At 62.2% G+C, this 107181-nt stretch carries 131 protein-coding genes and 4 tRNA genes (1 of these 135 only partly in view); 74 read left to right on the top strand and 61 right to left on the bottom strand.

Features of this window, described 5'->3' with window-relative positions; all coding sequences use genetic code 11:
* The 4 genes from LDB26_RS06680 to LDB26_RS06665 form a co-directional block, all read left to right on the top strand.
* On the top strand, positions 1-634 hold the 3' portion of the coding sequence (locus LDB26_RS06680) for a nitrite/sulfite reductase (RefSeq protein ID WP_062065155.1). It extends 998 nt beyond the left edge of the window; the window shows 634 of its 1632 coding nt (coding positions 999-1632); the start codon falls outside the window, past its left edge; it ends in the stop codon at positions 632-634.
* Positions 627-1067 carry a DUF934 domain-containing protein gene (locus tag LDB26_RS06675; RefSeq protein WP_062065152.1) on the top strand — a complete coding sequence of 147 codons (441 nt, stop codon included), beginning with the start codon at positions 627-629 and terminating at the stop codon, positions 1065-1067. Before LDB26_RS06680 ends, LDB26_RS06675 begins: the two co-directional genes overlap by 8 nt.
* Positions 1060-1848 (top strand): phosphoadenylyl-sulfate reductase, encoded by a 789-nt coding sequence (locus LDB26_RS06670; RefSeq protein WP_062065149.1) that lies wholly within the window; start codon positions 1060-1062, stop codon positions 1846-1848. The genes LDB26_RS06675 and LDB26_RS06670 overlap by 8 nt, the downstream gene beginning before the upstream one ends.
* A gap of 85 nt (positions 1849-1933) precedes the next feature.
* Positions 1934-2329 carry an MAPEG family protein gene (locus LDB26_RS06665; protein ID WP_257541252.1) on the top strand — a complete coding sequence of 132 codons (396 nt, stop codon included), beginning with the start codon at positions 1934-1936 and terminating at the stop codon, positions 2327-2329.
* 10 nt (positions 2330-2339) lie between these two features.
* Here LDB26_RS06665 and LDB26_RS06660 read toward each other — a convergent pair whose 3' ends face one another.
* Complete coding sequence (locus LDB26_RS06660; protein WP_257541250.1) at positions 2340-3824, bottom strand: replicative DNA helicase; 1485 nt, start codon at positions 3822-3824, stop codon at positions 2340-2342.
* Between the two features lie 114 nt (positions 3825-3938).
* Between LDB26_RS06660 and LDB26_RS06655 the strand changes: the two genes are divergently transcribed.
* From LDB26_RS06655 to LDB26_RS06635, 5 genes are read left to right on the top strand one after another with little or no spacing between them, the layout of a single operon-like run.
* Positions 3939-4421 (top strand): UPF0262 family protein, encoded by a 483-nt coding sequence (locus LDB26_RS06655; protein ID WP_062065142.1) that lies wholly within the window; start codon positions 3939-3941, stop codon positions 4419-4421.
* A gap of 41 nt (positions 4422-4462) precedes the next feature.
* Positions 4463-5119 (top strand): GH25 family lysozyme, encoded by a 657-nt coding sequence (locus LDB26_RS06650; RefSeq protein WP_257541248.1) that lies wholly within the window; start codon positions 4463-4465, stop codon positions 5117-5119.
* Positions 5116-5577, top strand: a complete 462-nt coding sequence (locus tag LDB26_RS06645; protein WP_257541246.1) for a cytidine deaminase — start codon at positions 5116-5118, stop codon at positions 5575-5577. The genes LDB26_RS06650 and LDB26_RS06645 overlap by 4 nt, the downstream gene beginning before the upstream one ends.
* A 6-nt stretch (positions 5578-5583) precedes the next feature.
* Entirely contained in the window at positions 5584-6138 is a 555-nt protein-coding gene (gene dcd / locus LDB26_RS06640; RefSeq protein WP_062065134.1) for a dCTP deaminase, read from the top strand.
* Positions 6139-6159: 21 nt separating this feature from the next.
* Complete coding sequence (locus tag LDB26_RS06635; protein ID WP_257541243.1) at positions 6160-6945, top strand: metallophosphoesterase; 786 nt, start codon at positions 6160-6162, stop codon at positions 6943-6945.
* A gap of 132 nt (positions 6946-7077) precedes the next feature.
* Here LDB26_RS06635 and wrbA read toward each other — a convergent pair whose 3' ends face one another.
* Both wrbA and LDB26_RS06625 read right to left on the bottom strand, forming a co-directional pair.
* The gene (gene wrbA / locus LDB26_RS06630; protein WP_257541241.1) at positions 7078-7677 is read right to left on the bottom strand and encodes an NAD(P)H:quinone oxidoreductase; all 600 of its coding nucleotides are present in this window, start codon (positions 7675-7677) and stop codon (positions 7078-7080) included.
* Between the two features lie 93 nt (positions 7678-7770).
* Complete coding sequence (locus LDB26_RS06625) at positions 7771-8490, bottom strand: pirin family protein (RefSeq protein WP_257541239.1); 720 nt, start codon at positions 8488-8490, stop codon at positions 7771-7773.
* A gap of 108 nt (positions 8491-8598) precedes the next feature.
* On the opposite strand from LDB26_RS06625, the gene LDB26_RS06620 reads away from it, so the two are divergent.
* The 5 genes from LDB26_RS06620 (at position 8599) to LDB26_RS21615 (ending at position 12059) form a co-directional block, all read left to right on the top strand.
* The gene (locus tag LDB26_RS06620) at positions 8599-9492 is read left to right on the top strand and encodes a LysR family transcriptional regulator (protein WP_062065119.1); all 894 of its coding nucleotides are present in this window, start codon (positions 8599-8601) and stop codon (positions 9490-9492) included.
* A gap of 210 nt (positions 9493-9702) precedes the next feature.
* The gene (gene ctrA / locus LDB26_RS06615; protein WP_062065116.1) at positions 9703-10410 is read left to right on the top strand and encodes a response regulator transcription factor CtrA; all 708 of its coding nucleotides are present in this window, start codon (positions 9703-9705) and stop codon (positions 10408-10410) included.
* Positions 10411-10655: 245 nt separating this feature from the next.
* Complete coding sequence (locus LDB26_RS06610; RefSeq protein WP_062065114.1) at positions 10656-11114, top strand: carboxymuconolactone decarboxylase family protein; 459 nt, start codon at positions 10656-10658, stop codon at positions 11112-11114.
* Positions 11114-11590 carry a sigma factor gene (locus LDB26_RS21620; RefSeq protein ID WP_373886171.1) on the top strand — a complete coding sequence of 159 codons (477 nt, stop codon included), beginning with the start codon at positions 11114-11116 and terminating at the stop codon, positions 11588-11590. Before LDB26_RS06610 ends, LDB26_RS21620 begins: the two co-directional genes overlap by 1 nt.
* Complete coding sequence (locus tag LDB26_RS21615) at positions 11493-12059, top strand: hypothetical protein (protein ID WP_373886170.1); 567 nt, start codon at positions 11493-11495, stop codon at positions 12057-12059. Before LDB26_RS21620 ends, LDB26_RS21615 begins: the two co-directional genes overlap by 98 nt.
* Before the next feature lie 4 nt (positions 12060-12063).
* On the opposite strand, the gene LDB26_RS06600 is transcribed toward LDB26_RS21615, so the two are convergent.
* Positions 12064-12999 (bottom strand): acyltransferase family protein, encoded by a 936-nt coding sequence (locus tag LDB26_RS06600; RefSeq protein ID WP_062065108.1) that lies wholly within the window; start codon positions 12997-12999, stop codon positions 12064-12066.
* 89 nt (positions 13000-13088) lie between these two features.
* On the opposite strand from LDB26_RS06600, the gene LDB26_RS06595 reads away from it, so the two are divergent.
* From LDB26_RS06595 to LDB26_RS06580, 4 genes are all read left to right on the top strand, one after another.
* On the top strand, positions 13089-13763 hold the full coding sequence (locus LDB26_RS06595; protein WP_257541237.1) for an RluA family pseudouridine synthase: 675 nt from the start codon (positions 13089-13091) through the stop codon (positions 13761-13763).
* A gap of 178 nt (positions 13764-13941) precedes the next feature.
* Entirely contained in the window at positions 13942-14364 is a 423-nt protein-coding gene (gene arfB, locus LDB26_RS06590) for an alternative ribosome rescue aminoacyl-tRNA hydrolase ArfB (protein ID WP_062068756.1), read from the top strand.
* Between the two features lie 86 nt (positions 14365-14450).
* Complete coding sequence (locus tag LDB26_RS06585; RefSeq protein ID WP_257541997.1) at positions 14451-14936, top strand: GAF domain-containing protein; 486 nt, start codon at positions 14451-14453, stop codon at positions 14934-14936.
* Positions 14937-15081: 145 nt separating this feature from the next.
* A complete protein-coding gene (locus tag LDB26_RS06580; RefSeq protein WP_257541235.1) occupies positions 15082-16125 on the top strand; it encodes an RcnB family protein in 1044 nt (347 codons plus the stop codon).
* Positions 16126-16325: 200 nt separating this feature from the next.
* Here the strand turns inward: LDB26_RS06580 and clpX are convergent, their stop codons facing one another.
* The 5 genes from clpX to LDB26_RS06555 form a co-directional block, all read right to left on the bottom strand.
* Positions 16326-17594, bottom strand: a complete 1269-nt coding sequence (gene clpX, locus LDB26_RS06575; RefSeq protein WP_062065100.1) for an ATP-dependent Clp protease ATP-binding subunit ClpX — start codon at positions 17592-17594, stop codon at positions 16326-16328.
* A gap of 134 nt (positions 17595-17728) precedes the next feature.
* On the bottom strand, positions 17729-18364 hold the full coding sequence (clpP, locus tag LDB26_RS06570) for an ATP-dependent Clp endopeptidase proteolytic subunit ClpP (protein ID WP_062065097.1): 636 nt from the start codon (positions 18362-18364) through the stop codon (positions 17729-17731).
* 90 nt (positions 18365-18454) lie between these two features.
* Complete coding sequence (locus tag LDB26_RS06565; protein WP_257541233.1) at positions 18455-19432, bottom strand: glycosyltransferase family 2 protein; 978 nt, start codon at positions 19430-19432, stop codon at positions 18455-18457.
* 144 nt (positions 19433-19576) lie between these two features.
* Positions 19577-21181 carry a trigger factor gene (gene tig / locus LDB26_RS06560; protein WP_257541231.1) on the bottom strand — a complete coding sequence of 535 codons (1605 nt, stop codon included), beginning with the start codon at positions 21179-21181 and terminating at the stop codon, positions 19577-19579.
* A 66-nt stretch (positions 21182-21247) separates the two neighbouring features.
* A tRNA-Leu gene (locus LDB26_RS06555) sits at positions 21248-21332 on the bottom strand.
* A 143-nt stretch (positions 21333-21475) separates the two neighbouring features.
* Here LDB26_RS06555 and LDB26_RS06550 point away from each other — a divergent pair.
* Positions 21476-21655 carry a hypothetical protein gene (locus tag LDB26_RS06550; RefSeq protein ID WP_021246784.1) on the top strand — a complete coding sequence of 60 codons (180 nt, stop codon included), beginning with the start codon at positions 21476-21478 and terminating at the stop codon, positions 21653-21655.
* Here the strand turns inward: LDB26_RS06550 and LDB26_RS06545 are convergent.
* Positions 21652-22353: an NAD-dependent deacylase gene (locus LDB26_RS06545; RefSeq protein WP_257541229.1), complete on the bottom strand. Its 702-nt coding sequence runs from the start codon at positions 22351-22353 to the stop codon at positions 21652-21654. The genes LDB26_RS06550 and LDB26_RS06545 overlap by 4 nt on opposite strands.
* 85 nt (positions 22354-22438) lie before the next feature.
* Between LDB26_RS06545 and dapB the strand changes: the two genes are divergently transcribed.
* The 4 genes from dapB to LDB26_RS06525 all read left to right on the top strand — a co-directional run bounded on the left by dapB (position 22439) and on the right by LDB26_RS06525 (position 24705).
* Positions 22439-23203 carry a 4-hydroxy-tetrahydrodipicolinate reductase gene (gene dapB, locus LDB26_RS06540; RefSeq protein WP_062065085.1) on the top strand — a complete coding sequence of 255 codons (765 nt, stop codon included), beginning with the start codon at positions 22439-22441 and terminating at the stop codon, positions 23201-23203.
* Positions 23204-23207: 4 nt separating this feature from the next.
* Positions 23208-23861, top strand: a complete 654-nt coding sequence (nth, locus tag LDB26_RS06535; RefSeq protein WP_257541227.1) for an endonuclease III — start codon at positions 23208-23210, stop codon at positions 23859-23861.
* A gap of 93 nt (positions 23862-23954) precedes the next feature.
* The gene (locus LDB26_RS06530) at positions 23955-24353 is read left to right on the top strand and encodes a hypothetical protein (protein WP_257541225.1); all 399 of its coding nucleotides are present in this window, start codon (positions 23955-23957) and stop codon (positions 24351-24353) included.
* A gap of 275 nt (positions 24354-24628) precedes the next feature.
* Positions 24629-24705 (top strand) — tRNA-Arg (locus tag LDB26_RS06525).
* A gap of 138 nt (positions 24706-24843) precedes the next feature.
* Here the strand turns inward: LDB26_RS06525 and LDB26_RS06520 are convergent.
* Positions 24844-25050 (bottom strand): hypothetical protein, encoded by a 207-nt coding sequence (locus LDB26_RS06520; protein WP_257541223.1) that lies wholly within the window; start codon positions 25048-25050, stop codon positions 24844-24846.
* A 208-nt stretch (positions 25051-25258) separates the two neighbouring features.
* Between LDB26_RS06520 and LDB26_RS06515 the strand changes: the two genes are divergently transcribed.
* On the top strand, positions 25259-25474 hold the full coding sequence (locus LDB26_RS06515; RefSeq protein ID WP_257541221.1) for a hypothetical protein: 216 nt from the start codon (positions 25259-25261) through the stop codon (positions 25472-25474).
* On the opposite strand, the gene LDB26_RS06510 is transcribed toward LDB26_RS06515, so the two are convergent.
* Positions 25466-25849 carry a hypothetical protein gene (locus LDB26_RS06510; protein ID WP_257541219.1) on the bottom strand — a complete coding sequence of 128 codons (384 nt, stop codon included), beginning with the start codon at positions 25847-25849 and terminating at the stop codon, positions 25466-25468. The genes LDB26_RS06515 and LDB26_RS06510 overlap by 9 nt on opposite strands.
* A gap of 196 nt (positions 25850-26045) precedes the next feature.
* Here LDB26_RS06510 and LDB26_RS06505 point away from each other — a divergent pair, with 196 nt between their 5' ends.
* Positions 26046-26447 carry a hypothetical protein gene (locus LDB26_RS06505; protein ID WP_257541217.1) on the top strand — a complete coding sequence of 134 codons (402 nt, stop codon included), beginning with the start codon at positions 26046-26048 and terminating at the stop codon, positions 26445-26447.
* 609 nt (positions 26448-27056) lie between these two features.
* Here the strand turns inward: LDB26_RS06505 and LDB26_RS06500 are convergent.
* The 5 genes from LDB26_RS06500 to LDB26_RS06480 are packed head-to-tail and all read right to left on the bottom strand — an operon-like array spanning position 27057 to position 29218.
* The gene (locus LDB26_RS06500) at positions 27057-27794 is read right to left on the bottom strand and encodes a hypothetical protein (protein ID WP_257541215.1); all 738 of its coding nucleotides are present in this window, start codon (positions 27792-27794) and stop codon (positions 27057-27059) included.
* Positions 27791-28108 carry a hypothetical protein gene (locus tag LDB26_RS06495; protein WP_257541213.1) on the bottom strand — a complete coding sequence of 106 codons (318 nt, stop codon included), beginning with the start codon at positions 28106-28108 and terminating at the stop codon, positions 27791-27793. The genes LDB26_RS06500 and LDB26_RS06495 overlap by 4 nt, the downstream gene beginning before the upstream one ends.
* Before the next feature lie 4 nt (positions 28109-28112).
* The gene (locus LDB26_RS06490) at positions 28113-28346 is read right to left on the bottom strand and encodes a hypothetical protein (protein WP_257541211.1); all 234 of its coding nucleotides are present in this window, start codon (positions 28344-28346) and stop codon (positions 28113-28115) included.
* Positions 28339-28554 carry a hypothetical protein gene (locus LDB26_RS06485; RefSeq protein ID WP_257541209.1) on the bottom strand — a complete coding sequence of 72 codons (216 nt, stop codon included), beginning with the start codon at positions 28552-28554 and terminating at the stop codon, positions 28339-28341. The genes LDB26_RS06490 and LDB26_RS06485 overlap by 8 nt, the downstream gene beginning before the upstream one ends.
* Entirely contained in the window at positions 28547-29218 is a 672-nt protein-coding gene (locus LDB26_RS06480) for an HNH endonuclease (RefSeq protein WP_257541206.1), read from the bottom strand. The genes LDB26_RS06485 and LDB26_RS06480 overlap by 8 nt, the downstream gene beginning before the upstream one ends.
* 570 nt (positions 29219-29788) lie before the next feature.
* Here LDB26_RS06480 and LDB26_RS06475 point away from each other — a divergent pair.
* On the top strand, positions 29789-31657 hold the full coding sequence (locus LDB26_RS06475; RefSeq protein WP_257541204.1) for an FkbM family methyltransferase: 1869 nt from the start codon (positions 29789-29791) through the stop codon (positions 31655-31657).
* Positions 31658-31940: 283 nt separating this feature from the next.
* On the opposite strand, the gene LDB26_RS06470 is transcribed toward LDB26_RS06475, so the two are convergent.
* A complete protein-coding gene (locus LDB26_RS06470) occupies positions 31941-32096 on the bottom strand; it encodes a hypothetical protein (RefSeq protein WP_257541202.1) in 156 nt (51 codons plus the stop codon).
* 80 nt (positions 32097-32176) lie between these two features.
* Between LDB26_RS06470 and LDB26_RS06465 the strand changes: the two genes are divergently transcribed.
* Positions 32177-32413 carry a hypothetical protein gene (locus LDB26_RS06465; protein ID WP_257541200.1) on the top strand — a complete coding sequence of 79 codons (237 nt, stop codon included), beginning with the start codon at positions 32177-32179 and terminating at the stop codon, positions 32411-32413.
* A 129-nt stretch (positions 32414-32542) separates the two neighbouring features.
* On the opposite strand, the gene LDB26_RS06460 is transcribed toward LDB26_RS06465, so the two are convergent.
* Positions 32543-33574 (bottom strand): SMP-30/gluconolactonase/LRE family protein, encoded by a 1032-nt coding sequence (locus LDB26_RS06460; protein ID WP_257541198.1) that lies wholly within the window; start codon positions 33572-33574, stop codon positions 32543-32545.
* 186 nt (positions 33575-33760) lie between these two features.
* Between LDB26_RS06460 and LDB26_RS06455 the strand changes: the two genes are divergently transcribed.
* The 3 genes from LDB26_RS06455 to LDB26_RS06445 all read left to right on the top strand — a co-directional run bounded on the left by LDB26_RS06455 (position 33761) and on the right by LDB26_RS06445 (position 36139).
* A complete protein-coding gene (locus LDB26_RS06455; protein WP_257541196.1) occupies positions 33761-34579 on the top strand; it encodes a sugar phosphate isomerase/epimerase in 819 nt (272 codons plus the stop codon).
* Positions 34580-34604: 25 nt separating this feature from the next.
* The gene (locus LDB26_RS06450; RefSeq protein WP_062064841.1) at positions 34605-35009 is read left to right on the top strand and encodes a VOC family protein; all 405 of its coding nucleotides are present in this window, start codon (positions 34605-34607) and stop codon (positions 35007-35009) included.
* A 122-nt stretch (positions 35010-35131) separates the two neighbouring features.
* Complete coding sequence (locus LDB26_RS06445; RefSeq protein WP_306812055.1) at positions 35132-36139, top strand: rod shape-determining protein; 1008 nt, start codon at positions 35132-35134, stop codon at positions 36137-36139.
* A 125-nt stretch (positions 36140-36264) separates the two neighbouring features.
* Here LDB26_RS06445 and gdhA read toward each other — a convergent pair whose 3' ends face one another.
* Positions 36265-37614, bottom strand: a complete 1350-nt coding sequence (gene gdhA, locus LDB26_RS06440) for an NADP-specific glutamate dehydrogenase (protein ID WP_257541194.1) — start codon at positions 37612-37614, stop codon at positions 36265-36267.
* 91 nt (positions 37615-37705) lie between these two features.
* The gene (gene rnk / locus LDB26_RS06435; RefSeq protein WP_257541192.1) at positions 37706-38119 is read right to left on the bottom strand and encodes a nucleoside diphosphate kinase regulator; all 414 of its coding nucleotides are present in this window, start codon (positions 38117-38119) and stop codon (positions 37706-37708) included.
* A gap of 370 nt (positions 38120-38489) precedes the next feature.
* Between rnk and LDB26_RS06430 the strand changes: the two genes are divergently transcribed.
* A complete protein-coding gene (locus LDB26_RS06430) occupies positions 38490-39716 on the top strand; it encodes an NAD(P)/FAD-dependent oxidoreductase (RefSeq protein ID WP_062064834.1) in 1227 nt (408 codons plus the stop codon).
* Here LDB26_RS06430 and LDB26_RS06425 read toward each other — a convergent pair.
* From LDB26_RS06425 to LDB26_RS06410, 4 genes are all read right to left on the bottom strand, one after another.
* Complete coding sequence (locus tag LDB26_RS06425) at positions 39713-40228, bottom strand: 2'-5' RNA ligase family protein (RefSeq protein ID WP_257541190.1); 516 nt, start codon at positions 40226-40228, stop codon at positions 39713-39715. The two genes, LDB26_RS06430 and LDB26_RS06425, sit on opposite strands and share 4 nt — an antisense overlap.
* Positions 40229-40264: 36 nt before the next feature.
* Positions 40265-41236 carry an endolytic transglycosylase MltG gene (gene mltG / locus LDB26_RS06420; RefSeq protein WP_062064831.1) on the bottom strand — a complete coding sequence of 324 codons (972 nt, stop codon included), beginning with the start codon at positions 41234-41236 and terminating at the stop codon, positions 40265-40267.
* A 10-nt stretch (positions 41237-41246) separates the two neighbouring features.
* Complete coding sequence (gene fabF, locus LDB26_RS06415) at positions 41247-42506, bottom strand: beta-ketoacyl-ACP synthase II (RefSeq protein ID WP_062064829.1); 1260 nt, start codon at positions 42504-42506, stop codon at positions 41247-41249.
* A gap of 191 nt (positions 42507-42697) precedes the next feature.
* On the bottom strand, positions 42698-42931 hold the full coding sequence (locus LDB26_RS06410; protein ID WP_007689016.1) for an acyl carrier protein: 234 nt from the start codon (positions 42929-42931) through the stop codon (positions 42698-42700).
* A 280-nt stretch (positions 42932-43211) separates the two neighbouring features.
* On the opposite strand from LDB26_RS06410, the gene LDB26_RS06405 reads away from it, so the two are divergent.
* Positions 43212-44378, top strand: a complete 1167-nt coding sequence (locus LDB26_RS06405) for a glycosyltransferase family 87 protein (RefSeq protein WP_373886169.1) — start codon at positions 43212-43214, stop codon at positions 44376-44378.
* Here LDB26_RS06405 and fabG read toward each other — a convergent pair.
* Positions 44332-45072 (bottom strand): 3-oxoacyl-[acyl-carrier-protein] reductase, encoded by a 741-nt coding sequence (fabG, locus tag LDB26_RS06400; RefSeq protein ID WP_062068719.1) that lies wholly within the window; start codon positions 45070-45072, stop codon positions 44332-44334. The genes LDB26_RS06405 and fabG overlap by 47 nt on opposite strands.
* A gap of 20 nt (positions 45073-45092) precedes the next feature.
* Positions 45093-46028, bottom strand: a complete 936-nt coding sequence (gene fabD, locus LDB26_RS06395; RefSeq protein WP_257541186.1) for an ACP S-malonyltransferase — start codon at positions 46026-46028, stop codon at positions 45093-45095.
* A gap of 156 nt (positions 46029-46184) precedes the next feature.
* Here fabD and LDB26_RS06390 point away from each other — a divergent pair, with 156 nt between their 5' ends.
* The 5 genes from LDB26_RS06390 to LDB26_RS06370 all read left to right on the top strand — a co-directional run bounded on the left by LDB26_RS06390 (position 46185) and on the right by LDB26_RS06370 (position 51765).
* Positions 46185-47672, top strand: a complete 1488-nt coding sequence (locus LDB26_RS06390; RefSeq protein WP_062064823.1) for an efflux transporter outer membrane subunit — start codon at positions 46185-46187, stop codon at positions 47670-47672.
* A complete protein-coding gene (locus tag LDB26_RS06385) occupies positions 47662-49209 on the top strand; it encodes an efflux RND transporter periplasmic adaptor subunit (RefSeq protein ID WP_257541184.1) in 1548 nt (515 codons plus the stop codon). The genes LDB26_RS06390 and LDB26_RS06385 overlap by 11 nt, the downstream gene beginning before the upstream one ends.
* Positions 49210-49213: 4 nt before the next feature.
* Entirely contained in the window at positions 49214-49927 is a 714-nt protein-coding gene (locus LDB26_RS06380; protein ID WP_257541182.1) for an ABC transporter ATP-binding protein, read from the top strand.
* The gene (locus tag LDB26_RS06375; protein WP_062064819.1) at positions 49927-51132 is read left to right on the top strand and encodes an ABC transporter permease; all 1206 of its coding nucleotides are present in this window, start codon (positions 49927-49929) and stop codon (positions 51130-51132) included. Before LDB26_RS06380 ends, LDB26_RS06375 begins: the two co-directional genes overlap by 1 nt.
* 258 nt (positions 51133-51390) lie before the next feature.
* Positions 51391-51765 (top strand): RcnB family protein, encoded by a 375-nt coding sequence (locus LDB26_RS06370; RefSeq protein ID WP_257541180.1) that lies wholly within the window; start codon positions 51391-51393, stop codon positions 51763-51765.
* A gap of 61 nt (positions 51766-51826) precedes the next feature.
* Here LDB26_RS06370 and LDB26_RS06365 read toward each other — a convergent pair whose 3' ends face one another.
* The gene (locus tag LDB26_RS06365) at positions 51827-53227 is read right to left on the bottom strand and encodes a GntP family permease (RefSeq protein ID WP_257541176.1); all 1401 of its coding nucleotides are present in this window, start codon (positions 53225-53227) and stop codon (positions 51827-51829) included.
* Positions 53228-53449: 222 nt separating this feature from the next.
* Between LDB26_RS06365 and rpsF the strand changes: the two genes are divergently transcribed.
* The 3 genes from rpsF to rplI are packed head-to-tail and all read left to right on the top strand — an operon-like array spanning position 53450 to position 54702.
* On the top strand, positions 53450-53854 hold the full coding sequence (rpsF, locus tag LDB26_RS06360) for a 30S ribosomal protein S6 (protein WP_257541174.1): 405 nt from the start codon (positions 53450-53452) through the stop codon (positions 53852-53854).
* A 13-nt stretch (positions 53855-53867) separates the two neighbouring features.
* Positions 53868-54092: a 30S ribosomal protein S18 gene (rpsR, locus tag LDB26_RS06355; protein ID WP_004212076.1), complete on the top strand. Its 225-nt coding sequence runs from the start codon at positions 53868-53870 to the stop codon at positions 54090-54092.
* A gap of 13 nt (positions 54093-54105) precedes the next feature.
* Positions 54106-54702 carry a 50S ribosomal protein L9 gene (rplI, locus tag LDB26_RS06350; RefSeq protein WP_257541172.1) on the top strand — a complete coding sequence of 199 codons (597 nt, stop codon included), beginning with the start codon at positions 54106-54108 and terminating at the stop codon, positions 54700-54702.
* A 162-nt stretch (positions 54703-54864) separates the two neighbouring features.
* Here rplI and LDB26_RS06345 read toward each other — a convergent pair whose 3' ends face one another.
* Complete coding sequence (locus LDB26_RS06345) at positions 54865-55170, bottom strand: hypothetical protein (RefSeq protein ID WP_062064809.1); 306 nt, start codon at positions 55168-55170, stop codon at positions 54865-54867.
* Between the two features lie 194 nt (positions 55171-55364).
* Between LDB26_RS06345 and LDB26_RS06340 the strand changes: the two genes are divergently transcribed.
* The 5 genes from LDB26_RS06340 (at position 55365) to LDB26_RS06320 (ending at position 58698) form a co-directional block, all read left to right on the top strand.
* Positions 55365-55622, top strand: a complete 258-nt coding sequence (locus LDB26_RS06340) for a hypothetical protein (RefSeq protein WP_306812054.1) — start codon at positions 55365-55367, stop codon at positions 55620-55622.
* Positions 55623-55624: 2 nt separating this feature from the next.
* Positions 55625-55870, top strand: coding sequence for a hypothetical protein (locus LDB26_RS06335; RefSeq protein ID WP_062064805.1), 246 nt, complete (start codon positions 55625-55627; stop codon positions 55868-55870).
* Positions 55871-55967: 97 nt separating this feature from the next.
* Positions 55968-56900 (top strand): DUF808 domain-containing protein, encoded by a 933-nt coding sequence (locus tag LDB26_RS06330; RefSeq protein WP_062064802.1) that lies wholly within the window; start codon positions 55968-55970, stop codon positions 56898-56900.
* Positions 56901-56910: 10 nt separating this feature from the next.
* Positions 56911-58275, top strand: a complete 1365-nt coding sequence (locus LDB26_RS06325; RefSeq protein WP_257541168.1) for an MATE family efflux transporter — start codon at positions 56911-56913, stop codon at positions 58273-58275.
* A 102-nt stretch (positions 58276-58377) separates the two neighbouring features.
* The gene (locus LDB26_RS06320) at positions 58378-58698 is read left to right on the top strand and encodes a hypothetical protein (RefSeq protein WP_062068717.1); all 321 of its coding nucleotides are present in this window, start codon (positions 58378-58380) and stop codon (positions 58696-58698) included.
* Positions 58699-58709: 11 nt separating this feature from the next.
* Here the strand turns inward: LDB26_RS06320 and LDB26_RS06315 are convergent, their stop codons facing one another.
* The 6 genes from LDB26_RS06315 to folE all read right to left on the bottom strand — a co-directional run bounded on the left by LDB26_RS06315 (position 58710) and on the right by folE (position 63591).
* Positions 58710-59480 carry an ABC transporter permease gene (locus LDB26_RS06315; RefSeq protein ID WP_062064797.1) on the bottom strand — a complete coding sequence of 257 codons (771 nt, stop codon included), beginning with the start codon at positions 59478-59480 and terminating at the stop codon, positions 58710-58712.
* Entirely contained in the window at positions 59477-60409 is a 933-nt protein-coding gene (locus LDB26_RS06310) for an ABC transporter ATP-binding protein (protein WP_257541166.1), read from the bottom strand. The genes LDB26_RS06315 and LDB26_RS06310 overlap by 4 nt, the downstream gene beginning before the upstream one ends.
* Before the next feature lie 66 nt (positions 60410-60475).
* Positions 60476-61105 (bottom strand): class I SAM-dependent methyltransferase, encoded by a 630-nt coding sequence (locus LDB26_RS06305; protein ID WP_257541164.1) that lies wholly within the window; start codon positions 61103-61105, stop codon positions 60476-60478.
* Between the two features lie 159 nt (positions 61106-61264).
* On the bottom strand, positions 61265-62041 hold the full coding sequence (locus LDB26_RS06300; RefSeq protein WP_062064791.1) for an enoyl-CoA hydratase: 777 nt from the start codon (positions 62039-62041) through the stop codon (positions 61265-61267).
* A gap of 108 nt (positions 62042-62149) precedes the next feature.
* Positions 62150-62986 (bottom strand): SDR family oxidoreductase, encoded by an 837-nt coding sequence (locus tag LDB26_RS06295; protein ID WP_062064789.1) that lies wholly within the window; start codon positions 62984-62986, stop codon positions 62150-62152.
* Positions 62983-63591: a GTP cyclohydrolase I FolE gene (gene folE, locus LDB26_RS06290; protein ID WP_257541162.1), complete on the bottom strand. Its 609-nt coding sequence runs from the start codon at positions 63589-63591 to the stop codon at positions 62983-62985. Before folE ends, LDB26_RS06295 begins: the two co-directional genes overlap by 4 nt.
* Positions 63592-63745: 154 nt before the next feature.
* On the opposite strand from folE, the gene LDB26_RS06285 reads away from it, so the two are divergent.
* Complete coding sequence (locus LDB26_RS06285; RefSeq protein ID WP_257541160.1) at positions 63746-64351, top strand: nucleotidyltransferase family protein; 606 nt, start codon at positions 63746-63748, stop codon at positions 64349-64351.
* Here LDB26_RS06285 and LDB26_RS06280 read toward each other — a convergent pair.
* Positions 64348-66009, bottom strand: a complete 1662-nt coding sequence (locus LDB26_RS06280; RefSeq protein WP_257541993.1) for an MFS transporter — start codon at positions 66007-66009, stop codon at positions 64348-64350. The two genes, LDB26_RS06285 and LDB26_RS06280, sit on opposite strands and share 4 nt — an antisense overlap.
* A 222-nt stretch (positions 66010-66231) precedes the next feature.
* On the opposite strand from LDB26_RS06280, the gene LDB26_RS06275 reads away from it, so the two are divergent.
* The 5 genes from LDB26_RS06275 (at position 66232) to pgl (ending at position 71950) form a co-directional block, all read left to right on the top strand.
* Positions 66232-67440 carry an acetyl-CoA C-acetyltransferase gene (locus LDB26_RS06275; protein ID WP_257541158.1) on the top strand — a complete coding sequence of 403 codons (1209 nt, stop codon included), beginning with the start codon at positions 66232-66234 and terminating at the stop codon, positions 67438-67440.
* 96 nt (positions 67441-67536) lie between these two features.
* Complete coding sequence (locus LDB26_RS06270) at positions 67537-69714, top strand: 3-hydroxyacyl-CoA dehydrogenase NAD-binding domain-containing protein (protein ID WP_257541156.1); 2178 nt, start codon at positions 67537-67539, stop codon at positions 69712-69714.
* A gap of 66 nt (positions 69715-69780) precedes the next feature.
* Entirely contained in the window at positions 69781-70785 is a 1005-nt protein-coding gene (galE, locus tag LDB26_RS06265; RefSeq protein ID WP_257541154.1) for a UDP-glucose 4-epimerase GalE, read from the top strand.
* A complete protein-coding gene (locus tag LDB26_RS06260) occupies positions 70782-71258 on the top strand; it encodes a YbaK/EbsC family protein (RefSeq protein ID WP_257541152.1) in 477 nt (158 codons plus the stop codon). Before galE ends, LDB26_RS06260 begins: the two co-directional genes overlap by 4 nt.
* Positions 71255-71950, top strand: a complete 696-nt coding sequence (gene pgl / locus LDB26_RS06255) for a 6-phosphogluconolactonase (RefSeq protein ID WP_257541150.1) — start codon at positions 71255-71257, stop codon at positions 71948-71950. The genes LDB26_RS06260 and pgl overlap by 4 nt, the downstream gene beginning before the upstream one ends.
* A gap of 45 nt (positions 71951-71995) precedes the next feature.
* Here pgl and LDB26_RS06250 read toward each other — a convergent pair whose 3' ends face one another.
* From LDB26_RS06250 to zwf, 5 genes are all read right to left on the bottom strand, one after another.
* Positions 71996-72310 carry a YdeI/OmpD-associated family protein gene (locus tag LDB26_RS06250; protein WP_257541148.1) on the bottom strand — a complete coding sequence of 105 codons (315 nt, stop codon included), beginning with the start codon at positions 72308-72310 and terminating at the stop codon, positions 71996-71998.
* 117 nt (positions 72311-72427) lie between these two features.
* The gene (eda, locus tag LDB26_RS06245; protein WP_257541146.1) at positions 72428-73057 is read right to left on the bottom strand and encodes a bifunctional 4-hydroxy-2-oxoglutarate aldolase/2-dehydro-3-deoxy-phosphogluconate aldolase; all 630 of its coding nucleotides are present in this window, start codon (positions 73055-73057) and stop codon (positions 72428-72430) included.
* Positions 73058-74023: a glucokinase gene (gene glk / locus LDB26_RS06240; protein WP_257541144.1), complete on the bottom strand. Its 966-nt coding sequence runs from the start codon at positions 74021-74023 to the stop codon at positions 73058-73060.
* Positions 74020-75852, bottom strand: a complete 1833-nt coding sequence (gene edd / locus LDB26_RS06235; RefSeq protein ID WP_257541141.1) for a phosphogluconate dehydratase — start codon at positions 75850-75852, stop codon at positions 74020-74022. Before edd ends, glk begins: the two co-directional genes overlap by 4 nt.
* Complete coding sequence (gene zwf, locus LDB26_RS06230) at positions 75845-77308, bottom strand: glucose-6-phosphate dehydrogenase (protein WP_257541139.1); 1464 nt, start codon at positions 77306-77308, stop codon at positions 75845-75847. The genes edd and zwf overlap by 8 nt, the downstream gene beginning before the upstream one ends.
* Positions 77309-77509: 201 nt before the next feature.
* Between zwf and LDB26_RS06225 the strand changes: the two genes are divergently transcribed.
* A tRNA-Leu gene (locus LDB26_RS06225) sits at positions 77510-77594 on the top strand.
* Positions 77595-77969: 375 nt separating this feature from the next.
* Here the strand turns inward: LDB26_RS06225 and LDB26_RS06220 are convergent.
* The gene (locus LDB26_RS06220) at positions 77970-79112 is read right to left on the bottom strand and encodes a pyridoxal phosphate-dependent aminotransferase (RefSeq protein WP_257541137.1); all 1143 of its coding nucleotides are present in this window, start codon (positions 79110-79112) and stop codon (positions 77970-77972) included.
* A 65-nt stretch (positions 79113-79177) separates the two neighbouring features.
* Between LDB26_RS06220 and LDB26_RS06215 the strand changes: the two genes are divergently transcribed.
* Positions 79178-79441: a hypothetical protein gene (locus LDB26_RS06215; protein ID WP_062068708.1), complete on the top strand. Its 264-nt coding sequence runs from the start codon at positions 79178-79180 to the stop codon at positions 79439-79441.
* Positions 79442-79493: 52 nt separating this feature from the next.
* The gene (locus LDB26_RS06210; protein ID WP_257541135.1) at positions 79494-80006 is read left to right on the top strand and encodes a hypothetical protein; all 513 of its coding nucleotides are present in this window, start codon (positions 79494-79496) and stop codon (positions 80004-80006) included.
* A 6-nt stretch (positions 80007-80012) separates the two neighbouring features.
* Here LDB26_RS06210 and LDB26_RS06205 read toward each other — a convergent pair whose 3' ends face one another.
* Positions 80013-80585: a gamma carbonic anhydrase family protein gene (locus tag LDB26_RS06205; protein WP_062064746.1), complete on the bottom strand. Its 573-nt coding sequence runs from the start codon at positions 80583-80585 to the stop codon at positions 80013-80015.
* A 53-nt stretch (positions 80586-80638) separates the two neighbouring features.
* The gene (gene hemB, locus LDB26_RS06200) at positions 80639-81634 is read right to left on the bottom strand and encodes a porphobilinogen synthase (RefSeq protein WP_257541133.1); all 996 of its coding nucleotides are present in this window, start codon (positions 81632-81634) and stop codon (positions 80639-80641) included.
* Positions 81635-81942: 308 nt separating this feature from the next.
* Here hemB and LDB26_RS06195 point away from each other — a divergent pair, with 308 nt between their 5' ends.
* From LDB26_RS06195 to LDB26_RS06180, 4 genes are all read left to right on the top strand, one after another.
* Complete coding sequence (locus LDB26_RS06195; RefSeq protein ID WP_257541131.1) at positions 81943-82686, top strand: head GIN domain-containing protein; 744 nt, start codon at positions 81943-81945, stop codon at positions 82684-82686.
* Positions 82638-83363: a head GIN domain-containing protein gene (locus tag LDB26_RS06190; RefSeq protein ID WP_257541129.1), complete on the top strand. Its 726-nt coding sequence runs from the start codon at positions 82638-82640 to the stop codon at positions 83361-83363. Before LDB26_RS06195 ends, LDB26_RS06190 begins: the two co-directional genes overlap by 49 nt.
* A gap of 78 nt (positions 83364-83441) precedes the next feature.
* On the top strand, positions 83442-84731 hold the full coding sequence (locus tag LDB26_RS06185; protein ID WP_257541127.1) for an ammonium transporter: 1290 nt from the start codon (positions 83442-83444) through the stop codon (positions 84729-84731).
* Between the two features lie 3 nt (positions 84732-84734).
* Positions 84735-85580 (top strand): glycosyltransferase family 2 protein, encoded by an 846-nt coding sequence (locus tag LDB26_RS06180; protein WP_257541125.1) that lies wholly within the window; start codon positions 84735-84737, stop codon positions 85578-85580.
* Here LDB26_RS06180 and LDB26_RS06175 read toward each other — a convergent pair.
* Positions 85577-86908 carry an MFS transporter gene (locus LDB26_RS06175; protein ID WP_257541123.1) on the bottom strand — a complete coding sequence of 444 codons (1332 nt, stop codon included), beginning with the start codon at positions 86906-86908 and terminating at the stop codon, positions 85577-85579. The two genes, LDB26_RS06180 and LDB26_RS06175, sit on opposite strands and share 4 nt — an antisense overlap.
* A 166-nt stretch (positions 86909-87074) precedes the next feature.
* Between LDB26_RS06175 and cyoA the strand changes: the two genes are divergently transcribed.
* The 8 genes from cyoA to LDB26_RS06135 all read left to right on the top strand — a co-directional run bounded on the left by cyoA (position 87075) and on the right by LDB26_RS06135 (position 93988).
* On the top strand, positions 87075-88214 hold the full coding sequence (cyoA, locus tag LDB26_RS06170; protein ID WP_257541991.1) for a ubiquinol oxidase subunit II: 1140 nt from the start codon (positions 87075-87077) through the stop codon (positions 88212-88214).
* Positions 88215-88280: 66 nt separating this feature from the next.
* The gene (gene cyoB / locus LDB26_RS06165) at positions 88281-90299 is read left to right on the top strand and encodes a cytochrome o ubiquinol oxidase subunit I (RefSeq protein WP_257541121.1); all 2019 of its coding nucleotides are present in this window, start codon (positions 88281-88283) and stop codon (positions 90297-90299) included.
* A gap of 4 nt (positions 90300-90303) precedes the next feature.
* Positions 90304-90948 carry a cytochrome o ubiquinol oxidase subunit III gene (cyoC, locus tag LDB26_RS06160; RefSeq protein ID WP_062064730.1) on the top strand — a complete coding sequence of 215 codons (645 nt, stop codon included), beginning with the start codon at positions 90304-90306 and terminating at the stop codon, positions 90946-90948.
* Positions 90945-91334: a cytochrome o ubiquinol oxidase subunit IV gene (cyoD, locus tag LDB26_RS06155; RefSeq protein ID WP_062064728.1), complete on the top strand. Its 390-nt coding sequence runs from the start codon at positions 90945-90947 to the stop codon at positions 91332-91334. Before cyoC ends, cyoD begins: the two co-directional genes overlap by 4 nt.
* Before the next feature lie 53 nt (positions 91335-91387).
* Positions 91388-92038 (top strand): SURF1 family protein, encoded by a 651-nt coding sequence (locus LDB26_RS06150; RefSeq protein WP_082635327.1) that lies wholly within the window; start codon positions 91388-91390, stop codon positions 92036-92038.
* Entirely contained in the window at positions 92035-93354 is a 1320-nt protein-coding gene (locus LDB26_RS06145) for an ATP-binding protein (RefSeq protein WP_062064724.1), read from the top strand. Before LDB26_RS06150 ends, LDB26_RS06145 begins: the two co-directional genes overlap by 4 nt.
* Positions 93347-93880, top strand: a complete 534-nt coding sequence (locus LDB26_RS06140; RefSeq protein ID WP_257541119.1) for a response regulator transcription factor — start codon at positions 93347-93349, stop codon at positions 93878-93880. The genes LDB26_RS06145 and LDB26_RS06140 overlap by 8 nt, the downstream gene beginning before the upstream one ends.
* A 34-nt stretch (positions 93881-93914) precedes the next feature.
* Positions 93915-93988: transfer RNA gene (locus tag LDB26_RS06135), tRNA-Gly, on the top strand.
* Positions 93989-94006: 18 nt separating this feature from the next.
* Here LDB26_RS06135 and LDB26_RS06130 read toward each other — a convergent pair.
* The 13 genes from LDB26_RS06130 to LDB26_RS06070 form a co-directional block, all read right to left on the bottom strand.
* Positions 94007-95227 carry a hypothetical protein gene (locus LDB26_RS06130; protein ID WP_257541117.1) on the bottom strand — a complete coding sequence of 407 codons (1221 nt, stop codon included), beginning with the start codon at positions 95225-95227 and terminating at the stop codon, positions 94007-94009.
* Between the two features lie 156 nt (positions 95228-95383).
* On the bottom strand, positions 95384-95632 hold the full coding sequence (locus tag LDB26_RS06125; RefSeq protein WP_257541114.1) for a hypothetical protein: 249 nt from the start codon (positions 95630-95632) through the stop codon (positions 95384-95386).
* Complete coding sequence (locus LDB26_RS06120) at positions 95622-95801, bottom strand: hypothetical protein (RefSeq protein ID WP_257541112.1); 180 nt, start codon at positions 95799-95801, stop codon at positions 95622-95624. Before LDB26_RS06120 ends, LDB26_RS06125 begins: the two co-directional genes overlap by 11 nt.
* The gene (locus LDB26_RS06115; RefSeq protein ID WP_257541110.1) at positions 95798-96124 is read right to left on the bottom strand and encodes a hypothetical protein; all 327 of its coding nucleotides are present in this window, start codon (positions 96122-96124) and stop codon (positions 95798-95800) included. Before LDB26_RS06115 ends, LDB26_RS06120 begins: the two co-directional genes overlap by 4 nt.
* A 145-nt stretch (positions 96125-96269) precedes the next feature.
* Positions 96270-96680, bottom strand: coding sequence for a hypothetical protein (locus LDB26_RS06110; protein ID WP_257541108.1), 411 nt, complete (start codon positions 96678-96680; stop codon positions 96270-96272).
* A 50-nt stretch (positions 96681-96730) separates the two neighbouring features.
* Positions 96731-97003: a hypothetical protein gene (locus LDB26_RS06105; RefSeq protein ID WP_257541106.1), complete on the bottom strand. Its 273-nt coding sequence runs from the start codon at positions 97001-97003 to the stop codon at positions 96731-96733.
* Positions 97004-97017: 14 nt separating this feature from the next.
* Positions 97018-97359: a helix-turn-helix domain-containing protein gene (locus LDB26_RS06100; RefSeq protein ID WP_257541104.1), complete on the bottom strand. Its 342-nt coding sequence runs from the start codon at positions 97357-97359 to the stop codon at positions 97018-97020.
* Positions 97359-98498 carry an ATP-binding protein gene (locus LDB26_RS06095; protein WP_257541102.1) on the bottom strand — a complete coding sequence of 380 codons (1140 nt, stop codon included), beginning with the start codon at positions 98496-98498 and terminating at the stop codon, positions 97359-97361. Before LDB26_RS06095 ends, LDB26_RS06100 begins: the two co-directional genes overlap by 1 nt.
* A complete protein-coding gene (locus LDB26_RS06090; protein ID WP_257541100.1) occupies positions 98498-99460 on the bottom strand; it encodes a PD-(D/E)XK nuclease-like domain-containing protein in 963 nt (320 codons plus the stop codon). Before LDB26_RS06090 ends, LDB26_RS06095 begins: the two co-directional genes overlap by 1 nt.
* A 2-nt stretch (positions 99461-99462) precedes the next feature.
* Positions 99463-100545, bottom strand: a complete 1083-nt coding sequence (locus LDB26_RS06085) for a hypothetical protein (protein ID WP_257541097.1) — start codon at positions 100543-100545, stop codon at positions 99463-99465.
* 106 nt (positions 100546-100651) lie between these two features.
* The gene (locus tag LDB26_RS06080; RefSeq protein WP_257541095.1) at positions 100652-100942 is read right to left on the bottom strand and encodes a hypothetical protein; all 291 of its coding nucleotides are present in this window, start codon (positions 100940-100942) and stop codon (positions 100652-100654) included.
* Between the two features lie 3 nt (positions 100943-100945).
* Positions 100946-101638: a hypothetical protein gene (locus tag LDB26_RS06075; protein WP_257541093.1), complete on the bottom strand. Its 693-nt coding sequence runs from the start codon at positions 101636-101638 to the stop codon at positions 100946-100948.
* A 231-nt stretch (positions 101639-101869) separates the two neighbouring features.
* Positions 101870-102328, bottom strand: coding sequence for a hypothetical protein (locus tag LDB26_RS06070; protein WP_257541091.1), 459 nt, complete (start codon positions 102326-102328; stop codon positions 101870-101872).
* Between the two features lie 31 nt (positions 102329-102359).
* Here LDB26_RS06070 and LDB26_RS06065 point away from each other — a divergent pair, with 31 nt between their 5' ends.
* Complete coding sequence (locus LDB26_RS06065; protein WP_257541089.1) at positions 102360-102533, top strand: hypothetical protein; 174 nt, start codon at positions 102360-102362, stop codon at positions 102531-102533.
* Here LDB26_RS06065 and LDB26_RS06060 read toward each other — a convergent pair.
* Genes LDB26_RS06060 through LDB26_RS06050 form a run of 3 tightly spaced genes read right to left on the bottom strand, consistent with a single transcriptional unit; the run spans position 102530 to position 103582 of the window.
* Positions 102530-102850, bottom strand: a complete 321-nt coding sequence (locus tag LDB26_RS06060; protein WP_257541087.1) for a hypothetical protein — start codon at positions 102848-102850, stop codon at positions 102530-102532. The two genes, LDB26_RS06065 and LDB26_RS06060, sit on opposite strands and share 4 nt — an antisense overlap.
* Positions 102851-102862: 12 nt before the next feature.
* A complete protein-coding gene (locus LDB26_RS06055) occupies positions 102863-103141 on the bottom strand; it encodes a hypothetical protein (RefSeq protein WP_257541085.1) in 279 nt (92 codons plus the stop codon).
* 21 nt (positions 103142-103162) lie between these two features.
* A complete protein-coding gene (locus LDB26_RS06050) occupies positions 103163-103582 on the bottom strand; it encodes a helix-turn-helix transcriptional regulator (protein ID WP_257541083.1) in 420 nt (139 codons plus the stop codon).
* Here LDB26_RS06050 and LDB26_RS06045 point away from each other — a divergent pair.
* From LDB26_RS06045 to LDB26_RS06015, 7 genes are all read left to right on the top strand, one after another.
* Complete coding sequence (locus LDB26_RS06045; RefSeq protein ID WP_257541081.1) at positions 103581-103811, top strand: hypothetical protein; 231 nt, start codon at positions 103581-103583, stop codon at positions 103809-103811. The two genes, LDB26_RS06050 and LDB26_RS06045, sit on opposite strands and share 2 nt — an antisense overlap.
* Positions 103808-104284, top strand: coding sequence for a cupin domain-containing protein (locus LDB26_RS06040; RefSeq protein ID WP_257541079.1), 477 nt, complete (start codon positions 103808-103810; stop codon positions 104282-104284). The genes LDB26_RS06045 and LDB26_RS06040 overlap by 4 nt, the downstream gene beginning before the upstream one ends.
* A 101-nt stretch (positions 104285-104385) precedes the next feature.
* Positions 104386-104607 carry a hypothetical protein gene (locus LDB26_RS06035; RefSeq protein WP_257541076.1) on the top strand — a complete coding sequence of 74 codons (222 nt, stop codon included), beginning with the start codon at positions 104386-104388 and terminating at the stop codon, positions 104605-104607.
* Entirely contained in the window at positions 104591-105088 is a 498-nt protein-coding gene (locus tag LDB26_RS06030; protein ID WP_257541074.1) for a hypothetical protein, read from the top strand. Before LDB26_RS06035 ends, LDB26_RS06030 begins: the two co-directional genes overlap by 17 nt.
* 73 nt (positions 105089-105161) lie before the next feature.
* Positions 105162-105422, top strand: a complete 261-nt coding sequence (locus LDB26_RS06025) for a hypothetical protein (protein ID WP_257541072.1) — start codon at positions 105162-105164, stop codon at positions 105420-105422.
* Complete coding sequence (locus LDB26_RS06020) at positions 105419-106195, top strand: HNH endonuclease (protein ID WP_257541070.1); 777 nt, start codon at positions 105419-105421, stop codon at positions 106193-106195. The genes LDB26_RS06025 and LDB26_RS06020 overlap by 4 nt, the downstream gene beginning before the upstream one ends.
* 73 nt (positions 106196-106268) lie before the next feature.
* Complete coding sequence (locus LDB26_RS06015) at positions 106269-107030, top strand: hypothetical protein (RefSeq protein WP_257541068.1); 762 nt, start codon at positions 106269-106271, stop codon at positions 107028-107030.
* The last annotated feature ends 151 nt before the right edge of the window (positions 107031-107181 follow it).

Genomic DNA, 107181 nt, shown 5'->3' with positions numbered 1-107181 from the left:
CAGCCTGAAGCCCGTGGGCGGTATCCCCGGCGACGCTTCGGCCGAGCAGATCGATCTGGTCGCGGACCTGGCGGAGCAATATTCGCTGGACGAACTGCGCGTGACCCATGCACAGAATCTCGTCCTGCCGCATGTCAGGAAAGCCGACCTCTACGCCATCTGGCAGAAGCTGGACGAAGCGGGACTGGCGGAGGCCAATCTGGACCTGATCACCGACATCATCGCCTGCCCCGGTCTCGATTATTGCAGCCTGGCCAATGCGCGGTCGATCCCGCTGGCGCAGAAGCTGTCGGAGCGTTTCGCTTCGCCGGAGCGGCAGAAGGATCTGGGCGAACTGAAGCTCAAGATTTCCGGCTGCATCAACGCCTGCGGCCATCACCATGCGGGCCATATCGGCATCCTTGGCGTGGACCGGAAGGGCGTGGAGAATTTCCAGCTCCTGCTCGGCGGATCGGGCGCGGAGGATGCTTCGCTGGGCCAGATCACCGGCCCCGGTTTTTCCGAAGACGGCGTGGTCGACGCGATCGAGAAGGTCACGGACATCTATCTGGCGCAGCGGGAGCAAGGCGAACGCTTCCTCGACACCTATCGCCGCATCGGCATGAAGCCCTTCAAGGAGGCGATCTATGGTTGAGTTCCTGTCCTTCCGCGAAGGCGAAGCCACGCAGGAACCGACCGTGACGGTGGAATCCTTCACTGGCCAGTCCAATTCCACCGCCGTCCGCATAGAAGCGGGCGAGGATGCGCGGGAATTGCTGCCCTATCTGGACCGCCTTTCGCTGGTGGAGGTGAACTTCCCGGCTTTTGGCGACGGGCGCGGCTATTCGGCGGCCCGCATCCTGCGCGAAGCGGGCTATGCGGGCGAATTGCGCGCGGTAGGCGACGTGTTGGTGGACCAGATCGTCCCCATGCGCCGATGCGGCTTCGACAGCTTCCGCCCCGACAAGGCGCTGGACGATGCCGCCGTCGAACGTGCGCTCAATCGCTATGCCGACGTCTATCAAAAGACCGTCGACGGCCGCCGCCCGGTTTGGGCGAAACGGCACCCGGAGACAGTGGATGGCTAAAGCCGCTCGTGAAATCGACCTGATCGACGCCCGCCCCGCCTTTACGCAGGCGGAAGCCGACGCGCTGAACGCGCGTTTCGAAGGCGTCGACACGATGACGATGTTGCGGACCGTCTTTACCGAAGGGCTGGCGGGCCATGTCGCCGTCGTCTCCTCCTTTGGCACGGAAAGCGCGGTGCTGCTGCATCTGGTGGCGCAGGCGGACCCCAACGTGCCGGTGATCTTCGTCGATACGCTCAAGATGTTTGGCGAGACGCTGGATTATCGCGACACGCTGATCCGCGCGTTCGGCTTCACCGACAGCCGGGTCATCACGCCCAAGCCCGAGGTGATCGCGGCGAAGGACGAGACGGGCCTGCGTTGGTCCTATGACCCGGACGGCTGCTGCGACATCCGCAAGGTCGAGCCGATGGCCCGCGCCAAGGATGGGCTGGACGCGTGGATTTCCGGGCGCAAGGCGTTCCAGTCGGTCACGCGGCAGAACCTGCCCCGCTTCGAGGTCGAGGACGGGCGGCTCAAGCTCAATCCGCTGGGCGACTGGACCAAGGACGATCTGGAAGCCTATTTCGCCGAACATGACCTGCCGCGCCATCCGCTGGAGGCGCAGGGTTATCTGTCCATCGGCTGCGAACCCTGCACGTCCAAGGTGCTGCCGGGCGAAGATCCGCGCGCAGGCCGCTGGCGCGGGTGGGAAAAGGTGGAATGCGGCATCCACACGCCGGTTTCGCCCATCGCGCCGGCCATCGATCCCGACGATCCGGCCAACCAGCCCGTATTCTGAAACGACCCGCCATGGCGTGTAGGGGTGGAGGCTTTCCCTTTGCGCGCAAATGGTTAGAATGGCCCTTTGCCGTAAGGAGAGGGTCATGCCCGTCGAACTCAAGATCCTGGTCTGGGGCGTGGTCTTGCTGCTGGTTCACATCTTCGCGGCGGCGCACCTCAAGACCAGACAATTTGGCCCCCGGTGGAACATGGGCGCGCGGGACGAAACGCTGCCGCCGCTGCGGCCCGTGGTCGGTCGTTTCGTGCGGGCGCAGGCCAATTTTCAGGAAACCTTCCCTATCGCCATCGTCGCGCTGATCGGTGTCGTCGTGGCGGGCCGAACGAGTGAATGGACGGCGCTGGGCGGCTGGATCTGGCTGGGCGCGCGGGTCGCGTATCTGCCGCTTTACGGTGTTGGCGTGCCGATGGTGCGGACGCTTGCCTATGCGGTCAGCCTTGTCGGGCTGGCGATGGTGCTGACGCCCTTGTTCCGGGGCTGACTTCCTCGGGCTACTCGTAGCTTTCCATGTAGCTGCCCTCCGCAAGGTCGGAAAAGCGGGTGATCTTGGCGTCGAACTTCATGCGGATGCGGCCCGTGGAGCCGTGACGCTGTTTGGCGACGATCAGTTCGGCGAGGCCGTAAATGCGTTCCATTTCCTGCGCCCATTCCAGATGCTCGGGGCTTTCCTTGTTGCCCGGCTCCTTGGCGGCGACGTAATAATCCTCGCGAAAGACGAACCAGACCATGTCGGCGTCCTGCTCGATAGAGCCGGATTCGCGCAGGTCCGATAGCTGCGGGCGCTTGTCCTCGCGCTGTTCGACTGCGCGGCTGAGCTGGGACAGGGCCAAAACCGGACAGTTCAGTTCCTTCGCCAAGGTCTTGAGGCCGCGGGAAATTTCGGAAATTTCCTGCACGCGGTTGTCGCCGCCCTTGCCGGTGCCTTGCAGCAACTGGAGATAGTCGACGATGACGAAGCCGATGTCGTGGCGGCGCTTCAGGCGACGGGCGCGCGTGCGGAGGGCGGCGATGGTGAGGCCGGGCGTGTCATCGATGAACAACGGCAGTTCCTGCAACTCGCGGGCGGCGCGGGAGAGGTTCTGGAAATCGGCCCGGCTGATCTTGCCCATGCGGAGCGCTTCGCCGCTGATGCCCGACTGTTCGGCAAGGACGCGGGTGGCAAGCTGATCCGCCGACATTTCGAGGCTGAAAAACGCTGTTTTCGCGCCCATATTCTTTTCCGGCGGGATGCCGTCGGCATTATCGCGCAGCCAGCGGGACGCGGCATTATAGGCGATGTTGGTGGCGAGCGAGGTCTTGCCCATGCCCGGACGGCCGGCCAGGATCATAAGGTCCGAATTGTGCAGGCCGCCGATCTTCTCGTTGAGGCTGTTGATGCCGGTGGTGATGCCCGACACATGGCCGCCGCTGTTGAGCGCGCGTTCGGCCACGGCCACGGCCATGGTGGTGGCGGCGGCGAAGCTCTTGACCGAGCCGACTTCGCCCTCCCCTTCGGATACTTTGTAGAGCGAGACTTCAGCCTGCTCTATCTGTTCGCGTGGATTGACATCCTCGCTGGTATCCAGCGCATTTTCAACGAGTTCCCGCCCGACATTCACAAGCTGACGCAGCAAGGCGAGGTCGTAAATCTGCTGCGCGAAGTCCCGCGCGCCCAGCAGCGCGGCGCCATTGCCGGTCAACTGCGCCAGATAGGCCGCGCCGCCCAGTTCCTTGAGCGCAGGGTCCTGATCCAGCATGGGCTTGAGCGTCACCGGATTGGCCACCATGTCACGCTCGACCAGCCGCATCACCGCTTCGTAGATGCGGCCATGGAGCGGTTCGAAGAAATGTTCGGGCTTGAGCTTGAGCTGAATATCCTCGGCGATGCGGTTGTCGATCATCAGCGCGCCAAGCAGCGCCGCCTCCGCCTCCACATTGCGCGGCAATTCGGGGCCACCCGCTTCGGCGGCGGCATTGATCTTCACCAGTTCAACCATTGCCCCCTCATCGCGCCGCTGGAGCGCCCGCGCAAGATGCGAGTTCGAAACGATCTGTGGATAAGTCCCGCTTGCATTTCGCCGTCCCTCGCCGCAGTGACGGAAGCCTGCACCATGGCCGATCCGCGCATCATAGACATAAAGCTCGACGAGCGCACGATCCTGTGGCGCAACGCCGATGTGGAGCAGGAACGGCGCATCGCGATTTTCGACCTGTTGGAGGATAACCACTTCGCGCCGCAGCGGGTGCATGAAGATGGCTATGCCGGTCCCTACAGGGTGGTGCTGCGGGTCGAGGACGGGCGACTGGTCGTGGAAATGCGGCGGGAGGATGACAGTCCGCTGGAAGCCGTGATCCTGGGCCTGGGGCGGTTCCGCCGCCCTATCCGGGAATATTTCGCGATCTGCGACAGCTATTATCAGGCGATCAGCAATGCATCGCCCCAACAGATCGAAACGGTGGACATGGCCCGGCGCGGCATCCACAATCAGGCGGCCGAAATGCTGATGGAAAGGCTGGAGGGCAAGATCGCGGTGGATTTCGACACCGCGCGGCGGCTCTTCACGCTGATCTGCGTATTGCATATCAAGGGGTAGGGACAATCAGGGGGCTGACTTCGCGGCAATGGCTGGCGCGCATGGGCTTTGCGCTGGCCGTGAGCGCGGCGCTGGTGACGGCGCTGTGGCTGTTCGCGCGCGGCTGGGCGCCGGACCGCGAGCATTATCCGATGCAGGGCGTGTCGGTGGGTGCGGGCAATGGCGTCATCGAATGGGGCACGCTGGCGGCGCAGGGGACGGATTTCGCCTATATCCGCGCCGCGAACGGCCGGGGACAGCGCGATCCCGCCTTTGGAACCAACTGGGCCGAAGCGCGCAGGGCCGGGATGCGCTATGGCGCGTTGCTGGACTTCAGCCTGTGCCGCAGCGCCTCCAGCCAGGCGACCCCCTTCATCACGACGGTGCCGCGCGACAATGCCGCCCTGCCCCCCGTGATCCGGCTGGCTTTCGATCCGGGCTGCACGGCCAGGCCGGGCCGGGACAAGGTGCTTTCGGAACTCAACACGCTGGTCAATTTGATCGAAAGCCATGCGGGCAAGACCGTGGTGCTCAATGTGACGAAGGATTTCGACACGGATTACGACATCGGATCGGGCGTGAATCGCACGCTCTGGCTGGACGGTAATTTCTTTCCGCCCGATTATGCGACGCGGCCATGGGTGGTGTGGACCGCCAGCAACATGCGGCATATCGACGGCGTGGACGGCCCGGTACGGTGGAGCGTGGTCGCGCCATGACGAAAAATGCATCCGCAAAGGCTCTGGTGGCAAAGGCTCTGGTGGATGCCGCGCGGGAAGCGATGGCCCATGCCCATGCGCCCTATAGCGGCTTTGCCGTGGGCGCGGCCGTGCGGTTGACCGATGGGCGGATCGTTACCGGGGCGAATTTCGAGAATGCAAGCTATGGGCTGTCGCTCTGTGCCGAGACGGTGGCGCTGGCGACCGTCAATTCGCAGGGGCGGCTGGCCGACGTGGAGGCGATCGCCGTGGCGGGCGGAGCGGATGGCGCCATCATCGCGCCCTGCGGCCGGTGCCGTCAGGTCATGCATGAAGCGGAGCAGATTGCAGGCCGGCGCCTCCCCGTCTATTGCGCTGCTGCAAGCGGTGAGGCCATGATAGAGCATAGCGTTTCCGCGCTGCTGCCTTATGCCTTCGGTCCTGTGGACCTGGGCGTCACAACGAAGAAGAGAAGCTGAGGACCAATGGCCATCCAGTCGGACAAATGGATTCGCGAGCAGGCCCTGAACAGCGGCATGATCGAGCCTTTCGTGGAAAGCCAGCGGCGCGACGGGTGCATCAGCTATGGCCTGTCCTCCTATGGCTATGACGCGCGGGTGGCGGACGAGTTCAAGATCTTCACCAATGTCGACAGCGCGGTGGTGGACCCCAAGGATTTCGCCGCGAACAGCTTCGTCGACCGCAAGACCGACTGCTGCATCATCCCGCCCAACAGCTTCGCCCTTGCCCGGACGGTCGAATATTTCCGGGTGCCGCGCGACGTGCTGGTGATCTGCCTTGGCAAATCCACCTATGCGCGGTGCGGGATTATCGTGAACGTCACCCCGCTGGAGCCGGGCTGGGAAGGGCATGTGACGCTGGAATTTTCCAACACCACGCCGCTGCCCGCCAAAATCTACGCCAATGAAGGCGCATGCCAGTTCCTGTTCCTGCAAGGAAATGAACCGTGCGAGGTCAGCTATGCCGACCGGGCGGGAAAATATATGGGCCAGCAAGGGGTGACATTGCCGCGCCTCTAAAGCCGTGCGACAATCGGCCGCATGATCGCACCGCCCGCATGGCTGCGCCGCAAAGCGCCGATATCAGCGCCGCCCTCGCCCAGCGTCGGCGACGACCGGCGGGTTTATGCCATTGGCGACATTCATGGCCGGGACGACTTGCTGCGCGATCTGCTGGCCTTGATCGCGCGGGACAGCGAGGCGAGAGGAGCCATTCCCACATACCTCATCCTGCTGGGCGATCTGGTCGATCGCGGCCGCTGGTCGGCGCAGGTGATCGAACGGGCGATGGAGTTGGCGCGAACCAATCCCCTCGCCCGCTTCGTCAAGGGCAACCATGAGGAAGCGTTCCTGATGGCGGCGCGCGGCCATGTGCGCGCAACCCATTATTTCCGGCAATATGGCGGAACGGAAACGGCGGCCAGCTATGGACTGGCTCTGTCGGATTGCGATGCGATGGACGATGCGGCGCTGGCGGACTGGATGCTGGGCAATGTGCCCCGTGCCCATGTCGATTTCGTCGACGGGTTTGAGGACAGCGTGACGATCGGCGATTATTTCTTCGTCCATGCCGGGGTGAAGCCGGGCGTTCCGCTCCACGCCCAGTCTCCCGACGACCTGCGCTGGATCAGGACCGAATTTCTCGACCATCGCGACGGGCATGAAAAGATGATCGTCCATGGCCACAACATCAGCGAGAATGTGGACGAACGGTCCAACCGCATCGGCATAGACACCGGCGCCTATCGATCCGGGCGACTGACGGCGATAGGGTTGCAGGGGACAGCGCGCTGGTTCCTCCAGACGGGGGTGGAGTGCGCGGCTTGAAAGAGGATGCGGCTCCCACCGGGCTTTGATGGCGGGTTTCGCCTTACCATTTGCCCCTGCCAACCCTCAATGCCGGAAAGGGGCCGGCGCCCGACGCGCCGAACCCTTTCCCGTAACGTCGCAGAGGCCTTTTCAACCGTGCAGCTTGATCGCCGTTTCCGCGATCTTGCGGCCCTGATAGCGCGCGCCCGCCAGTTCTTCTTCGCCCGGCTGGCGGCTGCCGTCACCATCCGCAATGGTCGTGGCGCCATAGGGCGCGCCGCCGCGCACCTTGTCCACGCCCATCTGTTCGGCAAAGCCATAGTCCAGCCCCACGATCACCATGCCGAAATGCAGCAGGTTGGTGATGATGGAAAAAAGCGTCGTTTCCTGCCCGCCATGCTGGCTGGCGGTGGAGGTGAAGGCGCCGCCGACCTTGCCATTGAGCGCGCCGCGCGCCCACAGGCCGCCCGCCTGATCGAGAAAAGCGGCCATCTGGCTCGACATGCGGCCAAAGCGCGTGCCGGTGCCCACGATGATCGCGTCATATTCGGCCAGGTCCGCGACAGTGGCGATGGGGGCATCCTGATCCAGCTTGAATCCGGCCTTCTGCGCGATTTCCAGTGGCGCGGTTTCGGGCACGCGCCTGATGTCGACCTGTGCGCCCGCGCTGGCCGCGCCTTCCGCGACGGCTTTCGCCATGGTTTCGATGTGGCCGTAGGTGGAATAATAGAGAACCAGAACCTTTGCCATGTCAGTGCTCCTTGATGGAATGAAGGGGAAAGTGGCCGCCCGCGTCAGGGGGAGGGAGACGCGGGCGGCCTGTCGGCCCGTGGGAGGGCGGGCCTATTCGCTGTCGACCAGGACGATTTCGCTGTCCTCGATCGCCGTGATGGTGATCGGCTGACCGCCGATGATCGCGGCGCCGTCCCGTGCCTCGAAGGCTTCGCCGTCAATCTCGATCCGGCCGGTGGCGGGGACGAGATAGAGGTGGCGGCCCGGCGCGCTTTCATAGGTCACGCTGTCCCCGGCCTTCACCGTTCCGCCCAGCAGGCGGGCGTCGGCCCGGATGCGAAGCGCTTCGGCGTCATCCTCATAACCGCTGGCCAGAACCGCCAGCTTGCCGGAACGGTCGCCCTTGGGGAAAGGCTTCGCCCCCCAGCTTGGGGAACCGCCCCGCGCCCGCGGAATGACCCAGATCTGGAAGAGCGTGGTCGTTTCGTCCTCCAGATTATATTCGGCGTGGCGGATGCCGGTGCCCGCGCTCATCACCTGGACGTCGCCCGCTTCCGTGCGGCCCTTGTTGCCAAGGCTGTCCTGATGGGTGACCGCGCCCTGGCGGACATAGGTGATGATCTCCATGTCGGCATGAGGATGCGGCGGAAAACCGGACCGCGCGGCGATTTCATCGTCGTTCCACACACGGATCTTGCCCCAGCTCATGCGGTCGGGATCATGATAGTCCGCGAAGGAAAAATGATGCCGCGCATTCAGCCAGCCATGGTCGGCATGGCCGAGCGACGCGAAGGGGCGGCGCTCGATGCGGCTCGCGGTGTTCGTGCTCATATGCTTGCCTTTCAATATTCGGCCGGAGGGTTTCCGGCTTGCTTTCCGACAATCTAGCGATCAGGATCGTTTCTTGAATAAGCAGCATTGAAACGGATTGTTTCCCTTATGCGTCTCCCCGATTTCGAAGCCTGGGCCATGTTCGCCGCCGTGGTGGAGCATCGCAGCTTCACCGACGCGGCCAAGGCGCTCAGCGTTTCGAAAGCCACGGTTTCCAAGGCGGTCACGCGGCTGGAGCAGCATCTGGACACCAGCCTCTTCAACCGCACCAGCCGCCGCCTTTCGCTGACGGAAAGCGGGAAGCGGCTCGCCGCCCATGCCGAACGCATCCTGTCCGAAGGCGTCGCGGCGGAAGAAGCGGCGCGCGATGAAACGGCCGAGCTGTCCGGCACCGTGCGCCTGGGCGCGCCCATGACCTTCGGACTTTTGCGGATCGCGCCTTTGATCGCGCAATTCTGCAAGGAACATCCGTTGGTGGATGTGGACCTGCACCTGTCCGACGCCCGCATCGACCTTGTGGAAGCGGGGCTGGATGCGACCATCCGCATCGCCGACATGCCGGACAGTTCGCTCCGTGCGCGCAAGCTGGCGGATGTGACCCTGCATGTCGTCGCGTCGCCTGCCTATCTGGCCGAACGGGGGCGGCCCACCCATCCATCCGACCTGAGCGGTCATGATTGCCTGTGCTACGCCAATGCGCCCACGCCCGATGTGTGGCGTTTTTCGGGGCCGGGGCAGCAGAATGTGGTGGTGCAGGTCCATTCGCGCATCACCGTCAACAGCGGCGAAGCGATGCTGCCCGCGTTGCGGGACAGCGTCGGCATCGCGCGGCTGCCCGATTTCATCGTGGGCGACGCACTGGCTTCGGGCGAGTTGGAGGAGATATTATCCGACTGGCGCCCACCCGCCTTTGGCCTGCATCTGGTCACGCCGCCATCGCGCCTGCGGCCCGCGCGGGTCGAGGCGCTGCTTGATTTCCTGGCGCGGCACCATGGCTGCTGACATTCTGTTTCACAGGTGAATCACGCTTGACTCCAGGCCTGTCGTTTCGCCCCTCAACCCTTTGTAAATAGATTCTTTTGAGCGCGACTCGTGGAATCCTGCGGGTTAGCGAAAAATTAACCTTTGTCCTTCAGAAGTTTTTTGGTTAATGAATTACAGCAGATGCCGTTCTGGTGGGGTGAACGGACCTGTTACCAAAAGGGGCTTCACATGCGCGTCCTGCTTATTGAAGATGAACCGACCACGGCCAAGGCGATCGAGCTTATGCTCACCACCGAAGGGTTCAACGTCTATACGACGGACCTGGGCGAAGAGGGCCTCGATCTTGGCAAGCTCTATGATTACGACATCATCTGCCTGGACCTGAACCTGCCGGACATGCACGGCTATGACGTGCTCAAGAAGCTGCGCGCAGCGCGGGTGCAGACGCCGGTGCTGATCCTGTCGGGCGTGGCGGAGATGGACAGCAAGGTCCGCTCCTTCGGTTTTGGCGCGGACGATTATGTGACCAAGCCGTTCCACCGCGAAGAATTGATCGCGCGCATCCACGCCGTCGTCCGCCGGTCCAAGGGCCATTCACAATCGGTCATCCGCACCGGCAAGCTGGCCGTCAACCTGGACGCCAAGACCGTGGAAGTGGACGGCAACCGTGTTCACCTGACTGGCAAGGAATATGCGATGCTGGAGCTGCTTTCGCTCCGCAAGGGCACCACGCTGACCAAGGAAATGTTCCTGAACCACCTGTATGGCGGGATGGACGAACCGGAACTCAAGATCATCGACGTCTTCATCTGCAAGCTGCGTAAGAAGCTGGCGCTGGCCTGCGGCGGCGAAAATTATATCGAGACGGTCTGGGGCCGCGGCTATGTGCTGCGCGATGCCGAGGAAGAGACGCAGGTTCAGACCAAGGTCGCCTGAATGTCCTGAAATAGCAGGGGGGTGGAAAGGCCGGCGGTCCTCGCGGAGCGCTGGCCTTTTCCGTTGGCTTAGAGCCAGCGCCCGCGCAGGCGTGGCGCTGCCCGCCTCAGCATGAACACATGCTTGGGCTGTTGCTGGCCGAAAACTGCATTTCCCAGAACCGTCCCTCCTTTTTTTCTCTCGTCATGTCACACCGCGCCTTTCCCGATCGTCATGACTGCACAACCCCAAGGAAAGGAACTGTCATGACCGCCAAGCTCGATCCCTTCGCCGCCGCGCCGCAGCTCATGAAAAGCTGGTTCGCGACGTCCAATGCCGCGAACGCCAGCCTGGAGCCGAGCCTCATCGAACTGGTGAAAATCCGCGCGTCGCAGATCAACCAGTGCGCCAATTGCATCAATATGCACACGCTCGACGCACGCGCGCAGGGGGAAACGGAACAGCGCATCTATCTGTTGTCGGCCTGGCGGGAAGCGCCATGCTATACCCCCCGCGAGCGCGCGGCGCTGGCATGGACCGAAGCCCTGACGCGCCTTTCGGAAGGGCACGGCCACGGGCAAGCCCATGAGGCGTTGAGAGCCGAGTTTTCGGAGGAGGAACAGGTGAAACTCACGCTGATGATAAACGTCATCAACGGGTGGAACCGTTTGGCCGTCGGCTTCGACCTCTGGTACGATCACGTACCCGCGAAGGTCGCCGCCTGATGACCGCCGGGGCGCAGCGGGATGCGGCGGACAGCTTCGACCCGCTGCGCCCCCGGCTGGTCCGGGTCGCATACCGGATGCTGGGATCGGTCGCCGATGCGGAGGATGTCGTGCAGGACGCCTTCCTCCGCTGGATGGGCACGGATCGGGCACTGGTGCGCGAACCGGAAGCCTTTTTGCGCCGGACGGTGACGCGGCTCTGCCTCGATCAATTGAAGTCGGCGCGGCGACAGCGGGAAAGCTATGTCGGCCCATGGCTGCCCGATCCGGTGGTCGGCGAGGAGGAGGTGGAAGAAGATGTTACGCTTCCCCTGATGCTGGCGCTGGAAAGGCTGTCCCCGCTGGAGCGGGCGGCTTTCCTGCTGCATGACGTTTTCGGTGTCGGCTTTGAGGAAGTCGCCCTCACCATTCACCGCGATGCCGCCGCCTGCCGCCAGCTTGCCGCGCGGGCGCGACGTTTTCGGTGTCGGCTTTGAGGAAGTCGCCCTCACCATTCACCGCGATGCCGCCGCCTGCCGCCAGCTTGCCGCGCGGGCGCGCAGTCATGTGCGGGAGGCACGGCCCCGCTTCCAGATCGAACAGGAAAGGGGGCTGGAAATCGCACAGGCTTTCTTCACCGCATCGCGCAGCGGCGACATGACAAAGCTGGGCGCCATGCTGGCCGCCGATGTCAGCATGCACAGCGACGGCGGCGGCAAGCGTCCCGCCGCGCTCCGGCCGGTGCTGGGATGGAAGCAGGTGATCCAGTTGCACAAGGCGCTGGCGGTGATGTTCGGCAAATATGGATCGGCGCTGGTCCGCACCGTCATGGTGAACGGCCTGCCCGGCTTCATCACGCGCGAGGCGGACGGCGAATTGCAGACCACCGCCCTCGACATAGAGGATGGGCAGGTCCGCGCTATCTATGTGACGCGCAACCCCGACAAGCTGCGCCACCTGCACTGAGTTTTCAGAGGAAGATGCGGCGGGCGAAAGGCGATTTGCGGATAAGTTGCCAGCAGGCCAGCGGCACGAGAAGCGCAACGGGCAGCAGCCATACCTTGGGCAGATAGGGCGTCAGATAGTGAATCAGCGCGACGTGCAGATACATGATGACCAGTGAGGCCTGCCCCAGAAGCACCAACGGACCTTTCCATATTTTCGGCACCACCGGTGACAGGCGAAAGAGGATGAGCGACGTCGCGATGGCCGATGCGATCGACAGGATCGGCCAGCCATAATCCCCGGCCTTCATGTTGAGCGTGGGAAATAACGACAGCAGGCCGCAGGCCGACAACAGGAGCAGCGGCGCCATCATCCATCGGTTCCCGCCGATGCGCCGCCACGCCGCGCCCGTCCAGAGCAGGAAGAACGCCATCGGCACGGTGAGCAGGCCCAGCGGCGATATATCGGTCGCCCAACCCAGCGCATAAGCCGCGATCAGGCTGATCGCCGCAGCCACGCCCCATCGCCTGTCCAGCGGATCGGGCCATCGAACCAGCAACGCATTGAACGCGATCCGCCCGAACATCAGGCACGGCACGAACCAGAAGATCGTATAGGGACCGCGCAGCCATGATCCACCCAGCAGGATCGGCATCAAATCGTGCGGCCATTGATGAAAGATGGGGCGGTTGCCCTTCAGCGGCTCGATCAACTGGTCCGCCGCGATCAGCAGCAGCAGAAAGGCGAAATAGGGCCGCATCTGCCCTTCAACCTGCGCCCATGCGAACTTTCCGGCAGGGCGTGGCCGGGTGAGATAGCCCGACAACAGGAAAAACAGCGGCATATGAAAGCTGTAGAGCGCATCCCGCACGCCCCCCCGCGTCCATATATGGGCAATGACGACCGCGATGATGCCGACGCCGCGCGCGACATCGACCCATTCCAGGCGTTCCCCCTTCATGCGGGCGCCATAGTGCTGTTGTTCATCGTCTCCACCCCTTATAGGAGGGCCCGCCCGCCCCTGCCTTCCTTTCCGAACGGATCGTTACCTTGTCCCTGCTCAATGACAAAGTCCTCTTCATCGACGGTGAAGCCATCATATTGAACAAGCCCGCCGGGATGCCGGTCGATGCGCCCCGCGACGGATCGCTCAGCCTCGAAAATTATCTGTCGTCACTGACCTTCGGCTTTCAGCGCTGGCCACTGGCGGTGCATCGGCTGGACCGGGACACCAGCGGTTGCCTGTTGCTGGCCCGCAACCCCAAGGCGCACAAACGCTTTGCCGCCGCGTTCGAGGCCGGGACGGTGGGGAAACGCTATCTCGCGGTGCTTGAGGGCGTGCCTACGGACGAAAGCGGCATCATCGACATGCCGCTGAACAAGATCAGTAGCGCGGCGGAGGGCTGGCGCATGGTGGCCGATCCCAAGGGCAAGAGCGCCATCACCCATTGGCGCAAGATCGCGGAAAAGGATGGCCGCGCGCTGATCGCCTTCACGCCGCGCACCGGGCGCACGCACCAGATCCGCGTTCATGCCTCCCAAGCGCTTGGAGCCGCGATCGTGGGCGATCCGGTCTATGGCACGGCTGGAGAACCCATGCTGCTCCATGGCCGGTTCCTGAGCGTCCCGCGCAGCGGCAAGCCTGCCGTCGAGGCCATTGCTCCGCTGCCGCCGACATTCGAAGCGGCGGGATTTGGCGAGGATTATCTGGACGACGGCGCCTGACCCGCGCCGCTGACGCAAATTTTCTGGTTTCTTATTGAAACGGACAAGTCGCGGCATATATCTGTTGCGGCGTCCCATGGCGCACATTGGATGGCCCGGCAGCTCCTCCCCTCCCCCTCGCTGCCGGGTCATTTTTCCGCTTCTTTTGCATCGGCCCGCTTTGCGCTACATCGCGGCCATGCCCGCCATCCAGATCACCCGATCCATTGCCATCGACAGCGATGAGATTTCCGAGACTTTCGTCCGCTCGACGGGCGCGGGCGGCCAGCATGTCAACACAACCGACAGTGCGGTGCAACTGCGCTTCGACGTCGCGAACAGCCCATCCCTTCCCGAAGCGGTCAAGCACCGGCTGGCCGCGATCGCGGGTCGGCGGATGACGGCGGAGGGCGTCCTGATCCTGCGGTCGGAAGGATCGCGATCCCAGCTCATGAACCGGCAGGAGGTGACGGCGCGGCTGGTCGACCTGATCCGGCAAGCGACCATCGTGCCCAAGAATCGCAAGGCTACAAAACCCACCAAGGCATCGAAAACGCGGCGGATGGATGGGAAGGCCAAGCGGGGCGCGGTCAAGAGCCTGCGCCGCAAGCCAGTCGATTAGACGCGGCGGGGCCTGAGCCGAAACCGGGCGTTCACGCGCACGAAGTCATGGTGGCATTCCCACGGGCCGGAACCTATATGCGCGCCATGTTCGATTTTGCCCCCACCGCAGATAGCGACAAGCCGACGCTCTATGCGGACCTGCTTTCCGCCGCCGATGCCCTGACGAGCGGAGAGGCGGACGCCATCGCCAATATGGCGAATATCGCGGCGCTGATCTGGCAATGGCTGCCCGACCTCAACTGGGCGGGTTTTTATCGCATGATCGACGGCGAACTGGTGCTCGGCCCGTTTCAGGGCAAGGCCGCCTGCATCCGCATACCGCTGGGCAAGGGCGTTTGCGGCACGGCGGCGCAGACGCGGCAGACGCAACTGGTGGATGATGTCCACGCCTTCCCTGGACATATCGCCTGCGACGGCGCCAGCGCCTCTGAAATCGTGGTGCCCATCGTGCATCAGGGTGAGCTGATCGGTGTCCTTGATCTGGACAGTCCGCTTGTCGCCCGGTTCGACAGAGGCGATGCTGCGGGACTGGAAGCGTTGGTGGCCCGGATCGCCGCGCGTATCGGCTGACATCCATCCTCCCTTCCTGACCCGTTTCGGGACAGGTCAGTGCGCCCTCCATCCTTGGAAAGGCGCGGATCACCATGCTAAACAGGCTGTTAGTAATTTGGGCGGGGGGCGCCGCGCACCTGCCCGGCGAACAGGGAGTTTGGACATGCGGACCCGGAGCATTCTTATCCTCGGCGCGATGCTGTTGGGCGGGGCCAGCGCGCCCGCCATGGCATCGGGCACCGGCACGAGCGTGACCGGCGCCGCGCTGCCGGTCATGGGCAAGAGTTACTCCGGCCCCCGGCCCGGCCATGGGTGGAATGGCGGGCACCGCTGGGGACCGCGCCATGCCGGGCGATGGTATGCAGGCTGGCAGGCGCCGGGCGGCTGGGGCGCCTATCGCCGTCCCGTCTATGGCTATATCCTGCCGCGCTACTGGATCAATCCGGCCTATTATATCGGCAATTACGGCGCTTATGGCCTGCCCGCCCCGGCCTATGGCTATGGCTGGTCCCGTTATTATGACGATGCGGTCATGACGGATCGCTATGGCCGCGTCTATGATCGCCGCAGCGACATCGACTGGGACCGTCATGAAGGCGGATATGCAGAGGATCGCGCCGAACGCCGGGACAATGGCGTGGGTGGCGCGGTTGCAGGCGCCGTCGTGGGCGGAGTCGCGGGCAATCTCATCGCGGGCAGAGGCAATCGCACGGCGGGCACGCTGATCGGCGCAGGCGTCGGTGCGGCCGCGGGCTATGCCGTCGACAAGGCGGAGGATCGGGGCCGCGATGCTCCTCCCCCGCCACGCGCCGGCGTGGATTATGATCCGGGCGCACCGGACGATGCCGTCACCTATGACAATGCCTATCAGGGCCGCTGGGTCGGCACCTGGCGCGACAAGGATGGCAAGGCCTATAGCGGGGAATATGAAGGCCGCTTCGAAGGCACGGTCGAAGGGGAGCCCGGCGTGGATTACGCGCCACCGCCCTACGACGGCCCGTCGCACTGGTCGGATGGAGGCGTCACCAGCCATGGCGGAGGCGGTTATTACGCGAACGGCTATTATTATCCCGCGCCCACGGTGACGACGGTAGTGGTCCATCCCGCGACGACGACCACGACAACCACGACCTATGTGACGGAAAAGGTTCGCTACCGCAAAGCAGCACCAAGGTCGAAGATCATCCGATCCTGCCGCTGCAAATGATAGAGGCGGCAGCGGCCCTTAATGGTCCTAACCTATCAGGCCCATCTGCGCGCCTTCGACAAGCCAAAGGCGACGGGGATAGGCAACGGGCCGTTCCCTAGCGTCATTGGCGGGGAGATCAGCCGGTCTCCTCACCCGGAAAATAAAAAGGCCCGCCCGGATCGCTCCCGGCGGGCCTTTTCGATCATGTCATAGACCGGTCAGGCTGCGTCTTCGGCGCGCTTTTCCTTGTCGCTGAATACGCGGATCGGTTCCTTGCTGCCCGCGACGACATCCTTGTCAACGACCACTTCACCCACGCCCTCCATGGAGGGCAGGTCGAACATGGTGTCGAGCAGGATCGATTCGAGGATCGACCGCAAACCGCGCGCGCCGGTCTTCCGCTCGATCGCCTTCTTCGCGATGGCGGTCAGCGCATCTTCGGTGAAGCTGAGTTCCACATTCTCCATGTCGAACAGCTTTTGATATTGCTTCACCAGCGCGTTCTTGGGTTCGACCAGAATCTTGACCAGTGCGGTCACGTCGAGATCTTCCAGCGTCGCGATGACCGGCAGACGGCCGACAAATTCAGGGATCAGGCCGAATTTCAGCAGATCTTCCGGCTCGCTCTGACGCAGCAGTTCTCCGGTCTTGCGTTCTTCCGGCGCGGCGACATGGGCGCCAAAGCCGATGGACTTGGCTTCCAGACGATCGCCGATGATCTTTTCGAGGCCCGCGAAAGCGCCGCCGCAGATGAACAGGATGTTGGTCGTATCGACCTGCAAAAATTCCTGCTGCGGATGCTTGCGGCCGCCCTGGGGTGGAACGCTGGCGGTGGTGCCTTCCATGAGCTTGAGCAGCGCCTGCTGCACGCCTTCGCCCGACACGTCGCGGGTGATGGAAGGATTTTCCGCCTTGCGGCTGATCTTGTCGATCTCGTCGATATAGACGATGCCGCGCTGCGCCTTTTCCACATTATAGTCGGACGCCTGCAGCAGCTTCAGGATGATGTTTTCCACATCCTCGCCCACATAGCCTGCTTCGGTGAGCGTCGTCGCGTCCGCCATGGTGAAGGGCACGTCGAACGTCTTGGCCAGCGTCTGCGCCAACAGCGTCTTGCCGCAGCCGGTGGGACCAACGAGCAGGATGTTGGACTTGGCGAGTTCCACCTCGCCCGGCTTGGAGCCGTGGTTGAGGCGCTTGTAATGGTTGTGGACAGCCACCGACAGGACACGCTTGGCGCGGTTCTGGCCGATCACATAATCGTCGAGCACATCGCAGATTTCCTGCGGGGTCGGCACGCCGCCATCCTTCCGCCCGACGAGACCGCCCTTGGTCTCCTCCCGGATGATGTCGTTGCACAGTTCCACGCATTCATCGCAGATGAACACGGTCGGCCCCGCGATCAGCTTACGCACCTCATGCTGCGACTTGCCGCAGAAGGAGCAGTAAAGCGTACTTTTAGAATCGGAGCCCGTGAGCTTTGTCATTCGTCATTCTTCCTTCCCTGCCGCCCGCGAAAAGCCGCTTCAAGCGAGGGATATTGGTCCAAGGGTCATCCTAAACCGCGGCGCGACCGTTTCACAAGAGGTGAAAATGGATAGGCCGCGGTAAAGACAAAGCATCAACCCTCGGAAGTTTCCGCGATGGCCGGCCGGCGATCGAATACTTCATCGACCAGACCGAACGCCTTCGCTTCTTCCGCTTCGAGGAAGGTATCGCGATCCATCGCCCGCTCAATCTCTTCCAACGGGCGGCCGGTATAATCCGCATAAAGGCCGTTAAGCCGTTGACGGATACGCAGGATTTCCTTGGCCTGGATCTCGATATCGCTGGCCATGCCCTGCGCGCCGCCCGAGGGCTGATGGATCATGATGCGCGCATTGGAAAGCGCGATGCGCTTGCCCGGTTCGCCCGCCGCGAGCAGAAAGCTGCCCATGGAAGCGGCCTGGCCGATGCAGACGGTGCCGACCTGCGGGCGGATATATTTCATCGTGTCGTGGATCGCCATGCCGGACGTCACCACGCCGCCGGGCGAGTTGATATACATCCAGATGTCCTTCTTCGGATTTTCCGATTCGAGGAACAGGAGCTGGGCCACGATGAGCGAGGCCATATGGTCTTCCACCTGGCCGGTGACGAAGATGATCCGTTCACGCAGCAGCCGCGAAAAGATGTCGAAGCTGCGCTCGCCCCGGTTGGACTGTTCGATGACGATGGGGACCAGCGCGGCCATGGGATCGGACATGATATCGGTCATTTTGCTCTTTCAGTCAGGTGCTTTTGCCCGATCCCTACATCGGCACAAAAGCGGAATGGTTCAAGGGGGTGCGTGCGCGCTTTGGCCCGTTCAGTCGCGGTGGACGAAATCGGAGGGCGCGCGGAAGGCCAGATAGGCGAGCCGCCGCACCTCCCTGCGCCCACGCACCACCGTGTCGAGGATAAGGCCGCACATGGCCGACAGCGTGGCGAGGATCATCAGGCCGGTGACGAGAATCGCCGTAGGAAAGCGCGGGACGAGGCCCGTCTGCACATAGGTGACGATGAGGGGTTCCGCCAGGATGAGGCCCGCAAGCGCCAGCAACGCGGCGATGACGCCGAAAAAAAGAATCGGCCGCTCTATGCGATAAAGGGTGATGATGGTCCGCAGGATGCGCCAGCCGTCGCGATAGGTGGAAAGCTTGCTCTCCGAACCTTCCGGGCGAGCGCCATAAGCGGTCACGATTTCCGACACCGGCATGGCGAGTTCGAGGGCATGAACGGAGATTTCCGTCTCGATCTCGAATCCGGCGGACAGGACGGGGAAGCTCTTCACGAAGCGGCGGGAAAAGATGCGGTAGCCCGACAGGATATCCGTGAAACTGCGGCCGAAAAGCTGTTTGAGCAGACTGGTGAGCGCCCAGTTGCCGAAGCGGTGGCCGCGGCGATAGGCTTCCTCCACCTCGCTCTTGCGGGAGCCGACCACCATGTCGAGATTGTCAGCCAGCATCGCGGCGACCATCCGGGGCGCGGCGGCGGCTTCATAGGTGGCGTCGCCATCGGCCATGACATAAATGTCGGCATCGACATCGGCGAACATGCGGCGCACGACATGGCCCTTGCCCTGCTGCGCCACGCGGCGGACGATGGCCCCTGCCCCGGCCGCCAGTTCCCGGCTGCCGTCGGTGCTGTTATTGTCAAAGACATAGATGTCGGCGTCAGGCAGCGCGCGGCGGAAATCCTCCACCGTCCGCACGATGGCGCCCGCTTCATTATAGCAGGGCAGGATGACCGCGATGCGCGGCGTGGCGATCCCCTCCCCGCTGTTCACTGCCGGAAATTCCTTCATCTGATCCTAAACCCCCTGCCCGTTCATGGCCCGCCATGCACGAACATGATTAAGATTCGTCTGCCACGATGCGGCAGAAATGAAAAGCGCCCGCGCTTCTCAAGGAAGCCGGGCGCTCTTCTCGTCAGGGCTCGGACGCCCTTATCATTCAGCCTTGGCGGCTGCCTTCTTGGGCGCGGCCTTCTTGGCGGGCGCCTTTTTGGCAGCGGGTTCGGCTTCGGCTTCCGCAGCAGCAACCTTCTTGGCGGGCGCTTTCTTCGGCTTGGCGGGAGCAGCTTCGGCCTTGTCCTTGGCAGCCGGAGCTTCCTCAGCCTTTTCAGCAGCGGCCTTCTTGGGCGCAGCCTTCTTGGCCTTCGGCTTTTCGGCATGATCATGGTCATGGCCGCAATCCGGCCCGTGGACGTGCGGCTTCAGATCGCTGTCGTCGGCCTCGATCGCGGCTTCCAGTTCCTCGCGGCTGACCGTGCGGTCAGTGACTTCGGCCTTGTCAAAGAGGAAATCGACGACCTTATCCTCATAGAGCGGCGCGCGAAGCTGAGCGGCGGCCATCGGATCCTGACGGACATATTGCACGAAACGCTCGCGGTCCTGCGGGCCATATTGCTGCGCGGCCTGCATGACGAGGCGGTTCATTTCCTGATCGGATACGACCACGCCATTGGCCTGGCCGATTTCCGAGAGGAGCAGGCCCAGACGGACGCGGCGCACGGCGATGGCGCGATAGTCTTCCTTTTCCGCTTCCATTTCCTTGAGAGCGGATTCGGGATCTTCCTCATGGCTGGCTTCATGCTGAAGCTGCGCCCAGATCTGGTTGAATTCGGCTTCCACCATGCTGGGCGGCACGTCGAAATCATGCGAAGCGGCGAGCTGATCCAGCAGCTTGCGCTTCATATAGGTGCGGGTCAGGCCGTTATGTTCCTGCTCGATCTGGCCCTTCAAAAGCTCCTTGAGCTTGTCCAGACCTTCCAGACCCAGCGACTTGGCGAAATCATCGTCCAGCTTGGGCTTGTCGCCGTTCAGGATCGCCTTGACGGTGATGTCGAAGGTCGCGGCCTTGCCGGCCAGATGCTCCGCGCCATAATCTTCGGGGAAGGTGATTTCGATGGTCTTCTCATCGCCCTTCTTGACGCCGGTCAACTGCTCTTCGAAGCCGGGGATGAACTGGCCGGAACCGATCTTGAGCTTGATGTCTTCGGCCGCGCCCCCTTCAAAAGGTTCGCCGTCGATCTTGCCCAGGAAATCGATGGTCAGCGTGTCGCCGTCCTTCGCCTTGTGGCTGGCGGCATATTCTTCCAGAGCGCCCTGCTGGGTCGCGATGCGGCCGGCGGCTTCATCGACCTGTGCGTCGCTGACTTCGGCGGTCAGGCGTTCCAGCTTGATCCCGTCGGTGCTGGGCGCCGCGATTTCGGGCAGCACTTCCAGTTCGACCTTCACTTCGGCGTCCTTGCCGAATTCGAACGTCTCATCCAGTTCGACGGACGGCTGCATCGCGGGACGCAGCTTGTTGTCGGCGATCAGCTTCTGGATGCTATCCTGAATCGAGCTGTTGAGCGCATCGCGCTGCAACGATTCCCCGTGCATCTTGCGGACCAGATTGGCCGGCACCTTGCCGGGGCGGAAACCGGGCATCCGCACCTGCGGCGCGATCGCCTGCACTTCCTTATCGACGCGGGCGTCGATGTCCTTCGACGTGATGGTCACGGTGTAGGCGCGCTTCAGGCCTTCGTTCAACGTCTCGACAGTCTGCATCTTTTCTCTCAAACGCTTTCTAAGCTGAATATCGTTGGCGCCTGCGATGTGAAGGGCCTGGCGCACTGGTGCGGGCGAAGGGACTCGAACCCCCACATCTTGCGATACCAGAACCTAAATCTGGCGCGTCTACCAGTTTCGCCACGCCCGCATCGGTCGCCGGTCGGCGCGGCATAGAGAAAAGCGCGTCCAAGGGCAAGCGCCAAGGGTAGAGGGCAATCGAGAAAAGGCGGGAACCCTGTTCGGCCCCGGTGCGTAAACCTGAAACAAACCTTTTTTCCCGGAGAAACAAACGTGGCAACGCAACCAGACGGGGTTCCGCCCCCCGACACCATCGAACCGCAATCGCCGCCCGAAGCGCCGCCGCCGATTGCCCCTGACGAAACACCCGCCGGCCAGCCAGACGAAGTCCAGCCGCAGCAGCCCGATTTCGACCAGCCCGACAATGCGCCTGCCGAAGTGCCGCCGGATTAGGTGAGCAACTCGCGGACCAATGCGGGCACCAACAGGCTGGCCGGTCCCATGCGGCTTTCGTCAAAATAGACGCTGCCCGCGGAAGGCTCCAGATTGAGTTCCAGCGTATGCGCGCCGACATGCCGTGCGGTCTGGACGAAACCCGCAGCCGGATAAACCGCGCCCGACGTTCCGACCGACACGAAAAGATCGGTCCGGCGAAGCGCTTCGTCGATGACATCCATTTCATAGGGCATTTCCCCGAAGAACACGATGTCAGGGCGAAGCCGAGGCTTGCCGCAACCGGCGCACGTCGTTTCCGGCGGCAAGGGCGCGCTCCAGGGGACGGCCTTTCCACAGGCGGCACACAGGGCGGAGCGCAGTTCGCCATGCATGTGGATCAGGCGCCTGGTCCCTGCCCGCTCATGCAGGTCATCGACATTCTGCGTGACCAGCAACAGGTCTCCCGGCCATTCGGCATCCAGCGCGGCCAGCGCTTCATGCGCGGGGTTCGGCTTCACCGCGTCGAGCCTGGCGCGGCGCTCGTCATAGAAGCGGTGGACAAGAGCCGGATTGCGGGCCAGCGCCTCAGGCGTGCAGACATCCTCGACCCGGTGCCCTTCCCACAGCCCGTCGGGGCCGCGAAAGGTGGCAAGACCGCTTTCGGCGGAAATGCCCGCTCCGGTGAGAATCACGATGTTGCGAATATCCCTGTCCATCGGGCGGATTTAGCGGATGCGCGGGGGATGACAAAGCCTGCCCGCTCTGGCATCGGCGGATCATAATCCACATTCGGAAACTGACATGACCAGCATAGGCATTTTCGGCGCGGCAGGCCGCATGGGACGCGCCATCGCTCAGGCGGCGGCGGAAGCGGGCATTGCCATATCGGGCGGGACGGATCGGGACGGCAGCGGGGAGCTTGCGCCTGGCATCGCCATCGGGTCCGATCCGGTCGCGCTGGCCCAGATCAGCGACGTGTTGATCGACTTTTCGGTGCCAGCGGCTCTTTCGTCGCATCTCGATGCCTGTGTCGCGGTGGGTAAGCCTATCCTGATCGGCACGACGGGGTTGGAGAGCGAGCATCATGCGCTGATCGATAAGGCCGCGCAGGCCATTGCCGTGCTCCAGACCGGCAATACCTCGCTGGGCGTCAACCTGCTCGCGGCGCTGGTGGAGCAGGCCGCGGCACGGCTGGGGGACGATTGGGACATCGAAATCGTGGAGATGCACCACCGGCACAAGGTCGATGCGCCGTCCGGCACGGCCCTGCTGCTGGGCGAAGCTGCGGCGCGGGGACGCGGCATCGCGCTGGCCGAGCATAGCGAGCGGGGACGCGACGGCATCACCGGCGCGCGGGCCAAGGGCGCGATCGGCTTTGCGGCGCTGCGGGGCGGATCGGTTGCGGGCGATCATCAGGTGATCTTCGCGACGGAAGGCGAGCGGATCGAGATCGGCCATCGCGCGGAAAACCGCGTCATCTTCGCGCGCGGGGCGGTGAAGGGCGCGCAATGGCTGAGCGCGCAACCGGCCGGGCGATACGACATGAAGGCCGTGCTGGGCCTCTAGGCGCATGAACAAGACGCAGATATTCGAATTTTTCAGCCGCCTGGCGGAGGCCAATCCAGCTCCACGAACGGAGCTGGAATATGGCAATGACTATCAGTTGCTCATCGCGGTGGTGCTCTCCGCGCAGGCGACGGACGTGGGGGTCAACAAAGCGACCCGCGCCCTCTTCCGCGAGGTCGAGACGCCCGCGCAAATGGTAGCGCTGGGCGAGGAAGGGCTGAAGCAGCATATCAAAACCATCGGCCTCTATAATGCCAAGGCGAAGAACGTCATTGCCCTGTCGGAAATACTCGCCCGCGATTTCGACGGAGAGGTGCCGCGGGAGCGCGACGTCCTGACCACCCTGCCCGGCGTCGGGCGCAAGACCGCCAATGTGGTGATGAATACCGCCTTCGGGGAAGAAACGTTCGCGGTCGACACCCATATCTTCCGCGTCGGCAACCGCACGGGCCTGGCGCCCGGCAAGACGCCGCTTGCCGTGGAGCAAAAGCTGGAAAAGCGGGTGCCGGGGCCGTTCCGGCGGGACGCGCATCACTGGCTGATCCTGCATGGCCGCTATGTGTGCAAGGCGCGCAAGCCCGAATGCTGGCGCTGCATCGTTGCCGATCTGTGCCGTTACAAGCCCAAGACGCCCGCGCCCGCAACCAAGGCAGGTTGAGATTCGTTATCGTCCGGTTCAGTTGAATTATGGCAAAAGCTGACGGATCGCCGTGCTCCGCATCGTCTTATGGCACGACACAGGAGAATGAACATGCCTGCTCAAAACAGCTATCGCCGCCTTGCATCCATGGCCCTGGGCGCGGCCCTGATCTGCTCCGCCATGCCCGCGATCGCCAAGACCAAGCCGGATAATCTGGTCGCCGCCGGCGATCCGGTCGATTGCGTGCAGATCGTCGCCATCCAGTCCACCAATGTGCGGGACGACAAGACGATCGATTTCATGATGAATGGCGGGAAAATCTATCGCAACACCTTGCCCGACAGCTGCCCCAGCCTGGGTTTCGAAAGGAAATTTTCCTATGCGACCAGCCTGTCCCAGCTTTGTTCCGTGGATATCATAACTGTGCTCCAAAGCAGCGGCCCCGGCCTGCAACGCGGCGCGAGTTGCGGCCTCGGCAAATTCCAGCCCATGCAGAAGACCCCGAAATAAGATTGCTTGCGACCCCATTTTGGTGCTGGCGCGGGCCGCCGCCCTTTGCTAAGCGGCCTGCACCACGCACCCATAGCTCAGCTGGATAGAGCGCTGCCCTCCGAAGGCTCACGTCCAACGGCAGAGCAGTGATTTTATACAGGATTTTCGCGGGTTTAGGAAGATCGAAGAAAGGACGGACTGAAAAACTCACCAAAAACTCACCGCGCTCGGACAGCCGAATTTGATCGCGGATTGACGTTCTTCGGCGCTAGACTTAGGGCTTCAAGCCTTCCGCACCCGTAGCTCAGCTGGATAGAGTACTGCCCTCCGAAGGCAGGGGTCACAGGTTCGAATCCTGTCGGGTGCGCCAAAATCTCCAATAAAACCAGATACTTATGCGTCGCCGCATCGTGTTAGACGGCGCCTCGTCAATCTCAAAACTCACCAGATTCGCGGCGGCAATGACCGCAAGCTCCAGCATTTCCACGAGAAATGCGCCTCCCGACACTCACCACGCCCTCACGTTGCCCGCTGGAGTCGGTTCGATCGAACGGTCGTGCGCGTCCTGGTGCGTCAGCACGGCTGCTGATTGAGCAGAGCGGGCAACGGCGAAGGGCGCATCGGGATCGACGCTCGATGGCTGTGAAATAAGAGGCGCGAGCACGACTTTCGCCGTGTCGGTCAAGGCCGCCGTCCGTGCCTCCGGCTGCGACATTGGGAATGTCCCCGCCGAACGTCGCGTAGCTTAACGCCAGTCTCGCTGCCAACCGGCCAGGCACGACCGTTGCATTGCCGACAATCTGCGCAACGCCGTAGCCGTCGGTTCCAGCCTCGCCCTTGCCCGAGAGCGTCTCGTCGAAGACAGGGCGGTTTGGAACGATGCTGACGGCGCCGGCCTGCGTGTTGCGGCCGAACAGGGTCCCTTGTGGTCCACGCAATATCTCGATCCTGTCGAGGTCCACGAGGTTCGGGCTGGCGCCGTACACCGACTGGCCCTGCCGGCGCTGCGCGCGCCAGATGGTACGTGGAGCGTTCTCGATGAGTCTGAAATCCGTCGTCAGGGATTTACCCAGACGGCGCGGCGCTTTGCGGCGATAAACCAGAAACTCAAGGCGATCGGAAAAGGGAAATCACTGTAAGAGCGCGTCGATGAGAGGGGCAAGCTGTCGAAGCAGGTCTTCGGTGCCGATGGCTATCTCATACTGGCCGGTGCCGGCGGCAAGATCATATGCGCTGCGTGCGTTCCGCTCGCGCAAGCGCAGGATGTTATCGTTGACCAGACCCTCTACTGGAAGGTTGTCGCGGATGAGCGGGAGGCGTGGTTCCAGGTGGGCATGCTCAACAGCGTGGCCTTGACCAACGCCACCCTCGCGTTCAACCCGAAAGGCGATTTCGGCGAACGGCATCTCCATACACTGCCATACCGAATGATGCCCGCTTACGACCCAGGCAATGACGATCATAAGAAGATCGCCGGTCTGGCAAAGGACCTTGCTGCCCGTGCCGCCGGTCATTGTACGACAGACGCTTATTTGGGCGACCCCGCAAAGGCCCTGCCGGCACGCCGGCGGAAATTGCGCGCGCTGCTCGAAGCATCGCCGCTGTTGCCGCAGCTTGAAGCCCTTGCTGCGCTTGTATTGGACGCGAGACCGGTGGCAACGATCGATTCCGATGTGATCGAGGAAGGGTGACGCGTGCTAATCGTACAGAATGCCGCAACGCCTGGAAACGCAGGCGCGCGAAGTCGTGGCCAAGATTTATGACGAACATGTGCAGAAGTTACAGGTCTATGCACAGCAGGTTCTCTCCGGCCAATCTGACGGCACATCCGCTTCGTATACCTTGGCCGGGAACCAGACCCTAGCCGCCACGACCGGAGCAACACCTATAACCGGCGTTCGGAAGGGCAATTATACTTGGGCGGCGCAATTCACCGGCACATCTGTTAAACTGCAAGCTCTCGGGCCTGATGGCGCGACATGGCTGGACGTGGCCACGCTGAGCGCGCCGGGCATCTTCGCAGGTGAAATCCGCATCGGCGCTAACGCGCAGCTTCGGATTTACAATCCCAATGGCACGTCCGTCTCGGGCATATATTCGAGCCTGTCATGACGGTAGCCGCGTGGGCATCAGGATTCCCGCCCGCCCCCGCCGCCCCTGCTGCCGCTATCCCAACGGAATTTGCGGCCAATAGCGGCTGGACCAACGCCAGCGGCATGACCGTTGCGAACAGCGCAGCCTATCCTGCCCCACATCCATCAGGCCGGACCCAGGGCCTGCGTCTCCAAAAGCCCACGGCATCTTTCGGGGGTGCGCGTACATCCACCCTCACTCTGCCGAACTTCAAGCTATCGGATTATGCCGTAATCGGCTTCGATATCTACGGCATTGTCACCTCTGGATCGATCAACCTGCGCTTTTCCTCCGACAACTTCGCCACCAAACGCCGGGAAGTTTCGTGGTCTTTCCCGAACTATTTCATCAATGGCTGGCAGCGGCTCACAATCCGCCCGACTGACGATGGCACGACCGCAGAAGGCGGCGCGACGTGGACCGTTACGGGTGGTCAGGCGTTGGACGAGCCGATCAACGCCGTTCAGGTGTCCTGGCGACCAGTGACAAGATCAGGCTGCCCCACATCGCGTCGGGTTCTCTCGCACAAGTCGAACCGCATGACCGGCGTTTGGGAATGGTGCCGACAATCGCGGCAGAACGGCCCGCTCATGCTTCCACCCCTCCACTTTCGCCCCTGCCGGGCTGGGAGAGGGCGGCGAGGCAGGCGATGACAGAATCCGCCGAACGCAGTGCGTCCGTCCAGTTGGCAGTCTGGAAGTCTTTGGCGTGTTCCGCTGCACGAATACCGGCTGAACCTTCGATGATGCTGTAGGCGATCACGTCGCGGTCAGGGCGCACCGCCCCAGCTTCTACCGGCGTGGGCTTGGATGAAATTGCGGCGAGGAATTGCTCTAGGGCGCGGTTCGTCCGATATCGGATACCGTGCTCCCCGGCCAGCTTAGCTACCTTTAGCCAGTCGAGCGCATCCCCCGCCACCGGCTCAGCCTCAGCGGCGGGCGAGGATGTGAGGGCTTGGCGCAAATCCTCCATTGCGTCGAATGGCACGATCCAGCACTTTTCGCCGTCATCTCCTTCAATACTGCACATGCGACCGTTGCGAGCGCGGTAATGGCCAAAGGCGCGATCAACCACATCCTTCGCCGCCTCGGTCAGTGCATTGTCCGCAATGGAGGGGGTGGGGCGGCGGTTCCAGGCGGCGATCGCCTCCTTTTTCCCTCGCGCCGATATAACGATGTTGCACACCTTGCAGTGCGCGTTCCATTTCGGCTCAATGATATGGTTTGGCTTATCGCGGTATAGCCAAACGGCCGGTGCGCCTACTCCACAGAACGGGCAGGGCAGCAGCCCCTCGTCCTTGGTCATGCTGTCGGGTTGGGTGGTCATTGTGACTGCTCCATTTCAGCCATAGCGGCCTTGTAGCGGGTCCAGTCCTTCAGATGCTTGTCGCTCACCGCGTTCTTGCGGACTAGCATCGCGCAGCGTGCATTGCCGACGCCGCTCTTGTTGCGTGGGATCAGCCAATCAAGGATGACCTTGCCGGGATGAGATTCGGCGTTGCAGAGTTCATAGGCGTAGGTCATGTGCGCCAGCATTACCGGGCACATCGGATCATCCTGGCCCGGCTTGTTGTGGACGCAATGCGCGCAGTTCTCTGCCTCCCAGAAGTCGCCTTCCGTCGCGTTTGAGAAGTAGCCCATCCCCCTACTCCCCCTTACCTATGGAGGCGCGGGAGCGGTTACATGCCACTAGCCGTTTCTTCGTGATGATGGCGTCCGTCTTACGGCGTTGAAGCTCATCACGCGCCAGCTTCGGATCGACATAGAATTGATCGCCGACACGCGAGAACCATTCCGAGCCGCCGCCAAGGATATCGGCCAGCACCTTGCTCAACTCGCGGCAGCGCTTCTCCGCCAGCCTCAGCAGGTCTTCAGACATGGGAGGCCTCCGGGAGGTGGGAGCACTGCTCATGGACGATGATCGAGCCTTTACCCCGCTTGGCCCACATGCGTGGCGGGTCGTTGCTATCGCCATATTCCAGCAGACAATCGGGCTTTTCAGGATTGTCGATCAGATAGCGAGCGGCGCGAAGGGCCAGCGTGGCGTTGCTCCAATCCGCGATGTTCAATATTATGCGATCAGCCATGGCGAAATTTCCCTTCGCTATGCAGGGCCGGGCAGCGCGCCAACGCTGTTTCCGGCCCGTTTAGGCGGTTGATTTCTGCGGAATATTCAGCGCGGGTTTTTCCACGTCGCGGATCGGGAGTGATTTGCGGCACCCAGCCCAAGGCTGCCGCTTGCTTCGCCCACGAACGCCCGGTCCTGATCCTGCTTACCAGCGATTCCGTGACAGGCAGGCCAGTGGCAGCGTGACGGTTGGAATACCCATCCTTCAAGCGCCGGATGATCGTCTCAAGATCGCCGGGGACCAGCTTGCAATGACCATTGTGCAGGCCGTCTTGCCTGCCACCTTTCCAGCGCGCCCGCTCGATCTTGTCGATGGCATTTTCCTCTGGCGTTCCCCAGCGGAGATGCGTGGGATTGCAGCAAGGCGGATTATCGCAGCTATGCAGAGCATGAAGGTCAAGATGCTCCTCTCCGGTTTCCAGCACCAGCGCCACACGGCTCGCGATGACGGTTTCATAGGACGCAATCTTGAACCGTCCATATCCGTCTTTGCATGACGCCAGCCATGGCCAACATTCATCGGGACCGCGCCGGTCAACCAGATTTTGGAAGCGTTCGATTATACCCGCACCACGCGGGCTTTGAAGTTGGGGCAGAATCCGAATAGTGGCATGAACAGCCATGAGAACCTCCGACGTTCTTGTGGTCAGGGCTGGGTGCTGTTGACGCAGCATTCCAGCCCGTTTTCGGTTAGCCACAAGGGTCGGGTTTTCTGGAGATTTCCGTTGCGATTTAGGCGCAGTTAGACAAACCAACCCTTTGGCTGGTCCCGATATTACACGCCTCTTGGGTGCGCCAATCTCGAACAAAAGAGAGAACTGCGGGCGTGGTTTTGGCCACACCCGCCGCCGCACTCCGGGCCAGCACGGCTTTCGAGCCGCTGTGCGGATTTTCCGGTCGTTCACGCGCACCTCGCTGAGCAGCAGCCGGGCATATGCTCAGCTTCCTGCTGGCGTCCTAGACGATCCGGGGAACAAGGCGGATCGAATGCGACGGTGAAGGAGATCGAGGCGCACAACGCGAAAGGGGATGCGTTGTGCAGTTCTGGGTCGGATTGACCGATAGCGCATCTCTGGTTTAGCTGGCCACGCTGAACATGCGGACTGACCCGCAAGCGAAAGGTGCACTGTATGAGTCCAATCGATACCGTTAAAAAATTGTTCACGCGTGGCGAAGAAGGAGCCGCTTCAAGCGTGCGCGTCCCGCGCGATTATGCCGCACCGGAGCGCCAAAGCGAAGTCATCAACGTGATGACCTCCTGCTCCGATGATCGCGCCGAAGTGGTTCAGGTATTGATCTGCTCCCTCTCTGAAACCCATAGGGACAACCGCATCAACTTCTGGTTCTTCCATACATCGGTCAGTGATGAAAAGCTGGCTGAGTTCGATGATTATTGCCGCTCGTTGCCGAATGTCGATTTTTTCGAAGTGCGCGTTGGAGACAAGTATCTCCCGCATTTCGAGAAAATGAAGCGGATCGGTGGAAAGCCGGACTGTGAGCGTTTCCTGTGGTTCGTGGCCCACGAGTATCTACCGGAAGACATTGACCGCATCCTTTATCTGGACGCTCTGGACACGGCAGTCGTGGACGATGTGAGCGCATTCTACCATGGCGATTTCGAAGACAAATATCTTCTGGTGTGCCGCGAACTCAACAAATATACTAATGAGCCGCAGCTTTATGTTGAACCGGCTCGCGATTTTTTTGAGAAGACGCAGGACAAGGAAACCGTTGTCCGCATTTCGCAGGGCATATTTAACAGCGGGTCGATCATCCTCAACCTGAACAAGTTCCGGGCCGAATCGCCAAGCTTGGCGCACTATTGCGAAATAGCTCAATGGGCGAAAGACCTGCTCGGCGCGTCCTTCGGCGATCAAGGCCTATTCTCGCTCGTCCATGGAAGCAATTTCAAGCTGATGGATGATCGTTACAATTACCGCTTCTTCTCCTATAGCCCGAAGCACGCGATGCAGAATCCGAGCGTCGTCCATTTCGCGGGCTTTGCCAAAAAGCCGTTTCATTTGTTTTTCACGCCCAAGCAGGCGGGCGATCTGGCTGAGCATATAACGAGTGGAGGCAAGGGGCCGCTGATGATGGGGGGCTTCCATCGGCTCGATACCCATTATCTCCCCCATTATGAAAAGTGGTGGGACTTCTGCAAGAGAACGCCAGTATTCCCGCGCCTGATTGCACAGGCTATCGATGAGACGAACGAGAAGGTCATCGCACCACTCTGGTCGGCCGGCGATGGCGAAGTTAAATTGAACTCCACAACGGCCGCTGTCAAACCAAAGCCGAAGGCTGCCGACAATGTGGTAAATCCGCAGGGCATCCGGGTTTATGTGGACGACAAGGACACCAGAGGGCAGAAGCTCGTTGCGGCGGGCGGCTTTCTGAACCCGGAAACGATGAAAGCATGGAAGCTTCTCATCCTCGAAAAGCGCTGGACCCACCTTCTCGACGTCGGCGCGAACTATGGCGAAATGCTCGTCCACACACCGCTGCCAATCGGCGCGAAGGTTTATGCCTTTGAGCCTAACCCCACGATCTTGCGTCGCCTGCGCCGCACCATTCGTGAATCTGGCCTCGCGAATATCAATATCGTCGGATCGGCCATGTCCGACCATGAAGGCGTCCAGACGTTATATGTCGATCCGAAATGGTCTGGCACAACCCGCTTCTCGCGTGATGGCGATCTGCCAAAGGGCTATAAGCCCGTCGAGGTCAACACGACGACCTTAGGAGCCGTCATCTCGCGGATCGCAGACAAGCCGAGCGATATTTCCCTGCTGCTCAAGATCGATGTGGAGGGCCATGAAATCCCCGTTCTTAAGGGCTTGATCCCTGTGCTTCCATCGCTGGCGGACTTTGAGTGCCTGATCGAGGTTGTCCATCTGCCGGATCAGGATTTGGATTTCCTCATCAAGCACTTCGCTCTGCGCGGCTATAACAAGGTTCGCAGGGAGTTGGTGCCGATCAAAGCGCGGAACGCGGCTGAATTCAGAGCGGCCCTGAAGGCGCCGGAGATTTACGGACAGGACGCAGTGCTTAGCCGGAAATAACCGGAGGGTCATGGGGCGGGGTGCTTATAGAGTCTCCGCCCTGCTGCTTTATTGATCTGTCCCGGAAATCTCGATGAAGCCCATGTCGGAGAGCGTTACACGCCCGCCCTCCTCTTCAAATGCTTTGATCCACACACGGAGATCAGTGCGTGTGCGCCATCAGAATCCAGTTCATGGTTGGTGCCGGACGCGCCTCGAAGCGCCCTGTAGGCGCTAAGGTCTATCCCATTTTCGGAGCAGATAGCTTCGATATTGGGCAAACTCGTCCATCGTCACGATAACATCAATTCTGCCAATCATCGCGGGCCTCCAGTTTTGGGCACATCAGCCCGCAAGGCCGACGCCGCAACAGGAAAGCGAGCCAGCCCTCATCCGGCAAATGCTCCGCCAGCTTCTCCGCATATCCGGTATGCCCCTCCTCCATCAGCGCCTGCACCACGTCCCAAATCTCGTTCGGGTCTCCATAGTGCCCTGCTTCCGATCATCTGGCGGATTTCCTGAGATGCTATCGGCCATGATATGGCATTTTTCGCTGTAATCGGACGCACACCAGCTATCGGCCACCTTCGCCGCCGCCTCCAGCGCCTCGTCACGGTCGCGCTGCGTTATCTCGGCTTCGAACTTGGCGAAGGCTTGGACGATAGGCGCACCATCGCAACTGCCGCGCAGGATATTAGCGGCCTGATGGTGACGACCATTGATCTTTGCCCAACGTGCAGCGGCCTGTCGCGCTTCATTGCTCACGTTCATGGCTGACGCTCCACAGTCAGGGCAGCAAAGCCCGCTGTGATCGACAGGAAGAGAGACACGTCGGTGAAAAAGCGCCACAGAACCCACGGCGCTTTTGGCATCCCACCCTTCCTGCACCAGCGCCGATCTCCACTTTCATTCTTCGGGCCTTGGCGGCACATCCGCAGCGCACGCATCCGTCACAAGGACCGACTGGCCGCGCATCGTACCCAACCAAAGCGCACCCTTGACTGCAATGCCGGTGGTGGCTGTGTTAAAGCCGTCAGCGGCCTTGAGCTTGTGCGCGCACGTCAGTCGCATCCCGCCGGGGTCAAGACGCGCGATGCCGGAATTGAGACCGCATGTTGTCGCCGCGGAAAAGTAACAGTCTGTGGCGGCTTTGGCTGCGGAATCCTGTCCCGCGACAATGATCGTTCCGTTATCGGCCCAATGGAGATTGTCCGGGAGGAAATCGACCGCAACCGATCGCACCGGCCCTGAGCGACCGCGCATGAATTCCACCACTTGCTTGTCCGGCCATGCGGCGGCGTAAATGCGGTTCCCATCCTTCGAAACTATAATGCCGTTCCAACCGGGCTGCTGGCTGCCGGGCAGAGCCTGCCAGCCTGTTTCGGCCGACCATTGCAGCAGATCTCCCGTTTCGCCCTCCTCCGCCTTGAACGCCTGGCCCATATTGGTGACGAAAATCGTGCCATCGCCAGAGGCCGCCACACTGTTGGCAAAGCCACCCTTTGGAAGGGGAATGCAGTCCTTCCATCGGACGGAGAGCGTGGAACCTTGCGTCTTCACTCTGAAACGCTCGATGGATTCCCGCCCACCATGATTGACGACATAGAGCGCCCACTCCTTCCCTTCAGCCCGAAGCGCCAGACCGTGCGGCGCGAGCGATTCGGGCTGAAAGCCGCCGGGGCAAAGCGGCGTCCCTTCGGCGGCGGTCAATGCTATCCTGGTGGGCTTGCTGGTTTCGACGTCAACGAGATAGAGCGCGCCCTGCGACTGCGTGCCGCCGACCATCGAGCTGGCGATGACCCAGGAGTGGTCGGGGGCGACAACCATGTCCTCGATATTTGGAAGCCCCGCTATCGCTCTATCCGCGGCATGGGTGGGATAAGCACCGCAAGCCGCTGCGAAAATGATCGCCGCTGACACATATCGCCCAGATCGCATGATCCCGATCCCCTCCAGACCTGATTATGAGTATCAGACAAGACGGTAGCGCGTCCGTCAATCCAGACCGGCTGCATTTGGCGGATTCACGCTAATATGGCGCTCTATCCCTATTGATGGACGATTGCATAAGATGCCGTCCCGTCGGATTGTTCGAAGGGATTATGGCCGGACAGGATGATTGAGATGAACAGGATCGGCGTAGACTATATCAGCCTGATCGGCATATCGCCGCTGGGGATGATCACAGCAGCGGCGGATGCGGGATGCCACAACATCAGCCTCATCCTCACGCGGCCGGATTATAATCCGGACGGATACCCCTGGTTCTCGCTGATCGATGATGCGGCGCTGCGACGGGAAACGGTGACATGCCTCCGCGATCGGGACGTGTCCATTGCGCTTGTGGATGGTTTTGCGGTCTATCCCGACCAACCCACGGAAAATCACCGTCAGGCTTTCGAAATACTCGCTGAGCTGGGCGTCCGAAGAGTGAACACGGTTTCCTTCGATGAAGACTGGTCGCGCATGATCGATAAAACGGCGGAGATCGTCGCCATGGCGCGGGAATATGATGTCACGGTGACGATCGAATCCTGTCCCATGCTGACCGTCAAAACGCTGGCTCAGGCGCTGGAGGTCATCTCCGCCGTGAACCTGCCGAACTTCAAGTTACTGATCGACACCATGCATATCACTCGTTCAGGGGAGAGCGGGGATATCGCCCGCCTTGATCCGGTGCTGATTGATTATGTGCAGATCAGCGATGGCCCCCTGTCCGTTCCCGATCCGCTAAACTACATGAACGAAGCGATGAACGAACGCATGGTGCCGGGCACCGGAGAGATGCCTTTGGTCGAAATGATCCGGGCCATGCGGCGGGATATCATCGTCAGCATAGAAGTGCCGATGCGATCTCTGAAAGAGGCCGGCATGTCCGAAACGGAACGCGTGCGCCTTGCCGTTGAAGGAGCGCGCAAGGTCGTAGCCGCCGCCGAAGCGTGAGCGGCAATCACAGGAGAAGATCATCATGGCCGCAGTTCAGCTGGATCATGTCAACATCCGCACGGCGCGCCTTGCGGAATGCGTGGAATTCTACGGCAATGTTCTGGGCCTGACGATCGCGCCTCCGCCAATGGCCAGTGACCTGACGCGAGGCGCCTATGTTCTGGACGAACGCGGCGCTGCCATCGTCCACCTGATAGGGACCGATAAGGTTATCGAGGGTTCGGAGCCGGTGCGGGGCGCTGCCCAGCGCGGCATGATCGACCATTTTGCCCTGCGCGGCGTCGATCCGGAGGCGTATGTTGAGCGGCTGACAGCGCATGGTTGCGACTTCACGCGGCAGGACGTGCCCGCCATCGCCATGCATCTGATCTTTGTGCGCGATCCTAACGATGTGATGGTGGAGCTGAGCTTCCCTTTGGAGTCGTGACAAAGACTAGCCTTGGGTTTCGTCAGGGCCGGATCATCAAGCGCGTAGAACGGGCTTTGCTGCGCGCGTCTATCGGTACAGGTCTGCGAGACAATTGCGATATTCGCCGCTAAGGCACATCCATGGCTCATATGATTTCATGGAATGGTCGGCGCGCAGATATAGCTATCGACCTGGGAACCGCGAATACGCGCGTCGTCGCCCGAGGATCGGGCATGGTGTTCGACGAACCGTCGCTGTGCTGCTTTTCAAGCGGCGGCACCCGGCCCCGGCTTGTGGCGGCGGGCGAAGCCGTTCGCCCCATGGTCGACCGGACTCCGGATTCCCTCAAAGTTACGCGCCCGCTTCGTCGAGGCGTTCTCCAGGACATCGACGCCACCCGCGAACTTCTTGCCTATGCCACCTCATCATCTCTCAGTCGCCGTCGCCTCAGATCACCAACCGTGGCGATCGGGATTCCGGCCGATGCGACGCAGGCGGAACGAAGCGCGCTGCTCACGGCGGCAGGGGACGCAGGGCTGGGCCCTGTCAACCTGATAAACGAACCTTTTGCCGCCGCACTCGGCGCAGGCCTTCCCGTGCATCATCCAGAAGGCTCGATGATCGTCGAATGTGGCGCGGGCACCACCGAGGTCGCCGTCATTTCCCTCGGCGGAATCTGCCTCACCCGATCAGTCCGCGTCGGCGGCGCTGCGTTGGACGCTGCGCTCGCGGATCACTTCCACTTCCGAAGAAAGTTCCTGATCGGCGAGATCACGACGGAACGCCTGAAATGCGATCTGGTGCGATTGCTGGGCACTCCCGACGGCGATGACCAGATGATCGAAGCCAAAGGTCGCAGCCTGACGTCGGGCATCCCCGGCGTTCAACAGGTGCCGGTCAGCGAATTGCGGCCGGTTGTGATCAAGCATGTGATGCAAATCGTGGAAGTCGTGCGCGACATTCTCAACCAGACCCCGCCCGAACTCAGCCACGATATTTACGAAAAGGGGCTGACCCTTACCGGAGGGAGCGCCACAATCCCCTGCATCGGTCAAGCCATCACGCAGGAAACCGGACTTCGCGTCCATATTCCCGACCGGCCGGAACAATGCGTGATGCTAGGCCTTGAGGCGATGCTGGCATCCTGAAAGCCGCTGTTCGGCCAGTTCGTCGGTGGGCGATTCCGGCGTGACCAGCGTCAACATCTTCATACCACCGCGCGGAAAAGCGGAATGCGATTTTCCGCGCGGTGCGAACATAATGGCCGACGGTCCTAAATGACACCCATGGCCTGCATGGCTTCCGCAACGCGCACAAAGCCGGTGATGTTGGCGCCCAGAACATAATTGCCCGGCGCACCATAGGATTCGGCGGTTTCCGCGCAGCTATCGTGGATACGGCGCATGATCAGTTCCAGACGCGCTTCGGTTTCCTCGAAAGTCCAGCTGTCGCGGGAAGCGTTTTGCTGCATTTCCAGAGCCGATGTCGCGACGCCCCCGGCATTCGCCGCCTTTGCCGGGCCGAAAAGGATGCCCGCCGCCTGGAAAAGGCGGACGGCCTCGGGCGTGCATGGCATGTTCGCCCCCTCGCCCACCGCCATGACTCCATTGCGGATCAACGCCGCCGCGTCATTGCCGTTGAGTTCGTTCTGCGTCGCCGAGGGGACGGCCACGTCGCATGGCACTTCCCACATCGAGCCTTGCTCAGAGAAGCAGGCGCCGCCGTCTCTGAGACGCGGATAGTCTGAAATCCGCTCGCGACGGCTGAGCTTGATCTCCTTGAGCAGTTCGAGGTCGATCCCCGCATCATCGACGATGAAACCGGAGGAATCCGAACATGCGACCACCTTGCCGCCAAATGCATTGACCTTCTCAATCGCGTAGATCGCGACATTGCCCGATCCCGAAACGACGACGCGCTTACCCTCCAGGCTTTCGCCCCTGGTCTTCATCATCTGGTCGATGAAATAAACCGTGCCATAGCCAGTAGCCTCGGTGCGCGCGCGCGAGCCGCCGTAGATCAACCCCTTGCCCGTCAGAACACCGGCTTCATAGCGGTTGGTCAGACGCTTATACTGGCCGAACAGATAGCCAATCTCCCGCGCGCCTACCCCGATATCGCCAGCGGGGACGTCAGTATATTCGCCCAAATGACGGTAAAGTTCGGTCATGAGCGACTGGCAGAAACGCATGATCTCGCCATCGGAACGGCCGCGCGGATTGAAATCGGACCCGCCCTTGCCACCGCCGATGGGAAGGCCGGTCAGGGCGTTTTTGAAAGTCTGTTCGAAGCCGAGAAACTTGATGATCCCGACATTGACCGACGGATGGAAACGCAGGCCGCCCTTATAGGGGCCGAGCGCCGAATTGAACTGAACGCGAAAACCGCGATTGATCTGAATCTGCCCCTTGTCGTCGACCCAGGGCACCCGAAAGATGATCTGCCTTTCCGGTTCGCAAATCCGCTCGATCAACGCATTGTCGATATATTCCGGATGCTTGGCGACGACCGCGCCAAGACTTTCCAGCACCTCCTCGACGGCCTGATGAAATTCCGTCTCGCCTGCATTTCTTCTCAGGACATCTTCGAAAATGGGAACAAGTTTCTCGTCGATTCGGGACAAATTACGGCTCCTATGCTGTCATGAAAAATTGGGCAGGCCCTTGGCCCGCCCGCTGATCGGACGGCGCCGCAAACGGACTTTCAATAAAGCCCTATAGGCCCCGGTCTGGCTGTATGACTTTTAGAATGGTCAACCGCCGCTCGCGACCTTCGCGATCGGGCCATTTGATAGAATGGCCTTCGCGCAATCCAAGCAAGCCCGCGCCGACCGGCGTGAGAATCGAGATTCGTCCGGCCGATATATCCGCTTCCGCAGGGTAGACGAGCCGGACCGTGCGTTCGGCACCGCTCGCCTCATCCTTGAACTGGACGGTCGAATGCATCGTGACGATGTCGGAGGGTATATGCGCCGGGCCATGGATTGTGGCGCGGGCAATTTCACGCAACAGCAGTTCGCTGACCTGCGGCATGGTTTCGGCCACGCCCAATGCAAGATTGGTCAGATTGTCGGCTTCGGTGCTGATGAGATGGACGGGGGGCCGCCCCGTTCTGGTGCTTTTTGTCATGGTGCTGCTGGCTTTCGAGAAGGAACAATCGCGCGCCTACATGAGGGCACAAGTCACTCTTTCGATGTGCCCCGAGTTCGGAGCATAGCGCACAGAACCCGGGGCTAGGTGCCCGCTAGAAGCTGCCCCCCTTGGTGGCGGAAGCGTATATAATCAGCCCACATGTGCATGGCTTCATGTCTTGGCATGTGAAGAAGTTCGAGTCAAACTAATGGATGATTCATGATCGGGCGCCGCAAGCCATGCAGCCTAGGACAACCGATGCGTTCCCTTTCGCGAACAGGACCGGACGAAAATCTACGTTTGCACTCTTGAAAGCAGAGCCAAAGCCGTTCAATCACGCGCTCGACAGTGCAGAGGATGAGCGCGGATGAGCTATTATGACGTTCTGATCGTAGGAGCCGGCCATGCCGGGGCGCAGGCAGGCATTGCCCTGCGGCAGCTTGGATTCGAAGGGTCGGTCGGCATGATCGGCGACGAAAAGGATCCGCCCTATGAACGTCCGCCGCTGTCCAAGGAATATTTCGCGGGCGACAAGAGCTTCGATCGCATTCTCATCAGGCCCGCGACCTTTTGGGCGGAACGCAAGATCGACATGCTGCTGGGCAAGCGCGTGAAGCATGTCGATCCATCCGGCAAATTCGTGACGGCCGGGGATGAGGAAATCGGTTATGGCAAGCTGATCTGGGCGACCGGCGGCAGTCCGCGCATGCTGACCTGCAATGGCGCCGATGCATCCAATGTCCATGCCGTGCGCCGTCGCGACGATGTGGACGCCATGATGGCGAAGCTGGATCAGATCAGCCATGTGACCATCATCGGCGGCGGCTATATCGGCCTGGAAGCCGCAGCCGTCCTGAGCAAGTTCGGCAAGAAGGTCGTCCTTCTGGAAGCGCTCGATCGCGTACTCGCCCGCGTGGCGGGAGAGGAACTCTCGCGCTTTTACGAAGCCGAACATCGCGCTCATGGCGTGGATCTGCGGACCGGTGCCAAAATGGACTGCATCGAGGTCAAGGACGGCAAGGCGACCGCCGTGCTGATGGCGGACGGGGAGCGCATCGAAACGGACATGGTCATCGTCGGGATCGGCATCGTACCGGAAACCGGACCTCTGATCGCGGCGGGAGCCGTCGGTGGCAATGGCGTCGACGTGGATGAATATTGCCGCACCAGCCTGCCCGACATCTATGCCGTGGGCGATTGCGCCGCGCACGCCAACCGCTTTGCGCGGGGCGCGCAGCTTCGCCTCGAATCCGTTCAGAACGCCAATGATCAGGCAAAAACGGCCGTCACGCACATACTGGGCAAGGAAGATGCCTATGATGCGGTGCCCTGGTTCTGGTCCAATCAATATGATCTGAAGCTGCAAACGGTCGGACTTTCGATCGGCTACGACCAGACGATATTGCGCGGCAACCCGGCGACGCGCAGCTTTTCCGTGCTTTACCTCAAGGGCGGGAAACTCATCGCGCTGGATTGCGTCAACGCAGTCAAGGATTACGTCCAAGGACGCGCCCATGTCCTGTCCGGCGCCCTGCTCGATCAGGCGCAGTTGGCTGACTCATCCGTGCCGCTCAAGGAAGTCGGGCTGGCCTAGCCGCGAAAGGACGCCTTGGCGGCCAGTTCCCACGGGCCATTGCAATAGCGCCAGGCCGCCAGTCCCGTGATTGCAAGCGGACGCAGGCGGAATCCGGCCCGCAGCCGCCCGGCAAGAGCCTTTGCCTCCATCGGCGTGACCTTGTTCTGCACCGTGACGTGCAGACGAGGACACGCGCGATCCTGGGGCATCAGAAGGCCGGAAAGAGCATCCGCCAGTTCCGACCATATTTCCATGAGAGCCGCGCTTTCGACCCGATAGGCCACGCCCCGCTCCAGCAGCAGGATCGCGGCCAGCGATGCTTCAGGCGGAGGCATCGCGCACAGGCGCCTGATAAGCGTTATCACCTCTTCAAGCGCCGACGGCGGCAAATGGCGAAATAACGTCAGATGAGCGGGCAGGATGTTACGATCCGGGGGATAGTAAGCCCGGCGTTGACGATCCAGCCAGGCAAAGTCCCCGCTTCCCATTAACGCGGTAACGATGATCGGCACGGACGGGGGGCCGATCATGAGATCAGCGGCACCGGCAAGGCCGCGCGCTAAAGGTCAAAGCTCGCCGCGCGCACGGCGGATTTCGAACCATTTACGCACATTCTCATTATGTTCCTGATAGGTGTCGGCAAAGATATGCCCTCCTTTGCCGTCCGCCACAAAGTAGAGCGCCTTGGTTTCAGCGGGGTGCAGCACGGCCAATATGGACAATCGCCCCGGATTGGCGATCGGCCCCTTTGGCAGTCCGACCATCGCATAGGTGTTGTAATCGTTGACGGCGGCGATTTCCGATTTCTTGATGCGGCGTCCCAGCGGCTTTCCCTTGGTGATGGGATAGATGATGGTCGGATCGGCCTGCAACATCATTCCGGCTTTGAGGCGGTTGCCGTAAACGCCCGCGACCATCGGCCTTTCCTTGGCAAGAGCGGTTTCCTTTTCCACGATGCTGGCCAAGGTGACGGCCTCTTGCGGCGACTTCGCCATCGTGTTCGGCGCGCGTTCCGCCCATAGCTTTGCGAGCGTGCGATCCATCGCGGCCTGCATGCGTTTCAGCACGGCGGCGCGGCTTTCGCCCCTGTCATAGGCATAGCTGTCGGGAAGGACGCTGCCTTCCGCCGGGGGTTGGATCTCGCCAGTCAGTTCGTCATTCGCCATCAACCGCTCATAGACGAGGATCGAGGGCATCCCCTCGGGAATGGTGACGAGACGGGTAAGCGTCTTGCCGCCCTGAAGAAGCGTCAGGATTTCCGAATTGCTCGCGCCCTTGGGAATTACGAACTCACCGGCCTTGATCGGCGTCCCCCGCCCGAAAACCTTGGCGCGGGTCAGGAACGCATCGGCGGAACGCACCGCTCCTGCCTGCTTCAACAGCACCGCCGCATCGGAAAGGGTTGCCCCTTCCGGCACGGCAATCGTGATATTCTGCGTCGCCGGTCCCGCTTCCGACCATCCATGGACGAAGCGGAACGCGACGAAAGCCGCGATGGCAAGGCCGATCAGCAATATGCCACAGCCCAGCCGCCGCATGATTATGTCCTTAGACCGCCTTCATGATGAGCGATGCATTAGTGCCGCCAAAGCCGAAGCTGTTGTTCAGCACCGCGCGCACCTTGCGTTCCTTCGCGACGTGCGGGACCAGGTCCACGCCCGCGCAGCTTTCGCTCGGTTCGTCAAGGTTGAGCGTCGGCGGCACGATCTGGTCGCGCATCGCGAGGATGCAGAAGATGCTCTCCACCGCGCCCGCGCCGCCCAGCAAATGTCCGATGGCGGATTTGGTCGAGCTCATCGACATGGTGGCGATATTGTCGCCGAACAGCCGCTTGACCGCCCCCAGTTCCAGTTCGTCGCCCAGCGGGGTCGATGTGCCATGCGCGTTCACATAATCGATGTCGGCCAGCGACAGTCCAGATTTCTTGAGCGCCATTTCCATCGAACGATAGCCGCCCGAACCTTCGGGATGCGGCGCGGTGACGTGATAGGCGTCGCCCGAAAGGCCATAGCCCACGACTTCCGCATAGATTTTGGCGCCGCGCTTCTTGGCATGCTCATATTCTTCGAGCACTACGACGCCCGCGCCTTCACCCATGACGAAGCCGTCGCGGTTGACGTCATAGGGCCGCGAAGCCTTTTCCGGCGTGTCGTTGAAGCCGGTCGAGAGCGCCCGCGCCTGCGCGAAGCCCGCGATGCCGATGGGGCAGATCGCGCTTTCCGCGCCGCCCGCCAGCATGACGTCGGCGTCGTCCATCGCGATCATGCGCGCCGCGTCGCCGATGGAATGCGCGCCAGTCGAACAGGCGGTGACGACGGCATGGTTCGGCCCCATCAGGCCATATTTGATGGACACCTGACCGGAGATCAGGTTGATAAGGCGACCATGAACGAAGTGCGGCGAAACGCGGCTTGGCCCCTTGTTCGCCAAAACCAGCGATTCGCTTTCAATACCCGGCAGGCCGCCGATGCCCGAACCGATGGAGCAGCCCGCGCGCAGGCGTTCCTCCTCGCTCATGTCGGTCAGGCCCGCGTCCTTGAGCGCCTCGCTCGCGGCGGCGATGCCGAAGACGATGAAGGGATCGACCTGACGCTGAATCTTGTGATCGACCTCCAGATTCGCATCGAAGCCATATTCATGGCCAACCGGCTTCACTTCGCAGGCGATGCGGCATTTGTAATCGGTAGCATCGAAGCGCGCGATCGTGGCCGCGCCGGACTTCGACGCGAGAATATTCTTCCAGGTGGTTTCGACATCCGCTCCCAACGGGCTCACCATGCCGAGACCGGTTACGACGACACGACGCATATCTTGCTCCGAAATTCCTTATTGGCTTCCGCCAGTCCCTTTAGCCGCTTGCGAACCGATTGTCGAAAGCTGACACGGGGAACCAGCGCGCCAGATACGAAAAGGCTCCCCAAGACCCGGAAGACCGGACAGGAGGAGCCGTTTTCCTTCAAGCGCAGCGGCCTGCCGGTGGGGCGAGCCGCAAAACGCCCTTACTGCTTGCTGTCGATATAGTCGATCGCGTCCTTGACGGTAGCGATCTTTTCAGCCGCATCGTCAGGGATCTCGACGCCGAATTCTTCCTCGAACGCCATCACCAGCTCGACGATATCCAGGCTGTCTGCGCCCAGATCGTCGATGAAGCTTGCGTCCTCGGTCACCTTTTCGGCTTCGACGCCCAGATGCTCGACGACGATTTTCTTTACGCGATCCGCGGTCTCACTCATGAGTGGTCCTTTTTACTGGGTATCGTTGGTTGGTATGAATATCCGTTAAGGGATGCCCTAAAGCCAAGCTCCGATAGAGGCAAGAGGCAACAGAGCCAAGTGCCTACATGCACTACGGGCTGCAATCCGGCGACACCCAATCCCGAAATCAAGGCGATAACCGTCTATTTACCAAAAGTTCAATCGAATTTGCGACATATCGCGCATGATCGAACGGCTTTGCCCAGACCGCCATATTTCGCGCGAACGTATCCGAATAACGGCCAGCTTGATGGCCGTCATGACGATCGGGGCAATCGCGATTCTTTTCCTGACAGCGCAAGGAACCGTGGATTTTCTGGGGCGACCGATCGGAACGGATTTTTCCAACGTCTGGACTGCCGGATGGCTGGCCGATCATGGCCGCGCCGCCGATGTCTGGGACTGGCGCGCCCACTATGCTGTCCAGCAGGCGCTGCACCAGGACGCGGCCATCCCCTTCTATGGCTGGCATTATCCCCCGCCCTTCCTTCTGTTGGCCGTCCTGCTCGCCCAGCTTCCCTATATCGCTGCGCTGATCCTGTGGCAGGGATCGACGCTCGCGTTCGCATTCCTTCTCATCCGCCAAATCCTTCCCAAAGAGCGCGACGCGTGGCTGGCGGCGATAGGAGCGCCTGTCGTCCTGATTTGCCTTGCCCATGGGCAGAATGCTTTTCTTACGGCCAGCCTGCTGGGCGGCGGGATGTTACTGCTTGACCGGCGTCCGTGGATTGCCGGCATCCTGCTGGGAACGCTCGTCTACAAACCGCAATTTGCCGTGTTAATCCCGGTGCTGATCGCGGCACGGGGAAACTGGCGGGCGTTTGCCGCCGCCGGGATGGCCAGCGTAAGCCTTTGCCTGCTGACTTTCGCCATTTGGGGCTGGCCGGTTTGGCAAGCCTTCCTCGATTCCCTGCCCCTGACGCGCCACATCGTCATCGAAAGCGGCAATACGGGCTGGGAGAAGATTCCAAGCCCGTTTTCCGCGATACGGCAATGGGGTGGCTCAGTTCCAGCGGCTTATGCCGTTCAGGGGGTCGTGACCTTCGCCGCGATTGCAACCGCTGCCCTCATTACGCGGCGCGGGTCCGTGGAAGCACGCGGAGGCGCAGCCCTGTCCGCCGCGCTGCTGTGCACCCCTTATGTGCTGGACTATGATTTCGTGCTGCTTGGCGTCGCCATCGCCTTCCTGTCGGCGGACATGCTGAAACGCGGCGAATTGCCTGGGGAACGCACGGCGCTGGCCTATGCCTGGGTCGCGCCCCTTTTTGGCCGCTGGATGAATGCGACGACCGGTATTCCAGTGGATATGATCGCGGCCATCGCCGTGCTCTTCATCGCATTACGGCGCGCCGTCCGGTTCGACGGCGCGCTCGCCAATCTCAGATCATCGCCATGCCGCCATTCACATGCAGCGTCTGGCCAGTGACATAGCCTGCTTCCCGGCTCGCCAGATAGACGACCGCAGCGCCGATATCCTCGCCAGCGCCCAGATCGCCCGCCGGGATTTTCTGGAGGATCGCGCCCTTCTGCGCTTCGTTCAGCGCATCGGTCATGGCGGAGCGGATAAAACCCGGAGCGACGCAGTTCACGGTGATGCCGCGGCTCGCCAGTTCCTGCCCCAGCGACTTGGACATGCCGATGATGCCCGCCTTGGACGCCGCATAATTGGCCTGTCCCGGATTGCCGGTGACGCCCACGACCGAGGTGATGGAGATGATACGGCCGAAGCGCGCCTTCATCATCGGCTTGGCGGCGGCGCGGGCAAGGCGGAACACGGCTTCGAGGTTCACCGCGATCACATCTGACCACTCATCGTCCTTCATGCGAAGGATCAGATTGTCACGGGTGATGCCCGCATTGTTGACGAGGATGTCGATCCTGCCGCCCAACGCCTCCACCGCCTGCGGCACCAGCGCATCGACGCAAGCCGCGTCGGACAGGTTGCAGACGAGCGCCTTATGATCGCCGCCCAGTTCCGCCGCGAAGGCTTTCAGCTTTTCCTCATTGCTGCCCGAAAGAGCGAGCGTCGCCCCCTGCGCTGCCAACGATTTTGCGATAGCGGAGCCGATGCCTCCCGAAGCGCCCGTCACCAGCGCGGTCATGCCTGTCAGATCGAACATCATTTTTTATCCCCGTCTCGTCAGAATTCGGCCAGAGCCGCTTCGATATCGTCCATCGTCACGATGCTGCGGACGGTGGCGTCGGACGCAATGCGCTTCACCATCGGGCCAAGCACCTTGCCGCCCAGTTCGACAAATTCGGAGACGCCCGCGTCCCACATCGCCGCCACGGATTCGCGCCAGCGCACGCGGCCCGTCACCTGCTCCACCAGTCGCGCCCTGATTTCGGCAGGGTCGGCAATGGGAGCCGCCAGGACATTGGCGTAAACCGGCAATAGCGGCGCATGGATCGCCGCCTTCGACAACGCCTCTTCCATCGCTTCGGCGGCGGGCTGCATCAGCGGGCAGTGGAAAGGAGCCGATACAGGCAGGAGAACACCGCGCTTGATGCCATGATCCTTGACCAGCGCCACCGCCCGCTCGATCGCGCCCTTGTGGCCGGAGATCACAACTTGCGTGGGATCATTGTCATTGGCGACGGTGCAGACTTCGCCTTGCGCGGCGGCATCGGCCAGAGCCTGCGCTTTTTCAATGTCCGCGCCCAGCAGAGCCGCCATGGCGCCCTCACCCACCGGCACGGCAGCCTGCATCGCCCGGCCGCGCAGCTTGAGCAGCTTCGCCGCGGTCGCGATATCGAACGCCTCCGCCGCGCAAAGGGCGCTATATTCGCCCAGACTGTGCCCGGCGACATAATCGCCCTTGTCGGCCAGCGAAAAGCCTCCTTCCCTCTGCATCACCCGCAGCGTCGCCAGCGCATTGGCCATGATCGCGGGCTGGGCATTTTCGGTAAGCGTCAGGTCGCTTTCCGGTCCTTCCACCATGATGCGGAACAAATTTTGCGACAGCGCGTCATCGACTTCCTGAAACAATTCCCTCGCCGCCGTGCTCGCATCGGCCAGCGCCTTGCCCATGCCAACCGACTGGCTCCCCTGACCCGGAAATAGAAATGCCCTCATGCTTCACCTTCTGAACCCGATGGCGGAAAACGCTGTTTTCCAAGACCGTTACACTTTACGACAACATTGTCGTTGAGGCGCCCTCGCGATTTAGGCAGTTATTTCGCCAAGCGCCGCAACATCGCCCCTGAGCAGCTGTCTGCGGCCCCTTTAACGATGACGGAGTGCAAGGAAAAGGTGCGATATCGCATAGCCTGGATCACCGGAACGACGCTGACGCTGGCGGCCTGCGCCGCCGGCCCCGATTATCGCCCGCCTGAAACGGCGGGGCTCGGGCTTCCCGCCGCCTATAGTCAGGGCACGTCCGCCCCGGTCAGCGAGGCCGATCTGGCAAGCTGGTGGACCCAACTCAACGATCCCGCGCTCAGCCACCTGATCGATCAGGCGATCGCCGGAAATCTCGACATAGTGCAGGCGCAGGCACGGCTGCGGCAGGCGCGGGAATCGCTGCGGCAGGCCAATGCGTCCTTTCTGCCGCAAGTGAACGCGTCAGGCAGCGGCGGGCGCAATTACAGCAGCCAGGATGCGGGCGGACGGCTCGACAGCAGCGGCAATCCCATCGGCGGCGGAACGGGCAACTGGTCAAGCAGCTATTCCCTGCGCGCCAATGCAAGCTGGCAGATCGACCTGTTCGGCGAACTCTCGCGCTCGGCAGAAGCCGCTCGCGCCGATCTGGCCGCCTCCGGCTATGATCTTGCCAATGTGCGAATGACCATCATTTCCGAACTGGTCACCAACTATGTGCAGGCGCGGCTGGCGCAGGCGCAGCTTCAGGTGGCGCGGGAAACGCAGACCATCCAGCAGGATAATTACGACATCGCCAACTGGCGGTTGCAGGCAGGGCTTGTCTCCTCCCTCGACGAACAGCAGGCCAAGGCGCAACTGGCGCAGACCAGAGCATCCATCCCCCAGCTCGAGGCCAGTCTGAAAGGCAGCCTCAACCGCATCGCGGTCCTGACCGGACAAGCACCCGGCGAAGCGACGCGCACGCTTGAAGCCCCTTCCCCCATTCCGGCCGCCACGACACAGATCGCCACGGGCATTCCCGCCGACACGCTGCGTCAGCGGCCTGACGTGCGTTCGGCGGAGCGCGCTCTGGCGGCCGCCACTGCGCGGATCGGCGTGGCGCAGGCGCAGCTTTATCCCTCGTTGGGGATCAGCGGTAATATCGGCACCACCTCCAACGCGTTCAAAAACCTGTTCGATCTGGTGACGGGCGGCGTCTTTGCCAATGTCGCGCAGGTGATCTTCGATGGTGGCCGTCTTTCCTCACAACTCCGGTCGCAGAAAGCGGCCGCCGATGGCGCTTTTGCTTTCTATAAGCAAAGCGTGCTGACCGCGCTGGAGGATGTGGAAAACGCCATGGCGGCGCTCAGCAGCGCGCAAGCCCGCAAGACGGAGTTTGCCACCGCCTTCGAAGCATCGAACAACGCCGCGATCATGGCCCGCAGCCAATATCAGTCGGGACTGATCGATTTTCAGACGCTTTCCACCAGCGAATCCACGCTTTTGAACGCCCGCAACAGTCTTGCTTCCGCGCAAGCCGATGAAGTGCTCGCCATCGCCCAGCTCTATAATGCGCTGGGCGGCGGCTGGCAGAACATGGAAAACCGTCCCCCCAATGAGCAAAATCATGAGCAATGATGTGACGACGGATCAGGATCAGGATCTGAACGACTTCCTTGGCGCCAAGCCGGAAAAGCCGTGGCGCAAATGGGCGATCCGGGGTGGCATCGGCCTGGTATTGCTGATCGTGATCCTGCTGCTGGCGCGCTGCTTTTCAGGCGATGACAAGCCCGACTATGCGACCCGCGAGGTACGCAAGGGCGACCTGACCGTCACCGTTTCCGCCACCGGCAACCTCAAGCCGATCAATCAGGTGGATGTGGGTTCCGAACAATCTGGCAAGATCACGGCGGTCTATGTCGATGTGAATGATCGCGTGACAAAGGGCCAGAAACTGGCCGAACTCGATACGCGCCGTCTGGTCGACACCATCAACCAGAATCGCGCGCAGGTCGTTTCCTCGCAGGCGGGCGTGTCGCAGGCGCAGGCCCAACTCGCCCTCGCAAAAGCGACGCTGGACCGGCAACTGAACGTCTTCAAGCTGTCGGGCGGACGCGTCCCCGCCAAGACGGAACTGGATGCGGCCCGCGCCGATTACCAGTCCGCGCTCAGCAATCTCAATTCGGCGCAGGCGCAGGTCCGCGTATCGCAGGCCCAGCTTTCCACCGCGCAGACCAACCTGTCGATCGCGCAGATCGTTTCGCCCGTCACCGGCGTGGTGCTGTCGCGCGACATCGAACCGGGCCAGACGGTCGCAGCGTCCCTGAACGCACCCGTCCTGTTCACCATCGCCGAAGACCTTACCAAGATGGAGGTCGAGGTGTCGGTCGACGAGGCCGATGTCGGACAGGTGAAGGAAGGCCAGAGCGCGAATTTCTCGGTCGACGCCTTCCCCGGCCGCACCTTCCCGGCGAAGGTCACGCGGGTGAATGTCGGATCGAACAGCAGCAGTTCATCCTCATCCTCCACATCCAGCAGCACGACAAGCACCACCGCAGGCACGGTCGTCGCCTATACGGCGGTGCTTGCAGTCGACAATCAGGATGAAACGCTGCGCCCCGGCATGACGGCGACCGCTGATGTCGTGACGCAGGAACTGCATGACGTGCTGCTCGTTCCCAATGCCGCGCTGCGCTTCAAGCCCAGCACCGGCGCCAGCCAGGGCGGCGGCATCACCAGCCAGATCGTGCCCGGTCCGCGCCGTTTCCGCCGGGGCAACACCCGGCAGGTGAGCTTCGGCACAGGCAGCAGCCAGACCGTCTATGTCCAGGATGAGAATGGCGAGCCCAAGGCCGTGCAGGTCACGATCGGGGCAAGCGACGGTTCCCGCACCGCCATCATCGGGGGCGACCTGAAAGCCGGGATGCGGGTCATCACGGGTCAGCTTGCCGCCGGGCAGCAGCAGCCCGCCGAGGATCAAAGGGCCGATCAGGGCGATGGCGCGCGCAAGGCCGCGCCCCGCAACAAGGCGGCCGACGGGAGTCCCGCCACGATTGGAAAACTCGGCAATTCCGGCGATTCGCCGCCGGAAACGGCTCCGGTCAGCCCCTCCCCCGCCACGCCGCAAGGCCAGCGGAATGAACAACGAGGCACGAGCCGGGGCAACGGGACTTAACGGCATGACTCCGGATCGCACCGCCGCGCCGATCATTTCGCTGCGCGGCATCACCAAGGTTTTCGGCAGCGGCCCCACCGCGTTTCAGGCACTCAAAGGCATAGACCTCGATATAAGGCCAGGTGATTTTGTCGCCGTCATGGGACCGTCCGGCTCCGGCAAATCGACGACGATGAACATATTGGGCTGCCTTGACGTGCCGACGGCGGGAGAATTCCTGTTCAAGGGGCGACATGTCGAAACGCTTGACCGCGATCAGCGCGCATTGCTGCGCCGCCGCTATCTGGGCTTCGTGTTCCAGGGGTTCAACCTGCTTGCCCGCACCAACGCGCTGGAGAATGTGGAGCTGCCGCTGCTCTACCGGGGCGAGGACAAGAAAATGCGCTACGAAGCGGGCATGGCCGCGCTGGACAAGGTCGGCCTCAAGGAATGGTGGGACCACACGCCCGCTGAGCTTTCAGGAGGGCAGCAGCAACGCGTCGCCATAGCGCGCGCCATCGTGACCCAACCCGCTGTACTGCTCGCCGACGAACCGACCGGCAATCTCGATTCCGAACGGTCGGTGGAGATCATGGAGCTGCTGACCGACCTCAACCGCAACAGCGGCATCACGGTCATCATGGTCACCCATGAGCCGGACATGGCCGCCTTTGCCCACACCATCGTCCACTTCAAGGACGGGCTGGTCGAGGGGATTCAGGAAGGAGGGGCAGCCTGATGCTGGGCACCACCGTCATCCTCGCCCTTCGCGCAATCAACCGGCACAAGATGCGATCTTTCCTGACGACGCTCGGCATCATCATCGGCGTCGCGGCGGTCGTGACCATGGTGACGCTGGGCAATGGCGCCACCGCCGCCGTGCGCGAGCAGATCAGTTCGCTGGGCGCCAATGTGCTGCAACTGCGTCCCGGCCAGGGCTTCGGCCGCGGCGGTGGCGGTCCTCGCCCGCCCGATTTCAAGCCGCAGGATTTGACCGCCATCGAAAACCAGCTCACCGGCGTGCGCGCCGTCGCGCCGCTGGTGCAGTCGAGCGGCACGGGCATCTATGAAGGCAGCAACTGGTCCACCACCGTCTACGGCACCACCGCTGCCTATTTCGAGGTGCAAAGCTGGAAGGCCGATGCAGGCCGCCTGTTCATGCCGGATGAGGAAGAGGCCGGGAAACCCGTCTGCATCATCGGCAATACCGTCCGCACCAACCTGTTCCAGGGCAATGATCCCGTCGGCAAGCGGATGCGGATCAAGGGCGTTTCTTGCCAGGTCATCGGCGTGCTCGCCACGCGTGGCCAAGGCGGCTTTGGCGATCAGGACGATGTCGTCGTCATGCCGATCAAGTTCGTGCAGCGCCGCTTCACCGGCGACCGCGACATCAGCCAGATCATGATCGCGGTGGACGACGCCTATGACACCTCCGCCGTGCAGAGCAGCCTTGAGGAACTGATGCGCGAACGGCGCAAGATCAAGGCAGGGGCGGAGGATAATTTCAACGTCTTCGACACCAAGCAGATTTCGGACACGCTGACCGGCACCACCACCATCCTGACGCAGATCGTGGCGGCGGTGGCGGCTATTTCCCTGCTGGTCGGCGGCATCGGCATCATGAACATCATGCTGGTGTCCGTGACGGAGCGGACACGGGAAATCGGCATCCGCCTCGCTATCGGGGCGGTCGCGCGGGAAGTGTTGATGCAGTTTCTGGTGGAAGCGATCGTGCTATCCTGCCTGGGCGGCGTCATCGGCCTGTTCCTCGCCCTGATCGCATCCATCGCCATCGCGCCGTTGATGCAGGTGCCCTTCATCTTCGACGTGAAGGTAAACCTTATCGCCTTCCTCTTTTCAGCGGCGATCGGCGTTGTGTTCGGCTATTTCCCTGCCCGGCGCGCCGCCGCGCTCAATCCCATAGACGCGCTGCGCCACGAATAGGGGCGATATAGTTTCGACATTTGCAGGAAACGCCCCGGTGAACATTCCGGGGCGTTTCCCTTGCGCCTGTTTGCGGCGAAGACGCAAGCTATCCCGCAGATTTCGCGGACTTATGAACATCCATTCAGACTGGATCGCTTCCTGATACAATTTCCGACACAATCGCACTCCGCCCGGCACATGCTTGCGACAAGCCCATCCTAATTCTGTCTTCGACGCCACGGAACGGCGCCCGAGATCGAAGAAGGAGCAGTTACGATGATGAAGAAGTTCCTGATGGCCCTGGCCGCCACCACCATGATCGCCAGCCCGATGGTCACAGCACAGGCGCAGGCCGCCCCCCATCGCGAAGTCCACCGCGTCGTGAAGCAGGGTCCACACGGCCGCACCGTGGTTCGGCAAAAGACCGTCGTCCGCAAGAACGACTATCGCAACAACAACCGCCACTGGGCGAAGGGTCAGCGTTTCGACCGCCGCTATGCGAACAACTATCGGGTGGTCGACAACTACCGCAACTATCGCCTCTCCACTCCGCCGCGTGGTTATCACTGGGTGCGGTCGGGCAATGATGCGGTGCTGGTTGCGATCGCCAGCGGCATCATCGGCGCGGTGATCGGAGGCGCCCTGCGTTAATCAGCCTTCCGAGCGGCGGGAAGCGCCCCGGGGATTCTCCTCCCCGGGGCGCTTTTGCATATCACACCAATCCGGTCAGATAATAAACGGCGATGACGATGAACACGGTCAGCGTCTTGATGAGCGTCAGCGCGAATATGTCCTTATAAGCCTGCCGGTGGGTCAGGCCCGTCACCGCCAGCAAGGTGATGATCGCACCATTGTGCGGCAGGCTGTCCATCCCTCCCGACGCCATGGACGCCACCCGGTGCAGCACTTCACGCGGAATGCCCGCTGCATCGCCCGCCGCCATGAACTGGTCCGCCATCGCGGCCAGCGCGATGGAAAGTCCGCCGGAGGCCGATCCGGTAATCCCCGCCAGCGACGTGACCGTGATCGCTTCGTTGAGCAGCGGATTGGGCACCGATTTCAGCGCCTCCTTGACGATCAGGAAACCAGGCAGCGCAGCGATTACCGCGCCAAACCCATATTCAACCGCCGTATTCATACCCGCCAGCAGCGCGCCACCGACCGCCGCCTTCGACCCTTCGGCAAAACGCTTCGCCACGACAGGAAAGGCGAAGAGCAGGATTGTCGCTATGCCCAGCAGCAACGCGCCTTCCACCGCCCAAAGCGCCGCCATTTGCGCCACTTTGACCGTTACCGGTTCGGCCAGGCCAGCAAGCGGCACGCTGATTTCATCTCCGGCCCAGATGCGCGGGATCAATATGGTTAGCGCCAGATTGCCAAATCCCACCACCAGCAGTGGCAGCAGGGCGATAAGCGCGGGTGTTTTTACATCGTCAGCGACCGGTTCCGGCTCGTTGAGCAATGTTTCTGGCGCGCCATACCCCTCCCCGGCCGCCATGACCGACCGGCGGCGCCAGCCCAGATAGGCTAGCCCCATCCCCATGATGCAGGCCGATCCGATCAACCCCAGCACAGGCGCGGCCCAGGCAGTCGTGCCGAAGAAACTGGTAGGGATGATGTTCTGAATCTGCGGCGTGCCCGGCATGGCGTCCATGGTGAAGGTGATCGCGCCCAGGCCAATGGTCGCGGGCACCAACCGTTTGGGGATGTCCGCGCGCCGGAACATCTCCGCCGCGAAGGGGTAAACCGCAAACACCGCGACGAAAACCGAAACGCCGCCATAGGTCAACAGGGCCGTCACCAGCATGATGGCGGGAATCGCCCGCTCCGCCCCCACAAAGCCAATCACGGCCGTGACGATGGCGCGGGAAAAGCCCGAAATCTCGATCAGCTTGCCGAACAGCGCGCCCAGCAGGAAAACCGGGAAATACAGCTTAAGGAAACTGGCGACCTTCTCCATGAACAGGCCGGAAAAGACAGCGGGCACGGCGGACGGGTCCGTCAGGAACACCGCCAGCATCGCCAGCAGGGGCGCCATCAATATGACGCTCATCCCCCGATAGGCCGCCAGCATCAACAATATCAGCGACAGCGTCGCAATGCCGACAGCCATAGCCCCCTCCCTCTTCCTTGCTCTTCCGATCCGGCTATCTATGCCGTGCGGCGGCGCAAGCCAACTCCTCCTTGCCTTTCCCATGCATTTCCGTCATAGGCGCCGCTTCGCACGGGATAGGGGTGACTCGATCGCGTGCGGAAGAATGCTTGAGACGACAGCCGGAGGGGCGCTGCGCATGGGGCGCACGTCAGCGATCGGCCAACAGATGAGGCAATACCCATGGCTCTTTACGAGCATGTGTTCCTTGCGCGCCAGGATCTGGCACAGGCGCAGGTGGACGCGCTGGCGGAAACCGCCACCAAGATCGTCGAGGATATGCAGGGCAAGGTGACCAAGGTTGAAACCTGGGGCCTGCGTTCGCTCGCATACAAGATCGCCAAGAATCGCAAGGCGCATTACGTCATGCTCAACATCGACGCCCCTGCTGGCGTGGTCGCCGAGCTGGAGCGCCAGACCCAGATCAACGAAGACGTGATTCGCTATATGACCATCAAGGTCGATGAGCTGGAAACCGGCCCGTCGGTCATGATGCGCAAGCAAGAGCGTAGCGAACGCGGTGAGCGTGGCCCCCGCGGCGATCGTGGTCCGCGTCGCGACCGCGACGAAGCCCCGGCTGGCGAATAAGGAGATCTGAACAATGGCACGCCCGTTTTTCCGCCGCCGCAAGAGCTGCCCCTTCGCCGCCAAGGATGCGCCGAAGATCGATTACAAGGACGTTCGTCTGCTGCAGGGCTTCGTGTCCGAACGCGGCAAGATCGTTCCCAGCCGTATCACGGCGGTGTCCGCCAAGAAGCAGCGCGAACTGGCCCAGGCCATCAAGCGCGCCCGTCATCTGGGCCTGCTGCCCTACATCGTGAAGTGAGGGAGTAGAAATCATGGAAATCATTCTCCTCGAACGGATCGAGAAGCTGGGCGCGATCGGTGATGTCGTCACCGTGAAGGACGGTTACGCCCGTAACTACCTGCTGCCCAACAAGAAGGCGCTGCGTTCCAACAACGCCAACAAAAAGGTCTTCGAAGCCAACCGCGCGAAGATCGAGGCTGACAATGCCGCTCGCCGCACCGACGCCGAAAAGGCTGCCGAAGGCGTCAACGGCAAGCAGATCGTCCTCATTCGCCAGTCGTCCAACGCCGGCCATCTTTACGGTTCGGTCGCCGTCCGCGACGTGGTGGATGCACTGCATGCCGATGGCGTAAACAACGTCACCAAGGCGATGGTCGTGCTGGAACGTCCGATCAAGACGCTGGGCGTTTTCGACGTCAAGGTCGCGCTGCACCCGGAAGTGGCCGTCACCATTCAGGTGAACGTCGCCCGCTCGCCGGAAGAAGCCGATCTGCAGGCGCAGGGCGTAGACGTGATGGCTGACCTGTTCGAAAAGGACGAGGCAGGCTTCACCGAAGACTATGATCCGAACGCCGAACCGGGCGAAATCGCCACGGAAGCCGAAGAGGCTCCGGTCGAGGAAGCCTGAGCTTCCCGACGGGACAAAAAAGAAGCCGCCCTTCTCCGGGCGGCTTTTTTTATTGAATAGTTCACGCCTCCCGATCCTGGGATGGTTGCTTTCAGCCACAAGGTGACATTTCCTAACTGAGTGGGAATGTTTCCATCACTCGTCCAGACTTCCCTTCCGTAGTCATCCGCCTGCTTTCCTGCGCCGGGTTTCCCATCCTTTTTTCGCGGCGGCCGAGCGATCGGCCGCAGAACGCCGCGCCGATGCCCCACCGCCTTTGCGGCCGCCCTTGCGGGAAGCGGCATGGTTTTCGGGCTTGCCGCGTCCCGATCCGGATTTCTTGCCGCCGCCCGATTCGCTGTTCACCGTGGCCCATGCGCGCCGTTCGGCCTCCTTGTTGGATACGCCGCGCTTTTCATAGCCTTCCTCAATATGTTCGGCCTTGCGCTTCTGCTTGTCCGTGTAGCTGCTCTTGTCGCCCTGCGGCATCGTCATTCTCCTGCCAGCCCCAACCCCAGCGGAACCCGTGAGACGCGCATCGGTTCACATCGCTGCGACCGCGTCACAAAATGATCGGAACAGGAGCAGGGCAAGGACGTTCCCCCGTCATGGAGCAACGCGCCCTCATCGAACGCCTGGCCCGTCATCTTTCCGCCGATCAGCCGGACCGATGGACGGACCGCGTGGAAGATGCGGCCAGCATCCTCGCCATCCTCAAGGAACCGGACGCCGCCATGATGGAAGCGGGTGCTGGCGAGATCTGGCGCTCCATGATTGAGGCGGCCTTGCGTCAACGCTGGCAAGCAGCACCGACAAGAGAAAAAGCCCATCCAGAACTGCCTGCCGGGGCGGATGAAGAAGGCGAACTTACGCTATCGGAGAAGGCCGTTGGCGGCGATCCGGCGGATTGGATTCACCTTCAAAAATCGCGGGAGAAATGACCATGAAATCATTGTTGAAGCTGGCTTTCCTGACGGGCATCGGAACGGTGGCCTGGAAAGGCTGGCGGGATTGGAAAGCGAAACGGGGTCGCGACGATCGGGGCGGTGCCGGATCGTCAGGTATCATCCGGGACGCCGGCCCGGCCGAACAACATGTAAATGCCGAAGATTGGGATCTGGTGGACGAACAATCCGACGAATCCTTCCCCGCGAGCGATCCGCCCGCCAATTTCCGTGGGGTGGCCTGAGGCAGCGTTGCGGCGTTGCTCCTTTCCCCACACCCTTCTATGACCGCGAAGCAGGGAAGCTGATTGCCAGCTTCCCACAGGGGAAAGCTGAAAATTCATGCCCTCGGGTCTGATCGCGCTGCTGGATGATGTAGCGGGCATAGCGAAACTGGCGGCAACGTCGCTGGATGATGTCGCGGCGGCGGCGGGAAAGGCCGGAACCAAGGCCGCCGGGGTCGTGATCGACGATACGGCGGTGACGCCTCGCTATGTCATGGGGCTGACCCCGGATCGCGAACTTCCGATCATATGGAAGATCGCCAAGGGCTCGCTGCGTAACAAGCTGCTTTTTCTTCTTCCAGCCGCCCTTGTGCTCAGCGCGCTGGCCCCTTGGCTACTCCCTCCGCTTCTCATGCTGGGCGGCGCATTTCTCTGTTTCGAAGCGACCGAAAAGCTGGTCGAGGCGTTGCGGGGCGATCATGATCTGGCTGAGGAAGCGCTCGCGACGCATAGTTCGCAGGAACTGGAAGACCAGAAAGTTTCCGGAGCCATCCGCACCGATTTCATCCTTTCGGGAGAAATCATGGCCATCGCGCTCGGAACGGTCGCTACCGAACCGCTGTGGGAGCAGGCCATCATCCTGCTGGTCGTGGCCGTCCTGATAACGGCAGGCGTTTATGGCGTCGTCGGTTTCATCGTGAAAATGGATGATATCGGCCTGCATCTGGCGCAACGGACTTCCGCCCTTGCGCGGATGCTGGGACGTGGGCTGGTCTTGGCCATGCCGGTCCTCATGAAGATATTGAGCGTCGTCGGCACCGCCGCGATGCTTTGGGTGGGTGGTGGCCTGATCGTGCATGGCCTTCATGAATTCCACTGGGATCTGATCCCTGGCGCCATTCAACGCATGGCTGAAAGCGCCGCCCTCGCTCTTCCCGCCATGGGCGCTGTGATCGAATGGGTAGTCAGCGCGATCGGGTCTGGCATCGTGGGACTGGCGATTGGCGCTATCATCGTCGCGCTGCTCCATCTTCTCCCCGCAAAGCACTGAAGCCCTGGCGATGAATCTGGCATGGCGTTATGAAACGCGGGCTTTGCTGACGCTTGCCCTGCCCATGATAGCGGGCAACATCGCCTGGTCCGCGATTGCCGCCACCGACCTGCTGCTGCTCGGCTGGCTGGGGACCGATGCGGTCGCTGCGGGCGCACTTGCCATCAACCTGTTCGCCGCCATGCTGATTTTCGGCATGGGACTGGTGACGGCCGCCGCACCACTGATCGCCGAGGAACGCGGACGCCGCCGCCATTCGGTGCGGGATGTTCGACGCACCGTTCATCAGACATTGCGCGCCGCCCTGATTTTCGCCGTGCCGGCCTGGGTCATCCTCTGGCAGTGCGAAGGCATCCTGCGGGCCATGGGGCAGGATGCCTCTCTCGCCCAGAAGGCAGGCGAGTTGATGCATGGCCTGCAATGGGCGCTTTTGCCATTTCTCGGCTTTTCGACGCTCAGGAATTTCATTTCAGCACTCGAACGGCCAATATGGGCCGTCATCATCATGCTGTGCGCGATTCCGTTCAATATTCTGATGGGCTGGGTCCTCATCTTCGGCCATCTCGGATTGCCTGCCATGGGCATATTGGGCGCGGGCCTGGCGAGCACCTTCTCCTCCTCCTTCCTGTTCTTCGCCCTGCTGTTCGTTATCTTGCGCGACCGGGGTTTCCGCCGTTACCGGCTGCTTGGCCATTTCTGGAAGAGGGACAAGGAACGGCTTCGCGCAATATGGCGGCTGGGATTACCGATAGCGGTGATGCTGGGGCTGGAAAGCGCCGTATTCAACGCCTCGGCGCTGCTGATGGGCCTTCTTGGCCGGGAAACGCTGGCAGCTCATGCCGTCGCCATCCAGATCGCGTCCCTGCTGTTCATGGTGCCGATGGGCATGGGACAGGCGGCAACCGTGCGAGTGGGCCTCGCCCATGGTCGCAGGGACAAAGCGGCGATCGCCCGGTCCGGCTGGCTTTCATTGATGATCGGCGTCGGTTTCGCATTCATCGCGGCTGCGCTACTGGTCAGCTTCCCGCGATCGCTGATAGCCATTTTCCTCGACGTTCAGGATCCCGCCAATAGTCGGACCATCGCCCTTGCCGTCACGTTTCTGGGTGTTGCGGCCCTGTTCCAGCTCGTCGACGCGACACAGGCCGTTGGAGCAGGCGTGCTGCGTGGTATTCGGGACACGAAGATTCCCATGGTCTTCGCGCTGATCGGCTATTGGATCATCGGTATCGGCGTGGGCGCATTCCTTGCCTTTCCCCTTCGCCTGGGCGGCCTTGGCATCTGGATCGGTCTTGCGAGCGGGCTCAGCGTCGTAGCGGTTTTGCTGGTGATTCGCTGGACAAGGCGCGAAAAACTGGGCCTTCTTTCCCATTAGCGAAAGCGATGGAGTGATAAATCACGATTTCCCGCGACCCAATGACGCAGCGCACAAAACAATTGAAGACACCCGGACGAATCGGTAATGCTCAGCGGCATCATGCAAGCGCCGACTAACATCTTTGAAGCCATAGCCCTGCAGAAATGCCTGATCGCGACCTATAACAAGATGGTCGTGAAGCTGGCGCCGCACATCCTCTATACCCGCCATGATGAAATGTTCATCGACGCGGTGACGATCGAACGGGATGGCAGGTCTCCGCGGGAATTGAAGCTGGGCACGTTCAAATTGTCGGGCCTGGGCAATATCGGCGTAGTCGATGAGCCGTTTGAAGCCATGCATGGCCTTTATGATGAAACGGACGACAAATATAAGGGCGTGACCCTGTTCGCTGTCCAATCCGAAAACGCGACGGCCTGATCCGCCGGAGGCTATTTCTTCAGGCGGTAGCCCGTCCTGAATATCCATCCCACAATCGCAATGCACAGCACCAGCATCGCCCCGATGAACGCGATGCTGAATTCGATCCCCACATCGCCCTTGCCAAAAAAGGTCCAGCGAAAGCCGGAGATCAGATAGACGATCGGGTTGAACAGCGTAATCGTTCGCCACGGCTCGCCCAGCATGTGGATGGAATAAAAAGCGCCACCCAGAAAGGTCATCGGCATGATGAGCAGCATGGGAATGACCTGTAACTGCTCGAAACTCTGCGCCCATATGCCCAGAATGAAACCGAACAGGCAGAAACTGATCGCTATAAGAACCATGAAAGCGACCATGGCGAAGGGGTGCGCGATGGGTAGATCGACGAACAGATGCGCCGTCGCGAAGATGATGATGCCGACGATGAAGGCCTTCGTCGCCGCCGCCCCCACATAGGCGGTCACGGTTTCCGTCGCTGAAACCGGCGCGGACAGCAGTTCATAGATGGTGCCGGTGAATTTCGGCATGTATATCCCGAAACTGGCATTGAAAATGCTTTCCGTGAACATGGACATCATGATGAGGCCCGGCACGATGAAGGCGGCATAGGGAATGCCGTCGATTTCCGTCATGCGCGAACCGATTGCACCGCCGAAGACTACGAAATAGAGCGATGTCGTGATGACCGGCACCAGAAGCCCGGTCAGAAGCGTGCGCCGGAATCTGTGCAGCTCGAATTTGTAGATCGCCCATATGGCGCGCAGATTGGGGCCGCTCACGCCGCCTTCTCCTGATGCACCAGGCTAACGAAAATATCCTCCAGGCTGCTCTGCTGCGTGTTGAGGTCCTTGTAGGCTATGCCAAGATCGCCGAGCTTGCGAAGCAGGGAAGACACACCCGTGCGCTCGACCCGCGTGTCGAACAGATATTCCATTTCGCTCCCCTCGGCCTTCAGGGATACGCTCCATTCAGCCAGTTCGTCCGGCACCTTCGCAAGCGGTTCCGCGAGGGTGATCGTCAGCGTCTTTTTCCCGAGTTTCCGCATTAGGGCGACCTTATCCTCGACAAGCACCAGTTCGCCCTTGTTGATGACGCCCACGCGATCCGCCATCTCCTCGGCTTCCTCGATATAATGGGTGGTCAGGATGATGGTGACGCCCATCTGGCGGAGTTCCCCGATCAGTTTCCACATGTCACGCCGCAATTCCACGTCCACGCCCGCCGTCGGCTCATCCAGGAACAGGACGCGCGGTTCATGGCTGAGCGCCTTGGCGATCATGACGCGACGCTTCATGCCCCCCGACAACTCCAATATCCTGTTGTGCCGCTTTTCCCACAAGGACAGGTCGCGCAGCACCTTTTCGATATAGACGTCATTGCGTGGTTTTCCGAACAGGCCGCGGGAAAAGGCGACCGTGTCCAAAACGCGCTCAAACTGGTCGGTGGACAATTCCTGCGGCACAAGACCGATGGCGGACCTAGCGCCGCGATAGTCACGGATAATGTCATGACCCGCGACCGATACAGAACCGCCGCTAGGCCGCACATTGCCGCAGACTATCGAGATCAGGGTCGTTTTCCCCGCGCCATTGGGGCCCAGTAGCGCGAAAATCTCACCCTCTTCGATCGAAAGATCCACGCCCTTGAGCGCCTGAAAGCCCGACGCATAGCTTTTCGTCAGGCCGGAAATAGTGATGATCGATGCCATGTGCGGCAAGGCCCCTTTCGCTTTGCCGGGAACATAGGCGCTTGGCCCCGCCAGACAAGCGTTCGCTCACTCTCCCCGGCGGAAAAACCGAAACACCGTCGCGGGAGGAAAATTCCTGACCGTCTGCCCAACCCGAACGACATCCAGGTCCAGCATATCGAGAATGTCCCGATTGACTGGTGGGCGCATGGCATAGGTGAACTGGATGAAACAGCCCCCTGGACGCAACATGCGGAAGGCTTCGGTCAATATGTCCACATGCATGGCGCGATCCATGGCCAGCAGTGGCAGCCCGCTGATGACCGTCTGATATTCGCCCGGTTCTCCAGCAGCGACGGTCGACACGACCTGAGCGGGGGTTTCCAAAATCTCCACATGGGGGAAGTGCCGCCGCAATCCTCTCGCGAATGCCGGGTTGATTTCCACTACTTCCAGCTTTTCCGTCGGGAGGCCGGTTTCCAATATGGCCCGCGTAAAGACGCCCGTGCCCCCGCCCAATTCCAGCACGCGGCCATCTGTAGGGTCGATATGCGACACCATCAGACGCGCCAGATAACGACTGCTCGGAACGACAGACGCCGTCTGGCGCGGCTTTTTCAACCAGGCGCCGAGGAAATCCAGATATTCGGATGCACGGGTGCGAAATTCGCTCTGGGGCATGGCGATCGCCCGACTGCGCTTTGACTTATGCTGCATGGGCGAAATGCGACCGCTCCGTTTCCGTTGCGAGCCCTCTTAACCGTGAGATAAAGCCGCGTCGATTCTGTTTCGGCATGGCCCCAGTCAATTAACCATTCCACGGGCCAAAGCGATCAGCCCGCCACCATCTACAGATCGTGGCGGGCCGAATGTGAATCAACGCCCCTTCCAAACGCCGGGACGTTTCTCGACAAAAGCAGCCATGCCTTCCTTCTTGTCTTCCGTCGCGGTCAGTATCTGGAAAAAGCGGCGCTCGGTCAGCAATCCCTGCGCCAGACCCGTTTCAAACGCGACGTTGATCATTTCCTTGTTCACCATGGCTGCCATGGGGGGCATGGACGCAATGGTGGTCGCTGTTTTCAAGGCATCGTCGAGCAAGTCCGCCGCCGGCACGATCCGCGCGACCAGGCCGGAACGCTCCGCCTCCTGCGCGTCCATCATGCGGCCGGTCAGGCACATTTCCATCGCCTTGGCCTTGCCCACCGCGCGCGTCAGGCGCTGCGACCCGCCCATGCCCGGCGCAACGCCCAGCTTGATTTCGGGCTGGCCGAATTTGGCCGTGTCGGCGGCAATGATGAAGTCGGCCATCATCGCCAGCTCACAGCCACCGCCCAAGGCGAAGCCGGCCACGGCGGCAATCCATGGCTTGCGCGTCGCCACTACCTTTGACTGCCAGCCTGAAAAGAAATCTTCCAGGAAGAAATCCGCCGCAGGCTTGTCCGCCATTTCCTTGATGTCGGCGCCTGCCGCGAAGGCTTTTTCGCTGCCAGTCACGACCGCGCAATGTTGGGACGGATCGGCATCGAAAGCCGCAAAGGCCGCTCCGAGGTCGGCAAGCACCTGGGTGTTGAGCGCATTCAGCGCCTGCGGACGGTTCAGGGTGATGAGCGTCACCGCGTCCCGCTGTTCCACTAAAATCGTTTCATAAGCCATTGCTGTCTCCTTCGATCTGCCCACAGCGCGAAAGCGCCCACCATGCCCCGCGCTCTAGGCGGGCTCTTTTCCCATCACCACCAAAAAATCCCTGCAAAGCCGCAAATCTTAACGGTACAAATGCATGAAATCCCGGTCATAGCTCCGCATATGCGCGCCGGCATCGACATAAAGGGTCTGCCCCGTCACGACAGTCGCCCGCGCCAGATACAGAACCGCTTCGGCGATCTGTTCGGGCTGCGGCAGGCTGTCCAGCGGCATCAGGCTCTTCAGTTGCTCCATCTGCGTTTCATTATAATCCGGCGTCGGAATGGTCAGCCCCGGCGCCACCGCGTTCACCCTGATCCGGGGCGCCAGATTGTTGGCGCTCAATCGGGTCAGGCCCGCCAATGCCAGTTTGGAAAGCGTATAGGCCAGTTGATCTTCATGCGGATGATCGATCCTCTGATCGAGTATGTTGACGATACATCGATCGCCCGTCCCTGCGGGAACCATGGCAAAGGCCTTGGTCAGCAAGGTCGGAGCCGCGCAATTGACGGCATAATGTCGCATCAGATCATCGGCCGTGACGTCGCCCAGCCGGTCCTGCCCGAACAGCGCCGCACCATTCACCAGCACATCGGGCGGACGGCCAAAGCGTTCCGCGACCTGCGCGATCAGTTCCTCGGCACTTTCGGGATCGGAGAAATCGACGACGAAGCCTTCCCATTCCGTCCCGTTCTCCTCCAGTGCCAGGGCAAGATGGGAGTCGAGCCGGGTATCGTGGCTGCCATGGATGGCGAGCGAAAATCCCGCTCCGGCGAACGCGGCGGCGATATGGGCGCCCAACCTGCGATGCCCGCCTGTGACCAGTGCAAGCCGCTTCCCGGCGAGAGGGGCCGCGCCCCCTTCACCTTCGCGCCGCGCACGTCCCAGCGGACGATAGGATGCGTCCCGTCCACTCACGAGCCGATGAGCTTCAGCACTTCCTCGCGACTCTTTTCATCATCGCGGAATACACCAAGCATACGGCTGGTCTTCATGATGACGTTGGGCGTTCGCACGCCACGGCCCGTCATGCATCCGTGCGTCGCTTCGATCACCACGGCTACGCCCTGAGGCTTCAGATTTTCCCAGATGCAATTGGCGACTTCGGACGTCAGCCGTTCCTGCACCTGCAAGCGATGGGCAAAGGCGTGCAGGACCCGTGCAAGCTTCGATATGCCCACGACATAATCGCCGGGCAGATAGGCGATATGCGCCCTTCCGATGATCGGCGCCATATGATGTTCGCAATGCGACTGGAAGGGAATGTCCTTGAGCAGCACGACATCGTCATAACCGCCGACTTCATGAAAAATGCGGGATAGATGATAGGCCGGATCGTCTCCATAGCCGCGGCAATATTCCCGCCAAGCACGGGCCACGCGCTCGGGCGTTTCTATCAGCCCTTCCCGCTCCGGATTGTCACCAGACCATCTGATCAGGGTGCGGATCGCATCGGACACCTCGATCGGCACGGGCTCTTTCGAGGATTCCCCAACGGATTCCGCATCGGGATCATATATCATGATAAAGACCGCTCCTTGGTTTCGGCCCTGCATATGGCGTCTCGTACTCGCGAAGGCCAGCCCTTTCGGGCAAGCTGGACACCGGATCGCTTCAGTGGCAAATCCGGGAGTTCAAGGAGCGTGATCGAGCATATGCCATCCATTGCGGCCTTCCATGCGAACTGAACGCATCGCGGCCGTGCTGTTAGCGGCGGGCACTTCCTCCCGCTTTGGCAAGGAAGACAAGCTGATGGCCGACCTGCGCGGCAAACCAGTCGTCCAGCATGTGCTGGAAACAGTCGCTTCCATGGCCTTTGGCGAATTGATCGCGGTGACTCGCCCCCTCGGGCAGGCGCCGGTCATCCATCGCAAGCTTGAGAGGCGCGGATACACCATTCTCGTCAATGAACAGCCCGAAGAGGGCATTTCCAGCAGCATCGTGCGCGCGGTCGAATATGTCATGCCGATCCGGCGTATCCGCGGCATACTCATATGCCTGGCCGACATGCCGGACGTGCCGCAGACCCATTATAACCGCATATGCATGGCCGCGATCGACATCCGGTCCGTCGTCGCCAGCACCGATGGCTTTTCCCCCTCCCCGCCTGCCTTCATCGGCCGGAAACATTTTGGGGAATTGCTGACGTTGCGCGGCGATCAGGGGGCACGCGCGCTGCTGAGCCACGGGGTGCAGATTGAAACCCACGGCAATCTGTTGCGCGACATCGATACGCCAGAGGATCTGATGGCTTGGCAACCCGCGACGGACGGGCCTGATTAACTCGACCGGGTGGGGTCGGTCATCGGATCGCCCATTTCACGCGGATCGGGCGCGCGGCTGAGCGGTAGCGAACCCGTCTGCCGCTCCAGCATGCGATGAACGGTGGGCGGGTTGGGTCCGCTATGCAGCGCATGTATCGCCTCGCTATTGGCCTGATCGGCGAAGGTGCGGCGTTGGTTGTGCCGAACATAATCGAGCCAGGTGGGCACATGATAGCGTTCGATCCACAATTCCGGGTCGCCCAGATCGCGCATCAACGACCATCCATGCGCGCCGTCCCGCCGCCTGATCCGGCGGCGTTCGCTCATCGCTGTAAGAAACGGCACGATCGAACCAGGCGGAATGCGATATTCGATCGTCACCACCACAGGCCCGCTCCGCGCTTCCACCGGCACCGCCGTTTCAGGTTCGCGCCAGAGATTCTGAAGGTCGAGATTGTCCTCGCTCGTTTGCGGCAACGGGCGGACCAACCCAATCAGCATGACGGCGAATTGCGCGGCCGCGGCGGCATGGAGCGCGAGGACAACGCCGTGCCCTTCGGCGACGGTTCCGAATATCCATGCGCCAACCGCCATGCCGCCGAAAACCACCATCTGGTAAAAGGCAACGGCGCGCGCCACCACCCAGCGTGGTGCGGACATCTGCACCGACACGTTGAAAGTGGCGAGCACCACCACCCAGCCCGCACCGGCCACCAGATAACCCAGGATGGCAAGCGGCAACCAGGCGCTCAACCCCATGATGGCTGTACCGACAGCGAGGGAGAATGTCCCGATCTGCACGATCCGCTCTATGGAATAGCGCACGCGCAGGCGGCTAGTGCTCAACGCGCCGCCTACCGCGCCAATACCGAAGCCGCCGCTGAGCAAACCGAAGGTGAGCGCGCCGCCGCCCAACACATCGCGAGCGACAAGCGGCATGAGGGCCGATACGGCGCTAGCGCCAAATCCGAAAGCCAGCGCACGGACAAGCACAAGCTTTATATTGGGCGACATCGCCACATAGCGCACGCCGGCCCGCATCGCCACGCCCAGACGCTCACGCGGGAGTAGTTGCGGCGCTCTTTCCGGTTTCCAGCGGGCCAGAACGAAGATCAACGGGATATAGCTGACAGCGTTAGTCAGAAATGCAGCGGCCGCGCCAGCCGCGGCGACGATGACGCCGCCCAAGGCCGGACCCATACTGCGTGCCAGGTTGAACCCCATGCTGTTGAGGCTCACCGCGCTAGGCAGGACCGAACGCGGCACCATGTCGCCCACCGACGCCTGCCATGCCGGGCCGTTCACCGCCGTGGCGCAACCGATCAAAAAGGTCAGGCCCAGCAATATCCACGGAGTCAGCATGGCTTGCCACGCGGCAATGGCGAGAACGGCCGAGACGACCAGCATGAAGCACTGGCAGGCCAGCATCACCTTGCGCCGTTCCAGATTGTCCGCAACCGCCCCGGCCCAAAGCGACAGCAGCATGATCGGGAGCGTCGTTGCGGCGGGAACCAGCGCCACCATCATCGAAGAGCCGGAAAGCGAGGTCATCATCCACGCCGCGCCGACCGACTGGATGAGACCGCCGAAGTTCGAGGAAAGGCTGGCCAGCCAGATGGCGCGGAAAATGGGAATGGAAAGGGGCGACGGCGCGGTGGGGGAATCAGCCTCGGACACATCAACGGTGAAGCCGAAAATGGCGGAGGCGTCAAACCGGCGAATCACGGGAAACCAAGAGGGAGATGAAGAAGGGAACGGGGTTTCTGTTAGTCTGCTGACCCTACGGCAGGTTGGGAAGCGGGGCGTTCGGGCATCTTCCCCTTGCACTTTACGTAAACGTAAATACATTTTGCGGGTATAAATCGCATCGCGTCCCGGTCATCGGAGAGGACTTAATCCATGGAAGCCTATATCTACGACACCGTCAGGACGCCCCGGGGCCGGGGCAAGACCGACGGGTCGCTGCATGAGATCACCCCCATCCAGCTTGCGACGCAGGTGCTGGAAGGCATACGTGATCGCAACGGCATCGACACCGCGGATGTGGACGACGTCATACTGGGCTGCGTCACGCCGGTGGGCGAGCAGGGCGCGGACATCGCGCGCGTCGCGGTGCTGAACGCGGGTTACGCCCAGACCACGCCGGGCGTACAGATCAGCCGCTTTTGCGCTTCGGGGCTCGAAGCGGTGAACATGGCCGCGGGCAAGGTCGTATCGGGCGAAGCGGATTTCGTCGTCGCGGGCGGCGTCGAATCCATGAGCCGGGTGCCGATGGCGTCGGATGGCGGCGCATGGGCCATGGACCCGGCCGTCGCCTACAAAACCTATTTCGCGCCGCAGGGCATCGGCGCGGACGTGATCGCGACCAAATTCGGCTTTTCGCGGGATGATGTCGACGCCTATGCGGTGGAGAGCCAGCGGCGCGCGAAGATGGCATGGGACGAAGGGCGCTTCGCCAGATCCATCCTGCCGGTGAAAGACATTATCGGCCGCATCGCGCTGGACCATGACGAACATATGCGGCCAGACGCCACGATGCAGTCGCTCGCCGCCCTGAAACCCAGCTTCGCCGCGCTGGGCGAGGATATGCCGGGCTTCGATACGGTGGCGCTGCTGCGCTACCCGGAACTGGAGAAGGTCGATCATGTCCACCATGCAGGCAACAGTTCCGGCATCGTCGACGGCGCCGCCGGCGTACTGGTCGGCAGCAAGGCGATCGGCGAGAAATATGGGCTGAAACCGCGCGCGCGCATCCGCGCGGCGGCCTCCATAGGGTCCGAACCGCTCATCATGCTGACCGGGCCGGAGTTCGTCGCGGGCAAGCTGCTCACGCGCGCGGGGATGAGCAAGGCCGACATCGACCTGTGGGAACTGAACGAAGCCTTTGCCGCCGTGGTGCTGCGCTACATGCAGGCGATGGACCTCGACCATGGCCTGATCAACGTCAATGGCGGCGCGATCGCCATGGGACACCCGCTGGGCGCGACCGGCGCGATGGTGCTGGGCACGGCGCTGGATGAACTGGAGCGGACGGGCAAGGGCACCGCGCTCGTCAACCTGTGCGTGGGCGCGGGCATGGGCACCGGCACGATCATCGAGCGTATTTGAGGCATTCAAAACACCCCGTCCGGGCTGTTGAAGCCCGGTTCGCAAGCGCCCTTCGACAGGATCAGGGCGAACGGAGAATGGGGAAGGAGACAGGATATGAGCACCATCACATTCGACATTGACGGCGACGGCATTGCCACGCTGACCATCGACGTGCCCGGTCAGTCGATGAACGTCATCGGCCCGGATTTCATCACCGATCTGGACGCGGCGATCACGCGCATCGCGTCGGAAGAAGCCATCAAGGGCGCCGTCATCGCGTCGGGCAAGGACAGCGGCTTCATGGCCGGCATGGACCTGAAATTTCTGGGCGCGATGCTGGCAAGCGCGGAAGGCGAACGCCCCGCCCCCGCCGATATATTCGACAAGGTGTTCGTGCTGAACCAGCTTTTCCGCCGTCTGGAAACCTGCGGCAAGCCGGTGGCCTGCGCCATTGAGGGCACCTGCGTCGGCGGCGGGCTGGAACTGGCGATGGCCTGTCATCGGCGCGTGGTGGGGGATAGCCCCAAGACGCAGTTGGGATTGCCCGAAATACTGATCGGCCTGTTTCCCGGCGGTGGCGGGTCGCAGCGCATGACGCGCCTGATGGGGGTGCAGGCGGCGCTGATGTATATGTTGCAAGGCAAGCTGTTCCGGCCCGCCGAAGCGGCGATGCTGAAAGTTGTCGATGAAGTGGTGCCGCAGGGCACGGCGCTGGACACGGCAAAGGCGTGGGTGAAGGCGAATCCGACCGCATCGGTGCAGCCATGGGATGTGAAGGGCTTCAAAATTCCGGGCGGCGCGGGTGGGTTCAACCCCGCTTTCGTGCAGACCATGGCGGGCGCCGTGCCGATGACCCTCAAGCAGACGCAGCGCAACATGAACGCGCCCATCGCTTTGCTGTCAGCAGTCTATGAAGGCGCGATACTGCCCATTGATCAGGCGATCCGGATCGAGAGCAAATATTTCGCCAAGGTCGCCGCCGACCCGCAGGCGAGCAACATGATCCGCAGCCTGTTCGTCAACAAGCAGGCCGCCGAACGCGGCGCGCGCCGCCCCAAGGACCAGCCCAAGGCGCCGACGAGGAAGCTCGCCATGCTGGGCGCGGGCATGATGGGCGCAGGCATCGCCACGGTCGCCGCGCAGGCGGGGATGGAGGTCGTGCTGTTCGACCGGGATCAGGCCTATGCGGAAAAAGGCAAAGCGCATGTCGAGGAGCAGTTAAGCAAGCGGCTCGGCAAGGGCATGACGCCGGAGAAGATGGCGGAGACGCTGGCCCGCGTGACGCCGACGACCGACTATGCGGGGCTGGCCGGGGCGGATTTCGTGATCGAGGCGGTGTTCGAGGATGTCGCCATCAAGGCGGAAGTCACGAAAAAGGTCGAGGAAGTGCTGGGCGCGGATGTGATCTTTGGCTCCAACACGTCGACGCTGCCGATCACCAAGCTGGCGAAGGCGTGGAGCAAGCCGGCGAATTTCATCGGCATCCATTTCTTCTCGCCGGTCGAGAAGATGCCGCTGGTAGAAATCATCCTGGGGCGCGAAACCGGCCCCGCCGCCATCGCCAAGGCGCTGGATTTCGTGGCGCAGATCAAGAAAACGCCCATCGTCGTCAATGACTCGCGCGGCTTCTATACCTCGCGCTGCTTCGGCACCTATGTGCAGGAAGGTGTGGAGATGGTGGCCGAAGGGGTCAATCCGGCGCTGATCGAAAATGGTGGGCGGCAATTGGGGATGCCCGTGGGGCCGCTGGCCGTGGGCGACGAGGTTTCCATCGAGCTGGGCAACAAGATCGTGCTCGCGGCGAAGAAGGAACTGGGCGATGCCTATGTCGCGCAGCGGTCCGACGAATTGATGGCGCAGATGGTGGAATTGGGCCGTTTGGGGCGCAAGAGCGCGAAGGGATGGTATGACTATCCCGAAGACGGGAAGAAGCATCTGTGGCCCGGGCTGGCCGAACTGTTCCCGCTGGCCGCCGATCAGCCCGATGTGGAGGCCGTGAAGGAGCGGCTGCTCTATCGGCAACTGATCGAATGTGCCCGCTGTTTCGAGGAGGGCGTGCTGGAGACGCCGGAGGATGGCGATATCGGCGCGATCTTCGGCTGGGGCTTTGCGCCCTGGACCGGCGGGCCGTTCAGCCACATGGATACGGTCGGCATCGCGCATGTGGTGGCGGTGCTGGACCGGCTGGCGGCAGCGCATGGCGAACGGTTCGCGCCGACGAAGCAATTGCGGGAGATGGCGGCGAGCGGCGCGACCTTCTATCGCCCCGCTCCGTCCCGCGCCGCGGCATAAACAGGCTGACAATCCCCCTCCCCCTCGGCTAGGTCTTCCCGGAACATCCGGGGAGACCTTCTTTTTATGAGCGAAAAGCCGACGATATTGGTGACGGGCGGGGCCGGTTATATCGGCAGCCATGCGGTGCTGGCGCTGAAGGACGCGGGCTATGGCGTGGTGGTGATCGACAACCTCGTCACCGGCTTCGATTGGGCGGTGCCCGATGGCGTGCCGCTGGTGCGGGGCGATATCGCCGATCAGCCGTTGGTGGAGGCGGCTTTGCGGGACCATGGCGTCAAGGCGATCATGCATTTCGCCGGTTCAGTCGTGGTGCCAGAGTCTGTCGAAAACCCATTGAAATATTATCATAATAACAGCGCAAAGACCCGCGACCTGATCGAAAGCACGGTGCGGGTGGGCGTGCCGCATTTCATCTTCTCCTCGACGGCGGCGACCTATGGGATACCGGAGGAAAGCCCGGTCAGGGAGACGACGCCGCAACGGCCGATCAACCCTTATGGCATGTCGAAGCTGATGACCGAATATATGCTGCGCGACGTGAGCGCGGCGCATGGCATGAACTTCTGCGCGCTGCGCTATTTCAACGTGGCGGGGGCCGATCCGCAGGGGCGCAGCGGACAATCGACGGCGGGCGCGACGCATCTCATCAAGGTGGCGGTGGAGGCGGCCCTGGGGAAGCGCGATGGCGTCAGCGTGTTCGGGACGGATTTCGATACGCCCGACGGGACGGGTGTGCGCGACTATATCCATGTGACCGATCTGGCCGCCGCGCATGTGCTGGCGCTGGAGGCGCTGATGGCGAAGCCGGAGCGGAATTACCTGCTGAACTGCGGCTATGGCCGGGGCTTTTCCGTGCTGGAGGTGCTGGACGCCGTGGACCGCGTGACCAACATCAAGATCGAACGGCGGATGGAAGGACGGCGGGCGGGCGATCCGGACTCGCTGATTTCCGATAACCGAGCGATTATGAATGAATTTCCGTGGGAGCCGCGCCATGCCGATCTGGAGCAGATCGTGACGCACGCTCTGGCGTGGGAACGCAAGCTCAGTGAGATTCGCGGGGCATGAGCGAGGCGAGCGTCCGGGCCTTTTTCGCGGAGAAGGCGCCTGATGTGCCGATCATCGACCAGGGCGTGAGCACGGCGACGGTGGTGGAAGCCGCCGCCGCGCTGGGCGTGGAACCGGCGCGGATCGCCAAGACGCTGTCGCTGCGGGTGGGCGGCCAGGTCGCGCTGGTGGTGGCGCGGGGCGATGCGCGGCTGAGCAACGGCAAGGCGAAGGCGGCGCTGGGCGCAAAACCCCGGATGCTGGGCGCGGAAGAGGTCGAAGCGATCACCGGGCATCCGGTGGGGGGCGTGTCCCCCTTTGGGCTGGCCGCTCCCCTGCCCGTCTATTGCGACGTGAGCTTGCAGGCGTTCGAAACGGTGTTTCCGGCGGCGGGATCGCGCACCGCTTCGGTGGAACTGACGCCGGCGCGGCTGGCGGAACTGACGGACGCGCGGTGGATCGACGCCTGCACCCTGCCCGAGGAAGTGGCGTGAGCAGGCCTATCGAGCATGTCTTTGCCGATGGCGCGGCGACGGCGCAGAATCTGGCGCGGCGGATCGGCGCGGTGCTGGGCGAAGCGATCGCGGCGCGGGGCGTGGCGGGCATCGCGCTGTCGGGCGGGCGATCCCCCCGGCCGGTGCTGAGGGCGCTGTCGGGGCTGCAGCTCGACTGGGGCAAGGTGGTCGTGACGCTGGTGGACGAACGCTGGGTCGCGCCGGACCATGCGGACAGCAATGAGAGGTTGATCCGCGAGACGCTGCTGACCGGCGCGGCGGCCAAGGCGCGGTTCGTGGCGATGAAGAATGACGCGACGGATGCCTATGCCGGGGCGGCGGCTTGCGAGGCGGTTTTCGCGGCGCTGCCCTGGCCATTGGACATCGTGCTGCTGGGCATGGGGGAGGATGGACATACCGCCTCGCTCTTCCCGCAAGCGAGGGAACTGGCGGAGGGCCTTTCCACGCAAGCGCGCGTGCTGGCGATGACGCCGCCCGCCGCGCCGCACCAGCGCATGTCGCTGAGCGCCAGCGCGATTGTGGATAGCCGTCATATCTTCCTCCAGATCGGCGGGGCGGCGAAGAAAGCCGTCTATGACCGCGCGCTGGCGGGAGGGTCTGTCGAGGAACTGCCGATCCGGCTGGCGCTTTGTCAGGACAAGGTGCCGGTGGAGGTGTGGATCAGCGATTGAGCCTGCCAAGGGACGGCAGAAACGCCCCCTTGGCTCATCAGGCCGCTATGCGCCTTTCTTTTTCTTCTGATCGATCAGAACCGCCTGTTGCCATCGGCCCGGTGCCTTGTCGGTACGGTGGATGCACCCTGCCCAGCAGCAGGGCCGTTTCTTTCCCTCCAGCAGTTCTTCACGGGTTCGATCAATACGGCGCTGGCGCGTCCCCGCCTGTTTCGCATCATCGACCCAGCAGATGAACTCATTCCGGCCAAGCGGCGTCAAGCCTTCCCACAATCCGAAGACTTTCGAATCCGCTTGCAAGGCCGTCTGGAGGTCTTCGCCTGCTTCATGCACAGTGCCATGGGGAAAAGAATTTGCCACGAAACCTCCACGCAATGCCGGCCGACAGTTGATTTCATCAGGCCTGGAAAGGCGGCTTTTGAGTTTGGCCGCGGGATAAGGGAATGTCCGCCATCGGTCGTTTCCAGTCCTGCCGATTTATGAACGCGGGATCTGGTTTAGGGTGCATGCCTCCCGCGCCAGCGCCTCGATCCTTGCGGGGTCGATGGGGCCTTTGGGCACGACCCAGCTTCCGCCGACGCATTGGACGAAGGGCTCGGCCAGCCATTTGGGCGCGCTTTCCGGCGTGATGCCGCCGGTGGGGCAGAAGCGGGCTTCGTGGAGGGGGGCGGCGAGCGCCTTAAGCGCGGGCAAGCCGCCGGAGGTTTCCGCCGGGAAGAATTTGAAGTGGGTGAGGCCCATGTCCATGCCGCGCATGATGTCGCCTGCCGTCGCCGTGCCGGGGAGGAAGGGGATGTTCGCGGCGATGGCTGCCCGGCCCAGCGGATCGGTGAGGCCGGGGCTGACGATGAAGCGCGCGCCTGCTTCCATGGCGGCGTCAAGCTGACGTGGGTTAAGGACGGTGCCCGCGCCGACGACGGCGCCTTCGACCTTGGCCATTTCGCGGATGACATCCAGCGCGGCGGGGGTCCGCAGGGTCACTTCCAGCGCGGGGAGACCGCCCTTCACCAGCGCCTGCGCGATGGGGAGCGCGTCCTCCACACGTTCGACCACCAGCACAGGGATCACCGGGGCCAGCGCCATCACCTGTTCAACGCTGAGCGACATTCACTTCTTCTCCCGAAAGGCGGCGGCGGCGCCGAAAAGCCCGATCTCGTCATGCAGGGCGAGGCGGATGGGCACGGATTTCATGAGGCTTTCGAAACGGCCCTTGGCGGTGAAACGGCTGTGGAAACCGCTTGGAGGCAACAGGTCGCGCATCCGCTGCGTGAGGCCGCCCGCCAGCACGACCGCATGAGGGCCGTGCGCCAGCGCCAGATCGCCCGCCACCGCGCCATAGCAGAGGCAGAAACGGTCGAAGGCGGCGCGGGCGAACGGGTCGCTGTCCTCCAACGCCGCCTGCCACAGTTCGGCGTCTTCCATCAGCAGGATGCGTTCATGGCCGATGGTGGCCATCGCCTTGTAGATATTGTTGAGGCCGGGGCCTGAGACGATGCGCTCGACGGATACGCGGAGGAACTTGTCGCGGAGGTAGGCGAGGATTTTCTCCTCCATCGTGTCGAGCGGGGCGAAATCCAGATGGCCGCCTTCTGTCGCGATGACATGGGGGACGCCGTCGTCATAGGCGATCATCGCGACGCCAAGGCCCGTGCCGGGGCCGATCACGGTGACGCCTCCATCGGCGGGGAAAGGCCGGTCCTCACCGAAAAGCAGCGGCAGGTTTTCAGGCGGCAGGCGCGTGACGGCATGGGCGACCGCCTCGAAATCGTTGACGAGGCGCATCTGGTCGAGGCCCAGTTCCTCGTCCAGCGTGTCGGGGCGGATCACCCAGTTGCTGTTGGTGAGCTTGATGACGTTACGGCCGATGGCGGTGGCGAAGGCGATGGAGGCGGCTTTGGGCAGGTCGCCCCCTTCCTCCGCCGCGAAGGCCGCCCAGCAGGCTTGCAGGCTGGAAAAGTCGGCGACCTTATATTTCCGGATTTCGCCGAGCGTGGGGACGCCCTGTGCGTCGAGGCTGGCGCGGGCGAAGCGGGCGTTGGTGCCGCCGATGTCGGCTGCGATGATGTCCGTCATGATCCAAGCTCACTTTCCATCGCCGCGAGGATGGGCGACGCGCCTGCTTCGGCCAGATCGCTGTGCTGGCGGAAGAGGGCGAACAATTCGCGGCCTGTGTCATAGGGTGGCGGCGGGGCTTGGGGCATGGTGCGGGCGTCCCATTGCGCGGCATCGACCAGCGCCTCGATAGAGCCGGTCTGGGCGCAGACGCGGACCATATCGCCATCGCGCAGTCGGGCGATGGGGCCGTCGCCCAGCGCTTCGGGCGAAAGGTGGATGGCGGCGGGCACCTTGCCGCTCGCGCCGGACATGCGGCCGTCCGTCACCAATGCGACCTTGAAGCCGCGATCCTGCAACACGCCGAGCGCGGGGGTGAGCTTGTGCAGTTCGGGCATCCCGTTGGCGCGCGGGCCCTGGAAGCGGACCACGACCACCACGTCGCGCTCCAGTTCCCCGGCCTTGAAGGCGCGCAGCACATCGTCCTGATCGTGGAAGATCGCCGCGGGTGCTTCGATGGTCCAGCGCGACGGATCGACCGCGCTCACCTTCATGACGCAGCGGCCGAGATTGCCGGACAGCAGCTTCATGCCGCCGTCCGGGCTGAAGGGGCTGGAGACGGGACGCAGCATCGCTTCGTCGCGGGAGGCGGGAACGTCGCGCCACAAGAGCGCCTCATTCTCCAGCACCGGCTCCTTGCCATAGTCGGTGAGGTCGGCGCGGGCGACGGTCAATATGTCGCGGTGGAGCAGGCCGTTGTCGAGCAGCTCGCGGATGACATAGGCCATGCCGCCCGCCGCCTCGAACGCGTTCACATCGCCCGAGCCATTGGGATAGATACGCGCCAACAGCGGCACCACGTCCGACAGTTCGGCGAAATCGGTCCAGTCGACGCTGATCCCCGCTGCCCGCGCTATGGCGGGCACATGGATGGCGTGATTGGTGGAGCCGCCGGTCGCCATCAGGCCTATGATCGCGTTCACGATAGCCTTTTCGTCGATGCAATGGCCGAGCGGGCGATAATCCTCGCTGTCCCAGCCGATGCCGGCGAGGCGGTGGACGGCGGCGCGGGTGATTTCGGTCCGCAGCTTCGTGCCGGGGTTGATGAAGGCCGCGCCGGGCATGTGGAGGCCCATCACCTCCATCATCATCTGGTTGCTGTTCGCCGTGCCGTAGAAGGTGCAGGTGCCCGCGCCGTGATAGCTGGCGCTTTCGGCTTCCAGCAGTTCCTCCTTGCCGACCTTTCCTTCGGCATAGAGCTGGCGGATGCGGACCTTTTCCTTGTTGGCGAGGCCCGAGGGCATGGGGCCGGAGGGAACCAGGATCGTCGGCAAATGGCCGAAGCGCAGCGCGCCGATCAGGAGGCCGGGCACGATTTTGTCGCAAATGCCGAGCAGCAGCGCGCCTTCGAACATGGCGTGGCTGAGCGCCACCGCCGTCCCCAGCGCGATGGTGTCGCGGGAGAAGAGCGACAGGTCCATGCCCGCCTGCCCCTGCGTCACGCCGTCGCACATGGCGGGGACGCCGCCTGCGACCTGCGCCGTGGCGCCGACCTCGCGCGCGGCGATCTTGATCGCTTCGGGATAGCGGCCATAGGGCTGATGGGCGGAGAGCATGTCGTTATAGGCGGTGACGATCCCCATGTTCATCGCCCGGCCGGTGCGGATGACGGGCTTGTCGTCGCCGCTCGCCGCGAAGGCGTGGGCGAGGTTGCCGCAACTGAGCTGCGCGCGGTTGGTGCCCGCGTCGCGGCCCCGCTCGATCAGGTCGAGATATTGGCGGCGGCGCGGGGCGCTGCGCCTGATGATGCGGTCGGTGACTTTGGCGATCACCGGGTTGAGGTCAGTCATGCCAGCTTGCTCCATCGCGTTCGATAAGGGCAATGGCTGAGGACGGCCCCCAGTTCCCCGATGCATAGGGCGAAACCTTCATTCCGGCGGCTTTCCAGCCGTCGATGATGGAATCGATCCAGGTCCATTGCGCCTCCACCTCGTCGCGGCGGACGAACAGCGTCTGGTCGCCCGCCAGCAGGTCCAGGATCAGCCGCTCATAGGCGATGCGGCGGCGCTGCCCGGCGAAGGCGGCGGTCAGCGACACGTCCAGCGACACTTCATCCAGATGCACCTGCCGTTCGAGGCCGGGGCGTTTGCTCATGATGAGCAGGCGGATATATTCCTCCGGCTGAAGGCGGATGATGAGCGTGTTGGGTTCCAGCCCCGAACCATGGCCGTCGCGGCCGAAGATGGAATGACGCACCGGCTTGAACTGGATCAGGATTTCCGACTGGCGGGCGGGCATCCGCTTGCCGGTGCGGAGGTAGAAGGGCACGCCCTGCCAGCGCCAGTTGTCGATATGGGCTTTCAGGGCCACGAAGGTTTCGGTGTCGGAGGGCTTCCCCAGTTCGTCGGCATAGCCGGTGACGATCTGCCCGCCGACCGCGCCGGGCGTATATTGGCCGCGCACGCTGTGGGTCTTGACCGTTTCGGCGGTCATGGGACGCAGGGAGCGCAGCGCCTTCACCTTCTCGTCACGCACGGAGGTGGGGTCCATGCGCGCGGGCGGCTCCATGGCGATGATCGACAGGATCTGGAGCACATGGTTCTGCACCATGTCGCGCAACGCGCCCACGCCGTCATAATAGGAGACGCGGCCTTCCAGCCCCACCGTTTCGCCCACGGTGATCTGCACATGGTCGATGGCGCTGGCGTTCCACAGCGGCTCGAACATCACATTGCCGAAGCGCAGCGCAAGCAGGTTCTGGACCGTTTCCTTGCCGAGATAATGGTCGACGCGGAAAATCTGATCTTCGGCGAACAAGGCGCCGATGCCGTCATTCACCTGTTTCGAGGATGCCAGATCCTTGCCGATGGGTTTTTCCATGGCGATGCGGGTTTTAGGCGTGATGATCCCCGCTTGCGCCAACCCCTGCGCGGTGGGCGCGAATAGCGAGGGCGGGGTCGAAAGATAAACGCAAAGGCCGCGATCCAGCCGCCCGTCCAGCCGCCTGGCCAGCGCCGAGAATTGCTCCGCATTGCCCGCCTCCACCGGCTGATAGGAGATGATGGCGGCCAGCCGGTCGGCCACGGCGGCATCATAACGATCCGCCGGCAGGAATTTGGGCAGGCTGTCCTTTATGTCGGCGCGAAACATATCGTCGCTCATCTCGGAACGGCCCGACGCGATGACGAGGAAGTCGTCCGGCAGCAATCCGTCCGCCAGCAGATTGTAGAGCGAGGGAAAGATCATCCGGTGCGCGAGATCGCCAGTGGCGCCGAATAGCAGGAATGTGGCAGACGGTTCGGTCAAAAGGGACGCCCTTTTCCGTTGGAGTGTCAGGTCTACGCGAAGCGTGCCGCCAAATGGGCCGCTTTCGAGACACGCGCAGGCTATCGGGCCGCGTCCGCTCCCGCAATATGAGGAGCGGCATTTATCCCTTCAAATCCCGCAGGATGATTTTTGGCTGGACGCCTGCCGCGCTTTTTGCCATCTGGCGCTCCCCAACCATGCGCGGGCGTGGTGAAATTGGTAGACGCGCCGGACTCAAAATCCGGTTCCGCAAGGAGTGTCGGTTCGAGTCCGACCGCCCGCACCATTTTAGTTGGCCTCAGACGCTGGCCGGCTTGCTATCATGTCCCCGTTGGCGCGGCGCATTGCTGCAGTTTCTCAAGATGAGAATCGAAGGGGTTGAAACCCGCGATCACGGGATGGCCGGTTTGCGGACATTCTTTTCCCTTCTCCCCTTGGGGAGAAGAATATGAAGCCTTACTCGCGTAGCGGGTTAGGCACAGTTGGATGAAGGGGAAGGAGGCGAAGCTGCGCGCTATCCAGCGAGCGGCGCATACCCCATCACCCAGCTACGACTAGACAGCAAGCTGCCAAGTCTCCGCAACCCTCTCCCCCAAGGGGCGAGGGATAAATTATGCCCCCTCCCCCATAGCCGCCGTTCCGCGAGGGAATTGCAGACTGCCTATGCCTCTTCACATCCCTGCGCCGCGAACCAGGGGATCATGCGGGCGATGGCGTCTTCGACCCGATCGGTGGATACGGCGAAGCTGAAGCGGATGTGACGCTGGCCGTCCACCGGATCGAAGTCGATGCCGGGGGCGGCGGCGACTCCGGTTTCGCGCAGCAGCTTCTGGCAGAAGGACAGGCTGTCATGGGTGAGGTGGCCGACATCGGCGTAGATGTAGAAAGCCCCGTCCGGCGGCGCTATTTCCTTGAGGCCAAGCGCGGGGAGCGCCTCCAGCAACAACTCCCGGTTGCGGCGATAGGTGGCGACATGGCCCTCCAGTTCTTCCGCGCAGTCCATGGCGATCAGCCCGGCATGTTGCGCGAGGGACGGCGGCGTCAGGAACAGGTTTCCCATGCGCGCCCGCGCCGCGTCGATCAGATCGGGCGGCACCACGATCCAGCCCAGCCGCCATCCGGCCATGCTGAAATATTTGGAAAAGCTGTTCACGATGATGGCGCCGGGCGCATATTCCAGCATGGAATGGGCAGGCTCGCCATAAGACAGGCCGTGATAGATCTCATCCGAGACGATGCGGACGCCGCGCTGCGCGCAGACCTGCGCGATGGCGGCCAGTTCCTCCGCCGGGATGATGGTGCCGGTCGGATTGGCGGGGCTGGCGAGGATCAGACCGTCAGGCGCCGGATCGAGCTTCCGTAACGCCGCCGCGCTGATCTGGTAGCGGTCCGCGGGGCCGCAATCGACCTCCTCCACCTCCAGATAGAGGGCCTTGAGCGTATTGCGATAGGCAACATAGCCCGGCCGCGCCGTCGCCACCTTAGCCCCCGGCGCGAACAGGCAGGACAGCGCCAGCACCAACCCCGGCGATGCGCCGCAGGTGAGCAATATCCGTTCCGGGTCGACCGTCACGCCATGGCGTTCGTCATAGAGCCGCGCGATACGGTTCTTGAGCGCGGGGCTTTCCCAATAGCCCATCGGATCGCTGTCGAGGATGTCATGCGCCGCTGCGATGGCGGCGGCGGGCGCGCCGGTCGAAGGCTGGCCAAATTCCATGTGGAGGATGGAGCGCCCCTCCGCTTCCAGCCGATGAGCTTCGCGGCTGATGGCAATGGCGTGGAAGGGGTCGATGCAGGCGATCATGAGCGCCTGACTAAAGAGCGCGCCGCCGCCTCGCAACCTTGGCGTGCGATCCGCGTTTCAGGGAGGTGAGCGAAACCGTCCTTGACGCATTTCAATATTATGGCGCGGGGGCGGCGACGCTGGCGGCGCTGGTCGTGTCGCTGCATCTGGGACGACGCATCACCGGATGGGCCTTTGTGCTGTTCGTCACTTCGTCCGTCGCGCTGATCCTCTGGGGGTTTCTGGCGCAGGACAGCGAAGGCATCGGGTGGCAGAATGTGGCGCTGTTGATCATCAACATGATCGGCGTGTGGCGCTACCTTTTTTCAAAACACAAGCCGAAGGATTGAAGCGGCACAAGCGCCATTGCGCGCCGCGCCGCCGCCCCCTAGATGGAAGGCCATGATCTCGCGCCGGCTGCTAACCTCCATCGCCCTTTTCCTGTCCGGCTGCGCGGGGACGCAGCAGGGCTACCCTTCGCTGGCCAAGCGGGCGGTGGAAGGCGCGCCGATGGCCGAAGTGGCGCCGCCGCCCGCCCCGGCCGCCGCCGACCCGGCATTGAAGGCACAGATCGACAAGCTGTCCGCGCAGGCGCAGGCAGGGAAAGCCGCGTTCGATCAGGCTTATGTAGCGGCAGATCGCGCCACGCAGGCGGCAAGGGGCGCAGCGGTATCGAGCGAAGGCTGGGTCGCGGCGCAGGTCGCGATCAGCACGCTGGAATCAACGCGCAACGACAGCGTGTCCGCGCTCGCCAGCCTCGACACGCTTTATGTCGCACGGAGCAACGCCATTGCCGAGGGCCAGGAGCAGGGCGGCACCGATGAGATCGACGCAGCGCGGTCGAAGGCTCTGGCGATTGTCGATGGGCAGAATGACCGGCTGGACGCGCTGAAAGGGCGATTGGTTCAGCCCTGATTCCCTTTAGCGCGCGGCCTTGATCGCGCCTTTGTGCGCCTTTCCATTGTGGACATAATGCTCGACGCCTTCGCGCATGCCGATCAGCGCCTCGTCCGAAAGCTCGCGCATATATTTGGCAGGGCGGCCTGCCCATAGCTGACGGTGAGGGACCGTCTTGCCCGGCGACAACAGCGCCCCGGCGGCAAGCATCGCGTCGCTTTCCACCACGCCGCCGCTCATCACCACCGACGACAGGCCGATAAAGGCGCGGTCCAGCAACGTGCAACCATGGATCATCGCCATATGGCCGATCAGCACCTCCTCCCCGATCAGGGTCGGATAGCCCTCCGCCGGGCCATGTCCGCCTTCGTCAGGGCTGTCGCAATGGACCACGGTGCCGTCCTGAATATTCGTCCGCGCGCCGATGCGGATGCGGTTCACGTCGGCGCGGATGACGCAATTATACCAGATGGAAACATCCTCCCCGATCTCCACATCGCCGATGATGCGGCATCCCGGCGCGATAAAGGCGCTGGGATGGATGACCGGCATCTTGCCGTTGAAGGGGATGATCGTCGTTCCGGGATGGTCGGTCATGGCAGGCATCCTCAATCGGGTCTGGCTATGCTGTAGGGGCGTGGGGCGCGACATCAGCCATGAAGCAGACGCGCGGCGTGGAGCGCGTGATAGGTGAGCACGCCCGAACAGCCCGCCCGCTTGAACGCCATCAGCGTTTCGAGCACCAGCGCGTCGCGGTCCCCTGCCCCGGCGGCCACGGCGGCCTCGATCATCGCATATTCGCCCGACACCTGATAGGCAAAGACGGGCACGGCGAAGGCGGCCTTCACCCGGGCGATGATGTCGAGATAGGGCAGGCCCGGCTTCACCATGACGCTGTCCGCGCCTTCCTCCAGGTCGAGGGCGACTTCGCGCAGCGCCTCCTCGCTGTTGGCGGGGTCCATCTGATAGCTTTTCTTGTCGCCCTTGAGCAGCCCGCGCGATCCCACCGCGTCGCGGAACGGGCCATAGAAGACGCTCGCATATTTGGCGGAATAGGCCATGATCTGCACATTGGCATGGCCTTCCTCCTCCAGCGCCTCGCGGATCGCGCCGATGCGACCGTCCATCATGTCGCTGGGCGCGATGATGTCCGCGCCCGCCGCCGCCTGATTGAGCGACTGGCCGATCAGCATGTCGATGGTGGCGTCGTTCAGGACATAGCCCGCTTCGTCCAGCAGGCCATCCTGCCCATGCGCGGTATAGGGGTCGAGCGCCACGTCCGTCAGGATGCCGATGTCGGGCACCGCGTCCTTGATGGCGCGGATGGCGCGGCACATGAGATTGTCGGGATTGAGCGCTTCGACGCCGTCGTCGCTGCGGCGTTCGGGCTGGGTGTTGGGGAACAGCGCGAGGCAGGGGATGTCGGCGTCGCGAGCTTCCTTCGCGCGCTGAACCATCAGGTCGACCGACCAGCGCGACACGCCGGGGAGCGCGGCGATGGGTTCCTCCACCCCCTGCCCTTCGGTCACGAACAGCGGCCAGATGAAATCGGCGGGGCTGAGGCGGTTTTCGGCGTGCATCGCCCGGCTCCAGGCCGAAGCGCGGGGGCGGCGCAGACGCAGCGCCGGATAGGAAGCATAGGTCATGGGCGCGGTTTAGGCCCCTCCCCGCCGTGGATCAAGCGAAGGTGGGAAAGGAGGAAGCCGACGCGGTTACTCGCAAGCCTGTATATCTTCCTCTTCAAGGGAAAGCGGCCGCGCAGCGCGCTGACGGTGGGGTATCCCGCTATCGAGAGGGCATCACCCCACCACCATCGCTTCGCGGCGGTCCCCCCTCCCCTTGCAGGAGGATTTTAGTGCCGTTGGCGAATCGTTCGGCCACTACCGGCCACTAAAGGCTTGGAACCGAAAGCGCCTTTCTGTATTAACAACACAATACAGTTAAGGAGTGTGCGATGCCCAAGTCCCTTTCCTTGTCCGCGCTGCTGCTGGCGGGCCTTTCCCTGATGACGACGGCCTGTTCGAAGGAGGGCGGCGGCAATGCAACGCCTGCGAGCGATCAGAGCGCGCACGCGGCACAGGATTGGTCGGCGCTCAAGGACTTTACCGCAATCGACGCCGTGGGGCCGGATGATGTGGTCGTGATCATTGGCGACGGCTTTGCCGTCAGGGCGGAAGGCGACCCCAACGCCATCGAAAAACTTGAGATCGCCGTCAACGATGGGCGGTTGAAGATTGGGCGCAAGTCGCAATGGACCGGCTCCAGCGACAGGGGCGCAACCGTTCGCGTCACCATGCCCGCCATCGCCGCCGTGACGCTGACCGGCTCCGGGGATTTCGACCTCGACCGGGCGGAGGGCCAGGCACTGGACCTGTCGCTGACGGGATCGGGCGACATGGAGATCGGGGCGGTGAAGCTACGCAAGCTGAAGGCCGATATTACCGGGTCCGGCTCCATCGAGATTGCAGGCACGGCGGATGAAGGCAAGCTGTCCCTCACCGGGTCGGGCGACATCGACGGCGAAAAGCTGAAACTGGGCAAGGCGGATGCCTCATTGATGGGCAGCGGCGACATGGGCTTTGCGTCCGATGGCCCGGTTGCTATCAACATCATGGGACCGGGCAATGTTACGGTGAAGGGCAAGGCGCAATGCAGGACAAGCGGCATCGGACCGGGCGAGGCGCGCTGCGCGCCCTGATCCTCATCGGCATGGCGGGATCGGGCGTTTCGGCGGAGGCGGCGAGCCGGGGCTATACCATCACCAGCTTCGACGAGATTCGGGTCGAAGCGCCGGTGAACGTGATCGTCGCCACCGGCATGGGGCCATCCGCCCGTGCCGATGGCGATCTGCACATGCTGGACCGGCTGAAAGTCGATGTTTCGGGGCGGATGCTGTCCATCACCATGGAACGGGCGCAGCCGGGCGAAAGCGGTGGTGGCCCGGTGACGCTGCGTCTGTCGACAGGCGCGCTGGAGCGGATCGTGCTGACGGGCGGCGGTTCCGTGAACGTCAACCGGATGAAGGGCCTGCGCGGCGAGATCGTGATGGGTGGCAATGGCGATGTCAGTGTGGATGCGGTCGAACTGGACCAGCTTGACCTGGGCCTTGCGGGTGGGGGCCGGGCTACGCTGAACGGCCGTGCGGGCGTCGCGAATATCCGCGTCACCGGTCCCGGCACGGTGTCGGCCGAGGGACTTGTCGCGCGGCAGGCCAGCATCGGCAATGAAGGCGCGGGCAGCGTTTCCATCACCGCAGACGTGAACGCCAGTGTGATCGCATCGGGATCGGGCGACGTCACGGTCGCGGGCAAGGCCGCGTGCAGCGTCGACAATCGCGGGATCGGCCGCATCGGTTGCGGCGGTAAATCCTTCTAGGTCGGCGCGGCGCGGAAGGCTTCGCACATATAGGCTTATCGAAGTTTTTACCGGCGCGCGGCTAAAGAGGCAGCCGATATGAAAAAGCCGGCCTTCAGCAAACGTCACCTGATCCTGCCCGTCGCCGCCTTGCTGGCGCCGCAGCCTGCCCATGCACAGGTCATCGCGGTAGCCGATAGCGGCGACACCGCCTGGATGATGCTGTGCGCCATGCTGGTGCTGCTGGCGGCGCTGCCGGGGCTGGCGCTGCGGCTGGCTGGTCTGTCTTCCGTACGGAGCGCCCTTTCGGCCGTGGCCGGAAATATGGGCGTCGCGGCGAGCGTGTCGCTGGTCTGGGCTATTGCCGCATACAGCCTGATCTATGCGCCGGGCGATGCGTGGCTGGGCGGAAGCGGCAATCTTTTGCTCTCCAATCTGGCCGCTTTGCGCGATAGCATGACGGTGCCGGAATCGGCCTTTGTCCTGTTTCAGATGAGCCTGGCCATCCTGGCGGCCTGTGTCGTTGGCGGCGCGGTGGTCGACCGGGCGCGAACTGGATGGATGATCCTGTTCGCGCCGCTCTGGCTGTTGCTCGTCTATGTGCCCACCGCCCATTGGATATGGGGCGGCGGCTGGCTGGCGGGACTGGGCGTCATGGATTTCGCGGGCGGGCTGACGGTGCATCTGTGCGCGGGCTTTTCCGCAATTTCATTGAGCCTGATCGCGGGACGGCGAGCCTCTGGCACCGCAAGCGGACATGCCCCCGCGCTGAGCATGGCGGGCGGCGCGCTGATCTGGCTGGGATCGGCGGGGAGCGTCGGCGGATGGGCGCTGGGCGCGACGGACGATGCGGCGACGGCCATCCTCAACGGCCATTTCGCGGCCTGCGCGGGCGCGCTGGGCTGGATGGTGCTGGACAAGGCGCTCGGCCGGCGAGGCACGGCGACGGGCGCCATTTCAGGCGCGCTGGCGGGCTTGGCGGCCATCGCTGCAAGCGCCGCGCTGGTGAGCACCGGCGGCGCGATGCTGATCGGCCTTGCAGCGGCGGTGATCTGCCGTGGTGTCAGCGGCCTTATGGGAAAGTCGGTGGACGATCCGGCGCATATTTTCGCGCTGCATGGGATAGGCGGGCTTGCGGGCGTCCTGCTGCTGCCGGTCTTTGTCCTGCCTGTGCTGGGCGGCGTCGGCTTTGAAGGCGCGGTCGACCTGAGCGGCGCGATGCTGAGCCAGGTCATCGGCGTGATCGTGGTCGCCCTGTGGTCCATGGCGGGGACGGCAATCGCGGCGCTTCTGATTTCCGTGGTTCTGCCCTTGCGGGTCAGCCCGGAGGAGGAGGAAAACGGGCTGGATACGGCGCTGCATGGCGAACAGGCCTGGGATTTCCGCTGAGGCATGACGGTCGCGGTCGGCATTTTCGCGCATCAGGAGGAACGGCGCATCGGCCTGTGCCTCGGCTCGCTGCCGCTGGATCGGCCGGACACGCGCTTTCACATATTGGTGAACGGCACCACCGACGCGACGGTGGAACGCGCGCAAGGATTCGCCGCGGGGCGGGCGCATGTCATCGTCCATGACATCGCGCAGGGCGGCAAGTCGCGGACATGGAATCATTTCGTGCATGAGCTGCTGAGCGGGGAAGAGGATGCCGTCATCTTCATGGATGGCGACGCGGAAATCACGTCAGGCTCCATTGATGCGCTGGTCGCGGACCTTGCGGCTCATCCGCAAGCCAATGCCGCCGCCGGTATGCCGGTCAACGGGCGGCAGGCCCAGATTTACCGGCGCAATCTGAAGGTGGAAGGCGGTCTGTTCGGCGACCTTTATGCCCTGCCCCGGCGATTCTTCGCCGCGATCCGGGAGCGGGGGCTGCGCCTGCCCGACGATCTGATCGGAGACGATGGAATGGTCGCCGCATGGGCGCACACCGATCTGGAGCGGGACGCGAACTGGGCGCCCGAACGGATCGTCGCCTGCGAAGGCGCGGGCTTTCGCTGCGAGCCGGTCAGCGTGTTCAGTCCGGCAAGCTGGCACATGCAATATCGGCGGATGCACAATTATTCGCTGCGCTATTTCCAGAATCGCATCCTGTCCGACATCATGGGACGGGAAGGCCCGGCGGGGCTGCCGCGCCGAATGGCAGAGCTGTACGGCGAATGGCTGCCGCGTTTCAGGCCCAGGGGCGGGATAACCGGCTGGTTCGATCGCAAGGCGCTCGCCCGGATGCGGGCGCAATCCTAACGGTCGCGGCCCGCCAGTTCCTTGTTGATGAACAGAGCGAGGCCAGTGACGACAGCGCCCGAGAACAGATAGGCGCCCGACGCCGCCAGCCCGAAGGTGGCGGACAAGGCGAGCGCGACGAGCGGCGCGAACCCCGCGCCCACCAGCCATGCAAGGTCAGACGTCAGTGCCGAGCCGGTATAGCGTGTCGCGCTGGAAAAGTTGGATGCGACGACCCCGGACGACTGGCCGAAGCTGAGGCCCAGAAGGATGAAGCCCAGCACCATGAAGGCGACTTCGGGCAGGTCGCCGCCGCTCAGCAGCAACGGCGCGGCGATGGAAAAAATGCCGATGCCAAGCGCCGAATAAGCCAGCAGGGAGCGGCGGCCGACCTGATCCGCGACGAAACCGGACACGATAATCGCAAGGATGCCGACGCAGGCGCCGATCATCTCGATACCCAGAAAGCGTTCGAGCGGCTGTTCCGTGTAAAGCGCGATCCATGAGAGTGGGAACACCGTCACCATGTGGAAGAGCGCGAAGCTCGCCAGCGGAGCGAAGGCCCCGATGACGATATTGCGCCCATCGCTGCGGATGGTTTCCAGCACGGGCGAGGGTTGAAGCTCCTTCGATTCGAACAGGCGCTCAAACTCATGGGTGACGACGATGCGGAGGCGGGCAAACAGAGCCACCACGTTGATCGCGAAGGCCACGAAGAAAGGATAACGCCAGCCCCAGTCGAGGAAATCCGCGCGCGACAGGGTAGACAGGAAGAAGGCGAACAGGCCACTCGCCACCAGTAGCGCGAGCGGCGCGCCAAGCTGCGGCATCATGGCGTACCAGCCCCGCTTGTTCTTCGGCGCATTGAGCGACAGCAGCGAGGCCAGGCCGTCCCAGGTGCCGCCCAGCGCCACCCCCTGCCCGCAGCGGAACAGCGCCAGCAGTGCCGCCGACCAGTGGCCGATGGTGTCATATCCCGGCAGGAAGGCGATGGCGGCCGTCGATCCGCCCAACAGGAAAAGGGCGATAGTGAGCTTCACGCCCCGGCCATATTGGCGGTCCACCCACATGAAGATGACCGAGCCGATGGGCCGCGTGATGAAGGCGAGCGCGAAGATGGCGAACGACCAGAGCGTCCCCGCGAGAGGGCTGAGATAGGGGAAGACGTGTGCGGGAAAGACGATGCAGGATGCGATGGCATAGACGAAGAAGTCGAAAAATTCCGAGGTGCGGCCGATCACGACGCCGATCGCGATTTCGCCGGGCGCGACGCGCTTGTGCCGTGCGGTTACGCTGCGCGCATCGCGTTCCATTGCGGTCGAACTGGGCGTGGTCGTCACGGAGGTCATGGTGTCTCGCTGGCCTTCAGTCTGCGGGAACGATCCATGCCGCATTTCGTTGCAACAAGTCGAATCGTACCGGTGGTCGAACAGGCCATGCCCTATTTTGCACCTGCGAGGGGATAGGACAAAAGGTCCAATGTCGATCCGTAAACACCCAGCCTATGCGGACAGCATGACCGTTCGCCGCTTCCTTGATCGTTCCGCATTTTTGCGTCGCCTCAGCCCTGCCCTGCTGCTGCCGCTGGGTGGCTGCGACTGGATTTTGATGAATCCTGCGGGCGATGTCGCATTGCAGCAGCGTAACCTGATCCTGATCTCCACCGCCCTGATGCTGCTCATCATCCTGCCGGTCATGGCGATGACCGTGTGGTTCGCGTGGCGCTATCGGGAAAAGGCGCAGGCCAAGGACCATGATCCCGACTGGGATCATTCCACGACGCTGGAACTGCTGATCTGGTCCGCGCCGCTGCTCATCATCATCGCGCTGGGCGCGATCACCTGGACCAGCACGCATCTGCTGGACCCATACCGCCCCATCGAGCGCATCGACCATGAGCGCAAGGTCGACCCGGCCGCCAAACGCCTGCAGGTCGAAGTGGTGGCGATGGACTGGAAATGGCTGTTCATCTACCCGGAACTGGGCATCGCGACGGTGAATGAGATGGCCGCGCCGGTCGACCAGCCGATCGAGTTCAAGATCACATCGTCCAGCATCATGAACAGCTTTTTCGTGCCCGCGCTGGCCGGACAGATCTATGCCATGCCGGGGATGCAGACGGTGCTGCATGCCGTCGCCAACAAGCCGGGAAATTTCGAAGGCTTTTCCGCCAATTATTCGGGCGCGGGCTTCTCCAACATGCGTTTCCGCTTTCACGCAATGGACAAGGCGGGCTTCGATCAGTGGGTCGCCAAGGTGAAGGCCAGCGGCGCCAGCCTTGACCGCGCCGCCTATGTGAAGCTGGAGCAGCCGAGCGAGAAGGTGCCGCCGATCTATTTCGGCAGCGTCGAGCCACACCTGTTCCACGCCGCGCTCAACATGTGCGTCCAACCGGGCAAGAAATGCATGGACGCGGTGATGATGACCGACGCCAGGGGCGGCGCGGGCAAGGAATCGGCCCGCGACACCGAAGGGCTGCGTCATGACGGCACCATCGATGTCGGCGGCTTCCATCCGGTCGAGCCGGGACGGGCGGGCGAGATCGCCCAGCCCGCGGGCATGACGCCCGCCGCCGAAAAGACTCCAGCAGAGCAGGGTCATCAGGCGCCGCACCAGCAGGATCAGGATGGGCATGAGGGCCATCATGGCATGTGATCCCCTGCCCCGCGTCCCAAGCGCCCGCCGTCCCTTCCCCCTTTCCTTTCGCCTGAAGGCTTGACCATGTCCCCTCATCCCGCCTCGGAAAATAGCGGCATCTGGAAACTGATCTTCGGACGGCTCGACTGGAGCGCGATTCCGATCCATGAGCCGATCCTGATCGGCACCTTCATCGCGGTCGCCATCGGCGGCGTCGCGGTGCTGGGCCTCGTCACCAAATATCGGCTGTGGGGCATGTTGTGGCGCGACTGGTTCACGACGGTCGATCATAAGCGCATCGGGATCATGTACATGATCCTGGGCCTCATCATGTTCGTGCGCGGCTTTGCCGATGCGGTCATGATGCGGTTGCAGCAGGCGATGGCCTTCAACGGATCGGAAGGCTATCTGAACGCCCATCACTACGATCAGATATTCACGGCGCATGGCGTCATCATGATCTTCTTCGTCGCGATGCCGATGATAACCGGGATCATGAACTATATGGTGCCGTTGCAGATCGGCGCGCGGGACGTGTCCTTCCCCTTCCTCAACAATTTCAGCTTCTGGATGACCACGGCGGGCGCCATCATCGTCATGATGTCGCTGTTCGTGGGCGAGTTCGCCCGGACGGGCTGGCTGGCCTATCCGCCGCTGTCCGGGATCGCCTACAGCCCCGGCGTCGGCGTCGATTATTATATATGGGGGCTACAGATAGCGGGCATCGGGACGCTGCTGTCCGGCGTCAACCTGATCGCGACCATCGTGAAGATGCGCGCGCCGGGCATGTCGATGATGAAGCTGCCGATTTTCGTGTGGACATCGCTCTGCGCCAACGTGCTGATCGTCGCGGCCTTCCCCGTGCTGACCGCCGTTCTGGCGCTGCTCAGCCTCGACCGCTATGTCGGGACGGCGTTCTTCACGAACGACATGGGCGGCAATCCGATGATGTATGTGAACCTCATCTGGATATGGGGCCACCCGGAAGTCTATATCCTCATCCTGCCGCTGTTCGGCGTGTTTTCCGAAGTCACCTCGACCTTCTCGAACAAGCGGCTCTTCGGCTATTCGTCGATGGTCTATGCAACGGTCGTGATCGCGATCCTGTCCTACCTCGTGTGGCTGCACCACTTCTTCACCATGGGGTCGGGCGCGAGCGTCAACAGCTTCTTCGGCATCACGACGATGGTGATTTCGATCCCGACGGGCGCGAAGCTCTTCAACTGGCTGTTCACCATGTATCGCGGACGCATCCGCTTCGAACTGCCGATGATGTGGACGGTCGCCTTCATGCTGACCTTCGTGGTCGGGGGCATGACCGGCGTGCTGCTGGCAGTGCCGCCCGCCGACTTCGTGCTGCACAACTCGCTGTTCCTGATCGCGCACTTCCACAACGTCATCATCGGCGGCGTGCTGTTCGGCCTGTTCGCGGCGATCAACTATTGGTGGCCCAAGGCATTCGGGTTCAAGCTGGACCGCAAATGGGGCGTCTACAGCTTCTGGCTGTGGGTCGTGGGCTTCTGGTTCGCGTTCATGCCGCTCTACATATTGGGCCTGATGGGCGTGACGCGCCGGATGCGGGTGTTCGACGATCCGAGCCTTCAGATATGGTTCGAGATCGCGGCGCTGGGCGCGGTCATGATCGCCGCCGGCATCGCCTGCATGTTCATCCAGTTCGGGGTCAGCATCAAGAACCGCGACAAGCTGCGCGACACCACCGGCGACCCGTGGAACGGCCGCACACTGGAATGGGCGACCAGTTCGCCCCCGCCCGACTATAACTTCGCCTTCACGCCGGTCATCCATGACGGCGACGCATGGGCGGACATGAAGAAGCGCGGATATCAGCGCCCCACCAGCGGGTTCGAGCCGATCCATATGCCGAGCAACACCGGCACGGGGGTCATCATCGCGGGGCTTTCCATCGCCTTTTCGGTCGGCATGATCTGGTACATGTGGTGGCTTGCGGGATTGAGCTTCGTCGGCATCCTGGCCGTCGCGATCGGCCATACCTTCAACTATAAGCGCGACTTCCATATCCCCAGGGACGTGGTCGAGCGCACCGAGGGCGAGCGCACCCGTCAGCTCGCGATGCAGGGCTAATATCATGGCAAGCGCACCCACCGTAGACCCCGCCTTCCTCGACAAGGACGGCAAGCCGCTCTTCCACCTGGAGCATGAACCGCATCATCCGGAAGGGTCCAGCACCATGCTGGGCTTCTGGATGTATCTGATGAGCGATTGCCTCATCTTCGCCTGCCTGTTCGCGACCTATGCCGTGCTGGGCGGCAATTATGCGGCGGGACCGGGGCCGAAAGACCTGTTCGACCTGTCGCTGGTGGCTTTGAACACGGCGATGCTGCTGTTCTCTTCCATCACCTATGGTTTTGCCATGCTGGCGGTGGAAAAGAACCGGATCGGCGCGACGCAGGGATGGCTGGCGATCACAGGGCTGTTCGGCCTCGCCTTTCTCGGCATCGAACTTTATGAGTTCGCGCATCTGATCCATGAGGGCGCGACGCCTATGCGGTCGGGCTTCCTGTCCGCCTTCTTCGCGCTGGTCGGCACGCACGGGCTGCACGTCACCTTCGGCATCATCTGGCTGGTGACGCTGATGGTGCAGGTCGCCAAAAAGGGCCTGATCCCCGCCAATCAGCGTCGGTTGATGTGCCTTTCGATGTTCTGGCACTTTCTGGACGTCATCTGGATCGGCGTCTTCACCTTCGTTTACCTGATGGGGATGCTGCGATGAGCGCGCACGAACAGAGCAATCACGGTCATCATGACGATGGCCATGCCCATGGCACTTTCGGCAGCTATATGATCGGTTTCGGCCTGTCGGTGATCCTGACGGCCATCCCTTTCTGGCTGGTGATGACGGGTTATTTCGCCAATCCGCAGACGACCGCTATCGTCATCATGGCCTTTGCCGTGGTGCAGATCGTGGTGCACATGATCTACTTCCTGCACATGAACACCCGGTCGGAAGGCGGATGGACGATGATGGCGCTGATCTTCACGCTCGTGCTGGTCGTCATCACGCTGGCCGGGTCGATGTGGGTCATGTATCACCTCAATCATAATATGATGCCCCAGATGCAGGGTATGAGCGCGCATGACATGAGCCAGATGCCGTGACGGCAAAGCGGCGGTCGGCGGGGTTCCTGATCGGGCTGACGCTGATCGCGATCATGCTGGTGGCGGGTTTCGGTGCGCTGGGCGTCTGGCAGGTGGATCGGCTGGCATGGAAGCGCGACCTGATCGCACGGGTGGATGCGCGGATTCATGCCGCTCCCGTGGCGGCCCCCGCCAAAGCTGACAGGTCGGATGAATATCGGCGGGTGGCCGTGACGGGCCGTTTCCTCAATGACCAGGCGACGCTGGTTCAGGCTTCGACGGTGCGCGGATCTGGCTATTGGGTGATGACCCCGCTGGTGACGGATCGCGGGGCCACCGTGATAGTCAATCGCGGTTTTGTGCCGCCGGAAGCCAAGGCCAGCTATGGGCAACCAAAGGAGCGCGTGGCGCTGACCGGGCTGTTGCGCCTGAGCGAGCCGGGCGGAGGTTTCCTGCGCGCCAACGACCCGGACACGGACCGCTGGTATTCACGGGACGTGGCAGCCATCGCGGCGAAACGTGGGGTTAGGCCGGCCGCGAATTATTTCATCGACGCACAAGCATCCCCCTCCCCCGATGCGCTGCCCGTCGGCGGGCTTACGGTTGTGCGCTTTCCCAATAATCACCTTTCCTACGCGATCACCTGGTTCGCTCTGGCGATCATGAGCGCGGGCGCATACATCTATGTCATGGGTCAGGAGCTGAAAGCGCGCGGGGCATCATGAAGCAGGCGCCTATCACCGCCCGGTGGCTGCCCGGCCAATGGCCCGCAGACGCCGCCGGACACCGGAACATGGCGTTGCTGGTGCAATTGCGCTGGATCGCCATCGCCGGGCAGGTCGCGACGATCCTGATCGTGCATTTCGGCATGGGCATCCGCTTGCCGATCGCGCCGATGCTGCTGATCGCGGCGCTGGCCGGCGCGATGAACATCGCGAGCTTCGCGATATTGCGGCGCCGGACCGACGTGGCCCGGCCGGAGCTTTTCCTGGCCCTGCTGTTCGACGTACTGGCGCTGACAGCGCAGCTTTATCTGAGCGGCGGGGCGACCAATCCCTTCATCGGGCTCTATCTGTTGCAGGTGGCGTTGGGCGCGGTGCTGCTCGACCGATGGAGCGTGTGGGGGATCGTGATCCTGTCGGCGCTCTGCGCGGCGTTGCTTTCGATATTCTATCATCCGCTGACCCTGTCCCGCGCACTGGAAGGGCATTTGTTCGACCTGCACATCGTCGGCACATGGATCAACTTCACGATGATCGCGGTGCTGCTGGTGCTGTTCATGTCGCGCGTGACGCATAATCTGCAGTTGCGGGAGACATATCTCGCCCGGCTGCGGCAACAGGCGGCGGAGGAGGAACATATCGTCCGCATGGGCCTGCTGGCATCGGGCGCGGCGCATGAACTGGGCACGCCCCTGTCGCAGCTTGCCGTCGTGCTGGGCGACTGGCTCCATATGAAGGAAGTGACGAAGCATCCCGCGCTGGTCGAGGAAGTGGAAGAGATGCAGGCGGCGGTGCAGCGCTGCAAGGCCATCGTCACGGGCATCCTGCTGTCCTCGGGCGAAGCGCGCGGGGAAGCGCCGCAGGTAACGGGCCTTCGCGATTTCATCGAGGACATGGCGCAGGATTGGCAGAACGCCAACCCCGGAACGGTGCTGCTCCGCGACTTTGGACCGCATGATTATCCCCGCATCATCGCCGATCCGGTGATCCGCCAGGCGATCGGCAATTTGCTCGACAATGCGCGGGAAGCAGGAGCGAACCGGATCGACATGCTGGTTGGGCGCGATAGCAACTGGCTGAACATAGCCGTGCGCGACAATGGCCCCGGTTTCAGCGAGGAGATGCTGGCCGACTTCGGCAAGCCCTATCGGTCCAGCAAAGGCAGGCAAGGCGGCGGGCTTGGCCTGTTCCTTGTCGTCAATGTCGTGCGGAAACTGGGCGGCAGCGTCAATGCAAGCAACAGCCCCGATGGCGGGGCGCTGATCCTGCTTCGCCTGCCGCTCGGTACGCTCGCCATGGAGGAGATTTCCGGTGCCTGACGATCGCCTTCTCATGATCGTGGAGGATGACGAATCCTTTGCCCGCACGCTCAAGCGATCCTTTGAGCGGCGCGGCTATGAAGTGTTGCTGGCGGACAGCCATGAGAAGCTCGACGCGCTGCTGGCGGAGCATGATCCGGGTTATGCGGTGGTCGACCTGAAGCTGGGCGCGCAGTCGGGCCTGCCCTGCGTGCAGAGGCTCCACACCCATGATCCGGCCATGCTCATCGTCGTGCTGACCGGCTTTGCGAGCATCGCGACGGCGGTCGAGGCGATTAAGTTGGGGGCGACAAACTATCTGGCGAAACCCTCCAACACCGACGACATAGAGGCTGCCTTCGCGCGATCGGGCGGCGATCCCGCCGCGCCCCTTGCCCCCCGCCCGACGTCGATCAAGACATTGGAATGGGAACATATCCATGAAGTGCTGAAAGACAGCGACTTCAACATTTCCGAAGCGGCAAGGCGGCTGGGGATGCACCGCCGCACGCTGGCCCGCAAGCTGGCGAAACGGCAGGTCGGTTGACGCGTCTTTCCGGTCATGCCATGGGCAAGGCAACGCGGGTGTAGCTCAATGGTAGAGCAGAAGCTTCCCAAGCTTACGACGAGGGTTCGATTCCCTTCACCCGCTCCAGCTTCGATCCTTTGGATTTTAGCCACTTTTACCTCCATCCACAACAGTTAATCCGGCGGCTGATGCGGTAAACCTGCGGTAATATGCGCCGGGTGCCAGTTTCTCGATCTCGTCGATGATTGATTCGGTGGCCTCAAGGGCGAGGCCAAGATTTGCGGGGTCTGGGAAAGCATAAATATCCGAAATACTGGCCTTCACATGGCCCAGCATCATCTCTCCCTGTCGCCAGTTGGCCTCCCCTATCCTCGCGCGCGCAAGTGTCGCCATCGAGCGACGGATCAGTTTCGGTCCCGCCTGCCTTCCATCTGGCAATCCAATCTTGCGGCGCATTTTCGTCCACGGCTGATTGAGAACAGAAATATCAAGCCAGTTACCCCGCATTTCGTCCAGGATCGGAGCAAACTGCCTTGGGATTGGCACTTTGGGCCGATGTTTTTTGGTCTGGCGGCGACCAACAGGATTGAGGTCCAGCACGCGCGGGCCACTGTGCCACTGGTTTTCCTTTACCTCGAATATGGCATCGGGACGCGCCCATGTCGCGACAGCCATGCGGAGATAATCCAGCAGGCTTGCACGGGCTTCTCGCAGATAATTCCGCTCCTTCTCCGTCCGTCCTTCTGGGGCCAGACAATAATTGAACATAGCCGCCAGCGTTGGCACGTCAGCGCGATAGGTCGGGCTATTGGATACGGCTTTCTGTTGCTCTGCCTTAAATTGCGCCGCCTCTCCGGGGGTAGCGTTTATGGCGGCGGCAAGTTGCATCACGCAGCCCTCAATGTGAGACAGGGAGCGCGACTTTCCGTCCGGCATCGGATTGGCAGACATCCATTCCCGGAACCCACCGACCCAGCGGGCGTCAATGGTAGCGCATACGGCGCTTTCGTCGGTGGCCAGCAGATATTGGATCACATGCCCAAGACGGTTCTTCGCGCTCTTATATCCGGCCTTCGCTTCGGACTGGATCAGGTAATCGTTGATCGCGGTCAAAAGCAGCGGCGATCCGTCATGCTCCCATGGACGATTACATGTCGGGCAAAGCCGATGGCCCGTATCAGCCAAGTAGATCCGATCTAGTGCGAGACGGGCTTTCCCAATATCACTGCTGCCCGCGCTTTGGCTTCGCTCACGCTTTCTGGTTTCGTCATACCAGACGATTTCAAGATTGGCGCGGTCGTCTCTGGTGTAGAGGGCATAGCGGCCCCGCTGATAGAGCGGCTTCGGGCGTTTCTTGCTCGGCATTGGTCCCTCTGGTGCTTTGCGACTGCGGCGCGAAATGTATCGATAGCGCCCGTTGATACGAGAAGGTCAAGATCATCGGCGGTTAGCTGGATGGCCTTCCCCGTCTCGATCTTGCGGCTCAGGCGGCGGTCAAGGTCTGGTAAGCTCGCCACTTCCTCACCCCTCCCCGATGGCTGCTGAGAGTATGGCGGACCAGACAGCGAGCGCCACCGCGCCAGAATAGGCATCCTCACACCGCGCAGCGCTAGCATCCACCATCTCCGGCGTCGGGTCGCGCAGGGCTTTCAGGGCGGCGATGGCTGCGCGCCTGTCTACATCGCTCAGGCGCGCGACAGGGTTTGTCCCGGTAAGCGCCCGTGCATTCTTGATAGCGATGGCGACCGCCTCCACCATGTCACTCGGCACGATCCGCCTCCTTCACGTCGAACTCGTTGAGAATATCGTCGCGCAGGATTTCCAGAACGCGCGCGTCACGACGATCGAGCGCCCATCCGGTCAAGCCCTTGTCGGCCCGAGCGCGCAATCTGGCGGCTTTCGCATCGATATAGTCGATGATGCTGTCACGGGCGGTCATTGCATCGTCTCTATTGCGAGATTGGCGATCTGCTCCGGCGAGAAAGTGGCGGCTGCGATCGTGCCGCGCACGACGCGCGCCATCTCTTCCTGATCCGTGATCCAGGCATCACTCTCATAACGCTCCTGCAATATTTGAAGCGCCTTGAGCATCGTCGGAGCCGAAGCGACCAGCAGAGCGTTGGCCGCAACTTCCAGCGGACTACGCAGGTTGCTGACAACCGCCGCAACTGCGGCCGTTTCGTGTGTCGGCGTGATGTTGTGGTCCCCGAACATATCTGCGCCGCTGGCGGCCCACGGGCCTTGAGTGTGATAGTCACTCACCGCCCCAGCCTTTCCAACTGCGCCCGCAGCCTGCGAGCATGGTTTTCCTTTGCGGCATCAGTCCAAGGACCGTGCGCGGCGAGCGGCGCTATCATCGCCCTGTGCCCCTGCGCTGCCAGGGACGGGGCGCGGGTGTGGATGCGGGTCATGCGGGCACGTCCGACAGGGCAAAGACGATGCCTCGGCAGTATCTGTCAGCCCCTTCGACCACATCAAATGCGACGTGGGGGATATCCGTTTTATAGGTCCACGAATATGCTTCGGTATCACACCAAATCGCTTCAATCCGAGGGGCGACCTTCTCGCGATCCCGCTCATGCGGACAGTCGTCGTTGTCGCAAATGCGGTTCAGGAGGCCAGCGCGCGTCAGATATGCGGTGCCGCCGCCATAGCAGCCGACCTCATCATCAATAGCGCCACGAAACTCCATTAGGTCATCGCTGGCGCCGAATACCGCGACCAGACCGTCAGCTTTCATCTGCGCGAACAAATCCTTGCTGCCTTCTTCGCCATATTCACAGCCATCAAGTGCGGCGGCGGCTTCTTCCTTGGTCATCGAATTTTCCGCGCCCGCTTGTTAGGCTCGACAGCGCGTCCTCTTGAAAATCAGTTACCCTCGCCCTTCCGCTCAGCAGCTTCGCGCTTGCGGCGGGCGTTGGCCTCCATGAGAGGGGCGACGGATCGGCGGTATTTAGCGGCTTCGTCACGGGCATCCAGCCAAAGCGTCCTGTAGCGCTCCATGTCAGCGCGGTAGACCTCTTTCGCCTTGCACTCGTCTTCGGCCTTACTGAACCATTCAATAGTATCGTTTTTTAACGCACGAATGTTCGCTTCCAGGCCCGCCACAATCGCGTCGTGCCTTGATTTACGAATGAACATGGGTTCTCTCCCTGCTATGCTGCGGCCCGAAGCTCGTCATGCTTCGCCAAGGTCAAAATGCGGAGGCCGATGCAGCCGTGATGGCGGCCCAGCTTCATGCCGATGGCTCGGAGCGAGGCCCCGGCAGAGCGCATTTCCAGGATGATCGCGTCCTCTTCCGGCGTGAACGTCCTGCCCGGTCCATGATTCACGCCAACCCGGCTCGACGGCGCGAGGATGTTGTGTTTCATGCAGTGCCAGCGCAGCGAATGGCGGCTTGTCTGGACGCCCAACTTCGCGAGGCGCTGGATGATGATCCGAAAGGACACGCCAGCCTCCCGCCATTGCGCGATCAGGTCGATGTGTTCGGGGGACATTACGCGGCCTCCGCCATCGCATTCGTCTCAGCCCGGACCTTTTCGGCCAACGCGTCCGCATCAAGCGGCTCTGTTCCATTGAAACCTTCGCCGCGCTGCTCATCGGCAGGCCCTTCTCCGAACGGATCATCATCCTTGCGAGCGGCTTCGCGATCCGCTTCCGCGCAAATCGCCTGTATCTCGACCATGATGGGCCGCACGACACTACGCGCCGCCTTGCCGTCATCGCTGTTCCACCATGCGGTGAAAGCATCAGTCCCGCCCCTCGCCTTCTCACGGGCGAAGTCCATGACTTCCTTCTGTTTCTGTGCGCCGCCCTGCCCCTTCGCCCATTCGGCCATAGCCGCGCCGGTGTCTTCGCCCATTGGTCGGCGTGGATCGAGCAGCCCCTTAAACTGGTCCGCCACCTTGATCTGGTAGACCGGGCATCCAGGGGCGGACGGATCAAGAATGACCATGGCGGTCATCTCAAACATCAGGTCAGCATCGCTCGCCGGATCCCAAGGCACGTCCTTGCGGCGCGTCTTGGTGGCACGTGCGTTCTCGACGTTGTTGCCGTAGCCCTTTTGCATGACGGGCTTGGCGCGAGTGCAGATGATGACATTGGTCTTGGCCCGAACGATGCGGTCGATCAGGCGGCGATAGCGCGGCTTGACTTCGGCCCATGCAAGTTGGCTGAACTTCGCAGGGTCCACGGTGTATTTGCCAGCAGCGCGCTTTTCAGCATCCTGCACAAGCCGGTCAAGAACCTGAGCATGGAGGTCCAGAACGCCGCCGATGCCTTCCCATGCGTGGCTAAAACTGTCGAAGATCAGCACCGGCATTTCCGCAGCCTCGGCCGCGTCGATAACCTCGATCCAGCGTTCCGGCCCAAAGCCGACAAGCTCGCCATCTTCATTGATTGCGGTGAAATCGAAGTGCATCATCTCAGGGAAAGCCGCTTTATAGTGCAGCGCCCGCTTGTTCTCCGTATCGACGTAACCGATGGGCGAACCCTTCTTACCTGTGACGCCCTCGGCAATGCCGCGCCCGACCAGAAGCGACGTATAGGTCTTGCCGGTGCCGCTCCCGCCCGAAATACCGAGCGCAATCGTCAATGGATCATTGATTTCCGAAACCGGAATGAACCTGATAGCCATTACATTTCCTCCTGAAATTCGCGTTCGACCAGCCACGCGGGCGCATCCACCTCATGCAGGCCGATCGGATAACCGGGCCAATTCCCCGACGCTGAGCATTCACCCCAGACGCGGCGGGCGCGTGCGGCGCGGCGTTTCGCCATCGCCTCGAATGAGCCGGAGAGCCGAATAAGCGTGACCTCGTTCGGCTCCGGCTTCTCCTGAAAGATGAAGACGAAATTGCGATCCTCGCCCGTCGCGGCCTTCCAGACGGCGCGGTAATGTTCCGCCTGAATGTCATAGCCATAGTTCAGGATGGCACGCATACAGGCGTCCGGGCTGGCATCCTCGCACGTCTTGAAGTCGTATATCGGCAAGCGCGGGTCTTCCGGCACGTTGTCGAACATGGCCCGACACCAGACGCCTTCGATCTGGGCAATGGCACACAGTTCGGACCGCGCCGGATCAAGCGCCACACCATGCTCTGTGAGCCGTGCATGCGCGATTTCCCGCATCGCCTCGACCTGCGCGATTTCGTCACCCTTGAGCGGCGTAAGGTCACGCTCGCGGGCATCGGCGATGAAAGCCTTCGCCTCTTTCGTGCTGGCCGCACCATTGGACGCAAGGATGTCGTCCGGAATCATCACATAGTCATCGCCGCAACCAAGGATGGCACGGTGGGCAGCGCGGCCTATATCGAACGTCTTCTTGTGGATCGGCTTGCGATCAGGGTTAAGGCTCGGGCTTGCCATCCATGCGTGACGCGGCGAACGGCTGATAATCAGCTTGGCCAACGTGGCGGACAGGCTGGGTTCCGGCGCGGGGTCGGCATGATATTCCGCGCTGGGCAGACGGGTCACTTTTCCGACGTTTGCAGGGCGCGGCGCGGCGTTCTGTTCAGGCAAACGCTCACGGTCGAAGGTATCGTAAATGTCCGGCTGCGCTGGCTCGCGATAGTCCAGATCGAAGGGATTGTCGGTCATGGTCAGAACCTCATCGTCACGTTGGGGACATCGCCGCTGCGGATCAGCAGGACGATCTTCTTGGCGGTTTCTTCGTCAGCACCGCAGGTCATGATCGCCTCCTTGGCGGCCTTCATGACCGCAGTCTTGTGCTTCTGGTCGGCATCACGCTTGGCCTGTTCGGCTGCGATGCGCTCAGCCTCAGCCTGACGCTCAGCCTCCTCTTTGGCGATGCGATCTATCTCTGCATGGCGGGCGCGCTCAGCTTCCTCCGCGCGCCGCCGCTCAACAGCCAACGCTTCCTCATGCTCGCGCTGGATGCGCTGGCGTTCGGCCTCGGCAGCTTCAGCCCTAGCCCGCTCGATGCGTTCCTGCTCCGCCTTCTCCGCTGCGATGCGGCGCTCTTCTGCGGCGCGGGCCTCCGCTGCGGCCCGATCTTCCGCCTCACGCGCTTCACGTTCGGCCTGCTCCTTGGCGAGGCGCTGGGCTTCTGCCGCCCGCAGCTTTTCCAATTCGGCGCGCTCTGCCTCTTCCTTTTTCAGGCGGGCCAGTGCCGCTTGCAGGGTGGCAATCGTCGCGCTCTTGGCTTGCTCAGCGTCATGGGCCAGCGCTCCAAATTCTCCGCCGATCTCGATAGCCCAAATCTTCATGCCGCGAAGCCGAACTGATTCCGCAGTATCATCCAACGTCACGATCGCCGCGCCATGGATGTCGCTGATGATCTCGTTACAGCGATCGATGCGCGCCTTCTCCGCCTGCTCCCATTCGGTCAGCGGCTTGCGGGCGGCGATGGCCAGATCATCAAGCCGCGCCTCGATCCCCTTCCAGGCGCCGTTGACCAGCGCCGTGTTGTCCCGCCATTCCTGCGTCAGGCGCTTGCGGTCGCGGTCGATGCTGGCCTTTTCCGACCGCACCTTGGCAGCGGCCGATGCAATGGCATCGCGGCCCTTCTTGGTGGACAGGTCAACCGGCGTTGCGTCGATATCGGCCTTTAGCTTGGCGTAGAAGGCGTCGAATTTCTCGTTGTCGAACAGGACAACGGCGGCAGCAGCATTGTTGACAGGAACAAGTGCTGAAGACTGTTCAATCGTGGCGGCGATGGCCATGTTCAAATCTCCATGGGGCACGGCAACATCACCAGCAAGGCGATGGCCAAGGTTGTGATTACGGCGGTCCACGCGAGCATTTCGCGCAAGGACAGGAGGCGCGGGGTCACGCTCCAATCTCCTTTGCAGCCCTGCGAAGGCGGGGAAGGTTCAGAATTGCGGAGAACCCATCAACCGCCACATCCATCTGCGAGCGGGGCAACCTGTCGGGCTGCTTACGGAGGGCGTTGACGCGGCGTTCGGCGTCGATGACGGCCTTCCGCGCCGCATCCCGCTTCCGCTCAAGCCGCTGGCACTCTTCCCGGTCGGCAATGTGCTGGAAGGCAGCGTTGTCGAAATAGGCGGCTTCGGAGTAAAGCACCGCCCTGCTGTTGCTCTGCGTGTTCACGATGCTCATGGCTTAGGCCTCCACCGCTTCGGCAGTCGCAACCCTGCCGGTAGCAGCGCAAATTGCCTGTAGATGAGCCTTGTTCGCCCGCCAGAACTCCAGTGCGTGGCTATCCATCCGCTCAATCAGGCGATCATCGAACGACCACCAGCGCGCCAGTTCGTGATCCTGACAGCCAATGGCCATGCGGGTCGCGGAAATGGCGATGCGCCACCGGAAGCCACTCAGAAAAATGAGGGGGACAGGGCTGTCGCTGTTGTTAATGCTCGGCGAGGAGGTTTCCCGCGTCTCGATGAGCGGCGAGGAGGTTTCCCGCGTCACGATGCGCGGCGAAGAGGTTTCCCGCGTCTCGATGAGCGGCGAGGAGGTTTCCCGCGTCTCGATGCTCGGCGAGGAGGTTTCCCACGTCTCGATGAGCGGCGAGGAGGTTCCCCACGTCACGATGCGCGGCGAAGAGGTTTCCCGCGTCTCGATGAGCGGCGAGGAGGTTCCCCACGTCTCGATGCGCGGCGAGGAGGCGGCCTTCGCGACAAGGACGCCACGGGTATCCGTCAGGCTGATCGATACATCGGCGCTGACGTGAATGTCGATACCCGCCAGCCCGACCAGCGTCAGAGCGAACTTTCCGCCAACGATGTGGATCGGCCTGCCTTCCTTGATCGCCTTTTCTGCTGCGGCTTTCGTTTTGACCTCTATGCGATCCACGCTGGTTCCTCCGTCTCAGGCCCGATTGCCTTTCGATGGAGTATGTTTAGAATGGCTAAACGCTATGTGCAACAGAAAAGTTTAGATGAGCGAAACATTTTTTGACGCATCTAATCAAGCGCCCCCGAATCACGCCCTCGCCAGACGCGAAGCTATGCGCTATGAGGGGATAGGAAAGAGGTGGGTTATGGAGTTTGCCGTCGCCTTATCGGCAACAATCGCTGTCAGCCTTTATGGCATCTGGAGCGCGCGGACGATCAGCGATCTATCAACCAAGGTGGATGCGCTTGAACTGATGGTTAGGCGAATGTCGAAGTCATAAAGGCTGTCCACCACGACTTTGAAGCGGCGCACTTCACCACCAGGAATGCGCCAGTACACGCTTCGCGGCCCCCGCTGGAAGTCATAATCATGGCCGGTGATGTTACCTTCATTGTCCATGAGCATCGTGGTATCGCCGGTGTGTATTCTGCCAGCGGCATCAATTGAGGATACGATGATATCCTCGCTAGTCCGAGCTTGAATCTCCAAGTGGCCGGAATATCCCCCTGACCCCGCCGTAAAATCGGGACGCACATTGGGGACGGCGGCGCGCTTTTCGTTCCTTCGCCCGACTATGTAAGCGACTGGCGGAGCCAACATGCCCCAAACGGTCGCCCCGATAGTAAACCACAGTGGCGCTTCAGTCATCCGCCAACCGCGAACACATCAGCTTAGGCACATGCCCCAGCTTATCCACGCGATGCTCCACCCGGTCGATATGGAGCCGAAGCTGCTCGCCGTGGCGCTCAATCTGGACCGCCTCACCAGCGCGGGGCGGGAAGTCGAACTCATGGACGCCAAGCATTTCCTCCTGGCCTGCTATGCGGCAGTAGATGACGAGTTTGGGCATTAGTAACGCCTCATCGAGTCGAGCCGATCTTGCAGCTTCTGATCGTTCTCGAATAGCGTTGACACGTCCTTGTTTAGTCGGTCCCGGTCGCTGACTAAAAATTCGATCTGCTCTGCTTGCGCTTTAATCCTTTTCTCCAATTCCTCAATGCGGCCATCCTGTTCTTCCAAGCGCCCTAGCGCGGTGCGCGCATTTACCTGCGCCGCGTCCGCCAGATCATAAGCCTTATCGGCCCTTGATCCCGGCGTTTCGGCGCAGGCTGCGGTTAGCAATCCTGACAAGATCACTGCCAGTTTAGCCTTCTCAGGCAGATGCATCATAGAACGGGCCGATTAATACGGCGACGAGCGCCGGTTGTTGTATGGTGATCCATAGGGGTTCGAACTGGAAGGACGATAGGGATCAACCGTTCCGGTGCGGCCATTATAGGGGTTTACGTTTCCCCGCGTGGACCAGTTATCCAGCTTCGTGCTGTTCGGATTGGTGCGGACATGAGGCGCGACATACACGCCATTCGACCGGATATGACCGCGAACGCTATTAGAACCGCGCGCCTCTGCGACTCCGCTGATCGCCATGCCGGCAATCGCGCAAATAACCAAAATCTTCACGTTACCCCCTCCTTTGTGAAATTAACCGTCCGTGCCGGTGCGGTCGATTGCCCGGACGTTGTTAGATTCATCAAACCGCTTCGTCGTTTCGACAACACGCATGGCGTCATTGCGAAGCTGGCGGATCGCCATCGCATCATCCGGATGCATCAACAATTCATATGGCGACAGGTGCAGATATGAAGATAGCTCGTTCACGGCGTCGCGGTTGTATTGCTGCTCGCCACGGATCATCAGGCTAACGCGCGCCTTATTCCAATCCAGATCGCGGGCAATATCCGCCTGCCTCTTCTTGAGCGTCTTGAGCCACTCCTTCAGATACCAGTCATGATGTGGTCCAGCCATGGCCGCAGTATAGCGTATCAACGGACGCATATCGTTTAGCCTGTCTGAACTTTCCAGTTGACCGTCAATGTTTAGATAGTCTAAACGTAAGCCCATGACGCTAGACGCATACCTGAAGCGCAAGGGCGCGATTAACCTTACAACGCTGAGTGATAAGATCGGCATATCGAAGGGCCGCCTCTCTCAATTGCGGAAATCCAAGGATTGGCCGCCAGAACTCGCCCTAAAAGTTGAGGCGGCAACTGGCGGTGTGATGAACGCATCTAAGCTGTCGGTCATTGTTGCGATGGCCCGCTCCACCAAGACCGAAGAGCGCGCGGCATGAGCGGGATTCCCTACGCCGACATATCGGATATGCAGGAGTGGGCGTGGTTCACGATGCAGCGCGATCCCGATTTCGAGATCGGTCGCGATCCCGTCTATCTGCAACGCTGGTGGATCATTCCCCGCAATGAGCAACAGAACGTCTACCTGCATCGCATCCTGCGCGATGATGATGACAGGGCATTGCACGATCATCCGTGGGCGAACACCTCCTACGTTATCTCTGGGCATTATCGGGAAATCACACCAGACGGTTCGTTCATCAGAGGTCCGGGCGACGTTGTTTCGCGGCCAGCTCATGCGCTGCACCGGCTTGAACTGATCGAAGGCGAGCCATGTGTTTCGCTGTTCTTTACAGGGCCAAAGGTTCGTGAATGGGGGTTCTCCTGCCCTAACGGCTGGGTCCACTGGCGTGATTTTACTGCTGGTGAGCATGGGGAAATCGTGGGTCGCGGCTGCGGAGAATACGCATGAGCGCGCCCTATCGCATCCGCCACTCCCGCTTCCAGCCTCACGCCACCCTCGCCTTGTGCTGGGGCATCCTCCGCATGTGCGTGACGGGGAGGATGTAGGCCGTGGACGACGCGCAAAGCCGCTACACCAATCTGCTCGGCTTCCACGCCGTGGTCGACGGCCCCGAAGGCATGTCCTTCGTCAGCGGCCGTCCCGCAATCTTCATTCCTCAGCCTGCCGGGTCGCCCGCAGGCGGCACCGGGCACGGCCACAATCCGGCCCGGTGCGGTTCTGATCCTTCTCACTCCCTTCATGAGGTGCTGGTAGATGACGCAGCGCAATAATGTCTTGCAGCGTAATGTTACGCTCACGCAAAGTTCTATGCTGGCAGCCGTATCCAGCATCATCGTCGGCGCGCAGGCGGATACCGGCGATACCGATCAGGACATGGCCGACAAGCTCGGTTGCAGCGCAGGCACGGTAGCCAACGCGCGCAACCGCAAGGCCGCCATGAACATGCTGACCGTCATGAAGATCGGTGAGGTCTACGGCCTCGACCGCCTCGCGCCGCTGATGCACCTGATTGGCGGCAAGCTGGCTCCAGAAGCGGCTGTCTGCACGTCCGACCGCGATCTGCCTATCGGCGCGGCACGGGGGCAAATGTTCCTCGCCGAGGCCCTGGCAGATAACCGGATTGACGACAGCGAACTGGCGAGCGGCGCTGAGGACATCGAGGCGGCGGGTCAGGTGTTCGACGCCCTGCGCTATCGGCTCAATGTCCTGCGCGCGTCGGGGATCATCGTGACTCGCATGGGAGGGCGGTGATGCGCTCCTATTCGGACTTCCTCGCCAGCAAGGCGATTGACGATCCCTGCACGGGTATGGAGGTCGTCCAACTATGACCAACGAAACGATCCTGCGGGCATCGGAGGCGTCTGGATATTCGGTTGAGACGATCCTTGGTCGCGACCGCCATCTTCCGATCTGCAAGGTGCGCTTCGCCATCATGGCCGCGTTGCGCCGTAACGGCGACAAGCTCGAATATATCGCCTGCGTTCTCAACCGCCATTTCGACACGGTTCGATATGGCCTGAGAGAGGCTGAGATGTGGTCGCGCCGCGACCCACAATTCCGCGAATTTATGGAGAGGATCGCGTGAGCCGTAAGCCGATGTCAAAACTTCTGCGCTTTGAGGTGTTCAAGCGCGACAGCTTCACTTGCCAATATTGCGGTGGCCAGGCTCCAGATGTTTTGTTGCAGGTTGACCATATCAACCCAGTCGCGAGCGGCGGCACGAACGATTTGGTCAATCTCATCACGGCCTGCCAGCCCTGCAACAACGGCAAGGGCGCAAGGCAGCTTAGTGACGACAGCGCGGTAAAGCGCCAGCGCGCCCAGATCGAGCTTTTAGAGGAACGCCGCGAGCAGCTTGAAATGATGCTCCAGTGGCGAGACGCCGCTGAGCGCGAGAAGATCGACATCGTTGAGGCAATTGCCGAAAGGTGCGCTGAGCGAGGCTCATTCATCCCCAACGAGAGCGGCCGCGCCAACATTCGCCGGTGGCTCAAGACCTATACACTGCCGGAACTTCTGGCCGCACTGGATAACTCCTTCGACAGTTACATGAAGTGGAGCGGCGATGATCCTGACCAAGATGCGTGGGAGGTAGCCTTCAAGAAGATTCCTGCCGTCGCATCAATCAATCGCCAATCCGCTGAGAAACCCTATCTGCGCGATGTCCTATATATCCAAGGCATCCTGCGGCGGCGCACTGGCGATCGTCGCGTCAACTGTTTCGCCGCTCTGGAATCCTTCGTGCTGGACGGTTTGCCCACAGAGAAGATGAAAGAGATTGCTTGCCGAGTTGATAGCTGGCGCGACTTCGACACTGAGGCGGAGCAGGCCCTCTCTGAAATGAGCAAGGGCGAATGACGCTTACCCCCGCCATGATCGACGCTTGCCGTCGCTGCAACCGCTCAAAGAAGGATCGGGAGGCACCGAAGGTATGAGCATCATCGCCACCGCCGTAAAGCATTTGATTGCCGCTGGCGTGTCTGGCGATGAACTCGTGCGCGCAATCGCTGAGATGGAAGCGGCCCAACCTGTTCCCGTTGATCCCGTCGCTGAGAAGCGCCGGGCATATGACCGGGAGCGTAAAAGGATTGCGAAGGAAAACCGTTCCACCGGAATTCCACCGGAATCCACGGAAACAGCGGAATTGGTTTCCCCCAATGAGTATATATCTAACCCCCATCCCTTAACCCCAGCAGCTAACGCTGCTGACCCCCTTTCGGAATTTTCGGATCGGGTTGTTGAGGATTGGAACCGTCAGGCCACCGGAACGCCGCTGCCCCAAGCCCGGAAGCTGAACGCTGACCGCCGCAAGCACCTGCGCCGCCGGGTTGCCGAGAATGGCGAGGAAGCGGTTTTCGTCGCCATCGGGGCCATGTGCCGGTCGGATTTCCATTCAGGCCGCAGCGGGAAATGGACCGAGGGGAACCTTGGCTGGCTGCTGAAAAGCCCGGAAAACTTCCAGAAAATGCTGGAACGTGCCGAAAGCGCCAAGCCTGCTGATGCCAAGCCCAAGCCGACGATTGCCGGTGGTTCGCTGTTCCAGCGGTTGCAGGCTGGGGAAATCACACAGGCTGAGTTCGACGCCCAGCGTGCCGCCGCGCTCCGGTCGCAGCATCCGCCACCCCAGAGCCGTGAACGCTCGCAATCCGGTTCTCTCGGTTCATTCCTCCCCAAGATCGCAGGTTCAGCATGACATGCACAGTCCCCCAACCGCCTTCATCATCTGGCTCCTCAAGGCTGAGCGCACCAAGGCAGAGGCAGGGGCAGAGGCGCGGCGTCTCGGTGTCGATCTACGGGCCGCAGAATATTGGTGGCGCAATGTCCACAGATAGCCCGCAACGGGG

Origin of the sequence: Sphingobium sp. CFD-1 (genome assembly GCF_024611115.1) — a bacterium.
Classification (GTDB): Bacteria; Pseudomonadota; Alphaproteobacteria; order Sphingomonadales; family Sphingomonadaceae; genus Sphingobium; species Sphingobium baderi_A.
This window is presented reverse-complemented; position numbering and strand designations above follow the sequence as displayed.

What these genes read in the sequence shown, in the direction of transcription:
- LDB26_RS06345 (WP_062064809.1), bottom strand. Translation starts at nt 55,170, where the DNA reads ATGCCGCAGGGCGACAAGAGCAGCTACACGGACAAGCAGAAGCGCAAG.
- rplI (WP_257541172.1), top strand. Translation starts at nt 54,106, where the DNA reads ATGGAAATCATTCTCCTCGAACGGATCGAGAAGCTGGGCGCGATCGGT.
- fabD (WP_257541186.1), bottom strand. Translation starts at nt 46,028, where the DNA reads ATGAGGGCATTTCTATTTCCGGGTCAGGGGAGCCAGTCGGTTGGCATG.
- LDB26_RS06335 (WP_062064805.1), top strand. Translation starts at nt 55,625, where the DNA reads ATGAAATCATTGTTGAAGCTGGCTTTCCTGACGGGCATCGGAACGGTG.
- tig (WP_257541231.1), bottom strand. Translation starts at nt 21,181, where the DNA reads ATGCAGACTGTCGAGACGTTGAACGAAGGCCTGAAGCGCGCCTACACC.
- fabF (WP_062064829.1), bottom strand. Translation starts at nt 42,506, where the DNA reads ATGCGTCGTGTCGTCGTAACCGGTCTCGGCATGGTGAGCCCGTTGGGA.
- ctrA (WP_062065116.1), top strand. Translation starts at nt 9,703, where the DNA reads ATGCGCGTCCTGCTTATTGAAGATGAACCGACCACGGCCAAGGCGATC.
- LDB26_RS06100 (WP_257541104.1), bottom strand. Translation starts at nt 97,359, where the DNA reads ATGTCCCCCGAACACATCGACCTGATCGCGCAATGGCGGGAGGCTGGC.
- LDB26_RS06645 (WP_257541246.1), top strand. Translation starts at nt 5,116, where the DNA reads ATGACGAAAAATGCATCCGCAAAGGCTCTGGTGGCAAAGGCTCTGGTG.
- LDB26_RS06090 (WP_257541100.1), bottom strand. Translation starts at nt 99,460, where the DNA reads ATGACCGACAATCCCTTCGATCTGGACTATCGCGAGCCAGCGCAGCCG.
- galE (WP_257541154.1), top strand. Translation starts at nt 69,781, where the DNA reads ATGAGCGAAAAGCCGACGATATTGGTGACGGGCGGGGCCGGTTATATC.
- edd (WP_257541141.1), bottom strand. Translation starts at nt 75,852, where the DNA reads ATGACTGACCTCAACCCGGTGATCGCCAAAGTCACCGACCGCATCATC.
- LDB26_RS06390 (WP_062064823.1), top strand. Translation starts at nt 46,185, where the DNA reads ATGACGGAGTGCAAGGAAAAGGTGCGATATCGCATAGCCTGGATCACC.
- cyoB (WP_257541121.1), top strand. Translation starts at nt 88,281, where the DNA reads ATGTCCCCTCATCCCGCCTCGGAAAATAGCGGCATCTGGAAACTGATC.
- LDB26_RS06660 (WP_257541250.1), bottom strand. Translation starts at nt 3,824, where the DNA reads ATGGTTGAACTGGTGAAGATCAATGCCGCCGCCGAAGCGGGTGGCCCC.
- LDB26_RS06530 (WP_257541225.1), top strand. Translation starts at nt 23,955, where the DNA reads ATGCCTGCTCAAAACAGCTATCGCCGCCTTGCATCCATGGCCCTGGGC.
- dcd (WP_062065134.1), top strand. Translation starts at nt 5,584, where the DNA reads ATGGCCATCCAGTCGGACAAATGGATTCGCGAGCAGGCCCTGAACAGC.
- LDB26_RS06325 (WP_257541168.1), top strand. Translation starts at nt 56,911, where the DNA reads ATGAATCTGGCATGGCGTTATGAAACGCGGGCTTTGCTGACGCTTGCC.
- wrbA (WP_257541241.1), bottom strand. Translation starts at nt 7,677, where the DNA reads ATGGCAAAGGTTCTGGTTCTCTATTATTCCACCTACGGCCACATCGAA.
- LDB26_RS06365 (WP_257541176.1), bottom strand. Translation starts at nt 53,227, where the DNA reads ATGGCTGTCGGCATTGCGACGCTGTCGCTGATATTGTTGATGCTGGCG.
- nth (WP_257541227.1), top strand. Translation starts at nt 23,208, where the DNA reads ATGAACAAGACGCAGATATTCGAATTTTTCAGCCGCCTGGCGGAGGCC.
- LDB26_RS06670 (WP_062065149.1), top strand. Translation starts at nt 1,060, where the DNA reads ATGGCTAAAGCCGCTCGTGAAATCGACCTGATCGACGCCCGCCCCGCC.
- LDB26_RS06120 (WP_257541112.1), bottom strand. Translation starts at nt 95,801, where the DNA reads ATGACCGCCCGTGACAGCATCATCGACTATATCGATGCGAAAGCCGCC.
- LDB26_RS06510 (WP_257541219.1), bottom strand. Translation starts at nt 25,849, where the DNA reads ATGACCGGCGGCACGGGCAGCAAGGTCCTTTGCCAGACCGGCGATCTT.
- LDB26_RS06565 (WP_257541233.1), bottom strand. Translation starts at nt 19,432, where the DNA reads ATGAAGGAATTTCCGGCAGTGAACAGCGGGGAGGGGATCGCCACGCCG.
- LDB26_RS06070 (WP_257541091.1), bottom strand. Translation starts at nt 102,328, where the DNA reads ATGACTGAAGCGCCACTGTGGTTTACTATCGGGGCGACCGTTTGGGGC.
- LDB26_RS06300 (WP_062064791.1), bottom strand. Translation starts at nt 62,041, where the DNA reads ATGGCTTATGAAACGATTTTAGTGGAACAGCGGGACGCGGTGACGCTC.
- LDB26_RS06620 (WP_062065119.1), top strand. Translation starts at nt 8,599, where the DNA reads ATGCGTCTCCCCGATTTCGAAGCCTGGGCCATGTTCGCCGCCGTGGTG.
- LDB26_RS06095 (WP_257541102.1), bottom strand. Translation starts at nt 98,498, where the DNA reads ATGGCTATCAGGTTCATTCCGGTTTCGGAAATCAATGATCCATTGACG.
- LDB26_RS06065 (WP_257541089.1), top strand. Translation starts at nt 102,360, where the DNA reads ATGCCCCAGCTTATCCACGCGATGCTCCACCCGGTCGATATGGAGCCG.
- clpP (WP_062065097.1), bottom strand. Translation starts at nt 18,364, where the DNA reads ATGACCGATATCATGTCCGATCCCATGGCCGCGCTGGTCCCCATCGTC.
- LDB26_RS06600 (WP_062065108.1), bottom strand. Translation starts at nt 12,999, where the DNA reads ATGAAGGGGGAACGCCTGGAATGGGTCGATGTCGCGCGCGGCGTCGGC.
- LDB26_RS06330 (WP_062064802.1), top strand. Translation starts at nt 55,968, where the DNA reads ATGCCCTCGGGTCTGATCGCGCTGCTGGATGATGTAGCGGGCATAGCG.
- LDB26_RS06490 (WP_257541211.1), bottom strand. Translation starts at nt 28,346, where the DNA reads ATGTCTGAAGACCTGCTGAGGCTGGCGGAGAAGCGCTGCCGCGAGTTG.
- LDB26_RS06270 (WP_257541156.1), top strand. Translation starts at nt 67,537, where the DNA reads ATGAGCACCATCACATTCGACATTGACGGCGACGGCATTGCCACGCTG.
- LDB26_RS06310 (WP_257541166.1), bottom strand. Translation starts at nt 60,409, where the DNA reads ATGGCATCGATCATCACTATTTCCGGCCTGACGAAAAGCTATGCGTCG.
- LDB26_RS06505 (WP_257541217.1), top strand. Translation starts at nt 26,046, where the DNA reads ATGCCGCAACGCCTGGAAACGCAGGCGCGCGAAGTCGTGGCCAAGATT.
- rpsR (WP_004212076.1), top strand. Translation starts at nt 53,868, where the DNA reads ATGGCACGCCCGTTTTTCCGCCGCCGCAAGAGCTGCCCCTTCGCCGCC.
- LDB26_RS06495 (WP_257541213.1), bottom strand. Translation starts at nt 28,108, where the DNA reads ATGGGCTACTTCTCAAACGCGACGGAAGGCGACTTCTGGGAGGCAGAG.
- LDB26_RS06130 (WP_257541117.1), bottom strand. Translation starts at nt 95,227, where the DNA reads ATGCCGAGCAAGAAACGCCCGAAGCCGCTCTATCAGCGGGGCCGCTAT.
- LDB26_RS06030 (WP_257541074.1), top strand. Translation starts at nt 104,591, where the DNA reads ATGACGCAGCGCAATAATGTCTTGCAGCGTAATGTTACGCTCACGCAA.
- LDB26_RS06220 (WP_257541137.1), bottom strand. Translation starts at nt 79,112, where the DNA reads ATGATCGCCTGCATCGACCCCTTCCACGCCATTGCCATCAGCCGCGAA.
- LDB26_RS06260 (WP_257541152.1), top strand. Translation starts at nt 70,782, where the DNA reads ATGAGCGAGGCGAGCGTCCGGGCCTTTTTCGCGGAGAAGGCGCCTGAT.
- clpX (WP_062065100.1), bottom strand. Translation starts at nt 17,594, where the DNA reads ATGACAAAGCTCACGGGCTCCGATTCTAAAAGTACGCTTTACTGCTCC.
- LDB26_RS06180 (WP_257541125.1), top strand. Translation starts at nt 84,735, where the DNA reads ATGACGGTCGCGGTCGGCATTTTCGCGCATCAGGAGGAACGGCGCATC.
- LDB26_RS06145 (WP_062064724.1), top strand. Translation starts at nt 92,035, where the DNA reads ATGAAGCAGGCGCCTATCACCGCCCGGTGGCTGCCCGGCCAATGGCCC.
- LDB26_RS06585 (WP_257541997.1), top strand. Translation starts at nt 14,451, where the DNA reads ATGTTCGATTTTGCCCCCACCGCAGATAGCGACAAGCCGACGCTCTAT.
- mltG (WP_062064831.1), bottom strand. Translation starts at nt 41,236, where the DNA reads ATGCGGCGGCTGGGCTGTGGCATATTGCTGATCGGCCTTGCCATCGCG.
- LDB26_RS06370 (WP_257541180.1), top strand. Translation starts at nt 51,391, where the DNA reads ATGATGAAGAAGTTCCTGATGGCCCTGGCCGCCACCACCATGATCGCC.
- LDB26_RS06665 (WP_257541252.1), top strand. Translation starts at nt 1,934, where the DNA reads ATGCCCGTCGAACTCAAGATCCTGGTCTGGGGCGTGGTCTTGCTGCTG.
- LDB26_RS06050 (WP_257541083.1), bottom strand. Translation starts at nt 103,582, where the DNA reads ATGGGCTTACGTTTAGACTATCTAAACATTGACGGTCAACTGGAAAGT.
- LDB26_RS06015 (WP_257541068.1), top strand. Translation starts at nt 106,269, where the DNA reads ATGAGCATCATCGCCACCGCCGTAAAGCATTTGATTGCCGCTGGCGTG.
- LDB26_RS06610 (WP_062065114.1), top strand. Translation starts at nt 10,656, where the DNA reads ATGACCGCCAAGCTCGATCCCTTCGCCGCCGCGCCGCAGCTCATGAAA.
- LDB26_RS06210 (WP_257541135.1), top strand. Translation starts at nt 79,494, where the DNA reads ATGATCTCGCGCCGGCTGCTAACCTCCATCGCCCTTTTCCTGTCCGGC.
- LDB26_RS06425 (WP_257541190.1), bottom strand. Translation starts at nt 40,228, where the DNA reads ATGATCGGCCCCCCGTCCGTGCCGATCATCGTTACCGCGTTAATGGGA.
- LDB26_RS06175 (WP_257541123.1), bottom strand. Translation starts at nt 86,908, where the DNA reads ATGACCTCCGTGACGACCACGCCCAGTTCGACCGCAATGGAACGCGAT.
- LDB26_RS06485 (WP_257541209.1), bottom strand. Translation starts at nt 28,554, where the DNA reads ATGGCTGATCGCATAATATTGAACATCGCGGATTGGAGCAACGCCACG.
- LDB26_RS06635 (WP_257541243.1), top strand. Translation starts at nt 6,160, where the DNA reads ATGATCGCACCGCCCGCATGGCTGCGCCGCAAAGCGCCGATATCAGCG.
- eda (WP_257541146.1), bottom strand. Translation starts at nt 73,057, where the DNA reads ATGTCGCTCAGCGTTGAACAGGTGATGGCGCTGGCCCCGGTGATCCCT.
- LDB26_RS06545 (WP_257541229.1), bottom strand. Translation starts at nt 22,353, where the DNA reads ATGGACAGGGATATTCGCAACATCGTGATTCTCACCGGAGCGGGCATT.
- LDB26_RS06500 (WP_257541215.1), bottom strand. Translation starts at nt 27,794, where the DNA reads ATGACCACCCAACCCGACAGCATGACCAAGGACGAGGGGCTGCTGCCC.
- LDB26_RS06080 (WP_257541095.1), bottom strand. Translation starts at nt 100,942, where the DNA reads ATGAGCATCGTGAACACGCAGAGCAACAGCAGGGCGGTGCTTTACTCC.
- LDB26_RS06060 (WP_257541087.1), bottom strand. Translation starts at nt 102,850, where the DNA reads ATGATGCATCTGCCTGAGAAGGCTAAACTGGCAGTGATCTTGTCAGGA.
- LDB26_RS06520 (WP_257541223.1), bottom strand. Translation starts at nt 25,050, where the DNA reads ATGTCGCAGCCGGAGGCACGGACGGCGGCCTTGACCGACACGGCGAAA.
- LDB26_RS06150 (WP_082635327.1), top strand. Translation starts at nt 91,388, where the DNA reads ATGCTGGTGGCGGGTTTCGGTGCGCTGGGCGTCTGGCAGGTGGATCGG.
- LDB26_RS06455 (WP_257541196.1), top strand. Translation starts at nt 33,761, where the DNA reads ATGAACAGGATCGGCGTAGACTATATCAGCCTGATCGGCATATCGCCG.
- LDB26_RS06445 (WP_306812055.1), top strand. Translation starts at nt 35,132, where the DNA reads ATGGCTCATATGATTTCATGGAATGGTCGGCGCGCAGATATAGCTATC.
- LDB26_RS06385 (WP_257541184.1), top strand. Translation starts at nt 47,662, where the DNA reads ATGAGCAATGATGTGACGACGGATCAGGATCAGGATCTGAACGACTTC.
- LDB26_RS06110 (WP_257541108.1), bottom strand. Translation starts at nt 96,680, where the DNA reads ATGACCAAGGAAGAAGCCGCCGCCGCACTTGATGGCTGTGAATATGGC.
- LDB26_RS06185 (WP_257541127.1), top strand. Translation starts at nt 83,442, where the DNA reads ATGAAAAAGCCGGCCTTCAGCAAACGTCACCTGATCCTGCCCGTCGCC.
- rnk (WP_257541192.1), bottom strand. Translation starts at nt 38,119, where the DNA reads ATGACAAAAAGCACCAGAACGGGGCGGCCCCCCGTCCATCTCATCAGC.
- LDB26_RS06430 (WP_062064834.1), top strand. Translation starts at nt 38,490, where the DNA reads ATGAGCTATTATGACGTTCTGATCGTAGGAGCCGGCCATGCCGGGGCG.
- folE (WP_257541162.1), bottom strand. Translation starts at nt 63,591, where the DNA reads ATGATATATGATCCCGATGCGGAATCCGTTGGGGAATCCTCGAAAGAG.
- LDB26_RS06480 (WP_257541206.1), bottom strand. Translation starts at nt 29,218, where the DNA reads ATGGCTGTTCATGCCACTATTCGGATTCTGCCCCAACTTCAAAGCCCG.
- LDB26_RS06405 (WP_373886169.1), top strand. Translation starts at nt 43,212, where the DNA reads ATGACGATCGGGGCAATCGCGATTCTTTTCCTGACAGCGCAAGGAACC.
- LDB26_RS21620 (WP_373886171.1), top strand. Translation starts at nt 11,114, where the DNA reads ATGACCGCCGGGGCGCAGCGGGATGCGGCGGACAGCTTCGACCCGCTG.
- LDB26_RS06105 (WP_257541106.1), bottom strand. Translation starts at nt 97,003, where the DNA reads ATGTTCATTCGTAAATCAAGGCACGACGCGATTGTGGCGGGCCTGGAA.
- LDB26_RS06195 (WP_257541131.1), top strand. Translation starts at nt 81,943, where the DNA reads ATGCCCAAGTCCCTTTCCTTGTCCGCGCTGCTGCTGGCGGGCCTTTCC.
- LDB26_RS06320 (WP_062068717.1), top strand. Translation starts at nt 58,378, where the DNA reads ATGCAAGCGCCGACTAACATCTTTGAAGCCATAGCCCTGCAGAAATGC.
- fabG (WP_062068719.1), bottom strand. Translation starts at nt 45,072, where the DNA reads ATGTTCGATCTGACAGGCATGACCGCGCTGGTGACGGGCGCTTCGGGA.
- LDB26_RS06305 (WP_257541164.1), bottom strand. Translation starts at nt 61,105, where the DNA reads ATGCAGCATAAGTCAAAGCGCAGTCGGGCGATCGCCATGCCCCAGAGC.
- LDB26_RS06380 (WP_257541182.1), top strand. Translation starts at nt 49,214, where the DNA reads ATGACTCCGGATCGCACCGCCGCGCCGATCATTTCGCTGCGCGGCATC.
- LDB26_RS06650 (WP_257541248.1), top strand. Translation starts at nt 4,463, where the DNA reads ATGGGCTTTGCGCTGGCCGTGAGCGCGGCGCTGGTGACGGCGCTGTGG.
- LDB26_RS06580 (WP_257541235.1), top strand. Translation starts at nt 15,082, where the DNA reads ATGCGGACCCGGAGCATTCTTATCCTCGGCGCGATGCTGTTGGGCGGG.
- LDB26_RS06085 (WP_257541097.1), bottom strand. Translation starts at nt 100,545, where the DNA reads ATGGCCATCGCCGCCACGATTGAACAGTCTTCAGCACTTGTTCCTGTC.
- LDB26_RS06465 (WP_257541200.1), top strand. Translation starts at nt 32,177, where the DNA reads ATGGCATTTTTCGCTGTAATCGGACGCACACCAGCTATCGGCCACCTT.
- glk (WP_257541144.1), bottom strand. Translation starts at nt 74,023, where the DNA reads ATGACGGACATCATCGCAGCCGACATCGGCGGCACCAACGCCCGCTTC.
- LDB26_RS06460 (WP_257541198.1), bottom strand. Translation starts at nt 33,574, where the DNA reads ATGCGATCTGGGCGATATGTGTCAGCGGCGATCATTTTCGCAGCGGCT.
- LDB26_RS06040 (WP_257541079.1), top strand. Translation starts at nt 103,808, where the DNA reads ATGAGCGGGATTCCCTACGCCGACATATCGGATATGCAGGAGTGGGCG.
- LDB26_RS06450 (WP_062064841.1), top strand. Translation starts at nt 34,605, where the DNA reads ATGGCCGCAGTTCAGCTGGATCATGTCAACATCCGCACGGCGCGCCTT.
- LDB26_RS06045 (WP_257541081.1), top strand. Translation starts at nt 103,581, where the DNA reads ATGACGCTAGACGCATACCTGAAGCGCAAGGGCGCGATTAACCTTACA.
- LDB26_RS06275 (WP_257541158.1), top strand. Translation starts at nt 66,232, where the DNA reads ATGGAAGCCTATATCTACGACACCGTCAGGACGCCCCGGGGCCGGGGC.
- LDB26_RS06190 (WP_257541129.1), top strand. Translation starts at nt 82,638, where the DNA reads ATGCAGGACAAGCGGCATCGGACCGGGCGAGGCGCGCTGCGCGCCCTG.
- LDB26_RS06625 (WP_257541239.1), bottom strand. Translation starts at nt 8,490, where the DNA reads ATGAGCACGAACACCGCGAGCCGCATCGAGCGCCGCCCCTTCGCGTCG.
- cyoC (WP_062064730.1), top strand. Translation starts at nt 90,304, where the DNA reads ATGGCAAGCGCACCCACCGTAGACCCCGCCTTCCTCGACAAGGACGGC.
- LDB26_RS06205 (WP_062064746.1), bottom strand. Translation starts at nt 80,585, where the DNA reads ATGACCGACCATCCCGGAACGACGATCATCCCCTTCAACGGCAAGATG.
- hemB (WP_257541133.1), bottom strand. Translation starts at nt 81,634, where the DNA reads ATGACCTATGCTTCCTATCCGGCGCTGCGTCTGCGCCGCCCCCGCGCT.
- LDB26_RS06025 (WP_257541072.1), top strand. Translation starts at nt 105,162, where the DNA reads ATGACCAACGAAACGATCCTGCGGGCATCGGAGGCGTCTGGATATTCG.
- cyoD (WP_062064728.1), top strand. Translation starts at nt 90,945, where the DNA reads ATGAGCGCGCACGAACAGAGCAATCACGGTCATCATGACGATGGCCAT.
- LDB26_RS06285 (WP_257541160.1), top strand. Translation starts at nt 63,746, where the DNA reads ATGCGAACTGAACGCATCGCGGCCGTGCTGTTAGCGGCGGGCACTTCC.
- cyoA (WP_257541991.1), top strand. Translation starts at nt 87,075, where the DNA reads ATGACCGTTCGCCGCTTCCTTGATCGTTCCGCATTTTTGCGTCGCCTC.
- rpsF (WP_257541174.1), top strand. Translation starts at nt 53,450, where the DNA reads ATGGCTCTTTACGAGCATGTGTTCCTTGCGCGCCAGGATCTGGCACAG.
- LDB26_RS06675 (WP_062065152.1), top strand. Translation starts at nt 627, where the DNA reads ATGGTTGAGTTCCTGTCCTTCCGCGAAGGCGAAGCCACGCAGGAACCG.
- LDB26_RS06375 (WP_062064819.1), top strand. Translation starts at nt 49,927, where the DNA reads ATGCTGGGCACCACCGTCATCCTCGCCCTTCGCGCAATCAACCGGCAC.
- LDB26_RS06655 (WP_062065142.1), top strand. Translation starts at nt 3,939, where the DNA reads ATGGCCGATCCGCGCATCATAGACATAAAGCTCGACGAGCGCACGATC.
- arfB (WP_062068756.1), top strand. Translation starts at nt 13,942, where the DNA reads ATGCCCGCCATCCAGATCACCCGATCCATTGCCATCGACAGCGATGAG.
- dapB (WP_062065085.1), top strand. Translation starts at nt 22,439, where the DNA reads ATGACCAGCATAGGCATTTTCGGCGCGGCAGGCCGCATGGGACGCGCC.
- LDB26_RS06410 (WP_007689016.1), bottom strand. Translation starts at nt 42,931, where the DNA reads ATGAGTGAGACCGCGGATCGCGTAAAGAAAATCGTCGTCGAGCATCTG.